Genomic DNA, 112,330 nt, shown 5'->3' on the forward strand with positions numbered 1-112,330 from the left:
CGCCGGACGATCTGGTCGGAGTGGACTACTACCAGCCGGGAGCACACGGCGCGGAGCGGGCGGTCGGCACCCGGCTGCCCCTGCTGCGCCGGATAGTCCGCGGACAGCCCGCCCCGGCGCTCGACGACGGCGTACGTCCGGCGAACGGGGTACGTCCGACAGGCGTCGACGTGCCGGCCGGCGAGCGGGCCGACGCGGGCAAGGTGACGGAAGGGGCCGTGAACGGCAAGGTGACGGCAGACGGCGGCGGGGCACCCGCGGGGGAGGAAGACCAGTGAGATCGCGCGGTTCGGAGCGGGGCGAGGACGGCCACGACGAGCGGCGGGAACCACGGGGCAAGGGCCGCCGCTGGGGTCGGGGGAAGCCGGAGGCCGCCGCCGTACCCGAGGAGCCGGAGGTCAGCGGCGAGGAACTCGGCTGGATCGCCGACCTGCGTACCGCCAAGGAGCAGCAGGCGGACATCGGCCCGGCCGGCGGCACCTCCGCCGACCCACCCGTACGTCCGCCAAGCGCCTACGACCGGTTGCCGGAACTCGGACCGGACTCCGGCGCCCCGCCGGCGTCACCGGGAGCGGATCCGGCGGTCGGGCCCGAGCCGGTTCGGGGCCGGGGTGGCGACGCCCCACCACCGCCCGGAGCGCCGGTACCGGACCGGCGCGCGGCGGACTCCGCGGAGCCCGGTCTGCCGCCCCGCCCCGGCGAACCCCGACCATCGGCGGTGCCATCCGGACCGCCGGACCGGCCACCGGTCGTGCCGGCCCCGCCGCTCGGCCGGCCCGGCCGACCGAGCGATCCGGCGACCGAGCTGGGTCGTCCGGGAGCCTGGACCGGACCGACCTCGGACCGGCGTCCGCCGGCCGAGCGCGTCGAGCCGACCGGCACCGGACCCGGTGTCGGTCCGTGGCCGGGTGAGCCGGCCACCCCCCGTCCGGGTACCGGTCCGTGGTCGGGTGAGCCGGCCACGCCGCGTTCCGGCGCCGGCCCCTGGCCGGGTGAGCCGGGCGGCAACGATCCCGAAGACACCGCCGCGCACCGACCTCGGCACGGGGCTCCGCCGCTCGAACCGACGGGGCGGCGGGCGGCGGGAGCGCGGGCCGAAGAACCGCCCGTGGGGCGGCGGGCGGCGCCACCAGACGCCACCGGCCCGGTCGGCGGTCGGCACGGACGCCCACCGGTCTCGCCGGCCGGCGACTTCGGCACTCCGGTCCCACCGGCGGGCGAACCAGGGCTCGGCAGTGGCCCGGCGGCCCCCGGCGGGCGGTTCGGATCCCCCACCGGGTCGGCGACCGGCGACCTCGTCGTACCCACGTCGGGTAACGCGCCGCCGCTGCCGACCGGAGGGGCCGCATCCGGGCGCCAGGGGCGCGGCGAGCGTGACTCGGCCGAGCCGGTACGCCCCGGCGACCCACGCTGGCCCGGCGCGACCCCGTACCCCGGCGGTCCGGCGGCGCACGAGGCCACCGGGGCGCATTCCACCGTCACCGGCGCGGACCACGACGCGGCGTCGGCCCGTTCGGCCGGACCCTCCGGGGGCCATCCGGCCCGGCCGGCGGACTGGATCAGGAAGGCCGGTCGGGGAAGCGCCCGGTCGGCCAGTCCGGCCGGCGGATACGAAACTCCCGTTCCCGGTTCCGGAGCCGGGCCGACCGGGTTCCCGCCGGTGGCGGGTGTTCCGGTCGGCCCCGCACCGGCGACCGGCCCCGGCAGGCCGGTCGACCGGCCCTCGTCCGGGCCACCCGGCCTGGACGCCGAGCGCCCGCTCCCCGGACGCGAGGGCGGTCGGCACGAGGCGCCACCGAGCAACGACCCCCAGACGCTGGGGCGGGTTCCACGGGTCCGACCGGCCGGCGCCGCGTCCGGGCCGGCGTCGGCCGACGGTGGGCCGGGCGGCGGACGACACAGTGGGCCGCCACCGGTCGTACCCGGCCGGCACGGCGCCGTGTCACCACAGAGTGGTGGCGCCCACGCCGACATTCCGGCGCCCGGCGGTCCGGGCCGGTCGGTTCCGCCGGTTCCGGGCGGGCCCCGGGGCGGCGGTGTGGTGGGCGGTCCGGCCGCCGCTGGTGGACTTCCGCGTGCTGGCGTCGACCCCCGCGACGACGTGCTGCCGACGAGCGGTGTCGTCGGGCCGCCCGGTGTCACACCGGCTCGCCGCTCCCCGGTCGAGCCGGCCGGGCGGGATGCCCTGCGGGGTGCCCGCTCTCCCGTCGAGCCGGCCGGGCGGGATGCCCTGCGGGGTGCCCGCTCTCCCGTCGAGCCCGCCGACCGGGGTGCCGTCCGGGCACCCGGACCGGGGCGGGTCGACGATGGGCCCTCCGGCCGGGCGCCGGGTGCAACCGGCGGTCCGGGCGGTCCCGCCCGGGTGCCGGGTGGCCCCGGCGGACCTGCTGGTCCCGTCGGTTCGGGCCGGGCGGCCGCACCCGTCCGCCTTCCGGCGGCCCCGCCCCGGACCGGGCCGGTCTCGGTACCGTCCGGCGGCGTCCCTCCGGTCGGTCCGGGAACGGTTCCCCGGCCGGTGCCGGGCGAGTCCGCGCGCCCGGCGGCCGCCGCGGCCGCCGTCCGGCCCGCCCCGGGCGTACGCCCCGACGGTCCCGTACGACCCGACGGCCCGCTCCGCCCCGACGGTCCCGTACGACCCGACGGCCCGCTCCGCCCCGACGGCCCCGTACGCCCCGACGGCCCGCTCCGGCCCGACGGTCCGGCACGCCCGGCCCTGCGGCCGGAAGGTCCGCTCCGCCCCGACGGCCCCGTACGCCCCGAGGGCGCGATCCGGTCCGCTGCCGCGCCCGCGCGCAGCGAGTCGGCCGTCGGCGTGCTGCCGGACCGGCCGCTGGGCACCGAGGAGCCCGGTCCGACCTCGACCGGTGCAATACCGGTGCGGGGGGCGCGGGCCGAGATCCGCCGTCAGCTCCGGGAGCAACGGCGGCTGAAGGCCATCGCCCTGCTGCTGGCGAGCCTGCTGGTGCTGGGTGCGCTGCCGATGTACTTCGGGATCCGGGCCGCCACCCGCGACCCGGTGTTCAACTCCCTCGACGCGCTGGCGGTGCCCGCCTGGGCGGCGACCGACCCCGTCGACGGGGTGAGCGGCAGCCGGTGGTGCTTCATCGAGTGCCGGTTCCGGGAACGGACGGTCTCCTCCGACCGGAAGTGGGAGGAGACGGCGGAGGTCTACGAGACCGCGCTGGGTCGTGAGGGTTGGCAGCCGTGGAAGGTGGCGTTCTGCCCCGAGCAGCAGGTGGAGGGGCACTACACGTGCTGGCGTCGGGACGAGTTGACGCTCGACCTGTGGGTGCGGCAGCCCGCTTGTCAGGCACCCCCGGCGGGCCAGCCCGTTCCCGGTGCGACGCCGGACGCGACCGCCCGGGGCGCCGGGGACTGCGAGGGATCGCTGGTCTCGATCAAGGTCCGGAACGCCATCGCGGACGAGCGGTTCGGTCCCCAACCGAGCACTGATCCGTCGCTCACCGGCGAGGACCCGGATCCGCTCCTCACCGACGATCCGCTGGGTGGCCTGACGCCCACACCGACCCCGTCGTGAGGCCGGCGGTCGTCACCGACGGTAGGGTTGGACGTTGGTGCTCCGATGGATGCCCCGGGTCGGCCGCCGGCCGGCGGCACCGGGTGTCCGGGTGAGACGGTCGCGCGATTCGAGACGGTGCATAGAGGAGGACACGGGTGGACGCTGGAGAGATCGGCCAGATCGCCGCGCTCGTCGCGGCCGGGGCATTCCTGATGCTGGTGTTGGTGCTGGCCAGGCCCATCTGGCGGCTGGGTAGCACCGTCGACGCGGCCACCCGGGCGATCAACGACCTCAACGACCGGAGCGCGCCGCTGCTGAGCAACATGAACGTCACCGTGGAGAACGTGAACACCGCGCTGGGACAGGTGCACACCTCGCTGGACGGGGTGAACATCCAACTCGCCAAGATCGATACGATGACCGGCCACGCCCAGAACGTCACCGCCAACGTCGCCAACCTGGCCACCGTGGTCTCCGCCGCCGCGGCGAACCCCCTGGTCAAGGTGGCGGCGTTCGGATACGGCGTCCGCAAGGCCGCGGCAGCACGCCGGCACGCCGAGCAGGAGCGCGAGGTCCGTACCACCCTCAAGCAGCAGCGCCGGGCCAGCCGGCGCGGCCAGCGCTGAACCCGCCGCTCCCGGCACCGGTGGTACGAGGAAGGATGAGGCCATGAAGCGACTGCTCTGGTTGGGCATCGGGCTCGCCGTCGGTGCGCTGGTCGTCCGCAAGGTGACCCGCACGGCACAGGCGTACACCCCGGGCGGCATCGCCAGTTCGCTGTCGGAGTCCGCCGGTGGCCTGGTCCAGGCGCTGCGGGAGTTCGCCGACGATGTTCGGGACGGCATGGCCGAACGTGAGCAGCAGATCCACGAGGCGTTCGCCGAGGGCGTGGCGTTCGACGACGAGTTCGCCGAACTGCGCGAGGACCCCCGGATCGGCGACCGCGAGTTGTTTCCGGAGGAAGGCACCAGATGAAAACGGCGGAAGTCAAGCGGCGCTACCTGGCGCACTTCGAGGCCAACGGGCACACCGTGGTCCCGTCCGCTCCGCTGCCGGCGATCGACGACCCGAACCTGCTGTTCGTCAACGCCGGCATGGTGCAGTTCGTGCCGTACTTCCTCGGCCAGCAGACGCCGCCGTACCGGCGGGCGGTGTCGGTGCAGAAGTGCATCCGTACCCCGGACATCGACGAGGTGGGGAAGACCTCCCGGCACGGCACGTTCTTCCAGATGAACGGCAACTTCTCGTTCGGTGACTACTTCAAGGACGGCGCGATCTCGCTGGCCTGGGACCTGGTCACCAAGCCGCTGGCCGAGGGCGGTTTCGGGCTGGATCCGGAGCGGATCTGGCCGACGGTCTACCTGGACGACGACGAGGCCGAGGCGATCTGGCGGAAGATCGGGGTGCCGGCGGAGCGGATCGTCCGGCGGGGCAAGGCGGACAACTTCTGGTCGATGGGGATCCCGGGGCCGTGCGGGCCGTGTTCGGAGATCTACTACGACCGGGGCCCGGCGTACGGCGCCGAGGGTGGTCCGGCGGTCGACGAGGACCGGTACCTGGAGTTCTGGAACCTCGTCTTCATGCAGTTCGAGCGGGGTCCGGGCACGGACAAGGAGAACTTCCCGATCCTGGGTGACCTGCCGGCGAAGAACATCGACACCGGCATGGGCCTGGAGCGGATGGCGTCGATCCTGCAGGGGGTCGACAACCTGTACGAGATCGACGAGGTGCGGCCGATCCTGGACCGGGCGGCGGAGCTGACCGGGAAGCGGTACGGGGCGCACTCCGGGCACGCGGCGAGCGAGTCGCATCCGGACGACGTACGGCTGCGGGTGGTCGCCGACCACGTGCGGACCGCGCTGATGCTGATCGGTGACGGGGTGACTCCGGCCAACGAGGGTCGGGGCTACGTGTTGCGCCGGATCATGCGGCGGGCGATCCGGGCGGTACGGCTGCTGGGCTGGCAGGACCGGGCGTTGCCGGAGTTGCTCCCGGTGGCCCGGGACTGCATGTCCCCGTCGTACCCGGAGTTGGCGACGGAGTTCGAGCGGATCTCGTCGTACGCGTACGCGGAGGAGGACGCCTTCCTCTCCACGCTGCGGGCCGGTACCACGATCCTGGACACGGCGATCGCCGAGACCAGGTCGGCGGGGGGAGCCCGGCTCTCCGGGGACAAGGCGTTCCAGTTGCACGACACGTACGGCTTCCCGATCGACCTGACCCTGGAGATCGCGGCCGAGCAGGGCCTACAGGTCGACCAGGACGGTTTCCGCCGGTTGATGGCCGACCAGCGGGCCCGGGCCAAGGCCGACGCGCAGGCGCGCAAGACCGGGCACGTGGACCTGTCCGCGTACCGGACGGTGCTGGATGCCGGCGGGCCGGTGCAGTTCACCGGGTACACCGAGGTGTCCCGGGAGTCGTCGGTGCGGGCGCTGCTCGGTGCCGGTGGTGGCCCGGTCGAGGTGGCCGGCGAGGGCGAGACCGTCGAGCTGGTGCTCGACGTGACCCCGTTCTACGCCGAGGGCGGTGGTCAGCAGCCCGATATCGGCCTGATCACGGTCGGCGGCGGCCAGGTCGAGGTGCTCGACGTCCAGCAGCCGGTGCCGGGCCTGATCGTGCACCGGGCCCGGGTGGTACGCGGCGAGGTACGCACCGGCGAGGCCGGGCTGGCCGAGATCGACGTGACCCGGCGTCGGGCGATCTCCCGCGCGCACACCGCCACCCACCTGGTGCACCAGACGATGCGGAACTTCCTCGGGGAGTCGGCGACCCAGGCCGGTTCGTTGAACGCCCCGGGCCGGCTGCGGTTCGACTTCAACACCGCGACCGGGGTGTCGCCGAGCGTGTTGAACGACGTCGAGCAGCAGATCAACGAGGTGCTCCTCGCCGACCTGGAGGTGCACGCCTTCATCACCTCGCAGGAGGAGGCGCGTCGGATCGGCGCGATGGCGCTGTTCGGCGAGAAGTACGGCGAGGAGGTGCGGGTCGTCGAGGTCGGTGACTACGCCCGCGAGCTGTGTGGCGGTACCCACGTGGCCCGGTCCGCGCAGCTCGGCCTGGTCAAGATCCTCTCCGAGTCGTCGATCGGCTCGGGGGTACGCCGGGTCGAGGCGCTGGTCGGCCTGGACGCGTTCCAGTTCCTGGCCAAGGAGCACCTGCTGGTGTCCCGGCTGGCCGAGCTGTACCGGGTCCCCGGCGACCAGGTGGCCGACCGGGTCGAGCAGACCGTCGCCCAGTTGCGGGATGCCGAACGCGAGCTGGAGAAGCTGCGGGCGCAGATGGTGCTCGGCGGTGCGGCGGCGCTCGCCGCCGCGGCCCGGGACCTGCGGGGCGTCGCGTACGTCGGCACCGAGGCGCCGGAGGGCGCGGCGGGCAACGACGTCCGTACCCTCGCCCAGGAGATCCGTGGCAAGATCGATCCGGCCCGCCCGGCGGTGGTCGCGGTGGCCGCCCGCGCAGGCGGAAAGGCGTCGCTCGTGGTCGCGATCAACGCGGCGGCGAAGAGCCGGGGCGTCTCGGCGGCTGCCCTGGTCAAGGACGCGCTCTCCGGTCGGGGCGGCGGCAACGCCGATCTGGCCCAGGGCGGCGGCCTGCCTGCCGGCGAGGCGCCGAGCCTGCTGGCCGCGGTCGAGAAGGCGCTCGCCGAGGCGTGACTTTCCGCTCCGGTTGCTCCCCGACGGGCCGTTGTGATTGGATCTTCAGCCACGACGGCTCGCCGGTCGGGCTGACCCTGGCCGTGACCCGGTTGAGCGGAGGATGTGGATGACCGAACCTTCCCGTGGCGTACGGCTCGGCGTGGACGTCGGCCAGGTGCGGGTGGGCGTGGCGGTCTCCGACCCGGATGGGATCCTCGCCACCCCGCTGGTCACGTTGGCCCGAGACCTCAAGACCGGTATTGATGCCGTTCCTACCGATATCTCGGAAATTGCGCGGCTCGTCGAACTGCACGAGGTGGTCACGGTCGTGGTCGGTCTGCCGGTGACACTCGCCGGGGGACACGGACCCGCGGCGAACAACGCGACGGCGTACGCCCAGCGGGTCGCGGCGGCGATAGCTCCGGTGCCGGTGGATCTGGTGGATGAGAGGATGTCGACCGTCGTGGCTTCTCGTAGGCTGGCCGAGCGGGGCGTCCGAGGGCGGCGCCAACGGGCGGTGGTCGATCAGGCGGCCGCGGTGGAGATTCTGCAGAGCTGGCTAGACAGGCAGCGGAGGCGGACAGGATGATCGACGACTTGGAGCTCGCGTTCGACGAGCGTGCGGAGAAGGGACGGCATCGGCCCGGAGCGCGGCGCAAGCTGAACAAGAAGAAGAAAAAACGCGGTGGCCGCGGTAGGACGATCGCCGCGCTGCTGATGGTGTTCGTGCTGCTCGGCGTGCTGGGTGGGGTCGGCTGGTACGGCTTCGACCGGGTCCAGGGCTACTTCGTCACCCCGGACTACGACGGCAACGGCACCGGCGAGGCCCAGATCCAGATCGAGCAGGGGCAGAGCATCGCCGAGATCGCCAACACCCTGGTCGCGGCCGGTGTCGTGAAGAGCACGAAGGCCTTCATCGAGGCGGCCCAGGCGAACTCGCGCAGCCAGAACATCCAGCCGGGCGTGTACAAGGTCCGCAAGCAGATGAACGCCGAGGCGGCGCTGGGCCTGCTGCTGGACCTGAAGAACAAGCTCGTGAACGGCCTCCTCATCCCCGAGGGCGCCACCTCGACGCAGATCTACAAACTGCTGTCGAAGGACACGAAGATCCCGGTCAAGGAGTTCCAGGAGGCCGCGAAGGACCTGAAGGGGCTGGGCATCGCGGACTTCTGGTTCAAGCGCGACGACAAACTGGCGGTCAGGAAGTCGATCGAGGGTTTCCTGTTCCCGGACACCTACGAGCTGCCGCCGAACGCGACCGCGGAGCAGATCCTCAAGCTGATGGTGGACCGGTTCATGTCCGTGGCCGAGGACATCGACTTCGTCGACCGGGTGCAGAAGGAGCGCGAGATCAGCCCGTACGAGGCGCTGATCGTGGCGTCGCTGGCCCAGGCCGAGGCCGGTAAGACGGCCGACCTCGGCAAGGTCGCCCGGGTGGCCTACAACCGGATCTACAGCGGGAACCACTACTGCAAGAACGGCAACGGGCTGACCGGCTGCCTCGAGTTCGACGTCGGCATCAACTACTACTGGGAGTTGACCGGCAAGAAGACCAAGACGTCCGGGCAGATGACGGACGCCGAGCTCTTCGACAAGAACAACCCGTACCGGATGCACGGCAAGGCAGGGTTGCCGCCGGGCCCGATCAACAGCCCGGGCCAGAAGGCCCTGGAGGGCGCGATGAATCCGCCCAAGGGCACCTGGCTGTTCTTCGTGGCGGTCGACAAGAACGGCACCACCAAGTTCGCGACCACCAACGAGGAACACGAAAGGAACATCCAGGAGGCCCGAGAGAACGGCGTGCTCTGAGGTGACCCGGACACGTCGGGCGGCGGTGCTGGGCAAGCCCATCGCGCACTCGCTCTCCCCGGTGATCCACAACGCCGGTTACGCGGCGGCCGGGCTGACCGGATGGTCGTACTCCGCGATCGAATGCGCCGAGGTCGAGCTGCCCCAGCGGGTGGCCGACCTCGGCCCGGAGTGGGCCGGGCTGTCCCTCACCATGCCGCTCAAGGAGGTGGGGCTCGCGGTGGCCACCGTGGTCTCCCCGGTCGCCGCCGCGATCGGCGCCGCGAACACCCTGGTACGTCGTCCGGACGGCTCCTGGGCCGCCGACAACACCGACGTGCCCGGCATGGTCGACGTGCTGACCGGTGCCGGGGTGCCGGAAGGGGCCGAGGTGCTGCTGCTCGGCGCGGGTGGCACGGCGCGGGCCGCGCTGGCCGCGGCCCTCCGGTTGAAGACCAGCCGGGTCACCTGCCTGGTACGACGGCGGGCGGCCGGCGAGGAACTGGCCCGACTGGCCGACAAGCTCGGCGTGCGGTTCGATATCCGGGACTGGGTCGATCCGGGTGATCCGGGTCGGGCGGACGTGGTGATCTCCACCGTGCCGAGGGGTGCCGCCGACGGTTTCGCCGAGGCGGCCGGTTCCTGGCGTCCCGAGACCGTGGTCTTCGACGTCGTGTACGACCCGTGGCCGACTCCGCTCGCGGCGGGAGCGGCGGCGGCCGGCTGCCGGATCGTCTCCGGCCTCGATCTGCTGCTGGCCCAGGCGGTCGGGCAGTTCGAGCAGTTCACCGGCGTCGCCGCGCCGGTGCCGGCGATGCGCTCCGCGCTGGCGGCGGCCCAGGAAGCACGCTGAGTCGTCGACTATCCGGAGACAACGGACGCGGAGGGACTCGGCCGGCGGGTCGGTTCCGGGTCGGCCGGGGTGCGCCCACGGGCGATGGTGAAGACCACCAGCACCGACAACGCGGTGCTGCCGAGTACCACCGCCGCCATCGGTGTCGCGCTGTCGTCGGGTCCGAGTCCGGTCAGCGGCGCGATGGCGGCCGCGATGGCCAGCTGAAGCGCGCCGAGCACGGCGGCGGCGGTGCCGGCGTGCCCGGGGTGGCGGTCGAGGGCCAGCGCCAGGCCGTTCGGCAGTGTCATGCCGACGCAGGCGACGAAGACGAAGAGCGCGGCCACCACCGCCGGCAGGTTGTGCGCGACCGCTCCGACGAGCAGGACGGCGGCGGCGACCAGGCTGGCGAGGAGGGCGGTGCCGAGTAGCCGGCGGGTGCTGAACCGGTCGAGCATCCGGGCGTTGAGTTGGCCGACCGCCGTCATCGCGGCGGCGTTCACCCCGAAGATCAGGGTGAACCAGCCGGCCGACAGCGCGAACACGTTCTGGACCACGAACGACGATCCGGAGATGTAGGCGAAGAGGGCGGCGAACGCCAGTCCCTGGGTGAGGACGTAGCCGAGGTAGATCCGGTCGGTGAGCAGGGCCCACATCGCGCGGGCCGTACCGCGCGGTCCGGCGGTGTTGCGCCGCTGCGCGGGCAGCGTCTCGGGCAGCCACCAGGCGACCGCCGCGAGCAGCAGCGCGCCGATCACGGCCAGGGCGATGAACACGACCTGCCAGGAACCGAACCGGAGCACCAGGTTGCCGAGGGCCGGCGCGGCGACCGGTGCGACCCCGAAGATCAGGATCAACCGGGAGAAGTACTTCGCCGCCGCCACGCCCGAGTAGAGATCCCGGACGATGGCTCGGGCGACGACGACACCGGTGCCGCTGGCGACACCCTGGGCCAGCCGGAGCGCGGCCAGCGACTCGGCCGACGGCGCGAACGCGCACAGCAGGCTGAACACCGTGTACGCGGCGACGCCGATCAACACCGGCCAGCGACGGCCCCACCGGTCGCTGAGTGGTCCGGAGACCAGTTGCCCGAGGGCGAGGCCGAGCAGGAAGGTGGTGAGCGAGAGTTGCACCTCGGCCTGGGTGGCGGCGAGATCCGTGGTCATGTCGGGAAATGCCGGCAGGTACATGTCCAGCGAGAGTGGACCCACGGCGGTGAGGGTGCCGAGCAGCAGCAGTAGCGTGACGCTCCCGGCCCGGCCGGTCCGTGCTGCTGTGCGCGGTGTGCCCACCAGTTCCCCCTAGTCTTGGGATAGACGACACAATAGCTCTGCCAACAGAGCTATTGCGATGTGAAGTAGCTGACGCCGCGACGTGCCACGACCGGGCGTCAGTGGTGACGAGGCGGCGGGAGCACGAGATGACCGACGACGGGACGGCCGACGCGGCGGCCGCGCTCGGCAGTGCCCTGGCCGACCTGAACCGGGTGCTGCGCCGCTCCACGAGTCGCCGTACCGGTCGACCGCCGTTGTCCGACGCCCAGGTCGAGGTGCTGCGGCTGGTCGAGCGCTGGCCGGCGATCAGCGTCAAGGAGGCCGCCGAACGACTCCACACCGCCGCCAACACCGTCAGCACGCTGGTCGGCGATCTCGCCGGAGCCGGACTGCTGGAGCGCGACCGGGATCCGCAGAATCGGCGGGTGGTCCGGCTCCGGTTGACCCCGGCCGCGCGTGGCCGGATCGACGAGTACGGCGCACACCGCCGGGACCTGCTGCTGGACGCGCTCGACCGGCTCGACGACCAGGCCCGGCGGGACATCCTCCGGGCCGCTCCGCACCTGCACCGGCTGGCCGGTGTGCTCGCCGACCAGGAGCGCGGTGACCAGCAGCGCGCCGGGACCGCCCGCCGCGAACCGGAGCGCCAGCCCTGAGCCGTCGAGGCCACGCATCCGGGCCTGCGAGCCCGCCACGGGGGCGCCGTCCGCAGAGCGGGATGGTCCGGGCGGTGCGGTATGGCGGGCGTGGTCCGTGCCAAACTTGACCGGCGGGCGGCCGGCCCGGCCGCGGCGAGGAGAGGGTTGGTCGTGTTGCGCTGGTTGACCGCAGGAGAGTCCCATGGTCCCGCCCTCGTCGCGCTGCTCGAGGGGTTGCCGGCCGGCGTCGAGGTGACCAGCGACGAGATCGTCCGCGAGTTGGGTCGCCGACGGCTCGGTTACGGCCGGGGCGCCCGGATGGCCTTCGAGCGGGACGAGGTGGAGATCATCGGTGGTCTCCGGCACGGCGTCACCCTGGGCAGTCCGGTCGCGGTCCGGGTGGGCAACTCCGAATGGCCGAAATGGCGCACGGTGATGTCCGCCGATCCGGTGGACCCGGCGGAACTGGCCAACCAGGCCCGCAACGCGCCACTGACCCGGCCCCGTCCCGGGCACGCCGACCTGGCCGGCATGCAGAAGTACGGCCACACCGACGCCCGGCCGATCCTGGAACGGGCCAGCGCCCGGGAGACCGCGGCCCGGGTCGCGGTCGGCACCGTCGCCCGGGCGCTGCTCCGACAGGCGTTCGGCATCGAGATCGTCTCGCACGTCGTGGAACTCGGTTCGGTGGCCGCCAAGCCGGGCCTCCAGCCGCGCCCGGAGGACGCCGAACGGATCGACGCCGACCCGCTGCGCTGCTTGGATCCGGAGGCCAGTGCCCGGATGGTCGCCGAGGTGGACGCCGCGAAGTCGGACGCCGACACGCTCGGCGGAATCGTCGAGGTCCTCGCCTACGGCGTACCGCCGGGCCTGGGCAGCCACGTCCAGTGGGACCGCAAGCTCGATGCCCGACTCGCCGCCGCGCTGATGTCCATCCAGGCGATCAAGGGAGTGGAGATCGGCGACGCCTGGCAACAGGCCCGGTCCCGGGGCTCGGTGGCGCACGACGAGATCGTCCCCACCGCTACCGGGGTGCGCCGGGTCACCGACCGGGCCGGCGGCCTGGAGGGCGGGATGACCACCGGCGAGCCGCTGCGGGTACGCGCCGCGATGAAGCCGATCTCCTCGCTGAACCGCGCGCTGTCCACCGTGGACGTGACCACCGGAGAGCCGGCGACCGCGATCAACCAGCGTTCCGACGTCTGCGCGGTGCCGGCCGCCGCGGTGGTCGCCGAGACGATGGTCGGGTTGGTGCTGGCCGAGGCGGCGATGGAGAAGTTCGGCGGCGACTCGGTTCCCGAGATCCGCCGCAACCTGGCCGGTTACCTGGACAACCTGGTGATCCGCTGATGGCGCCGGTGTGCGTGCTGGTGGGCGTGATGGGCGCGGGCAAGACCAGCACCGGACTACTGGTGGCCAGCGGCCTCGGAGTCGACTTCCGGGACACCGACAGCGACGTCGAGGCGCTGGCCGGCAAGCCGATTCCGGAAATCTTCGTCGACGACGGCGAGGAGCACTTCCGTACCCTGGAACGGGCTGCCGTGACGGCGGCGCTGGCGTCCCACGACGGAGTGCTCGCGCTCGGCGGCGGCGCCATCCTGGCCGAGGAGAACCGGGCGGCGCTGGCCGGACATCGCGTGATCTACCTGTCGGTGGAGCTGACGGACGCGGTCAAGCGGGTCGGCCTGGGCACCGGCCGCCCGCTGCTCGCGATCAACCCCCGGGCCACCCTGAAACACCTGCTCGACCAGCGGCGCCCGCTCTACAGCGAGGTGGCCGGCTGGACCGTCGTCACCGACGGCCGGACCCCGGAGCAGGTCGCCGAGGAGATCCTGGCCGGGCTCGCCAACGACCGCGTCGGCCGACCGGCCGGTCCTCCCGAGGGCTGACCGGCCGGACCACGCCAACCGGTCACCGCGACGTGTCGGTCGGGACCTTCCGTCCGATCCGGTCCAGCAGGTCGGTCAGGCCCTTCGGCTCGCTGAACATCGGCCAGTGCCCGGTCGGCAGGCCGTAGAGGTCGGCGCCGGTCAGCCCGGCGAAGAACGGGTTACCCTGCTCGATCATGTCCCGCACCAGCTCCACCGGGAAGGTGCAGGCGATCAGCGCGGTCGGGACCGTACCGCAGCCGGAGAGCCGTACCGGGTCGGTGGCGGTACGCAGCGGTTGTCCGGTGGCGCGGCGCCGGAGCAGGTCCAGGATCTCGTCGTCCAGCCCGGCGAGGTTGGTCGGATCCTCGGCCGGATCCCAGGCCGGTGGCGGCACCAGGTGGCCGTCACCGATCAGCGTCCGGAGCCGCTCCTGCTCCTCCGGCGGGTTGGTGTCGAACTGCGCGACGCCGTCCGGCAGCGGCCCGCTGTCCAGGTAGACCACCCGGGCCAGCCGCTCGGGAATCCGGTCCGCCGCCTGCTCGACCGGCATCCCGCCGCCGGAGTGTCCGACCAGCACCACGTCGCGGAGGTCCTCCACCTCGATCAACCGCACGATGTCGGTGGTGTGGGTCTCGAGGTCGACGTCGGGGCCGGCGAGGTGGGCCCGCTCGGCCAGCCCGGTCAGGGTCAGCGGGTGCACGTCGTGTCCGGCCGCCCGCAAACCGTCGGTCACCTCGCGCCAGGCCCATGCGCCGAGCCAGAAACCGGGGACGAGAACGAACGTCGCCATCTGTATCTCCTTCGATCTGCCGTTGTGCCCTCACGGTAGGGTCGAATCCGGACCACTTCCGCCCGGATTTGGAGTGTGACCTGTGGCACATCCGGCCGCTCGGGTGCTGGGCATGCTGGAACTGCTCCAGAGCCATCACCGGCTCACCGGTCCCGACCTCGCCGCCCGGCTCGACGTCGACGAGCGGACCGTCCGGCGGTACGCCAACACCCTGGTCGAACTCGGCATCCCGGTGCTCGCCGCCCGGGGGCGGTACGGCGGATACCGGTTGCGGCCCGGCTACAAGCTGCCGCCGCTGATGCTGACCGACGACGAGGCGGTCGCCGTCGTGCTCGGACTGGTCGCCGCCGAACAACTGGGCCTCGGCACCGCCGCGCCGGCCACCGGCCTCGCCCAGGCCAAGATCCGCCGGGTGCTGCCCACGCCACTCGCCGACCGGCTGGACGCGGTGCAGGAGACCCTCGGATTCAGCCTGCGGCGCCGGCCGGACACCCCGAGGCCAGCCACCGCGACCCTGCTCGCCCTGGGCGCGGCCACCCGTTCCCGGCACCGGGTCACCATCGGCTACCGCTCCTGGACCGGTGAGCCGTCACTGCGCGACCTCGACCCGTACGGCCTGGTGTTCCACTCCGGCCGCTGGTACGTCACCGGCCACGACCACCTACGCGGGGAGATCCGTACCTTCCGACTCGACCGGATCGTTTCGGTCGACGTCGGCACCGGGACGTTTTCGGCGCCGGACGGGTTCGACCCGGTCGGACACGTCACCCGGTCCCTGGCCGGAGTGGCGTACCGATGGGAGGTGGAGGTGCTGCTGGAGGCCGATCTGGAGCAGGCCCGACGTCGCGTGCCGCCGAGCATGGCCGAGCTGACCGCCACCGACGACGGCATCCTGCTGCGGGCCAGGGCCGAGGACCTGACCGGGATGGCCCAGATGCTCGCCGGCCTGGGCTGGCCGTTCACCGTCGTACGCCCCGAGGAGCTGCGCGCCGCCGTCACCGGGTACGCCGCCCGGCTCGCCGGCTACGCCGAGCGGTCGCCGAGGCCGGTCACTCCCGCTTGATCCGCACGTTCGGCCCGACGAGTTCGGCGTTGACCGCCGGAGGTGTTGACGGGCGGCCGGTCCAGCACCTGTCGGACCTGGGCGGCGAGCCCGTCGAACTGGAGCAACCCTGCTTCGACGCCACTCACCCGAGCCTCCGTCAACCGAGGAGATCGTCACTGGTCGAACGGCTCGTACGGTATCGGTCGTGGGCACGCCGGGGCGGGCTACTACGCTCTGACCCGATGGACGACTTGACCCGCATCCCGGTCGGCGGCGACCGACCGTACGACGTACTCGTCGGCCGCGAGCTGCTGGCCGCGTTGCCACCGCTGCTCGACGGTGCCGAGCGCGTCGCCGTGCTGCACGCCCCGCCCCTGAAGGCGCAGGCCGACGACCTGGCCGAGCGGCTGCGCCTCGCCGGGATCCGACCGTTGACCGTGGCGGTTCCGGACGCCGAGGCCGGCAAGAACATCGAGATCGCCGCGAACTGCTGGGACCAGCTCGGCGCGGCGGGGTTCACCCGGACCGACGCGGTGGTCGGGGTGGGTGGCGGCGCCGTCACCGACCTCGCCGGCTTCGTGGCCGCCTGCTGGTTGCGCGGGGTGCGGTGGGTGCCGGTCTCGACCTCGCTGCTCGGCATGGTGGATGCCGCTGTCGGCGGCAAGACCGGCATCAACACCGCGGCCGGAAAGAACCTGGTCGGCGCCTTCCACCCACCCGCGGGCGTGCTCTGCGACCTGGCGATGCTGGACTCGCTGCCGCCGGTCGACCTGGTGGCCGGCATCGCCGAGGTGGTGAAGTGCGGCTTCATCGCCGACCCGGTGATCCTCGACCTGATCGAGGCGGATCCGGCGGCGGCCGTCGATCCGACCGGTCCGGTGGTCCGGGAGCTGGTCGAACGGGCAATCCAGGTCAAGGCGGACGTGGTCTCCGGCGACCTGCGCGAGGCCGGGCAGCGGGAGATCCTCAACTACGGCCACACCCTCGGGCACGCGATCGAGAAGGTCGAGGGCTACCGCTGGCGGCACGGGCACGCGATCTCGGTCGGCCTGGTCTACGCCGCCGGGCTGGCCCGCCGGGTCGGCCGGCTGGACGAGGCGACGGCGGCCCGGCACCGGGCGTTGCTGACCACGCTGGGGCTGCCGACCTCCTACCGGGCGGACGCCTGGCCGGAACTGCTGGCGGCGATGCGAGTGGACAAGAAGGCCCGGGGCAACCGGCTGCGCTTCGTGGTGCTGGACGGGTTGGCCCGGACCGGCGTGCTCGACGGCCCGGACGACGACCTGCTCCGCGACGCGTACGCGGAGGTGGCGCAATGACCGGGCCCGACAGGCCGAGGGTGTACGTGCTCAACGGGCCGAACCTGGGCCGCCTCGGCACCCGGCAGGTCGACGTGTACGGCCTGACCAGCTACGCCGACCTGGTGGCGAGTTGCCAGGCCGTCGGTCGGGAGTGCGGGCTGGACGTCGAGGTGCGGCAGACCGACGCCGAGTCGGAGATGCTCGGCTGGCTGCACGCGGCGGCCGACGAGGGGGCGGCCGTGGTGCTGAATCCGGCTGCCTGGTCGCACTACTCGTACGCGGTCCGGGACGCCTGCGCGATGCTGCGCGGGCCGCTGGTCGAGGTGCACATCTCCAACATCCACACCCGGGAGGAGTTCCGGCACCACTCGGTGGTCTCCGCCGTGGCCACCGGGGTGATCTGTGGCCTCGGTGTCGACGGCTATCGGCTGGCCCTGATCCACCTGGCTCAGCGCCTGTCCGAGGAGCCGGCGAGAACCGAGACAAGATCAACTGGACGCTCCTTGTAGACTTGCCGGATCTCCGTCCGCCTAATTGAAGATCAAGGCAGGAAATGGCCACCACCAACGACCTCAAAAACGGTCTGGTTCTCAACCTCGACGGCGAACTGTGGGCCGTCGTGGAGTTCCAGCACGTCAAGCCCGGTAAGGGCGGTGCGTTCGTGCGCACCACGCTGAAGAACGTGCTGTCTGGCAAGTCCGTCGACAAGACGTTCAACGCGGGTACCAAGGTCGACACGGCCACCGTCGACAAGCGCACGATGCAGTATCTGTACGCCGACGGCGAGGACTACGTCTTCATGGATCTGGAGACGTACGACCAGATTCCGGTTCCCGGCGGCACGGTTGGCGAGGCGGCCAACTACCTGCTGCCCGAGGCGGAGGCGATCGTCGCCACCCACGAGGGTGTGCCGCTCTACGTCGAGCTGCCGACCAGCGTGGTGCTGGAGATCACCTACACCGAGCCGGGTCTGCAGGGTGACCGGTCGACCGGCGGCAACAAGCCGGCGACGGTCGAGACCGGCGCGACGGTCCAGGTGCCGCTCTTCATCACCACCGGTGAGAAGATCAAGGTCGACACCCGCGACGGCCGCTATCTCGGCCGCGCCTGATGGCGGAGGGCCCCAAACAGCAGATGCCGGCCCGCCGCAAGGCGCGGAAGCGGGCCCTGGACGTTCTCTACGAGGCGGACATGCGGGCCCGCCCTCCGGTCGAGGTGCTGGCCGGTTATCTCCAGCGGTTGGAGCAGCCGCGTCCGGAACACCTCGGGTACGCGATCGGCCTCATCGAGGGCGTGGCGGCGAACCAGGCCCGGATCGACGAGCTGATCGACAGTTACGCCGAGGGCTGGACCCTCGACCGGATGCCGGCGGTCGACCGTAACCTGGCCCGGATCGCCATCTACGAGCTGCTCTACGTCGACGAGATCGACGACGCGGTGGCGATCAGCGAGGCGGTCGAGCTGGCACGGCAGATGTCGACCGACGACTCGCCACGGTTCCTCAACGGCATTCTGGGCCGGATCGCCGAGTACGCCACCCGGTAGTCCACCGCCGCCGTTTCCGGCCCTGTCGTCCGGTCTGCGGCCCTCCGTCCCGTGCCGTCCCGTCCGTCCCCGCCTGTGCGGCCGACGTGGCGCGGGCGCGGTAGCGGAGGGTCGCGGGCGGCGGCGGACCATCGGGCCGGACCGCCGGGGCTTTCCGCGCCGGACCACGGGTGGCCGCGCCGGACGACGGGCGCGCCGGGCCGGTGCCGCGTCGGTGGCCGCTGAACGGTCAGCGACGGGCCGGGGCGTATTGGATCTCCACCGCAGGTACCCGACCGGCCCTTCGTGGGCTCTGGCGCCCTCTCAGCGGGCCCGGAATGGCACAACGGGGCCCGTGCCGGCTCGGCACGGACCCCGACAGTGGGGGATCAGGACGCGAAGAGCGCCCGGGGGTCGGCGACGAGGACGCCGTGTTCGGTGAGCCGCTCGATCAGCCCGGAGGGTGACGAGTCGTAGACGATGGCGAGCGCCCGCAGGTCGTCCGCGCGAATCGACAGCACCCGCCCGTTGTAGTCACCCCGCTGCTGCTGGATGGCTCGGGCATAGCGAGCGACGTAGGCGAGGTCCTCGGACGCCTCGTCGTACAGCCGCTCAAGGTCGAGCACGATCTTGTTCGTCGGCTCGTGCCGGACACCACTGCCGTCCGGCAGCAGTTCCGAGACGGGCACCCGGTAGAAGTCGGCGAGCTCGGCGAGACGCGACACCGTGACGGCGCGGTCCCCCCGCTCGTACGAGCCGACGACGACGGCTTTCCACCGCCCGTTTGACTTTTCCTCCACCCCCTGCAGGGACAAACCCTGCTGCTGACGGATAGAGCGCAGACGCGCGCCCAACGACTTGGCGTATTCAGAGGGCATTCGGCACTCCCATTGCTGGTCGGGGATCTCCCCAGCGATCGCTACGGAGCGTGACGGTACGGGGATTGCGACACGTGGTCAAGTGCTAGTTACCTACCTATTACAAAGATCGTGTTCTCAAGGGCGGTTTCGGCTCGCTGATCCGACGGTCAGCGACCCGCCACGGCCGGCCCTGTGGCCAGTGGTAACGTGGCTAGAGCCCCGGCCCGCGCTGTCTGCTGGCGAGCGCCGGAATCCGACGTCCTTTAACGACCCGTCCCGTGAGGCGGGGAAGGGGGTCCGCCGTGGCGTACCCGCAGGCTGCTCAACCGCCGCCGGTCTCACCACCGTCCGTGAAGGTCATCCTTACCAGCGCCGAACTGGCCCGGGTGGTGGACCGGATCGCGCACCAGATTCTCGAAAAGACCCAGGGCGCCGCCGGCACCGTGCTGCTCGGCATCCCCACCCGAGGGGCCCCGCTGGCCCGTCGACTGGCGGCCCGGATCAGCGCCTTCGAGGACATCGACGTACCGGTAGGTGTGCTCGACATCACTCTCTACCGCGACGATCTCCGCCGCCACGCGGTCCGGGCGATCGGGCCGACGGACGTGCCGGCCGAGGGGATCGACGGCAAGCGGGTGATCCTGGTCGACGACGTCCTCTTCTCCGGCCGTACGGTGCGGGCCGCCCTCGATGCGCTCAGCGACATCGGGCGGCCGAGTTCGGTGCAGCTCGCCGTGCTGGTCGACCGGGGCCACCGCGAACTGCCGATCCGGGCCGACTACGTGGGAAAGAACATCCCGACGGCGCTCGCCGAGAGCGTCAAGGTGACGCTCGCCGAGACTGACGGCGCCGACGAGGTCAAGCTGATCGGAGGGCCGGCGTAGTGCTGAAACACCTGCTCAGCGGGGCGGATCTGGACGCCGCGACCGCCACGCTGATCCTGGACACCGCAGGCGAGATGGCCCGGCTGGCCGGTCGCGAGGTGAAGAAGCTCCCCGCGCTGCGTGGCCGTACCGTGGTCAACCTCTTCTACGAGGACTCCACCCGGACCCGGATCTCCTTCGAGGCGGCGGCCAAGCGGCTCTCCGCCGACGTGATCAACTTTTCGGCCAAGGGCTCCAGCGTCTCCAAGGGCGAGAGCCTGAAGGACACCGCGCTGACCCTCCAGGCGATGGGCGCCGACGCGGTGGTGATCCGGCACCCGGCCTCCGGTGCGCCGCACACGCTCGCCAACTGGATCGACGGCTCGGTGCTGAACGCCGGTGACGGCACCCACGAGCACCCGACGCAGGCGCTGCTCGACGCGTACACGATGCGGTCCCGGCTGGGTCGGGTCGCCGGGCTGTCGGTCGCGGTGGTCGGCGACGTGCTGCACAGCCGGGTGGCCCGGTCGAACGTGCTGCTGCTGGCCACCCTCGGCGCCAAGGTGACCCTGGTCGGGCCGCCCACGCTGATCCCGGTCGACATCGGCGCGGCCCTGGCCCCCGGCACCGAGGTGTCGTACGACCTCGACGCGGTGCTGCCCACCTCCGACGTGGTGATGATGCTGCGGGTGCAACGGGAGCGGATGGCCGACTCCTACTTCCCGTCCGCCCGGGAGTACGCCCGGCGGTACGGGCTGGACGGACCACGGATGCGACGCCTGCCGGACCACGCGATCGTCATGCATCCCGGGCCGATGAACCGGGGGATGGAGATCGCGCCCGAGGTGGCCGACTCGCCCCGATCCACGATCGTCGAACAGGTCACCAACGGCGTTTCCGTCCGGATGGCCGTGCTGTACCTGCTGCTGGGGGGAATGAACCGATGAGCAAGTCAACTGTCGGGGGTGACCAGGTCACGCCGACGTACCTCATCCGGGGGGCCCGGGTGGTCGGTGGCGAGCCGACCGACCTGCTGGTCGCCGGGGGCGTGGTGACGCAGGCCGGCTCCGGCCTCGACGCCCGGGGCGCGACGGTGGTCGACGCCGACGGGCTGGTCGCGCTGCCCGGCCTGGTCGACCTGCACACCCATCTGCGTGAGCCGGGACGGGAGGACGCCGAGACGGTCGAGTCGGGCTCCCGGGCGGCGGCACTGGGCGGCTACACCGCGGTCTGCGCGATGGCCAACACGTCGCCGGTCGCCGACACGGCGGGCGTGGTCGAGCAGGTGTGGCGGCTCGGCCGCGAGGCGGGCCTGGTCGACGTGCAGCCGATCGGCGCGGTCACCGTCGGGCTGGCCGGCGAGCGCCTGGCCGAGCTGGGCGCGATGGCCGACTCCGCGGCCCGGGTCCGGATCTTCTCGGACGACGGGCACTGCGTGGCGGACCCCCGGCTGATGCGCCGGGCGCTGGAGTACGTCAAGGCGTTCGACGGGGTGATCGCCCAGCACGCCGAGGAGCCCCGGCTGACCGAGGGCGCCCAGATGCACGAGGGCGAGGTGTCGACGCGGCTGGGGCTGACCGGCTGGCCGGCGGTGGCCGAGGAGGCGATCATCGCCCGGGACGTGCTCCTCGCCGAGCACGTCGGCAGCCGGCTGCACGTCTGCCACCTCTCCACCGCCGGCAGCGTCGAGGTGCTCCGGCACGCCAAGGCGCGGGGCGTCCGGGTCACCGCCGAGGTCACCCCGCACCACCTGCTGCTCACCGACGAGATCGTGGGCGGCCGGCGCGAACTCGTCAGCCCCGCTCTCGGGGACCTGGCGTCCGGCAGTGCCGGGACCACCGGGGCCGGCTACGACCCGGTCTTCAAGGTCAACCCGCCGCTGCGGACCGCCGCCGACGCCGCCGCGCTGCGGGACGCCCTGATCGAGGGGATCATCGACGTGGTCGCCACCGACCACGCCCCGCACGCGCTGGAGGACAAGGAGTGCGAGTGGGCGTACGCCCGGCCGGGCATGCTCGGCCTGGAGACGGCGCTGTCGGTGCTGCTCTCCGTACTCGGCGAGCGGTGGGACCTGATCGCCGAGCGGATGTCCCGGACACCGGCCCGGATCGCCGGCCTGGTCGAGCACGGGCGTGACCCGGCACCGGGCGTACCGGCCAACCTGACCCTGGTGGATCCGGCGGCCCGCCGCACGGTGGACCCCGGTGAGCTGGCCAGCCGCAGCCGCAACACCCCGTATGCCGGGATGACCCTGCCCGGCCGGATCGTCGCGACCTTCCTGGCCGGCGAGCCGACGGTGCTGGACGGAAAGGCGGTGAGGTGATGCGAGCGAGGAGTGAGCTTGCGAGCCCCGCAGTCCGGATCGGAGGAATGAAGTGAACCGGAGACGACCGGCGATCCTGGTCCTGGAGGACGGGCGGACCTTCCGCGGCGAGGCGTACGGCAGTGTGGGGGAGACCTTCGGTGAGGCCGTCTTCAACACCGGGATGACCGGATACCAGGAGACGCTGACCGATCCGTCGTACCACCGTCAGGTGGTGGTGCAGACCGCGCCGCACATCGGCAACACCGGGGTCAACACCGAGGACGACGAGTCCGGGCGGATCTGGGTCGCCGGGTACGTCGTCCGCGACCCGGCCCGGATCGGGTCGAACTGGCGCGCGACCGGCGGTCTGGAGGACCGGCTGGCCACCGAGGGCGTGGTCGGGATCTCCGGAGTGGACACCCGGGCGCTGACCCGGCACCTGCGGGACCGGGGCGCGATGCGGGTCGGCGTGTCCAGCCTCGACGACGATCCGGCGGCCCTGCTGGCCCGGGTGCGCGAGGCACCCCGGATGACGGGCGCCGACCTCTCCGCGCAGGTGAGCACCGCGAAGCCGTACACCGTCGCGGCCGAGGGCGTACACCGGTTCACCGTCGCCGCGCTGGACCTGGGCATCAAGCGCAACGTCCCGCGCCGGCTCGCGGCGCGGGGTGTCACCACCCACGTGCTGCCGGCGTCGTCGAGCATCGACGACCTGCTGGCCACCGGCGCCGACGCGGTCTTCTTCTCGCCCGGTCCCGGCGACCCGGCCACCGCCGACCACCCGGTCGCGCTGGCCCGCGAGGTGATGCGCCGGGAGGTCCCGCTGTTCGGCATCTGCTTCGGCAGCCAGATCCTCGGCCGCGCGCTCGGCTTCGGCACCTACAAGCTGGGGTACGGCCACCGCGGCATCAACCAGCCGGTGCTGGACCGGAGCACCGGCAAGGTCGAGGTGACCAGCCACAACCACGGCTTCGCCGTCGACGCGCCGCTCAACCAGGTGATCGACACCGACTTCGGCGCCGTCGAGGTCAGCCACGTCTGCCTGAACGACAACGTCGTCGAGGGGCTGCGGGCCAGGGACGTGCCGGCGTTCACCGTGCAGTACCACCCGGAGGCGGCGGCCGGCCCGCACGACGCGGACTACCTGTTCGACCGCTTCGCGGAACTTGTGGAGCGAAGAGGCAAGCCGAGCGCGGAACTTATCGAGAAGAAGGGCGCCTGATGCCCCGGCGGACCGACCTGAAGCACGTCCTGGTGATCGGCTCCGGCCCGATCGTCATCGGACAGGCCTGCGAATTCGACTACTCCGGCACCCAGGCCTGCCGGGTGCTGCGCGCCGAGGGGCTGCGGGTCAGCCTGGTCAACTCCAACCCGGCGACCATCATGACCGACCCGGAGTTCGCCGACGCCACGTACGTCGAGCCGATCACCCCGGAGTTCGTCGAGCTGGTCATCGCGAAGGAGCGGCCGGACGCGCTGCTGCCGACGCTCGGTGGGCAGACCGCACTGAACACCGCGGTGGCGCTGCACGAGTCCGGCGTACTCGCCAAGTACGGGGTGGAGCTGATCGGCGCCGACATCGACGCGATCCGGCGGGGCGAGGACCGGCAGCTGTTCAAGGAGATCGTCGCCAAGGCCGGCGGCGAGACCCCGCGCAGCCGGGTCTGCCACTCGATGGACGAGGTCCGGTCCACCGTCGCCGAGCTGGGCCTGCCGGTGGTGATCCGGCCCTCGTTCACGATGGGTGGCCTGGGTTCCGGCATGGCGCACACCGACGAGGACCTGGACCGGATCGCCGGGTCGGGCCTGGCGGCCAGCCCGGTGCACGAGGTCCTGATCGAGGAGAGCGTGCTCGGCTGGAAGGAGTACGAGCTGGAGCTGATGCGGGACCGGCACGACAACGTCGTGGTGGTCTGCTCGATCGAGAACGTCGACCCGATGGGCGTGCACACCGGGGACAGCGTCACGGTCGCTCCGGCGATGACCCTGACCGACCGCGAGTACCAGCGGCTGCGCGACCTCGGGATCGCGGTGCTCCGCGAGGTCGGGGTGGACACCGGCGGCTGCAACATCCAGTTCGCGATCAACCCGGACGACGGGCGGCTGGTCGTGATCGAGATGAACCCCCGGGTCTCCCGGTCCTCGGCGCTGGCGTCCAAGGCGACCGGCTTCCCGATCGCGAAGATCGCCGCGAAGCTCGCCGTCGGCTACACCCTGGACGAGATCCCCAACGACATCACCCTGAAGACGCCGGCCGCGTTCGAGCCGACGCTCGACTACGTGGTGGTCAAGATCCCCCGGTTCGCCTTCGAGAAGTTCCCGGCCGCCGACCGGGAACTGACCACCACGATGAAGTCGGTCGGCGAGGCGATGAGCCTGGGCCGGAACTTCCCCGAGGCGCTGAACAAGGCGATGCGGTCGATGGAGACCAAGGAGGCCGGGTTCTGGACCGTGCCGGACCCGGAGGGCGCCACGCTGGAGACGACGCTGGCCGCGTTGCGCGTTCCGCACGACGGGCGGCTCTACACCGTCGAGCGGGCGCTGCGGCTCGGCGCCTCGGTGGCCGAGGTGTCGGCGGCCTCCGGCGGGATCGACCCCTGGTTCCTGGACCAGATCGCCGGCCTGATCGAGCTGCGTGCGGAGATCGTCGGCGCGGCCGTACTGGACGAGGAGATGCTGCGCCGGGCCAAGCGGGCCGGGGTCTCCGACCGCCAGATCGCCGCGCTCCGGCCGGAACTGGCCGCCGAGGACGGTGTCCGTACCCTGCGACACCGGCTCGGGGTGCGGCCGGTCTACAAGACCGTCGACACCTGCGCCGCCGAGTTCGCCGCCGGTACGCCGTACCACTACTCGGCGTACGAGGGTTACACGGCCGAAGACGGCGAGACCGAGGTGACCCCGTCGGACCGGCCCAAGGTGCTGATCCTCGGCTCGGGGCCGAACCGGATCGGCCAGGGCATCGAGTTCGACTACTCCTGCGTGCACGCCGTGATGGCCCTGCGCGAGGTCGGCTACGAGACCGTGATGGTGAACTGCAACCCGGAGACGGTCTCCACCGACTACGACACCGCCGACCGGCTCTACTTCGAGCCGCTCACCTTCGAGGACGTCCTGGAGGTCTGGCACGCCGAGGAGAGCTCGGGTCGGGCCGCCGGTGGGCCGGGCGTCATCGGCGTGGTCGTCCAGCTCGGCGGGCAGACCCCGCTCGGCCTGGCCCAGCGGCTCAAGGACGCCGGAGTGCCGATCGTCGGCACCAGCCCGGAGTCGATCCACCTCGCGGAGGAGCGGGGCGCGTTCGGCGCGCTGCTGGACCGGGCCGGGCTGCGCTCGCCGGCGCACGGCACCGCCACCTCGTACGACGAGGCGCGGGCGATCGCCGAGGAGATCGGGTACCCGGTGCTGGTCCGGCCGTCGTACGTGCTCGGCGGGCGGGGCATGGAGATCGTCTACGACGACCCGACGCTGCGCGGGTACATCACCCGGGCCACCGACATCTCGCCGGACCATCCGGTGCTGGTCGACCGGTTCCTGGACGACGCGATCGAGATCGACGTGGACGCGCTCTGCGACGCCGACGGCGAGGTCTACGTCGGTGGCGTGATGGAGCACATCGAGGAGGCGGGGATCCACTCCGGCGACTCGTCCTGCGCGCTGCCGCCGATCACCCTGGCCAGCTCCCACCTGGACGCGGTACGCCGCTACACCGTGGAGATCGCCCGGGGGGTCGGGGTACGCGGCCTGCTCAACGTCCAGTACGCGCTCAAGGACGACGCCCTCTACGTCCTGGAGGCGAACCCCCGGGCGTCCCGGACCGTGCCGTTCGTCTCCAAGGCGACCGCCGTGCCGCTGGCCAAGGCCGCCGCCCGGATCATGCTCGGTGCGACCATCGCGGAGCTACGCGCCGAGCGGCTGCTTCCGCCGACCGGCGACGGTACCAAGATGCCGGCCGACGCCCCGGTCGCGGTGAAGGAGGCGGTGCTGCCGTTCAAGCGGTTCCGGACGCCGACCGGCAAGGGCATCGACTCGCTGCTCGGTCCGGAGATGAAGTCGACGGGCGAGGTGATGGGCATCGACACCTCGTTCGGGCACGCCTTCGCCAAGTCGCAGGCGGCGGCGTACGGATCGCTGCCGGTCCGGGGGAAGGTCTTCGTGTCGGTGGCCAACCGGGACAAGCGCGGCATGATCTTCCCGGTCAAGCGCCTCGCCGACCTGGGGTTCGAGATCGTCGCCACCACGGGCACCGGTGAGGTGCTGCGGCGACACGGGATCTCCTGCGAGCTGATCCGCAAGCACTACGAGGAGGGCGCCGACTCTCCGGACGCGGTGGCGTTGATCTCGGCGGGCGAGGTGGCCCTGGTGATCAACACGCCGCAGGGTTCCGGGGCGAGCGCCCGGTCCGACGGGTACGAGATCCGCAGTGCGGCGGTCGGCGCCGACATTCCCTGCATCACCACGGTGCCGGGCGCGGCGGCGGCGGTGATGGGCATCGAGGCGCTGATCCGCGGCGACATGTCGGTCCGTCCGTTGCAGCAACTGCACGCGGCGCTGCGGGCGGACGAGTGAGCGCGGACACGACGACCGAGCCGGGGCCGGCCCGACCGCCGGGTGGGATGGTCTTCGACCGGATCGTCCGGCCGGCGCTGTTCCGGCTCGGCGGCGGGGACGCCGAGACGGCGCACGAGTGGACCCTGCGGCGGCTGGCCGCGCTCTCCCGGCGACCGGCCGCACTGGCCGTGCTGCGCGCCCGGTACGCCGTGCCGGCTCCGCGTACGGTCTTCGGGGTCGACTTTCCCAACCCGGTCGGCCTGGCCGCCGGGATGGACAAGGACGGCGCCGCGTTGCCCGCCTGGCCGGCGCTGGGCTTCGGCTTCGTCGAGGTGGGTACGGTCACCGCGCACGCACAGCCGGGCAACCCCCGGCCGAGGCTGTTCCGGCTGCCGGACAGCGCGGCGGTGATCAACCGGATGGGCTTCAACAACGCCGGTGCGGCGGCGCTGGCGGCCCGGCTGGCGGCCCTGGAGCGTCCCCTGGGGGTGCCGCTGGGCATCTCGCTCGGCAAGTCCAAGGTCACCGAGCTGGACGACGCGGTGCAGGACTACCTGACGTCCTACCGGATGTTGCACCCGTACGGCGACTACTTCGCGGTGAACGTCTCCTCGCCGAACACCCCGGGCCTGCGCGCGTTGCAGGACCGGGAACACCTCGACGCGCTGCTGGCCGCCCTGGTCGGGGAGAAGCCGATCCTGGTCAAGATCGCCCCGGACCTGACCGAGGCGGCCATTGCCGAGGTGCTGGAGGTCTGCCTGAACCGGGGCGCGGCCGGGATCATCGCCACCAACACGACCCTCGGCCGGGACGGCCTCGCCCCGGCCGACCGGCCCCGGGCCGGCGAGGCCGGCGGACTGTCCGGCCGACCGCTGACCGAACGCACCCGCCGGGTGGTCTCCTTCGTGCACGCCGAGACGGATGGTGCACTGCCGGTGATCGGGGTGGGCGGCATTCTCGACCCGACCGACGCCACGGCGCTGCTGGACGCCGGGGCCAGCCTGGTGCAGCTCTACACCGGGTTCGTCTACGGCGGGCCGGGGCTGGTCCGCGCGGCGGCCCGGGCGACCCGGCGGTGACCCGGGGACGGGTTCCGGCGTACCCGGGGGAGCCGTCGACGACGTCGGAGGAGGGCCGGTGACGCCGGAGGAGATCGTCGCGCTCGACCGGGCACACGTCTGGCACCCGTACGCGCCGATGCCGGCCACCAGGACGCCGTACGTGGTGGAGAGTGCCGCCGGGGTCCGGCTGCGGCTCGCCGACGGCCGGGAACTGGTGGACGGCATGTCGTCGTGGTGGGCGGCGATCCACGGGTACCGACATCCGGTGCTGGACGCCGCGGTCACCGATCAGCTCGGCCGGATGAGCCACGTCATGTTCGGCGGCCTGACCCACGAGCCCGCCGTCCGGCTCGCCGGCACCCTGGTCGAACTGACCCCGCCCGGCCTGGAACACGTCTTCCTCAGCGACTCCGGCTCGGTGTCCGTGGAGGTCGCGGTGAAGATGGCGTTGCAGTACCAGCGCGGCCGGGGGCGCCCGCAGCGGCACCGGCTGGCCACCTGGCGTGGCGGCTACCACGGCGACACCTTCCATCCGATGAGCGTCTGCGACCCGGACGGCGGGATGCACTCGCTCTGGACCGACGTGCTGCCCCGGCAGGTCTTCGCGGACGTGCCGCCGTCCGGGTTCGACGCACCCGTCGACGAGGCGTACGCGACCGCGCTCGCCGACGCGGTGGAGCGGCACGCCGACGAACTGGCCGCGGTGATCGTGGAACCGGTGGTGCAGGGGACCGGCGGCATGCGCTGGCACAATCCGGAGTACCTGCGGCTGCTCCGGGAACTGACCGCGCGACACGGCATCCTGCTGATCTTCGACGAGATCGCCACCGGCTTCGGCCGGACCGGTGCGCTCTTCGCGGCCGAGCACGCCGGGGTCACCCCGGACGTGATGTGCCTCGGCAAGGCGCTCACCGGCGGCTACCTCAGCCTGGCCGCGACGCTGTGTACGCCGGAGGTCGCGGAGGGCATCTCGGTGACCGGGGTGCTCGCGCACGGTCCGACCTTCATGGGTAACCCGGTCGCCTGCGCGGTCGCGAACGCCTCCATCGGGCTGCTGCGGACCGGAGACTGGGCGGGGGAGGTCGCGAGGGTCGAGAGGGCCCTGTCGGCCGGTCTGGCGCCGTTGCGGGGCGCTCCCGGGGTCGCCGACGTCCGCGCACTGGGGGCGATCGGGGTGGTGCAACTCGACCACGACGTCGACCTGGCCGCGGCGACCGCCGCCGCCGTGGCGCACGGGGTGTGGCTGCGGCCGTTCCGGAACCTGGTCTACACGATGCCGCCGTACGTCACCGACGACGAGGACCTGGCCCGGATCTGTACGGCGATCGGCGCGGCCGCCGCGGCCGGCTGAGCGGGCCGACGGGCGGTCCGGGTGCCTCGGGCCGCGACGGGAGTCGACCAGACGCCGCGACAGGTGGTCGTGGCGCGCGGAGAGGAGAGCGAATGGAGACCTTCGGCAGTCGGCTGCACCGGGCGATGGCGGAGCGTGGTCCGCTGTGTGTGGGCATCGATCCGCATCCCGCCCTGCTGACCCGGTGGGGCCTGTCGGACGACCTCGACGGGCTGACCCGGTTCAGCCAGATCGCAGTCGATGCACTCGGTGACCGGGTCGCGGTGGTCAAGCCGCAGTCCGCGTTTTTCGAGCGGTTCGGCGCTCGGGGACTCGCCGTACTTGAGTCAATTATCCGACAGTTACGGGGCGCCGGGACGCTCATCCTGCTTGACGTCAAGCGCGGCGACATCGGCTCCACCGTCGCCGCGTACGCCGACGCGTATCTCGATCCATCCAGCCCCATGTATGTCGACGCGGTCACCGCGAGCCCGTTCCTGGGGGTCAACTCGCTCGCTCCGATGTTCGACGCGGCGCGCAAGCACGGCGGTGGCGTGTTCGTGCTGGCGCTCACCTCCAACCCGGAGGGCGCGAGCGTCCAGCGAGCCCGTGGCGCGGACGGGCGCACCGTGGCGCAGACGATCATCGACGAGATTTCGCAGCTCAACAAGGGTGCGGAGCCGCTCGGCAGTTTCGGGTTGGTGGTCGGCGCCACCATCGGCCCGACCGGGCACGACCTCTCCGGGGTGGGCGGTCCGCTGCTCGCTCCGGGGCTCGGCGCCCAGGGTGGTCGCGCCGCCGACCTGCGCACGGTCTTCGGAAACGAGCTCGGCGCGGTGCTCCCGTCGTACTCCCGGGAGGTGCTCGGCGCCGGTCCCGACCCGGCCGCGCTGCGGGCCGCGACGGACCGGGTTCTGGCCGATTGTCGGGCCGCGCTGACCGCTGGCGGTCAGTGATCTCGTGGTCACGCTGACATGATCATGGCGTGCCCACGTTGCCGAAAGCTCCGTTGACCGCTAGTTTTCCCGGCGCTGGGAACCACATACCCCTTTGGTTGCCAGGCACACCACGTTTCACAGATGCGACGGCGCGTCCCGCCCGTCGCGATAGGGACCTGAGGAGAACTGGTGCCGCTCCCCCAACTGAGCCCCGAGCAGCGTGCAGCCGCGCTGGAAAAGGCCGCGGAGATCCGCAAGGCCCGTGCCAAGCTCAAGGAAGAGCTTAAGCAGGGCAAGACCACCCTCGCCGCCGTCCTCGACCGGGCGGAGGCGGACGATGTCGTCGGCAAGCTGAAGGTATCGGCCGTACTTCAGGCCATGCCGGGAATCGGCAAGATCCGGGCGACCCAGATCATGGAGAAGCTCAAGATCGCCGACAGCCGTCGCCTGCGTGGCCTCGGTGAGCAGCAGCGCAAGGCACTGCTTGGAGAATTCGCGGCGAACTAGTTCCACTCGCCGTGTAGAAACAAGCAGTGGGTACGCATGACGATGTCCGCACTGCGGCTCGTCTCACGGTCCTTGCCGGCCCTTCCGGGGCCGGCAAGGACAGCGTGACCGAACTTGTCCGGGCCCGATCGCCACGACTGTGGCTGTCAGTCCCGGTGACCACCCGGCCCCGTCGGAAGTACGAGATCGACGGTGTGCACTACCGTTTCGTCGATGCGGGCGAATTCGCGCGACTACTCGACGACGGGCTGTTGCTGGAGTGGTCGGAGATTGGCGTTCACCGTTACGGAACGCCGCGCGAGCCGGTACGGAGCCGTTTGTCGGCCGGTTTGCCGGTGCTGCTGACGATCGACCTCCGGGGTGCCCGACAGGTGCGGGTGGCGATGCCCGAGGCCCGGCTGGTGTACCTCGCCCCGTCCGGGGCCGACGTCCACCGGGCCGGTCGCGAATTCGACGCGACGGTCGTCAACGACGTGGCCGGGCGTGCTGCGGATGAACTGGTAGGCTTGCTCGGTTCGTCCTTTCTGACGCCGACCTGATGTAGCTCCGACCTGATCCGGCCTCGACCCGAAGCTTGCTCGACCCGAAGCTTGACCGAGACCCGAAGCCTGATCGAGTTCTGACCTGACGTCGACGTCGCCATGGACCGACGCCAACCGAGCCAACTCCGACCTGACCGCCTGGCGCGGTCGAGAGACACCGAGGTTTATCTCCGTGGGATCCATTGCCAACCCCGAGGGCATCACCAACCCGCCGATCGACGAGCTGCTCGAGAAGACCACCTCGAAGTACGCCCTGGTGATCTTCGCCGCCAAGCGCGCCCGCCAGGTCAACGCCTACTACAGCCAGCTCGGCGAGGGCCTGCTGGAGTACGTCGGCCCACTGGTGGAGACCACGCCGCAGGAGAAGCCGCTCTCGATCGCGATGCGGGAGATCAACGCCGGTCTGCTCACCGCCGAGCCGACCGACCAGCCGTAGGGCCGGTCGGGCGTCGTCCGATGACCGCGGTCGTACTCGGGGTCGGCGGAGGCATCGCCGCGTACAAGGCGTGTGAGCTGCTGCGCCTGTTCACAGAGTCGGGCCATCGGGTCCGGGTGGTGCCGACCGCCTCCGCACTCCGGTTCGTGGGCGCCCCGACCTGGGCGGCGCTCTCCGGGCAACCGGTCGCCGACGACGTCTGGGCCGACGTGCACGAGGTGCCGCACGTACGGCTGGGGCAGGGCGCCGACCTGGTGGTCGTCGCGCCCGCCACGGCCGACCTGCTGGCCAAGGCGGCGCACGGACTCGCCGACGACCTGCTCACCAACACGCTGCTGACGGCCCGCTGCCCGGTGCTGCTCGCGCCCGCCATGCACACCGAGATGTGGGAGCACCCCGCCACCGTGGAGAACGTCGCCCTGCTGCGTCGGCGCGGGGTCCTGGTGCTGGAGCCGGCGAGCGGTCGGCTGACCGGGGCGGACACCGGGAAGGGCCGGCTTCCCGATCCGGCCGAGATCTTCGAGGTGGCCCGCCGGGTGCTCGCCCGCGGCACCGGGGCATCCCGGGACCTGACCGGTCGCCGGGTCGTGGTCACCGCCGGCGGGACCAGGGAGCCGCTGGACCCGGTGCGGTTCATCGGCAACCGGTCGTCGGGCAAGCAGGGCTACGCCTTCGCCCGGACGGCCGTGGCCCGTGGCGCCCGGGTGACGCTGATCGCCGCCAACGTGGGGCTGCCCGATCCGGCCGGAGCGGACGTGGTCCGGGTCTCGACCACCGAGGAACTGCGCAAGGCCACCCTGGAGGCGGCCGGGTCCGCCGACGCCGTGGTGATGGCGGCGGCGCCCGCCGACTTCCGGCCCGCGACGTACGCCGCAGACAAGATCAAGAAATCCGATCGCGGCGCGGCGCTCACCGTCGAACTCGTGGCCAACCCCGACATCGCCGCCGAGCTGGGCGAGCGTCGGCGCCCCGACCAGGTGCTGGTCGTCTTCGCCGCCGAGACCAGTGACGCCGAAGCCAACGCCCGGGGCAAGCTGGCCCGGAAGAAGGCCGACCTGATCGTCGTGAACGAGGTCGGACCGGACAAGGTCTTCGGGGCCGACACCAACACCGCCGTCGTGCTCGGCGCTGACGGCTCGGTGACAGCGTTTCCCGAGCAATCCAAGGAAGATCTCGCCGACGGTGTGTGGGATCTGGTAACAACGCGCTTAACCGGCTCGTCATGAGCGAAACGACGCCAAGGGTGTTGGCCTTCAGACCAGGCGGCGGTGACTACACTGCCGCGCAACGTGTATTCGAGATCTTAGGAGCACCGTGGTACGCCGCTTGTTCACATCCGAGTCGGTCACGGAAGGCCACCCGGACAAGATTGCTGACCAGATCAGCGACGGTATCCTCGACGCGCTGCTGGACCAGGACCCGCGCAGCCGGGTCGCGGTCGAAACCCTCATCACGACCGGCCAGGTGCATGTCGCGGGTGAGGTGACCACGAAGGCGTACGCCGACATCCCGGCGATCGTTCGCGAGACGATCCTCGGCATCGGCTACGACTCGTCGAAGAAGGGTTTCGACGGGGCCTCCTGTGGCGTCAGCGTGTCGATCGGGTCCCAGTCGCCGGACATCGCGCAGGGCGTCGACAGCGCCATCGAGTTGCGGTCCGGCTCGTCGGAGAGCGCGCTGGACGCCCAGGGCGCCGGCGACCAGGGGATGATGTTCGGCTTCGCCTGCTCGGAGACGCCCGAGCTGATGCCGCTGCCGATCGCCCTGGCGCACCGACTGGCCCGCCGGCTGTCGGCCGCCCGCAAGGACGGGACCATCCCGTACCTGCGCCCGGACGGCAAGACCCAGGTCACCATCGAGTACGACGGCCTGCGTCCGGTCCGGCTGGACACGGTCGTGGTGTCGTCGCAGCACGCGGCCGACATCTCGCTGGAGTCGCTGCTCACCCCGGACGTCCGCGAGCACGTCATCGCTCCGGAGCTGGAGGAACTCGGTCTCGACATCGACGGCTACCGGCTGCTGGTGAACCCGACCGGCCGGTTCGAGATCGGTGGCCCGATGGGCGACGCCGGACTGACCGGGCGGAAGATCATCGTCGACACCTACGGCGGGTACGCCCGGCACGGCGGTGGGGCGTTCTCCGGCAAGGACCCGTCCAAGGTCGACCGGTCCGCGGCGTACGCGACCCGTTGGGTGGCGAAGAACGTGGTGGCCGCCGGACTGGCCGAGCGCTGCGAGGTCCAGGTCGCGTACGCGATCGGCAAGGCCCACCCGGTGAGCCTGTTCATCGAGACCTTCGGCACCGAGAACGTGCCGGTGGACCGGATCGAGCGGGCGGTGTCCGAGGTCTTCGACCTGCGTCCGGCCGCGATCATCCGGGACCTGGACCTGCTCCGCCCGATCTACCGGCAGACCGCCGCCTACGGCCACTTCGGCCGTGAGCTGCCCGATCTGACCTGGGAGAACACCGACCGCGCCGCCGACCTCAAGTCGGCCGCGGGAGCCTGACCACCAGCAAGCGCAGCGACCGGCAGCCCGCTCCCGGGTTGCCGGTCGCTCGCGTCTGCGTGGATGTGCCGCTGGCCCACCTGGACCGGCCCTTCGACTACCTGGTCCCCGCCGAGCTGGCCGAACAGGCCCAGGCCGGAACCCGGGTACGGGTGCGCTTCGCGGGTCAGTTGGTCGACGGATGGCTGCTGGACCGGGCCGAGATGTCCGCGCACGACGGCCGGCTGAGTTACCTGGAGCGGCTGGTGTCGCCCGAGCCGGTGCTGACCCCGGAGATCGCCCGACTGGCCCGCGCGGTGGCCGACCGGTACGCCGGCAACCTCGCCGACGTACTGCGGCTGGCCGTCCCGCCCCGGCATGCGCGGGTCGAGCGCGAATCGGTCCCGCCCCCGGTGCCCGTCCCGGCCGTCGTCCCGCCCCCGGCGCCGGTTGCCGCCCCGGCCACCGTCCCGCCCCCGGTGCCCGTCCCGGCTGCCTCGACCGGAGCCGGCACGGATGGCGGTGCCGCCGACGCGGTCGGCGCCGCTTCCGATGCGGCCACGGACGGCGGTGCCGCCGACGCGGTCGGTGCCGCCTCCGATGCGGCCACGGACGGCACCGGACCGCCGGGGGTGGCCGACGGGGATGACGGCGCGGCGGACGCCGCGGGCTGGCGGAGCTATCCGGCCGGGCCCGGGTTCCTGCGGGCGCTCGCCGACGGCCGGGCGCCTCGGGCGGTCTGGTCGGCGCTGCCGGGGGAGGACTGGGCGGCCCGGTTCGCGGACGCGGCGGCGGCGACGGTACGGAGCGGACGCGGGGTGGTGGCCGTGGTGGCCGACTCCCGCGATCTCGAACGGCTCGACGCGGCGCTGACCGGCCGGCTCGGCGCCGGGCGGCATGTCGCGTTGTCGGCGGCGCTCGGGCCGGCCCGGCGGTACCGCGCCTTCCTGGCCGCCCGCCGGGGTCAGGTGCCGGTGGTGATCGGTACCCGGGCCGCGATGTTCGCCCCGGTTGCCGACCTCGGACTGGTGGCGATCTGGGACGACGGGGACGACCTGCACGCCGAGCCCAGAGCGCCCTATCCACACGCCCGGGAGGTGCTGCTCACCCGGGCCCAGTTCGGCGAGGCGGCGGTGCTGGTGGCCGGGTACGCCCGGACCGCCGAGGCGCGGCTGCTGGTGGAGACCGGCTGGGCGAAGGAGATCGTGGCCGATCGGGCGACGCTGCGGGCTCGTTCGCCGCAGGTGACGCCGACCGGTGACGACCCGCAGTTGGCCCGGGACCCGGGGGCGGCGACGGCGCGCCTGCCCAGCCTGGCCTGGGAGGCGGCCCGCTCCGCGCTCAAGGCCGACGCGCCGGTACTGGTCCAGGTGCCCCGGCGCGGCTACCTGCCCTCGGTCTCCTGTGCCGAGTGTCGGGCCCCGGCCCGCTGTCCGCACTGTGCCGGTCCGCTCGCCCTGCGCTCGGCAGGTTCGATCCCCACCTGCCGATGGTGCGCCCGGGTGGCCGCCGGGTACGCCTGTCCGCACTGTGGCGGCCGGCGACTGCGGGCCGCCGTGATCGGCGCCCGGCGTACGGCTGAGGAACTGGGGCGGGCGTTTCCCGGCGTGCCGGTGCGGACGTCGGGTCGGGAGGAGGTGCTCGTCACCGTGCCGGGCGGCGCCGGCCTGGTGATCTCGACTCCCGGCGCGGAGCCGGTCGCCGAGGGTGGCTTCGGGGCCGTGCTGCTGCTCGATTCCTGGGCGCTGCTCACCCGGGCCGACCTACGGGCGGGCGAGGAGGCGCTGCGCCGCTGGCTGGCGGCGGCGGCACTGGCCCGGCCCGCCTCGGCCGGCGGTCGGGTGGTGGTGGTCGCCGACGGGGCGCTGGCGCCGGTGCAGGCGCTGCTGCGCTGGGACCCGGCCTGGTTCGCCGGTCGGGAGTTGGCCGAGCGCCGCGAACTGGGCTTCCCGCCGGCCGCCCGGATGGCCAGCCTGACCGGGACGGCGGCGGCGGTGGCGGACCTGCTGGAGGCGGCGCGCCTGCCCGCCGGGGCGGAGTTGCTGGGTCCGGTGCCGGCGACCGAGGGGCAGGAGCGGATGCTGGTCCGGGTGCCCCGGTCCCGGGCGGCCGCGATGGCCGCCGCCCTGCACGCCGCGGCGGCGGTCCGGACCGCCCGCAAGGCCGCCCAGCCGGTACGGATCCAGATCGATCCGCATGACATCTTCTGATCGGATTCCGGGCCGGAAATCTACACGGAGTGTTGTTTCGTCGACGCTGTGGAGTGGGTATCGATGTGGGGACGTACTAAGAGTCCGACTGGCCGGCCGGGATCCGGGTGATACCATCGCCCCTCATGCTCCACTCGGGTGGTGTGACGGTGAGTGATCGCGCCGGTTCGGTGTTCAAACTATTGATCTTGAAAAACCTGGGATCAGGGGTGGGTAGGGCGTGACCGGTCGTCAATCGATCGTCCTCAATGGCGATCTTGGTAGCGGCAAGAGCACCGTCTCCATCGAGCTCGCCAAGCGACTCGGCCTACGGCGGGTCAGCGTGGGAGACCTCTATCGGGAGATGGCGCAGCAGCGGAAGATGACCGCCCTGCAACTCAACCTGCACGCCGAGCTGGATCAGGCGGTCGACGGCTACGTCGACCAGCTCCAGCAGGACATCGCGGACTCCGGTGAGCAGTTGATCGTCGACAGCCGTCTCGCCTGGCACTTCTTCAAGGACGCGCTGAAGATCCACATGATCACCGAGCCGACCGAGGCGGCCCGTCGGGTGCTCGCCCGGCCGTCCGGGCCGGCCGAGAGCTACTCCTCGGTCGAGGAGGCGAGGGCAAAGCTCCACGAGCGCAGCGAGAGCGAGCGGAGCCGGTTCCTCGTCCGGTACGGCGTCGACAAGGCGAAACTCCGCAACTACGACCTGATCTGCGACACCACCAAGGCCTCGGCCGTCGAGGTGGTGGAGCACGTGATCGCCGCGTACGAGGGCTCCTTCGGGCAGGAGATCCTGCGCGACAGGCCGCCACTGCTGCTGCTCGACCCGGCCAGGATCTTCCCGTCGCAGGAGATCCAGGGGCTGCGGGGGCTCTGGGAGTCGGACTTCGTCCAGCAGATCGGAGAGGCTGGCGAGGAGGCGTTGGAGCCGCTGCGCATCGGCTACACGGGTGAGCAGTTCTTCGTCGTCGACGGACACCGGCGGCTCAGCGCGGCACTCCGGAACGGCTTCAAGCTGGTCCCCGGCCAACTGGTCGCCGAGTGCGACGAGCCGGTGGTCGGCGGGCTCAGCGCGATCGACTTCTTCCGGGCCGAGGTCGGGCTGAGCGTGATCTACGACTGGGACGCCGCGCACGGCACCCAGTTGCCGCTGCCCGCGCACATCCTGGAGCGCACCGACGCCGTACTGGCCGGCGAGCCGGGGAACCAGCCCTAACCGGGCAGGCGCGCTCGACCGGTTCGCCGGACCGGTTCGCCCGGCCGGCCCGCCCGGCCCCGCGCGCCGAAGGTCAGCCGGTGCCCGGCCGTGATCGCCGTCACCGGCCCGCGCCGGCATTCGGCAGCCGACCGGCAGCGCAGGCCCGACCGTAGACTGGTACGGCACCCGCCACTCCCATCCGTGAAGGAGCCGTCCCGCGTGACCGTCCAGCCCATCCGTCTGTTCGGGGACCCGGTGCTGCGCACCCCGGCCGAACCGGTCGTCGACTTCGACGCCGAGCTGCGCAGACTCGTCGCCGACCTGACCGACACGATGCGCGAGCAGAACGGTGCCGGCCTCGCCGCACCGCAGCTCGGCGTGGGCCTGCGGGTGTTCTCGTTCGACGTCGACGACGTGGTCGGGCATCTGGTGAACCCCGTACTGGACTTTCCGGACGCCGAGGAGCAGGACGGCCAGGAAGGCTGCCTGTCGATCCCCGGGCTCTACTTCGACACCAAGCGTCGGCTGAACGTCGTCGCCAAGGGCTTCAACGAGTACGGCGACCCGCTCCAGATCGTCGGGACCGGCCTGATGGCCCGGTGTGTGCAGCACGAGACCGACCACCTCGACGGGGTGCTCTTCCTGGACCGGTTGGACGCCGAGGCGCGCAAGGAGGCGATGCGGGCGATCCGGCAGGCGGACTGGTACGACCAGGACGCCCCGCCGGTGGTCAAGACCAGCCCGCACGACGCCCCGACCGGCCGGCGTCAGGCCCTGGCCAGCCGCCTCGGGTTCGGATCCGACCGCTCCACCAACCCCTTCGGTCTGGGTCGGTGACGGCCCGGTGCGTCTGATCTTCGCCGGTACGCCGGCCGTTGCCCTGCCCGCGCTGGATGCCATCGCCGCGTCGTCGCACGAACTGCTCGCCGTGGTGACCCGGCCGGACGCCCCCGCCGGGCGGGGCCGAGGGCTGGCCCGGTCACCGGTGGGCGCCTGGGCCGACGAGCGTGGCATCGAGGTGCTGACCCCGGCCCGGCCCCGGGAGCCGGAGTTCCTCGACCGGTTGCGCCAACTCGCCCCGGACTGCGTACCGGTGGTCGCCTACGGCGCGCTGGTGCCGCCGGTGGCGTTGGACATTCCCGCCCACGGCTGGGTCAACCTGCACTTCTCGCTGCTGCCGGCCTGGCGCGGCGCCGCACCGGTGCAGCACGCGGTGCTGCACGGCGACGAGTTCACCGGAGCCAGCGTCTTCCAACTGGAGGCGGGACTGGACACCGGACCGGTCTTCGGCACCCTGACCGAGGAGATCCGGCCCGCCGACACCGCGGGCGACCTGCTGGAGCGGCTCGCCGTATCCGGCGCGGGGCTGCTGGTCGCGGTGCTGGACGCGATCGATGCGGGGACCGGGCGGGCGGTGCCGCAGCCCGCCGAGGGGGTTTCGCTGGCACCGAAGCTGACCGTCGAGGACGGCCAGGTCCGCTGGGCGGAGCCGGCCTTCGCCGTGGACCGCCGGATCCGGGCCGCCACCCCGGCGCCGGGCGCCTGGACCGAGTTCCGTGGTGCCCGGGTCAAACTCGGCCCGGTCCAGCCGCTCACCGAAGGGCCGGACCTCAAGCCGGGCGAACTTCTGGTCGAGCGCGGACGGGTGCTGGCGGGTACCGCCACCGGACCGGTGGCGTTGGGAGAGGTACGAGCGGCTGGTAAGCGGGCGATGCCGGCACCGGACTGGGCTCGCGGGGTCCGGGTAGCGGGTGGGGAGCAGTTCGAGTGAGCGAGCGTAGCGGGCAGATCGACGGCAGCGAGCGGGCCGGTGCCGACCGGGGCAGTGCCGACGGCAGCGAGCGGGCCGGTGCCGACCGGGGCAGTGCCGACGGCAGCAGCGGTGCGCCGGGCGGCGCGGACCGGGGCAGTGCCGACGGCAGCAGCGGTGCGCCGGGCGGCGCGGACCGGGGCCGGGGAAGTGGGCAGGGCGGTGCCGACCGGGGCCGTCCGGACCGAGGTCGCCCGGACCGGGGGCGCCCGGACCGGGGGCGTGGCGGTCCGGGAGGCGCCGATCGGGAGCGCGCCGGTCGTCCACCGCGCCGGGAGCGCCCGCCGGTGGATCTGCCCCGGCAGGTGGCGTACGAGGCGATCGAGGCGGTGCACCGCGACGACGCGTACGCGAATCTGGTTCTGCCCGACATCCTGCGGGAGCGGCGGCTGCACGGCCGGGACGCGGCCTTCGCCACCGAACTGACCTACGGCACGCTGCGGCTGCGGGGCACCCTGGACGCGGTCCTGACCGCCGCCGCCGGCCGGGACGTCGCGCGGATCGACCCGCAGCCCAGGGATGCGTTGCGACTCGGTGCCTACCAGTTGCTCTACACCCGGGTTCCGGCGCACGCCGCGGTCTCGTCGACCGTCGACCTGGTCCGTGCGGTGGCGCCGGGCGCGACCGGGTTCGCCAACGCCGTGCTCCGGGAGGTGGCTGGTAAGGACGCCGACACCTGGCTCGCGGAGCTGGCGCCGGCCGCCGACATCGACCCGATCGGGAACCTGTCACTCACCTACAGCCATCCGCAGTGGATCGTGCGGGCGTTCTCCGAGGCGCTCGGCGGGGATCTGGGAGAGACCACCCGGCTGCTGATCGAGGACAACCACCGGCCCTCGGTGCACCTGTGCGTCCGGCCCGGCCGGGCGGACGCGGCCGAGGTCGCCGACGAGGTCGGTGGCGCGCCGGGAGCCTTCTCGCCGTACGCGGTCTACCTGCCCGGTGGCGCCCCCGGCGAGCTGGCGGTGCTGGCCGACGGGCGGGCGCACGTCCAGGACGAGGGTTCCCAACTCGTGGCCGCCGCGCTGGTCAACGCCGAACTGGACGGCACCGACGAGCGGTGGCTCGACCTGTGCGCCGGTCCGGGTGGCAAGGCCGGTCTGCTGGGTGCGCTGGCCGCGCAGCGCGGCGCGACGCTGACCGCGGTGGAGGTCGCCGAGCACCGGGCCCGGTTGGTGTCCCAGGCGGTCCGGGGTCTGCCGGTCACCGTGCTGACCGTCGACGGCCGCACCGTCGGGAGCGATCCGGACCTGCCGGCGGACTCCTTCGACCGGGTGCTGGTGGACGCGCCGTGCACCGGGCTCGGCTCGCTGCGGCGGCGGCCGGAGTCGCGCTGGCGCCGCCAGCCCTCCGACCTGCCGGCGCTGACCCGGTTGCAGCGGGAACTGCTCGGCGCCGCGCTGCGGGCGGTCCGCCCCGGTGGCGTGGTCGGCTACGTGACCTGCTCGCCGCACGTCGTGGAGACGCACGTCTCGGTCGGTGAGGCGGCGCGGCGATCCGGCGTACCGGTGGACTTCGTCGACGCCCGCCCGCTGCTGCCGGCGGACATGCCCGGCCTCGGCGACGGCCCGACGGTCCAACTCTGGCCCCACCGCCACGGCACCGACGCGATGTTCCTGGCAATGCTCCGCCGAGGCTGACCCCCTGACCGGTTAGGAAGGGCCCCTTCTTCTACAGAAAACGATAAGAAGGGGCCCTTCCTTACATCTAGGTTGGGTTGGTGGACGGGGACGCGACGACTATGCCGGCTCGGGCCATCGGCACGCCGCTGGATCGGCTCGACGGGCCGCAGAAGGTCACCGGCACCGCCCGGTACGCCTTCGAGCATCCCGTGGAACGGCCCGCCTATCTGCATCCGGTGCAGGCGACGATCGCCGTCGGACGGATCGTCGGAGTGGACACCACGGCCGCGCTGGCCGAGCCGGGGGTGCTGGCGGTGCTGACCCACCAGGACGCGGCCCGGGTCGCCTCGGTGGAGGATCCGGAGTTGCTGATCCTGCAGGACGACGAGGTGCGGTACCGGGGGCAGTTCGTCGGTGGTGTCGTGGCGGAGACCTCGGAGGTCGCCCGCCGAGCCGCCGACCTGGTCCGGTTCGACTACCAGGCCCGGCCGCACGACGTCGAGCTACGGGCCGACCACCCCGACCGGTACGCCCCGACGGTGCTCAACGGCGGGTTCGCCACCGACAGTGTGCGGGGCGACCCGGAGCGGGCCCTCGCGGCGGCAGCGGTACGCCTCGACGCCACCTACACGACGCCCAGGTACCAGCACAATCAGATCGAGCCGCACTCGACGATCGCGATCTGGGCCGATGACCACCTCACCCTCTACGTGGCCAGTCAGGGCGTGCACCGGCTGCGCGACTCGCTCGCCACCCTGTTCGGGCTCGACCCGGAGCGGATCCGGGTGATCTCGCCGCACGTCGGCGGCGCGTTCGGCGGCAAGCTGCACGCCCATCCGGACGTCGTGCTCGCGATACTGGCCGCGATGGCCGTCCCCGGCCGGGCGGTGAAACTCGCGCTGACCCGGCAGCAGATGTTCACCCAGGTCGGCTACCGCACCCCGAGCATCCAGCGGATCCGGCTCGGTGCCGATGCCGACGGACGACTCGTCGCCGTCGCCCACGACGTCGTGCAGCAGACCGCGCGGATCAAGGAGTTCGCCGAGCAGACCGCGTCTTCGAGCCGGGTGATGTACGCGGCAGCCGACCGGAGTAGCACGCACCGGATGGTCGCACTCGACGTACCGGTTCCGACGATCATGCGGGCGCCGGGCAAGACCCCCGGGATGTACGCCCTCGAGTCGGCGATGGACGAGATGGCGATCGCCTGCGGACAGGATCCGGTCGAGTTCCGGATCGCCAACGAGCCGGCCGAGGATCCGGAGCGGGACCTGCCGTTCTCCAGCCGTAACCTGGTGGCCTGTCTGCGCGAGGGCGCCCGCCGGTTCGGCTGGGACAGGCGGGATCCGACACCCCGGGCCCGGCGGAGTGCGGGCTGGCTGGTCGGCACCGGGGTCGCCGCCTCGATGTACCCGGTCTACCGGTTGCCCGGCTCGTCGGCCATGATCCGGCTCGGTCCGGACGGCCGGTACACGGTGTCGATCGGCGCCGCCGACCTGGGCACCGGCACCTGGACCACGCTGACCCAGATCGCGGCCGACGCGTTGGACGTTCCGGTCGGGCGGATCGAGTTGCGGATCGGCGACACCCTGCTGCCGCATGCGATGGCGGCCGGGGGCTCGTCGGGGATGACCTCGTGGGGTTGCACGGTGGTCGAGGCGGCGCATCGGCTACGCGCCCGGCTCGCCGACGAGCATGGCGGCGTGGTGCCGGCCGAGGGGATCGAGGCGAGCGCGGACATGCCGGCCAACCCGCACGGGGACAGGTTCGCCATGTACGCCTTCGGCGCCCAGTTCGCCGAGGTCCGGGTGTGCGAGGCGACCGGGGAGGTCCGGGTGCCTCGGCTGCTCGGCGTGTTCGCCGCCGGGCGGATCATCAACCCGAAGACCGGCCGGTCCCAACTGCTCGGCGGAATGACCATGGGACTGTCGATGGCACTGCACGAGCGGGCGGTGGTCGATCCGCGGTTCGGGCACGTGGTCAACCACGATCTCGCCGAGTACCACATCGCCACCAACGCCGACGTCGGCTCGGTCGAGGTGCACTTCGTCGAGGAGGACGACCCGTACGTCAACCCTATGGGGTCGAAGGGCATCGGCGAGTTGGGCATCGTGGGGACGGCTGCCGCGATCGCCAACGCCGTCCATCACGCCACCGGCGTGCGGGTACGCGACCTGCCGATCACCCCGGACCGGTTCTTCGCCGAGGAAACCCCGAGCCGGTCGTGAACTGGCTCCGGGTTGGCCGTGGATTGGTTTCGGGCCGGGCGTGCATCAGGTCCGGGTCGGGAGTGGACCGGTCCGGGTCGGGGTGGAACGGACCGGGGCTGGTGGGAGGGCAGATCGGACCGGAGGGAGACCGGATCCGCATCCGGCGACGGTCGGGGTGACCGGCATTCGTACACTGGCGCGGTGACCGTACCAGCGCCGATCGTCGCGCCCAGTATTCTCGCCGCAGACTTCGCCCGGCTCGCCGACGAGGTCCACGCGGTGGAGTCGACGGCGGACTGGCTGCACGTCGATGTGATGGACAACCACTTCGTGCCGAACCTGACCATCGGGCTGCCGGTGGTGCAGAGCCTGTTGGCCGTGACCACGTTGCCGTTCGACGTACACCTGATGATCGAGGATCCGCGGCGCTGGGCGCCCAGCTACGCCGACGCGGGGGCGTACAACGTGACCTTCCACGCCGAGGCGTGCGACAACCCGGTCTCGCTGGCGAAGGACCTGCGCTCGGCCGGGGCCAAGGCCGGGTTGGCGATCGACCGGGACACTCCGATCGAACCGTACCTTGACCTGTTACCCAGTTTCGATACATTGCTGATCATGACTATCAAGGCGGGCTTCGGGGGGCAGCGGTTCATCCCCGAACTGCTCGACAAGGTCCGTACCGCCCGCCAGCACGCTGACGCGGGCCACCTCGAACTGCGGATCGAGGTCGACGGCGGCATCGCGGCCGACACCATCGAGCAGGCGGCGGTGGCGGGCGCGGACGCGTTCGTCGCCGGCACCGCGGTCTACGCGGCGGCGGATCCGGCCGCGGCGGTGACGCAGCTGCGGCGGCTGGCCGAACGCGCCGTGCCACCGACATGAGCGAGCACCGCGAGCGAATCGGCCAGCTCAGTGCTGGAGAGCCTCGTGACCGCGCGGAGCGAAGCGGAGTGCGGGCATGAGCGTTGATGGGGTCGAGGAGCGGCCCGACCTGATCCTGGTGGTGGACGACGACGAGGACATTGTCCGGTTCGTGGCGTTCAACCTGCGGCTGCACGGTTTCGAGGTCATGCAGGCCGGAGACGGCCAGGAGGCGCTGGAGCTGATCGAGCGGCGGCGTCCGGATCTGGCCGTGGTCGATCTGCGGATGCCCCGGGTCGACGGGCTGGAGCTGACCCGCCGACTCCGGGCCAACCCGATGACCTCCGCCCTGCCGGTGATCATGTTGACCGCCAAGGGCCTGACCGTGGACAAGGTGCACGGCCTCACCGCCGGTGCGGACGACTACCTGGTGAAGCCGTTCGACACCGCCGAACTCGTCGCCCGGGTCAGCTCGACGCTGCGGCGCAACAAGGAGTTCCGCGAGGTCTCCCCGCTGACCGGGCTGCCCGGGAACACCCGGATCCGGCGGGAGATCGGCGACCGGGTACGCAGCGGCGTCGACTACGCGGTCGGCTACATCGACATCGACCGGTTCAAGAGCGTCAACGACCGGTACGGCTTCGTCCGGGGCGACGAGTTCATCAGCGCCCTGGCCCGCAGCCTGCACCGGGCGGTGGTCTCGGTCGGCCTGCCCCCGGCCTTCCTCGGGCACATCGGCGGCGACGACTTCGTGATCGTCTGCGCCCCCGAACAGGTACGGCCACTCACCGAGCGGGCCGTGGTCGACTTCGAGAAGACCGCCGACGAGCTGTACGACCCGGAGGACGCCAAGCGCGGCTACGTCGAGCTGAAGGACCGCCGGGGCAACGTCCAACGCGCCCATCTGGTCACCCTCTCCATCGGGGTCTCCCTGTCGGTGCCCGAGCGGCGGTTCACCGACCCGCTCGAAGTGATCGCGGCGGCCTCGGAGATGAAGACGGTGGCCAAGAGCCAGCCCGGGTCGTACGTGGCGATGGACCGGCGCCGTCCGGGAGGGTGACCGCAGTCACTCCGCTGTGAGGTCGGTCGCCTCACTGGCACTCGACCCTCGAATCCGTGCAACACTCGACCGGTACCCACCACGCGCTGGCGGGACTCGGTGAAATTCCGAACCGGCGGTGATCCGGGCGAAAGCCCGGTAAGCCCGCGACCCGGTCGGCTCAGAGCCGCCCGGTGGACCTGGTGAGAACCCAGGGCCGACGGTTGAGTGCGGGCACCGCCCACGCTCAGACAGTCCGGATGGGAGACAGCGCGCGGGACGGACAGGCCTGACGGCCGGCGTCTGCATGCCGACCGCGCGGGCCCGCCGGGGTCGGCTCTGCCGTCTCCGTGCTCCGCTTCCGCTCGTCCCGGCCGCCCGGCCGGTGCCCCTCCCGCCCCGCCCGCGCGTCTGCGAAGGACGGACGAGGGAGAGGGCAGGGATCGGCATGGGGAGCGTCTCCACCGACGAGGCGATGCGCCGCGCGATTGCGCTGGCGGCCCGCGGTCTGGGCACGACGAGTCCCAATCCACTGGTCGGCTGCGTGCTGCTCGACCCCCGGGGCGAGGTCGTCGGCGAGGGCTTCCACGCGTACGCCGGCGGACCGCACGCCGAGATCGTCGCGCTGGCCCAGGCCGGTGAGCGGGCCCGGGGCGGCACTGCGGTGGTCACCCTGGAGCCCTGCGACCATGTCGGGCGTACCGGCCCGTGCAGTGGTGCGCTGATCCAGGCCGGGGTCCGCCGGGTCGTGCTCGGCGTGCCCGATCCGAACCCGGTCGCGGCGGGCGGCGTCGAGACGCTGCGCGCGGCCGGTGTCGAGGTCGAGATCGGGGTCCGGGCCGCCGAGGCGGAGGCGGGCAACCTGGCCTGGCTGACCGCCGTACGACGGGGTCGGCCGTACCTGATCTGGAAGTACGCGGCGACCCTGGACGGGCGGATCGCGGCGGCCGACGGCACCAGCATGTGGATCACTTCCGAGGCGGCCCGGATCGACGTACACGCGCTGCGCGGCACCGTCGACGCGGTGATCGCCGGGGTCGGCACGGTGCTGGCCGACGATCCGAGACTGACCGCCCGCAACCTGCGCAACGGCACCCTGGCCATCCGACAGCCGCTGCGGGTGGTGGTGGACAGCGACGGCCGTACCCCGGTCGACGCCCGGGTCCGCGACGGCGCGGCACCGACCTGGGTGGCGACCGCGGCCGAGGTCGGCACCGACCCGGACGGGCGGGTCGACCTGCCCCGGCTGCTGGCCGAGCTGTACCGGCGCGGGGTGCGGGCGGCACTGCTGGAGGGCGGTCCCACCCTGGCCGGCGCGTTCCTGGCCGCCGGACTGGTGGACAAGGTGGTCGGCTACCTGGCGCCCAAGCTGCTCGGTGCCGGCCCGGCGGCCCTGTCCGACGCCGGCCCACGGACCATCTCCGAGGTCATCGACCTGGAGTTCACGGATATCACACCGGTCGGCCCCGATCTGCGGGTCACCGCGTTTCCTCGGAAAACGGAGGGCTGAACAGATGTTCACCGGAATCGTGGAGGAGCTGGGCGAGCTGGTCCGGCGGGTCGAGACGGGCGGGGACTCGGCGCTGGTCGCGATCCGTGGCCCGCTGGTCACCTCGGACGCCCGGCACGGCGACTCGATCTCCGTCAACGGGGTCTGCCTGACGGTCGTGGAATCCGACGGCGACGTCTTCACCGCCGACGTGATGGGCGAGACCTTCCGCCGTACGTCGCTCGGCGCGCTGCGCCCCGGTGATCCGGTCAACCTGGAGCGGGCCGCGACGCTCGGCAGCCGGCTCGGCGGGCACCTGGTCCAGGGCCACGTCGACGGCGTCGCCGAGATCGTCCGCCGGGAGCCGGCCGAGCAGTGGGAGACGGTCACGTTCACGCTCCCCGAGGCGCTCGCCCGGTACGTGGTGGAGAAGGGGTCGATCACCGTCGACGGGGTGTCGCTGACCGTCGCCGCGCTGGCCGACGGGCTGTTCTCGGTCGGGCTGATCCCGACCACGCTCGCCGCCACCACGCTGGGTCGTAAGGGGATCGGCGAGCCGGTGAACCTGGAGGTGGACGTGCTGGCCAAGTACGTCGAACGACTGCTGACGACCGGCGGGCGGCTGCCGGTCGACGGACTGGAGGCCGTGGCATGACAACCGACTTCGGCACCATCGATTTCGGCACCATCGAACAGGCGCTGGCCGACATCGCGGCCGGTCGGCCGGTGGTCGTGGTGGACGACGCCGACCGGGAGAACGAGGGCGACCTGATCTTCGCCGCCGATCTGGCCACTCCCGAGCTGCTCGCGTTCATGGTCCGCTACACCTCCGGCTACATCTGCGCGCCGCTGACCGAGGAGGACTGCGACCGGCTCGAACTGCCGCCGATGTACCACACCAACCAGGACAAGCGGGGCACCGCGTACACGGTGACGGTGGACGCGCGCGAAGGGGTCAGCACCGGCATCTCGGCGGCGGACCGGGCGCACACCATCCGGCTGCTCGCCGACCCGACCACCGACCCGACCGACCTGAGCCGGCCGGGACACGTCGTACCGCTGCGGGCCAAGCCCGGCGGGGTGCTGCGGCGCCCCGGGCACACCGAGGCGGCCGTCGACCTCGCCCGGCTCGCCGGGCTCCGGCCGGCCGGGGTGCTCTGCGAGCTGGTCAACGACGACGGCACGATGATGCGCCTGCCCGATCTGGAGAAGTTCTCCGCCGACCACGGACTCACCCTGATCACCATCGCGGATCTGATCGCGTACCGGCGGCGCACCGAGCAGCAGGTCCAGCGGGCCGCCGACGCGCGGCTGCCGCTGAAGTACGGGCTGTTCCGGGCGGTCGGCTACCGCGTCGACTACGACTCGACCGAGCACATCGCCCTGGTCTACGGCGACATCGGCGACGGCCAGGACGTACTGGTCCGGGTGCACTCGGAGTGCCTGACCGGGGACGTCTTCGGCTCGCTGCGCTGCGACTGTGGTCCACAGCTGAACGCCGCTCTCGCCCGGGTCGCCGCCGAGGGGCGGGGCGTGGTCCTCTACATGCGTGGGCACGAGGGGCGGGGCATCGGTCTGGTGCACAAGCTGCGGGCGTACCAGTTGCAGGACCTCGGCCGGGACACCGTCGACGCGAACCTGGACCTCGGGCTGCCCGCCGACGCGCGGGACTACGGCACGGGCGCGCAGATCCTGTACGACCTCGGTGTCCGCTCGATGCGGCTGCTGACCAACAACCCGGCCAAGCGGGCCGGGCTGGAGGGCTACGGGCTGACCGTGGTCGGCCGGGAGGCGATGCCGGTCGGGGCGACCCCGGAGAACCTGCACTACCTGCGGACCAAGCGGGACCGGATGGGCCACCTGCTGGACGAGCTGGACGGACCGGCCGCGCCGGTGGAACTGGTTGAGATGACGGAAAGGTTGGCGTGACGATGGCGGGGTTCGGGGAACCGGGAGTGTCCACGGTGGATGCGTCCGGGCTGACGGTCGGGGTGGTGGCCGCCCGCTGGCACGGGGAACTCACCGACCACATGCTGGACCGCGCGGTGAACGCGGCGAAGGCGTGCGGCGTGAACGACGTGCTGGTGGTCCGGGTCGCCGGTTCGGTGGAACTGCCGGTGGTGGCCCAGGCGCTGGCCCGGCGCTGCGACGCCGTGGTGGCGCTCGGTGTGGTGATCAAGGGAGCCACGGCGCACTTCGACTACGTGTGCCAGTCGGTGACCGAGGGGCTGACCCGGGTCGCACTGGACACCTCGACGCCGGTCGCGCACGGCGTGCTCACGGTCAACAACCTGGAGCAGGCCCGGGACCGGGCGGGCCTGGCCGACTCGGCCGAGGACAAGGGCTGGGCGGCCACCACCGCGGCACTGGAGGCAGCCGTGGCGATCCGCGACATCGGCGCGCGACCGTAGCCGATCGCGGTGTGGCTCGACGGCACGGCACCCGGCGGTCCTGCCGCTGACGCGGCGGGACCGTCGTCGTCCGCCCTGGGGATCGCAGTCTGGTCGTCGGTTCCCGCACCGACGGACGGTCGATCTCAGGCCGCCCTGTCGGCCATGGTCAGCCGGGTCAGGTACCGCTTGCTGATCTGGCCGCCGTGGTCGCGGTCGATCAGGTTGGCGATGCAGGCGAGGAGACCGTCGCCTGCCGGTCGAGGCAGCGTACGGTGGCCGGAGTAGGTCATCAGAAGGTCCAGGTATTCGCCGGTGGTGTAGCCCTGCTCCCACTCGTAGCGGCGGAACCGTGCCGGGCCGAAGCGTGCGGAGGGCGCGACCTCGATCGGATCGTCCGGGATGTCCGCGGCTGGTGTCAGGCGCAGCCCAGGTGGCGTCCTGGGGTCGAAGGCCTCGTAGCACGCCTGCGCGTCTGCGAAGAAGTTCTCCGTGCCACCAGCGACGTGTTCGGTGTGCACCACGGCGAGTGTTCCGCCCGGGCGGAGCACGTCCGCCGCTTTGTCGACGCGGATAGCCGGGTCGATCCAATGGAACGCGGTCGCCGAAATTACCAGGTCGAACGGGGTGGTCGGTGGTGTCCAATGCTCGAAGGGGGACACCTCGACGGTCACGTTCCGGAACTCTCGAAGATTACGTCGGGCCACTGCTGCCAGCTCGGGGCTGAGTTCCACCGCGATGATGGTGCCACCGAGCCGGGCCAGTGGTCGGCTGGCCTGGCCGGTGCCACATCCGATCTCCAGCACCCGGGACCGCGGGCTCAGACCACCGAGCCGGACCAGATCTTCGAAGACCTGGTCCGGATAGCCAGGCCGCGCGTGGTCGTAGAGCTCGGCGTCCTCGCCGAATGTGGCACGCAGGAGTTCGCGATCGGTGTCGGTCACGACCGGACGTTACCTCCCAAACTCGGCGAGCGTGGGGGTGGTCGATCACGTAGCGACAGGAGACAGCCCGATGTGGATGCGGCCCACCGTCTATCCGATTCCGGCGCCGCCACCGGTGCGGCTGAGCATCGTGGCACGTCCGCGCGGGGACGACTGGCTCGACGACGAGATGGCCGGGCTACGCCGTTCCGGGGTGGACGTCCTGGTCTGCCTGCTGACCTCTGCGGAACGCGAGGAGTTGGGGTTGACCGGCGAGGATGCCGCCGCCGCCCGCGCCGGTCTCGACTTCCACGCCCATCCCGTGACCGACCGGGGGGTTCCGGAACATGCCGCGATCCGTCCGCTGCTCGACGTGCTGGCCGGCGACCTTGCCCGGGGGCGGCACCTCGCGGTCCACTGTCGGGCGAGCATCGGCCGGTCGTCTCTGCTCGTCGCGGCGTTGTTGTCCCGGCTGGATGTTCCGGTCGACCGGATCTGGGACATCATCGGCGGGGCCAGGGGAGTGCCGGTGCCCGAGACGGAGGAGCAGCGGCGGTGGCTCGGCGACCATCGTCGTTGAGCCACCTGCGGGACCTGTGGACGCCGGCGGCGTCGCTGCTGATGCCGGCCGCGTGGGGTGGGACTCCGGTCCCGGTGGGGTGGGAATCCGGTCGGGTGGGGTGGGAATCCGGTCCGGGTGGTGGCCGCCGAGAGCCTCAGGCCAGCTCGAGTCGTTGCAACGCGAGCGCCACGAAGCCCCGCAACGACCGGTCCCACCCCGGCGGGTCGACGCCGGGATCCGTCGTCCGGGCGTCGACCAGGATGTCCAGGGCGCGGTCGGGCAGCAGTTCGCCGTTGCGGTACGCCAGCGCCACCGCCGCGGTGACGCGTACGGCAGGGCCGGGTGCCAGCAGCAGGTCCCGGAGGCGGGTGTCGATCTGGACCGCCTCGGTGGGGCAGTGCCCGAGGGTCAGGTTGGCGCTGGCCCGGGCGGCGGAGCGGGCCTCGTCGTCGGGCACGGCGACCAGCGCGGACACCACGCGCTCGGTCGGCGGGAACCAGGCGAGCAGTTCGGCCGCGAGCCCCGCCAGCCGGCTGTGGGGGTCGGCCAGCCAGCGTAGGTAGCTGTCGGTATGGCGCGCTCCGGCATGGAAGGCGTCGGCCGCCCAACGGACCGGTGCGAGGTCGGCCACGTCGGCGAGCGACTCCTGCGCGAACAGGTCCCCGGCATCCAGGTGTCGGGCCACGAGGTCCGCCTGCTCCTCGCTGATCCCGTCGCCGCCGGCGAACGCCCGCCGGGGGTTGAAGGGGAGTTCGTCGTCGCGCCGGGCGCCGATCACCAGCGCGCGGAGCAGGGTGACGACACCCGCCCGGTCCAGGGTCTCCCGGTCGTCGGCCAGCGCCACGAGGAAAGGCACGACCTGGCTGCTGGCCGACCACCGGGTGCCCTGGTGGTAGACGTTGCCGAGGAGTTGCCCCAGCGCCCTGTGGCGGATCCGCTCGTCCGTCGCCCGGAGTGCCCGCAACTGGTCCGGGACGTCGTGGGCCGGCCCGTAGGCGTGGTGCAACGTTCCCCACGCGACCTCGTCGAGCCGCGCCAGCGGGTCGGTCGAGAGATCCATTTCGCAGTTCTACCACCACCACCCCGGCGGTGACCGCCGAGTCAGCCCGTCGGCGCCTGGAGCCGGCCGGCCTCGATGATCCGGCGGAGGAACTGCCGGGTACGGGGCTGGGTCGGTTCGCCCAGCACCTGTTCGGGCGGCCCCTCCTCGATCACCCGTCCACCGTCGAGGAAGCAGATCCGGTCGGCGACCTCGCGGGCGAACCCCATCTCGTGGGTGGCCAGCACCATGGTCATGCCGTCCGCCTTCAGGTCCCGGATCATGGTCAGCACCTCGCCGACCAACTCCGGGTCCAGCGCCGAGGTGACCTCGTCGAGCAGGAGAAGTCGGGGTGAGTTGACCAGTGCCCGGACGATCGCCACCCGCTGCTGCTGGCCGCCGGAGAGCCGGTCGGGATAGTCACCGGCCTTCTCGGCCAGCCCCACCCGGGCGAGCAGTTCCCGGGCCTGGAACTCGGCCTCGGCCCGGTCCCGCCGGTACACCCGCCGGGGCGCCAGTGTGATGTTGTCCAGCACACTGAGGTGCGGAAACAGGTTGTACGCCTGGAAGACGATACCGATCCGCCGGCGTACCAGGTCGGGGGAGGCCCGGGGGTCGGTGATGTGCTCGCCGTCCAGGTGGATGGTGCCGTCGTCGAGGTCCTCCAGCAGGTTGACACAGCGCAGCAGGGTGGACTTGCCCGACCCGGAGGCGCCGATCAACGCGACCACCTCGTGTTCGGCCACGTCGAGGTCGAGATCGTCGAGTACGACGTGCCCGCCGAACACCTTGCGCAGCGAGCGGCAGCTCAGCACGGGCCCGTTCGGCGTCATCGTGCCGCCTGGCGGCGGGCGGCGCGAAGGGTCACCCAGTCGGTGACCGCGATCAGCGGGATGGCGAGCAGCACGAAGAGCACCCCCGCGACAATGTACGGCGTGTAGTTGAAGGTCTCCGCAGTGGCTATCTGGGCTGCCCGTACGGCGTCGATCGGTCCGGCCAGGGAGACCAGCCCGACGTCCTTCTGGAGCGCGACGATGTCGTTGAGCAGGGGCGGGGCGACCCGGCGGACGGCCTGGGGCAGCACCACGTACCGCATCGTCTGCCGGTAGGTCAGGCCGAGTGACCGGGCGGCGGCGAGCTGACTGGCGTGCACCGACTCGATGCCGGCCCGGAAGACCTCGGCCAGGTAGGCGCCGAAGGTGAGGACCAGGGCGATCCCGCCGAGCACCAGCACCGACGGCATGCCCTCCAGGCGCAGGCCGGGCACGCCGAGGGTGAGCACGTACAGCACGATGATCACGGGTAGCCCGCGGAACGTGTAGGTGTAGCCGGTGGCCAGCGCCCGGACCGGGAAGAAGACCGCGCCCCGCAGGGTACGCAGCACCGCCAGCAGCAGGCCGACGGTGAGCGCGCCGAGGGCGCAGAACACCAGCAGTTGGACGTTGAGCCACAGCCCGGTGAGTACGTCGGGCAGGGCGGCGCGGGCGATCCGGGGATCGAGGAAGGACTGTCGTACCCGCTCCCAGCCCGGAGCGCCGGTCACTGCCACCACGAGCAGGGTGCCGAGCACCCCGGTCGAGGTCGCGGCGATCAGCACCGAGCGGACCGTCTGCCGTTTCCGGTAGGCGGCCCGCTCCCGGGCGATCGTGGACGGTTGGTGATCGGTAAGTGTCACGTGAGTTCGGCGGCGCCCGCCACGTCGGCGAGCCAGGTCTTCTCCAACTCGACGAGCTTTCCACTCTCTCGCAGCGCGTTGACGGCGTTGCTGACGCAGCCGCTCAGCGGAGAGTCCTTGTCGAGCAGCAGGCCGAAGGTTTCCGGCACTCCCACCTGGGGCAGTTGGCCGACGATGGTGGCGTCCTTGATCTCCGCCGAGGTGATGTAGAAGGCGGTGGGCAGGTCCACAACGATGCCGTCGAGCTGGCCGTTCTGCAGCGCCTTCTTCGCGTCGTCGTTGCTGTTGTAGACCTGGGCCTTGACGGTCGGTTTGATCAGGTCGGTGATCGCCTGGTAGCTGGTGGTGCCGACCTGGGCACCCAGCTTGGCGTTCTTCAGGTCGGCCAGGGTCGACTTGCCGGCGATCTTCGAGCCCTTGGCCGCGACGACGGCCTGCCGGACCAGGTAGTACGGCGAGGAGAAGTCGACGGCCACCTTGCGTTCGTCGGTGATGGAGAACTGGTTGATGTCGAAGTCGAACTCCTTCGCCCCCGGGGCGATGGCGTTGTCGAACTTGACCCGGACCCACTGCACGTCGACCCGGGCGTATCCGAGCTGTTTCGCCACCTCGTACGCCACCGCCGATTCGAAGCCCTTGCCGTTCGCCGGCGTGTTCTCGCTGAACCACGGCTCGTACGCGGGATCGTCCGTGCCGATGGTCAACTTGCCCGGCGTCTTGGTCTTCATGTCCGCCTTGGTACAGGCGGCCGGGGCCGGACCCGGCGGGGGTTGGTCCTGGGGAGCGCAGCCGGCGAGGGCCGCGAGAAGAACGGTAGCGGTCGTGAGCGCGACCGGCAGAGATCGGCTAGCCATGGCCGACAGCATAGGCACACGTCGACGCCCGCCCATAGATTTTCCCAGTGGTCCGATAGGGATATTGGTCGGGTATCGGCCCGTCGAGTGGTGCCGACCGGGCATTGGCGGTAAACCGGAACCGGAGGTCGCGCGTCACTCTCTTGTGACAACCCACCTGGTCTCCGACCCGCCCGGCGGGAGGATCATGACGCAACCCGTGCCCGGGGGATGGGCGGCGGACGAGGCGGTCACCCGCCTCTTCACCGCCCACTACCGACCGCTGGTACGACTCGCCACGCTGCTGCTGCACGACCAGGGCGCGGCGGAGGAGATCGTCCAGGACGGCTACGTGGCGCTGCACGGGCGATGGTCCCGACTGCGCGACGCCGACAAGGCCCTGGGCTACCTGCGGACCAGTGTGGTCAACCGGTGCCGGTCGGCGCTGCGGCACCGACGGGTGGTGCAGACGCACCTGGCTGCGACCCAGCCGATGGCGGACGCGCCCAGTGCGGAGGCCGGCGCGCTCGACCTGCTCCAGCACGACGCCGTGATCGCCGCGCTGCGGGCACTGCCGACCCGGCAGCGGGAGGCGATCGTGCTGCGGTACTACGCCGAGCTGTCCGAGGCCGAGACCGCCGAGCTGATGGGAGTCAGCCGGGGTGCGGTGAAGAGCCACACCTTCCGGGGGATGGCAGCGCTCAAGCAGACCCTGGGGGCACAGCGATGAACGAATACCGGCAGTCGAGGGACGAGGAGCGGGGTCCGATGGACGAGGACCTGCTGCGCCGGGTGCTCGCGGCCGAGGCCGACCGGATCGAGCCGGCACCGGGCGCGTTGCCCCTGATCCAGCACCGGATCCAGGCCGGCGTCCCGGGCCCGACGCGCCGAGGCTGGTGGACCGGTATGGGCCGGTCACGCGACCGGACCGGCCCGCGGCCTTCACCCGACCTGAGCGGGCCGCGGCCTCCATCCCGCCGGACCGGAGTCGGCGGGTCGGCGGGCGGGACCGACCGGCGCCGCTGGGCTGGTTGGTCGCCGCTCGCGGCCGGCGCCGTCACGGTGGCCACCCTGGCCGTGGCCGTGGTGGGGGTCGGCCTGGCCAGCAGCGTCATGCCGACACCGTCGGACCGCCGGACCGGGTCACCGGCCGGCGTACTCGGCGCGGAGCCGACGACCAGCCCGGCCGCGCCGTCGCAGCAAGTGCGGCCGGGCCCGACCCCGCCCGGCGGGCCCGAGCCCTCGGTCGGCACCACCAGCGGTACGGCGCCGACGGCCAGCCTCGCCGTCTACTACCAGGGCGGCGACCCGGACCGGCCCCGGCTCTATCGGGAGTTCCACCGGCTCTGGCTGCGGGACGGCTCGGCCGCCGACCGGATCACGGCGGCGGTGCGGAACCTGCTGGACGGGCCGACCGGGATGGATCCGAACTACCTCAACGCCTGGCCGACCGGCACCGACCTGCGCGGGGTGTCGGTCAGCGACGGCACCGCCACCGTCGACCTGGCCGGGGCGGCCCGGAACGAGGTCGGCGAGGCCGTGGCGCGGATGGCCGTACAGCAACTGGTCTGGACCGTCACCGCCGTGCCGGGAGTGTCCGGGGTACGGCTCCGGCTCGACGGAACGCCGGTCGACCGGCTCTGGGGCCGGGTCGACGTCTCCGGGGTGCTGCGCCGGGGGCCGGCGGTGGAGGTACTCGCCCCGGTGTGGCTGATCGCGCCGCAGCACGGGGACGCCGTCGGGCGTACCTTCCAGGTGCACCTCGCGGGGATCCTGCCGGAGGCGACCGCACAGCTCCGGATCCAGCGGGACGGCCGTACGGTGAGCGAGGAGACGATCACGTTGTCGATCGCCGGGCCGGCCCAGGGTGAGTACCGGCACAGCGTCACCCTGCCGCCGGGCAGGTACACGCTGACGGCGTACGCGATATCCCTGGCCGACGGCCGCGAGCAGCACCTCGACGACCACATCATCACGGTCCGCTGACCTGGCCGGCGGTCCACCTGATGGGCGGTACGCCGACCCGGCGCCCGGGTCGGCGTCGGCCGGCTGCGAGAATCCGGTTCCGTGAAGACGTTCGAGGAGCTGTTCGCCGAGCTGCAGGCGAAAGCCGCCGCCGGCACCCCAGGCTCGGGGACGGTGGCCGCGCTGGAGCGCGGCGTGCACGCGATCGGGAAGAAGGTCGTCGAGGAGGCGGCCGAGGCGTGGATGGCCGCCGAGCACGAGGGGCCGGAACGGGCCGCCGAGGAGATCTCCCAGTTGCTCTACCAGGCGCAGGTGCTGATGCTCGCCACCGGTCTGGAACTCAAGGACGTCTACCGACATCTGTAGTGCCCCGCCGCGTCCCGGCCGCCGTGGACGCGTCCGTCAGTCCGACCCATCTGACCGCGAGGAGCACTTCCGATGCTGCGCATCGCCATTCCCAACAAAGGCACCCTGTCCGGACCGGCCGCCCAGATGCTGCGTGAGGCCGGCTACCGCCAGCGCGGCGACGACCGCGACCTGATCTGCCGTGACGACGCCAACAACGTCGAATTCTTCTACCTGCGTCCCCGGGACATCGCCACCTACGTCGGCTCCGGCGACCTCGACCTCGGCATCACGGGCCGGGACCTGCTGGTCGACTCGGCGAGCCCGGCCGAGGAGATGCTCGACCTCGACTTCGGCGCGGCGACCTTCCGGTTCGCCGCCCGACCGGAGACCGTGTCGGCCGTCGACCAGATCGCCGGCCAGCGCATCGCGACTGCGTATCCGGGGGTCGTCGAGCGGTACCTGGCCGAACACGGGACCACCGCGTCGGTGATCCGGCTCGACGGCGCGGTCGAGAACGCGGTACGCCTCGGCGTCGCCGACGTGGTCGCCGACGTCGTCTCCACCGGTGCCACGCTGCGCCAGGCGGGCCTGGTGATCATCGGTGAGCCGATCCTGCACTCGTCGGCGGTGCTGATCCGTCGGGGCGAGGCACCGGCCAACGGCCAGGTGGACCAACTCGTCCGCCGGTTGCACGGGGTGCTGGTCGCCCGCCGGTACGTGATGCTGGCGTACGACGTCCGGGCCGACCTGCTCGACCAGGCGACCGCACTGACCCCTGGGATCGAGTCGCCGACCATCTCGCCACTGCACCGGGAGGGCTGGGTCGCGGTCGAGGCCCTGGTGCTGCGTCAGGACGTACACCGGATCATGGACGAGTTGTACGATGTCGGCGCCCGGGCGATCCTGGTCACCAACCTGCACGCCTGCCGGCTGTGATCCGCCCCCACGACTGATTCACCAGGGACCCGGCCACCGTCTGTCCTTCGCGCCCGGACGCCGGACGCGAAGGATCGTCAGACGGTGGCCGCCCCCCGTTCCCCCTGGAGCCGCACGCTCACGGTACGGCGGACCGGAACCGGGTGGTGAGGAGCAATCTGCACAGCGACGGCCGCGCCGGTGTTCCCCTGCACAGCGACGGCGAGGTCGAAGTCGAAGTCGTGGCGTCCGCGGTTCCCCGATGACGACAGCAGAAGACCAACCGCGGCCCCCGCGCCTGCGAGGCGGCGCCAGGCGGCTCGGGAGGTTCAGGCTCGCAGCATGCCGAGAGCACGCATGGCAAGCCACAGTTCGTGCCGGACGCTCGGCACGTCCAGCAGTGAACGGCCCAGCGCCTGTTCGGCCCGGTACAGCCGTTTCCGGGTGGCCGAGGGGGAGATGCCGAGCGTTGCCGAGGTGGCGGCGAGGTTCGTCTCCGCGTCCAGCCAGATCCTGACGGTGTCGAGCATGGCCGACCGGTCGTCACGCTCCAGCGGTCGGAGCCGGACCCGGGCCCAGGTGGTCACGGCGGGGGCGGCGAGCAGACGGTCCAGCGCGTCAGCGGTTGCCGTGGTGCCGGCGGTTGTCGCGGTGCCGGCCGTTGCCGTGGCGCCGGCGGTTGCCGTGGTGCCGCCGGGGACGGCAGCGGCGCCGGCGGCCGGGCCTTGCGTGCCGCGCAGCCGCAGGGCCAGCCAGGCGGCCGACTGGTCCCGGATTCGGAAGAGGTCCAGGCCCAGCAGGCTGTTCAGCAGCCGTAACCGGCCGGCGAGGGTGTTGCGGTGAATCTTGAGGTGCCGGCTCGCCGCGCGGTCGAAGGTGAGCCACGAACTGAGCGTGCCGAGCAGTTCCGGTGCGCCCGGATCGGCCCGGCGGGCCGGGACGTGGAAAAGGCAGGGGCGGAGCAGGTCGTGTGCCCAGGCGTACCCGTCGGCGCCGGTGAGTGGCGCGAGGTCCGACTGCCGGTCGAACCGCGCATATCCCTCCGGCGCGGCCCGCGCCACGGCCAGCGCGTGAAATGCCTGCTCGTACCCGGTAGCGGTGTCGTGCAGCGGGACCTGCTCGCTCATCCCGACGCGGCAGCGGGGCACCCGGGCGGTGATCCGTTGTCCGAGCCGGTCCGCCGGATCGGTTCGGCCGCCGGACCGGCCGGTCGGCTCGGACGGCATCAGTGCGATGAGATGGTTCGACCGGACGGGACAGGGTACGACCCAGGCCCGACCGGAGAGGGCACGTTCGATCTCCGCGGCGACCTCGTACCGCTGCTGGCCGACGCACTCGACGACGCCGATCCGGAGCACGTCGGGCAGTGCGGGACGCAGCGCCGAGGCGACCCGTCGAGCCGGTGGGACATCGCCGACCATCAGGAGATGGAGGACGGCCTCCCGGCCGTGCGCGTCGGCGGCGACGATCCGCTGCCGGTTCCGGTCCGCTTCCGCGAGCCGCCAGCACAGGGACAGCGTCCGCGCGGCGTCGGCGAGCAGATCGGCATGCGGCCGGGCCTGGGTGCTGACCACCGCGAGGTACGGGGTCTCCTCCTCGAACAGCACCGCGCGGGGCGTAGCCGCACGGTCCGGGCCCGCGTCGCCGAGCGAGATCACCTGGATGGTGGCCGAATCGTCGTCGGCGTCGGCGGTGGCATCGAGGACGGCGGCGGCGCTACCCCGCTCACGCAATCGTGACACGGCCGTGGTGGCGGCCCGCAGCACACTGGGATCGGGTGGACGCCGGCCTACCGTTCCGACGAGAACCCTTCCGTCGGCACCGATCAGGAAGACGGCTCCGCCGGTTCGCTGCCCGAGCCAATCGAGAACGGCCCGGACGGCGTCGCGCCGGACCGACAGGCGCGCGAGCGTCAGCAGGTCCTGGGTCCGGTTCCCATCCGCGACGTCCATCGACTCCCGGCTCATCAGGCAACGGCTCCTCGGTACGTCCTTCCGGTGGTTATGTCCTTCCAGGTCGGGACACTCCAGCACGGGTCCGCACCGGCACGGACCGGGCCGGGAAAGGCTAAAGACTACCGGCCCGTCCTGGACACGCTCGTCCTCGTGGCCGGGCCGATGCCGGCGGTCCGCCCGTCGGGGACGGCTCTGGCGACGGGCTACGCTGCGAAGGTGCGAGTTGATCTATTTGCCGTCGTCGTCGCGGAGTACGACCCGGCGATCGAGTTCTTCACCCGGGTCCTCGGCTTCGACCTGGTCGAGGACTCGCCGTCGCTGACCAACGACGGGCGGCAGAAGCGGTGGGTCGTGGTCCGGCCGCCCGGCGCCGAGACCGGGATTCTGCTCGCCCGTGCCGACGGCGAGCAGCAGAGCGCGGCCGTCGGCAACCAGGTCGCCGGTCGGGTCGGGTTCTTCCTCCGGGTAGCCGATTTCGACGCCGCGTACGACCGGATGGCGGCGGCCGGGGTCGACTTCGTGACCACGCCGCGCACGGAGCCGTACGGGCGGGTGGCCGTGTTCCTCGACATCGCCGGCAACCGATGGGACCTGCTCGGTCCGGCCTGACCGGCGCGGCGCCCGCACGGGGAAGCCGGGAGAACGCTGCCCCGAACGCCGTTCCCGAGGTGGATGCTTAGGGCACCCGATTCGTACACTCGGTCATGCCGTTCGATCCGCAGCCCGTGCTGCTCGGGGATTCTGTCGGCGCCAGGCCGTTGCGCGCGGCGGACTTCGATGCCCTCTACGAGGTCGCGCGAGATCCGCTGATCTGGGCCCAGCATCCCGTCCGGGACCGGTACCGCCGCGACGTCTTCACAGAGTTCTTCGCGGAGTCCCTCGCGTCCGGCGGTGCCCTGGCGGTCGTCTCCGACGATGGTGACGTCATCGGATCGTCACGGTTCCACGGGTACGACGAGCGACTCGGCGAGGTCGAGATCGGGTGGACGTTCCTGGCCCGGTCGTACTGGGGTGGGCGGACCAACGGCGTGCTCAAGGCGCTCATGCTGGAACACGCGTTCCGCTTCGTCGAACGAGTCGTGTTCCTCGTCGGTCCGGAGAACCGGCGCTCCCAACGCGCGCTCGAGAAGATCGGCGCGGTACGCGTGGGAACCCGCCCCGACACGGCAGGTCAGGAGTGCATCCTGTTCGAGGTCCGGCGCGGACGTACCCGATGATCTGTCCGCTGGACGGGGGACCGGCTCGGAGCGCTGACGACGCCCTGGCCGGTCCTACCTCGCGTGCGTGGCGAGCCAGTCCAGGGCTGCCGCGCCGGAGTTGAGGACCGAGATGTGCCCGTCGTCCGGAGACAGCCGCAGTTCCGCCGAGGGGCAACGCCGGGCGAGCCAATCGCCGTGCGAGCCGGGTACGACCCGGTCCTGACCGCCGTGCAGCACCAGGACCGGCGCGACCACCTGGGCGGGGTCGCATCCCCAGGGCGCGACGTAGCCGAGGTCGTCGTCGATCAGCCCTCCCGGCCCACCCTCCATGGCCGGACCGACGACGTCGCCGAACCATGACCAGTCCGCGGCGAGCGCGGCCCAGTCGGCCGGGGTGAATCCCGGATCGGTCTCGCCGACCGACGCCTCGTGCCGTTCCTTCGCCGCCCGTCCCTCGGTGGCGGCCCGCAGCGAGGCCCTTCCGGAATCCGCCATGCCGGCGAACCAGTCGAGCCCGTCGGCGTCGAACGGCGCCAGCCCGGCCACGTCGACCACGCCCATGACGCGGTCCGGTAGCAGCGCCCCGCAGGCCAGGGCATGTGACCCACCACCGGAGTGGCCCATGACCGCGAACCGGTCGATGCCCAGCGCGTCGGCGAGGCTGGCGACGTACCCGGCAGAGGATGCCAGGTTGCGTCCCGGCTGCGGGGTCGAGCCGCCGTAGCCGGGCCGGTCGTACGACACCCAGCGGATGCCGAGCCGGTCGGCTGCGGGGAACAGGGGAGTGGGCGGTGGGCCGATGTTCGGCGTGCCGTGGTGCCAGAAGACGGTGAGGCGGTGAGCGATGCCATCCACGCCCGTGTCGTACGCGTGCAGCGTCTGCCCGTCAGCCAGCTTCAGGTCGAACTCCGTCATCACTCGCGGAGCCTAACAACAGCTGGCACCGTGTTGATGTTCACGGCGTGCCGGCCTCCGTCCCGCCGGTGGCCTCGGTCCGGGCGCCGTGGGCCAGTCGCTCGTAGCAGACCAGCGTGACGAGCAGGGCGGTGATCAGGCCCAGCGCGGCCAGGGCGGGCAGGACCCGGCCCACCGGCAGCAGGAGCAGGGCCACCCCGACGGCGGCGAGCTGCGTCGGCGGCGGGGCGGATCGGACGGCGAACCAGAGGATCAGCGGTCGACCGGCGAGGTAGAGGACCGCGCCGCCGTACAGTGCGATCGTCGAGGTCCAGCTCAACGGCTCGCCAGCGAAATGGCGGGGCTGATCGTGGGCCACGTGCGCCACCACCTGCTCGACCCCGAGCGCGAGGTAGATGATTCCGGCGATCAGCAGCAGATAGGCCAGCCCGTACGAGTCGCTGGCTATCCGGTCGCGCCGATCTCCCGACGCCCGGCTCAGTGCGCGGGCGACGACCGGTCCGAGGTGCTCGAAGTAGAGCCACCACAGACACACCGTCGTCGTGAGGCCCAGCAGGGCCGCCACCAGGACCGGCCCGCGGGTCACCGCCGTTCCGGCCCCGGTTCCGACGGAAATCAGGGACTCGCCGAGCGCGATGATGAGTACGAGGCCGTGCCGTTCGGCGAAGTGGCTCGGACTCCGCAGCCGCCATCCTCCACCGACGGTGTACGCGGCACGCTGGCCGCCGATGTCGACGAGGAACGCCACCGCCCAGAGCAGGGTCTGGGTGTCGCCGCCGAGCAACGCGCCGAGGACGAGCGGTATCCAGGCGAGGGTGATCGGGATCGCGAACAGGCGCAGCCGGGCGCGCAGCGCACGGTCCTCGACCGCCGAGTAGTAGAAGAGGCTGAGCTGCACCCCTCGGAGCACGATGTAGGCCAGTACGAGAGTCAGTGGGGCGTCCGTGACTCCTTCGCCGGTTCGCCAGGCGTCGGGGATCACCAGGGCAGCCACGAAGGTGGCCGCCATCGCCAGCAGCGTGCCGGACCGGACCAGACCCACGTCGGCGCGGGCCTGATTACCCAGCCAGGTGTAGGCAGCCCAGGAGAACCACAGCAACACCAGCAGTAGCAGTCCCCGCACCATCATGCTGAACGTGGGCGGCTGCCCCATGAAGGCGATGATCCGGGTGAGGGCGAAAATGAACACGAGATCGAAGAAGATCTCGAACGGGGTCGCCCGGTGCGTCTGCTCGGTCAACACCGGCCGGGAACGGAAGATGTCCCGCACAGGCCCCCTTTCGCCCCGCACGTCTCGTCCGGGGGACAGCGGTGGTCAGGGGCGCTGTCCGATTCCGGTCCCCGCCTCCGCCAGGCGCCCGCCCTCGAGCCGGGGCGCCAGTGGCCCGGTCGCCATCCCACCGGTCGTACGTAGGCCGTGCAGGAACGACTCGATGGCCTCCCGGGAGCTGTGTCGGGGTGACCATCCCAGTTCGGTCCCGGCCCGACCGATGTCCATGATCGGCAACCGCAGCACCGCGTCGAGCAGGTGAGGTGCGGCCGGTACCAGGTGCAGGTGCCAGGCGGCAGCCAGGGCCGCCCGTACCGGACCGCTGGGCATTCGTACCGTCCGGGCGTGCAGACACTCGGCCAACAGCCGCGCGTCCACCACCGGATCGGCGGCGATGTTGAACGCGCCGCGCACGTCGCGCAGGGCGGCCAGCCGGTAGGCCTCGGCGGCGTCCGCCGTGTGCAGGACCTGGAACCGCAGGCCGGGAAGATCGGGTACGACGGGTATGAGTCCCGGCCGCACCAGTCGGCCTGGCAGCAGCGGGCCGGCGAACAGGCGCCGCTGCTGGCTGGCGGCCTCGTGCTTGAAGATGAAGCCGGGGCGCAGTCGTACCACCCGGATCTCGCGGTGCTGCTGCTCGAAGGCGTCCAGGGCGCGTTCCAGGTACGCCTTCTCCCGGGTGTAACCGGCGATGGGCCAGCCGTCGGTCGGCCAGTTCTCGTCGACACTACGGTCCTTCGGCCCCGGGGAGTACGCGCCCACCGAGGAGGCGTACACCAGCGCCGGCACTCCGGCCCGGGCAACCGCGTCGAAGACCCGCCGGCCGCCGATGACGTTGGCCCGCCAGGTGGTCAGGGGCCGGTGGGTGGGCTGGAAGAGCCAGGCCAGGTGTACGACGACGTCGGCTCCGTCGAACAGCTCGACGAGATCCGCGTCGACGATGTCGGCCGCGACCCACTCCGTCTTCGGCGCCCGCCAGCGGGGGGAGCGCCGGGACACTCCCACGATCGCGCCCACCGCCGGATCCCTGCTCAGCGTGTCGATCAGGCTCGTGCCGACATTGCCGGTCGCGCCGACCACCACGACCCGAAGGCCGGACCCGGTCCCACCCGCTGAGGTCATGGCCTGGCCGTTCCCGCAGATCGACACGTTAAACCGGCAATATCGGCGCACCCGACCCGAGGGGCCTGGACGACGGCGTGGGTAAAGCGGTTGCCGCCGCCACCGACCATCTGTTGTCCTGAGCGAATCCAACCGAGGAAAGCGGATCGAGGGGAGACAACCATGAGGCGAACGCCGATGTCGAGTCAGGAAGGAATCATCGCCTACCCAGAGGATATGAGGCTTCATGAGTACGTTGATCCCATGGATCATGCTGCAGGTGGACGTCGGTAGCCGGGACCTGACCGGCACCGGGTGGGCCGTAGGGCCGCGTGGCCGCGAGGAGGACGCCTGATGTCCATACTCGACGATCCCGGACTCTTCGGCCGGCAGTGGGCCACCGGATACGACGCCGGTGTCAACCCTGATCCGGAACCGGCGGTGGACTTCCTCGCCGGGCTGGCCGACGGCGGTCGGGTGCTGGAACTCGCGATCGGCACCGGTCGGGTCGCCGTGCCCCTGGCCGCCCGCGGTCTCGTCGTCGAAGGCGTCGAGGCTTCCGAGGAGATGGTGGCGTACCTTCGGGCGAAGCCGGGCGGCGACCAGATCCCGGTCGCGATCGGTGACATGGCGGACGTGCCGGTCACCGGGCCGTTCCGCCTGATCTATCTGGTGTACAACACGCTGTTCAACCTCGTGGACGTCAACCGGCAGGTGGACTGCTTCCGGAACGTCGCGAGGGTGCTGGCTCCGGACGGCGCGTTCGTCATCGAGGCCTTCGTCCCGGACCCGGCCGACTTCGACCGGGACGAGCAGGTCCAGACGGGCAAGGTGACCGAGGACTCGGCCACCATCCGGCTGCACCGGTACGACCGGGAGGCGCAGACGTTCATCCGCCAGACGATCACCTTCGATAGCCGGGGCGTGCACCTGAAACCGTTCGGCATGCGGTACTCCTGGCCCGAGCAGATCGACCAGATGGCCGCCCAGGCCGGTCTCCGGCTCGCCGAGCGGTACGCCGACTGGCACCGGCAGCCGTTTGGCGCCGACAGCAGAAACCACATTTCCGTCTACCGTCCGCTGTAGACATTGTCCGGTCGGGGACCTTAGGGGGCCGGTACGCGCCCCCCAGGCGGGAGAGCCGCACCCCCGGGTCCCCGGCCGGAGCCGACAGACTCAGAGGACAAACGCCCGGTAGCCGAAGGCGCTCAGGTGTGGGTTGGTCATCGGGAAGAGGCGCCGGTGACGAACGCGGCCCAGGGGCCCGGGGCGAGAGTCAGTACGGGGCCGCCGGGGTCCTTGCTGGCGCGTACGCCGACGACGTCCGGCAGGTTGTCGGCGACCTCGACGCAATTGCCGCCGTTGTCGCCGCTGCGGGTGTTCTTGCGCCACCGGGCGCCGGCCAGCTCAGTCATGTCGCATCTCTCCCCGGTGATCCTCCTGATCATGTCCTTCGATCCTGACTCATTCAGCGCCAACCCATCCAGGCTGTGACGGGTGGGCCGGTGATCCCGACGTTGCTATCGTGCCTGCCATGAGCCCAGGGCAACTGCGGCGTAACGTATGGCGACGAGCCTCGAAGTCAGGACGCGACCCGCTCGAGCGATATGAGCAGGAAGTCGCGGCACTGCGGGATAGTTCCTTCCGTCTGTTCCGCAACGCCCTCGCGAACGTCCCGATCTTCTTCGCGGTTGTCTCAGGGTTCCTGATATTTTCGGGCGACGTCACGCCCACGACGCTGGTCCCGATGTCGTTGAGTGTCGTCGGCGGGGCCTTCGGTATCTCCACCTATCTGGTGGGCGACCAAACCGTGCTCGCCCGTCGCCTGCTCGTCGCCGCGCTGGTCTTCGCCGCGATGGGCCTCGCCGGCATGATCCTGGTGAGAGCGGTCATCGGCTATGGGGTGGCCGCCGTCGAGGTGGCCAACATCTTGAAGCTGTGGGCGCAGGCCACCATGGCAATACAGACCCTTTACGGACTCGTGCAGTTTGCGCTCGGGGTGATCGAGGCGCAGATCACCCGTCTGCGGGATGTGACGATCCCGAACATGTCCGGATACACCTCCTACCGCCATCCGATGGTCCCCGACTCCGTGGGGGTGCACTAGCCATGCACGACAGCGTCTACGAGATCACCGGCGACGACCCACGGATCGCCAAGCTACTACGGGCCAGCCTCACCAAACTCGCCGAGGGGCCAGCGAGCCCGCTTCAGGAGATGGCGGAGAACGTGCTCAGCGGACAGCAGGATCTACGCGTCGCCGCCACGTCCGACGCGTACGGCTCCGATCTGGGTGATGCCTTCGGCCGGTTCTGGTCACACTACGGAACGCTGGACGAGACGCAGCGTCAGGAGCTGGTGGAGCAGACCGAGGGGCAGCTCGACGATCTGCTCGCAGAGCCGCCCGACAGGTCCCACGGCACCGGCCGCTGAGCGGTAACGGAGAGGCTCAGCGACGACGTACTGCCGGTCGCGTTAGGTCCAGTTGGCGGACGATCCGGTGAGGCCCGTATCTCTGGCGAGCCAGACGCATCGAGAACGCGTTCGTGGTCGACAATCGTCGGCGTGACGACGCTGCACGGCGGGTGGGGCGGGTCCGCCGACCGGGACGGGGGACTCGAGGTGGTGTGCGTCCCTACCGAGCCGGCGATGGTCCGCGCCATCCGCCTCCCACCGCCATCACTGGACTACTACCTGATCCGCTCCCGCAGGCCGGACGGCGAATCCTCCACCGAGCCAGCGGGGATCGTCGTCGAGGAGTTCGTCCTCGACGAGAATTTCTCGGCGGTTCGCCTCGACAGCACCGGCTGGACTCCGGGAGATCGTCGCTGGCGGGACTCGTCGGCCGTCAGCCGGGGGATGCGGGTCGACGCGGCAGCCCGCAGCCACGTGGGGCCGATCTCCCGACAGGACGCAGAGACCATCTACCGCCGGCTCGGTGGCGGTGAACTGCCCGACGAGGAGACGTTGCGGAGCTACTTCGGCGCTGGCGAGCCGCTGGCGACGGCGGCTCCGCTGCGGCTGGGCCTCGGCCAGGTCGCCACCGGGTTCCGCGACACGCGGGTCTACCGGATCTTGTTCGCCAACGAGTTGACCACGGATCGCCTGGCCCATCTGGAGGCGGCCTGGGGGATGAGGATCACCGACGGCTCTGTTCATCCACACACTCGGGTCGCCGGTACCGCCTCCCGCCGTCTCGGCGACGATGTCTTCACCTGGGAGCTTCGCCGGATCGGGGCCGGTGTCGCCTGGTGTATCGACCTGACCGCCAACCTGGCCTCCAGTTGCGGTGACGCCATCGGGCCGTTGATGCGGGAGCTCACGACGGTGATGCGTTGCCAAGGGCTGATCCCCGTCACGATCGAGCGCTTCTCCTGAACGCCGGCAAGCGGCACCGGGGCACGCTCAGCGGGAGCTGTCGGCGAGGACCTGCGCCAGCGCGTGTGTGGCCTGACGGATCATTCCCGGGTTGGTGTCCCAGTAGTACGGCAGCGCCGACACGGCCTGGCAGAGCGCCCAGCCACGGCCGCGCAACCAGGACGCGTCGTCGACCTCGAGTTCGGCGCGGTATCGCCGACGACTGTCGCCGGTGAACACGTTCCAGGCGGGCTGTAGGTCACACGCGGGGTCGCCCACGTTGAGGCCACCGAAGTCGATGACCGCCGACAGTCGGCCGTCGACGACGAGCAGGTTGCCCGGCAGCAGGTCGCCGTGCACCCAGACCTCCGGACCGTCCCACGCCGGGGCGTCGAGCGACTCCTGCCACGAGCGGAGGGCGGCAGCGCCGTCGATCCGGTCGCCGAGCCGCGCGATCGATCGGCGGACCTGCTCGTCACCTTCCCGGAGTGGGCCACCCCGACCGTGTGGAGGTCGCGGATGTGCGCCGGTCGTGTCGATCCGGTGCAGTGCGGTCACGAACGCGGCGAGATCGACGGCAGCCTGCTCCAGATCGCCGATCGTTCCGTTGGCGTTCTCGCCGGGCAACCACGTCCACACGGACCAGTCGAAGGGATAGCCCTCGGCGGGGTGCCCCATCGCGACCGGTACCGGAAGTGCGAGCGGCAGGTGCGGGGCGAGCCTCGGCAGCCACTCCGTCTCCTTCGCCGCCTGCCCGGTGGCCCACCCGATGCGTGGCAAGCGGACGACCAGGTCGGCCCCGAGCCGGTAGATGTCGTGGTCGGTCCCGTACGACGCGACCTGATCGATCCTCAGGTCGGCCCAACGTGGGAACTGTCCGATCAGCAGGCGGCGCACGAGCGTGGCATCGGTGCTGACCTCGTCGGCGTGCATCTTGATCGCGCCCATCGCCGTCATCGTCGACGAATCGGGTCATTCGCCGCAACCGAATTGTTCGCCCCGACCTGCGCTCCACTCACAGCCAGTCATTCTCCGGAGCCGCCGCCCGCAGCACCTCGCCCGCGCCCTTCGACACCGGCGGGCCGTGCGGGACACACAGCGCTTCCACTTCCAGCGAGGCCATCCGCCGGAAGGAGGCAATCGCCTGAGCTCTGTCCACGTTGAACGGGCCGAGGATCACCCGGCCCTGCGCGGTAGCGACGATGTCGCCTGGGAACAGCACGCCGCTGGAGGGGAGGTGCAACGCGATGCTTCCCGGCGTGTGTCCGGGTACGTGCAGTACGTGGACGGGCTCGTCCCAGCCATCGATGGTGTCGCCGTCGTGCAGGTCCACATCCACCGACAGATGTTGCAGAGGCCGGACGTCCGCTTCGGAGAAGCCTGCCATGATCTGCTCGTGGAGAGCGCGTTCCGGTGCGGTGTATACCGGCTGGGGTTCGGGCGCCGCGCCACGGATGAACGGGGCGTCCACGGCTCCGGCCAGGACCCGGGCGCCGGTGGCCTCGACGAGATCCGCAGCAGAGCCCATGTGGTCGATGTGGGAGTGAGTCAGCACTATCTGCCGCAGGTCCCGCGAGCCGCCACCAAGCCGCGCCAGGGCATCGAGGATCGTGGGGGCGGATCCCGGTACGGCGGTGTCGATTAGAGCGTAACCGTCCGGCAGGCGCACGAAGTGGACGTGTCCGACCAGGAAAGCCAGCTGCCAGACCCTAGGGGCGACCTGGGTGAGATGATCCATGTGACGACGCTAGCGAGCGGCCCACGACTGGCACGGCACTTACGCTGACGGTGATTAAGCTCAGGGTGAACGAGGGAGCCGACCCAGCTCGAATCCCGGCCGACCCGCCGAAACGGCGGCGCGAAGCCACTACGAGGGTCCGAAGATGGACGGCCCATCGATGGGACGAACTCCCAACCGCCGTCCCTGAAACGCACGCCCGTCTGCGCGACCTCTTATCGCGGCAATCGGGTCCCGACCGCGTGGCGCACGGGTCGTCGGCGAGCGGGCAGCGGGACCCGCCGGGCGCAGCGATCTTCCCCGCGCCGGGCGGATCCCGACTGTCGGCTACGCGCCTCTCGTGGTGTCGTCGGCGCAGTGGTGGGTGGCGTTGTCGGTGGGGTGCCGGGTCACGTCGTGGGGGGAGTGGTGGGCGGCGTGGTCGGGCCGGCGGGGAGTGAGAAGGCGTAGAAGGTGGTGCTGGTGGGACCGAGTCGTTGGTAGCCGTTGCCCCAGTACAGCGTGCCGTCGACGATGGCCGGTCCGGCGTTCGACGCGCCCGCGCCCTGGTACTGCCACAGCAGTGCACCATTGGTGGCGTCCAGCGCGTACATGTAGCCGTTCAGGGAGCCGTAGTAGACCACGCCGTTGGCCGTGGTCGCGGGGCCCACCGCCAGGCCGCCGTGCGGCTCGGGTACCTGCCAGACGATCTCCCCGGTCGCCGCGTCCAGCGCCCCGAAGGAGCTGTAGTCGATCGTCTCGCCGTTGGGCAGCTCGTACGGCTCCCGGTCGTAGTCGGTCTCGGCGAAGAAAATCCGTTCGCCGTCGTTGGCGGTGCCCCACTCGATGCCGCCCAGTACCGAGCCCGGCCCGACCGAGGCACTCCAGATGATCTCTCCGGTCGCGGCGTCGAGCATCCAGAACTCGCCACTCTTCTGACCGGCGCCGACCGCACGGCGGGGCTGTCCGTCCGGGCCGGGGATGGTGAACAGGTGGGTGCCGTCGCTGGTGTCGTGGTCGGGGCCGGGGTTCGGGCAGTTGTTCGGCGGGAAGCCGGGTATGCATGCCAGGTTCCAGGCGTCGAAGCGGGACGGCCCGGTCGACCACTTGATCTCACCGGTCGTCCGGTCCATCGCGAGAATCGAGTCCTTGGCGTTCCACGGTGGCAGACACTCCTGCGGTGTGCCGCCGTTGCTCTGACATTCCTGCGCGGTCTGCGGGATCGAGTAGTTCTGGCCGGTGCCGACGAAGACGGTGTTGCTCTCCGGGTCGATGGTGGGAGTGCTGCCCCAGACCGACGCACCACTGAAGATGTCGCCGCCCGGGCCCTCCTGTTCCGGCAGGGTGTAGCTCTTCCACAACACCTCCCCGGTGGCCGCGTCGACCGCCACCAGGCTGCCTCGGAACGTGCAGCAGTCGTACGCCGGGTCGCCGGCCTGGAGGAACTCCAGCGAGGAGACGCCCTGGTAGATGACACCCTCGTAGATGGCCGGCGACGAGGTGAGTATCGCGTCCGGGTGCGGGTCCATCGCGGTGTTCCAGCGCAGGTCACCGGTCTCGGTGTCGATCGCCAGCAGCCGGCCACCGGCCTGGGTGCCGATGTAGACGGTGTCGCCCGCCACGACCGGGCTGGTCCGGGCGAAGGTGCCCGCGATGCCGGTGTACTCGGGGACCGAGCGGGACCAGATCACCTCGCCGGACTCCGCGTCGACCTTCCAGAACGTCCCACCCCAGTCGGGGAAGTAGACGGCGCCGTCGACGACGGCGGGCGTCGCGGAGACGTCGCCGCTCGTGGTGACGGTCCAGTCGACCTCCAACCCGCCCACCGTCGACGGGTCGAGAAGCTGCTCGGTCGGGTTCGACCGGGTGTTGCTGATGTCGTGCCCACCCATCGCCCATCGTGCGCCATCCCGGGCACTCGCCGGTGGTGCGTGGACCACCGGTGCGAGCGCCACCACACATGCCATGGCCAGCGCGGACGCGCCCACGGCGCGTCGAACGGTGCTCATCGTAGACCCCCTTACGAGTGAGACATATCTATAGAGACATATCTCAATGCGAAGGTCGATTCAAGAGAATTGGCGCCGATTTACGCAATATTCACGTCACGTCGCGTCGGGCAGCCACCGCGAAAGCAGTCCAGGGTCGGCAACGGCCCGTTCCACCTGCTGCCGTTCCGGAGCGATCAGTGGAATCTCCCGGAGCCGGGAACCCCACTCGGGTACCCGGTCGGGCTCGTCCAACGCGATCGACAACTCGATCAGCGCGGCGAGCGCCATGGCTCGTTCGACGGCGGAGGCCGTGGCTCCGTGCCGGCGCAGCCCGGAATTGAGCGCCCTGAACGCGGCCAGGTCGTCGCTCTTGAACTCACGCAGGATCCGCGCGTTGTCCAGGACCTTGGCCAGTCCCGTCAGCCGCTTCGAGCCGCCGTACTCCAGTTCCTCCGGTTCGTCGCGCTGGATGAAGGTGATCGAGTTCCCGGACGGGTCGACGATGGTGAACCGGGACGCGCCGGGCCGGTAGCGCGTGATCCGGGGCAACCCCTTGCCGAGCACCTTCCCGTACGACTTCCGCATTGCCGCCACGAACGCCGCGTGGTACGGGCCAACCGCTCCGACCATCACCAGGCAACCACCGGTGTTCTCCAACGACGGATCGAGGCCGGGTGACGCGGATCCGTAGTGCAACTCGAACCCGCTCCACCGGAACGCCAGATACAGATAGGGCTTCCGCTGCTCCCACGTCACCTCGAACCCGAGCGCACGCCAGAACGCGAGGGTTTCCTCGGCCGACACGCAGGGCAGCAACGGTACGGTCTTCTCGTCCGGCATCACTCGCTCGTCGGTCGTCATCCCTGGCGCTCCATCCGGATCCAGTGGCAGGATCGGCCATTGTGCCAGCGGCCGAGGCCACTACGCATATGGCAGAACCGGTGGCTGGGCTCAGGAGGTGTAGAGGACGGAACCGGCCGAAACCTCGCCGGCACCCGACTCGACGCCCACCGTCGTCATGCCGGGTCGCCCGTGCAGCTCGATCGTCCTGATGGTGGTCCGGATGGTCTCCCCGGCCGGCGTCCGGATCGTCACCGCGTCCCCGACCGCGAGGTGCCCTCCGGCGCGTCGCCCGGACAGCATCAGAAGGTTACGGCTGGCGAGGCGGTGGACGAACTCCACTCGCAGCTCCGCCCGTTCCTGGTCGCTCACTGGGTGTTCCTCCGCCATTCCTCCACGAACCGGTCCTCGGACGCGTACGCCTCGTCCTCCAGCGGGCCGGTATTGCTGGTAACCCGCCCCTCGCGGTACTGCTCGACGTGGATGCTCTCATGGCCGAGTGTCCGGACCAGGGTTTCCTCGTCGACGAAGGCGGCGGGGCCGAGCTGGACCCCGTCCGCGTCGGTACGCGCGATCGCCCCCATGAAGTCCAGGTAGGCGATGTCGTCCGGGGTCTCGATGACCTCGATGTTCACCCCGCGCAGGTCGACGCCGGCCAACTCGGCGTACCGCTCGATCGTCTCCCGGTCGCGCGGCAGCCCGAGGCCCTCGTCCATGACCTGCCGGTTGGACACCGCCCCGGACCGTGAGTGCAGTACGGGGGGCGTCGCCGAGTCCGTACCGCCGCGCTTGCCGAGCCGGCGCACCAGGTCGGAGAGTTCGTCGATCAGGTCGCCGAGCCGGGAGAGCATCGGTGCGAGCCGGCGCAGGCTGGTGATCAGCGCGGTGATGACCTTGCCGATCCGGGCCACCCACTTCGCCACCAGACTGCCGACCTGAGCCACCACCAGCGGGGTCGCCACACCCAGCGTCAGGCCGGCCTCGGCGAGCCACATCGGCAGGCGTACCGCCAGCACCGAGACGAAGTCGGCGATCAGGTCCCGGACCATCTCCCGGACCAGCGCCACCAGCAGCCCGGCCGCCTCGACCAGCGTGCCGACCCCGCCGGCTCCGCGACCGATGCCGTCCATCGCCTGTAGCTGCGTGGCCGCGTACGACCGGTACGCCTCCGCCGAGGCCCCACCCCACTCGCTGATCTCGGTCGCGAGCGCCGCCTGGAACTCGGCGGCCACGTCGGCAGAGTTGGCCGCCACGTTCCGCCAGGTCTGTGCGAACGCGGTGATCTGGTCCGGGTCACCGGCGAGCCAGTCCAGCGCGTCCGACAACGGCTTGACGTGGTCCAGCAACCACGCCACGCCCCAGCTCACCAGCGAGCCCAGCGGATCCAGCACCGCGCCGAGGGCGTCCAGGCCGGCGGAGACGCCGCCGATGGTGGCGTCGATCCAGCTACCCGACTCGATTCCCGCGACCGTGTCGGCGACGCTCTCGACAAGGCCCAGCCCGGTGTACCACTCGGTCGAGTCCTGGCGGGCCGCGACCAGCGGATTGCCTGCCACGTCGGTCACAGCGGCAGCTCGATGTGCCGACCGCTCGCGGCCACCCGCTGCGCGCTCGCGGTGTCCGTCGATTCTGCCGCACTGGCGACGGTGCGCAGCCGGGTCGCGGTCTCGTGCAGACCCGAGGCCAACTCGCCGAGTGCCGCCACCGTCCGGTCGGCCAGTGGGTTGATCAGGCCGGGCAGGAACGCACAGATCTGGCCGTATGCCTCCGCGCCCATCTGCACGTGTGCTGCGGCGGCGCGGCCGGTCTCGATCCCGTCCGCGGCGGTGTCCGCCGATCCAGCGTGCCGTTGCACCGCCGCCACCGGCACCCGCATCTCGTCGTCACCGGCCACGGGGCACGTCCCGACGATAGTCATCGTCGCCGGCTTCGTCCGCCGGGTCCGGCGGTTCCGGAAACCGCCGGACGTACGACTCCAGCACCGCCTGCCCGGTCTCGGACTCCACGCCCACCGTCTCGCGTACCACCGGTGTCAGTTCGCCGGCCAGTCTGGACTGTGCCTTGGCGATCGTCGCCATGATGACCCTGGCCAACGCCGCTGCGGTCAATCGCTGCACCCGGTCGTCGAGTTCCAGGGCGGTCAGCACCCCGGACGAGGCGACGGTCACCCGTACGGCTCCGTCCGCGCCGGTCGCCGAGGCGGTGACGGTGGCGACCCGGTCCGAGAGTTCGGTGGCCGCCGCCGCGCGTGTGGACACCTGGGCCGTCCAGGAGCGGACCCACTCCTGCGCTCCGTCAAGGTCTCGTCCCAGCATCGACAGCTCCTGCCCGGCCACCGGGCGCCGTGTGGCGCATCTTGATCATTCCACTCTGCACCATATCGGCTACGTCGGTTCCGATGATCTACGCCCTCGGAAGCGTGACCGGCCGGCTCCGGCCCCGCCGAAGACGGGCCGGCGGTAGGCGGCAAATTTGGTACTGGCGCCAATAGGTTTGTTATGGAAACCTGTTGCCATGACTTCCGAAACGGTTCCTGTCGGCGGTGACCCCCGCCGGCTGCTGACCGAGGCGCGCGACCTCGCGCACCGGGTTCGGCTTGCCCAGCGGGTGACGTGGTTGCCGCTGCTGGTGCTGGGCCTGGTGACCCTCGGCGCGATCCCCGCCTTCCGGTTCGGCCGCACAGTCGTCAGCAACTGCCGGCCGGTGGACGGCGGTGAGGCGTGCGATGTGTGGTTCGCGACCGCGACCATCTACTGGTGGACGGCACTGGTGCTGGGATACGTGGTGATCGCCGTCGGGTACCTGCGGGTCGCCCGGGCCCGGGGACTGGGCACCCGGGTGGCGCCGTACGCCATCGTGGGCATCGCGCTGCTCGTCCTGTTCACCCTCCTGCATGTGTTGGTGGTGGCCCCCAACCTCCCGCCGCTGGACGCCGCGCACCCGCACCCGCAACCTCTGCCCTGGGTCGTCCAGGCACTGTTCCGCCTGACCGACTTCACCGGCTCGATCGGGCTGGCGCTGCTGGTGCTGGCCTGGTTGGAACGCCACCGCGCACTGCTGCTGTTCACCCTCGGCTACCTGGTGGTAGTGGTGGTGCCGATGAACTTCGGCTGGGGAGACCACTGGGGACCCCAGTGGGGGTTCGCACCGATGCTGGTCATCAGCGGCGGCGTGCTGCTGCTGGGCAGTGCCGGCTTCGCACTGGCGCAACGGTCGCGGCGGCCCCGGTGACCGGACCCGTCGACACCCCCGCGGCGCCGGACGAAACCGAATCCCCGCATCCGGTCACCGGGCTCGACGACGTGGTGCACCAGCGGGTCCGGCTCGGCATCCTCACCATCGCGCACGAGGCCCGCCGGGTGGAGTTCGGATTCCTGCGTACCCAGTTGCAGTTGACCGCCGGCAACCTCTCCCAGCACCTGGGCGTGCTGGAGACGGCCGGTCTGGTCGAGGTCGAGAAGGGCTACGCCGGGCGGCGCGGCCGGACCTGGATCACCCTCACCTCGGCGGGCAACGCCGCGCTCGCCAAGGAGATCGCACGGCTCAAGCAGCTCATCGCCCGCGTCGAGACGACCGACATCCCGGAGGACCGATGACCACCGCACTGACCCGCCGACACCTGCTCGCCGCCGCGCTCGCCACCGGAGTCGCCGTACCGCTCGGCGGTGCCGGCCGCGCGTCGGCGGCCCCGGCGTCGGCCACGCCCGGCCCGACACGGCTCACGCTGCCCCGACCCACCGGGCCGCACCGGATCGGCACCGTGTCGCTGCACCTCGTCGACAAATCCCGCCCGGATCCGGTCGCCGGCCCGGGGCGCTACCGCGAACTCATGGTCAGCGTCTGGTATCCCGCCACCTGGGACGCCCGGCGTCATCCGGTGGCGCCGTGGATGCCCGCCGCGCCGATGCGCGCGCTGCTCGAGTCCGTCGGATTCGACGCCGACGCAGCGGCGGCGCCCCTCACGGCCGGCCACCAGGGGGCTCCGGCACTCCGGACGTCCGGACGGCTGCCGGTGCTGGTGTACTCGCACGGCAACGACGACCACCGTGCCGAGGCCACCATCGTGGTCCAGGAACTCGCCAGCCACGGCTACGTCGTGGTCACGGTGGACCACACGTACGACGGGTTCAGCGAGTTCCCCGACGGCCGGCTCACCGTCCCCGGCGATCTGTCGTTCACACCATGGGACTCCTCCCACGACATCCGGTTCGTCCTCGACCGCATCGAGGACCTCGCCGCCGGCCGCAACCCTGACGCCGAGCGCCGTCCGCTGCCCGCCGGCCTGGGCGCCGCGCTCGACCTGCGTCGCATCGGCATGTTCGGCTGGTCGAAGGGCGCGACCGCGACCGCCCTCGTCATGAGCCAGGACCGGCGCGTCCGGGCCGGACTCAGCTTCGACGGCCCGATGGAGTCGAATCCACCGGTCAGCGAACTCGACCGGCCGTTCATGCTGATGACCGCGGAGTCCACCCGGGCCGCCATGCCGAGCGTCGAGCAGTTCTGGGCGCAGTTGCACGGGTGGCGGCTCAATCTGCACGCCGACGGCGCGGCCCACGGGTCGTACATCGACCACCAGTGGGTGGTCCCGCAACTCGCGAGGATCATCGGGATGAGCGACGAGGAACTCGCCGGCTGGGTCGGCACCCTCGACCCGGCCCGGGGGGTGCGGATCCAGCAGGCGTACCCGCTCGCGTTCTTCGACCTGCACCTGCGCCACCGGGGAAACCTGCTGGACGGCCCGAACCCGGCCTTCCCGGAGATGCGGTTCATCGCCTGACGCGCCCCGAGCGGGACCGTCGGGTCCCGTTGCCGGTGCGGAGGACCGACCGCCCTCCGCACCGGCATCGCGTGCTGGCTGGATCAGGTGGCCGAGCAGGACGGCGTCAGGCCCGATCCGCTGCCGGTGCCCTGGAAGCCGAACTCGGTCGACTGTCCGGCGGCGATCCGGCCGTTGAAGCTCACGTTGGTGAACGTGACGGCGCCGCTGCTGCCGCTGCGTTGAGTGTTCCAGGAGTTCGTGATCGCGGCGCCGGACGGCAGGGTCATGCTCACCGTCCAGCCGTTGGTGCCGGACGAACCGGCCGTCACCCGTACCGTGGCAACGAAGCCACCGGTCCAGGAGTTCAGTGACACCGAGGCGGAGCAACCGCCCGGCCCCTGCGTCGGCGGGTTGGTCGGCGGGTTCGTGGGCGGGTTGGTCGGTGGGTTGGTGGGCGGGTTGGTCGGCTGCGTGCCGTCGGGCGCGACGGCCCGGCCGGTGGTCGGGGAGATCATCCCGGGGCACAGGCCACGGCTGTTGAGGTTGGCGACGATCTGCGGTATCGCGTTGATGGTGGTCTGGTAGCCGTCGTGCATCAGGATCACGCCGCCGTTCTGGAGCGTGGACGCGGCCTGGACGATCTGGCTGGTGCTGGCGCCGTTCCAGTCCTGGGAGTCCACACTCCACAGCACCTCGGTGAGGCCGAGTTGGGCTTCGACCGACCGCAGCGTCGCGTTGGTCTCGCCGTACGGGGGCCGGAACAGCCGGGGTGCGCTGCCCGTGGCCTGCTGGATGGCCTGCTGGGTCTGGCTGAGTTCCGAGGTGATCTGCGCGGCGCTCATCTGGGTCAGGTGCGGGTGGGTCCAACTGTGGTTCCCGATCCACATCCCCGCCGACTGCTGCGCCCGGACCAGCGCCTGATTCTGCTGTGCCTTCTGCCCGATGTTGAAGAACGTGGCCCGTGCACCGGCCGAGGTGAGCGCGTTGAGCAGCGCGTTCGTGGTGCCGGCGTTGGGACCGTCGTCGTAGGTCAGTCCCACGTAGCCGTTGCAGGGCGCGGCGGCCACCGGTGGTGCCGCGACGGTGATGGCGACGGCGCCGGCGGCGACGGCCAGGGCGACGGTCGCGAGCGCGACGCACAGGCGTCTCGGTACGTGACGTGGACGGGGCATGGGGGACTCCTCGGTCCATGGCGGGGTGGGCCGCCGGTGGTGGTGGGCGTTGAAATGTTTCGCAGAGTCGATCGAAACATATCAAGCGACAATAGTCGATATCCTGAGCATGGTGCTCTCGGTCGGGTCGGCCGGTGGCCGATCACGAGGGCGCGGTCACCGGGCGGCTCGAACCGCCATCCGCCCAGCGCCGGCCCGAGTTCCGCTCCGGAGGATCGCCTCGGCGTCCGTTCCGGAGACCGGCCCGGAGAAGAGATAGCCCTGACCGTGGTGACAGCCGTAGAACCGCAGCTGGTCCCGCTGCGCGGTGGTCTCGATGCCCTCCGCCACCAGTTCCAGCCCGAGGTTGATGCCCATCGACACGATCGAGCGCACCAACTCCCGGCTCTTCCCATCGGTCGCCAACGGCGCCACGAACGAGCGGTCAATCTTGAAGGCGTCGATGGTCAGATGGTGCAGGGCCTGTAGTGACGAGTAGCCGGTGCCGAAGTCGTCGATGTGGAGCTGTACGCCCATCTCGTGCAGCGCCGCCAGCTTCGTCCGGGCCGCCTGCACGTCGTGCACGATGACGCCCTCGGTGATCTCGATGATGAGGGCCGCCGGATCCAGGCTCGCCGCGCGCAGGCTCTCCTCGACGTCCTCGAGGAGCCGGGTGTGCCAGAACTGTCGATTGGACACGTTGACGCTCATCCGCAGTCCGTCCGGGCCGAGCCCGCACGCCCGCCAGGCACTGATCTGCCGGCACGCCTCGGTTAGGACCCAGCGGCCGATCGGCGGCATGAGCCCGCTCTCCTCCGCGATCGGCAGGAAGTCGTTGGGTGCCACCAGCCCTCGGACGGGATGCCGCCAGCGCACCAGTGCCTCGAACGCGCCGGTGAGGCCGTCGTCCAGCCGTACGATCGGCTGGTAGTACAGCTCGAAGGCCCCGGTCTCCAGGGCCCGGCGCAGCTCCGCCTCGGTCCGCAGCCGACCGACGACCTGCTCGTGCATGGCGATGTCGAACACGGCGTGCGAGCCCTTGCGCCGCCACTTCGCCGAATACATCGCGGTGTCGGCGTCCCGGATCACGTCCTCGGCATGCTGGTATCCGGTCGTGCTGCGCGAGATACCGATGCTGGCGGAGACGACGAACTCCTCCTCGCCGAGCCGGAACGGGACGTCCAGCGCGGCGCGGATCCGCTCCGCGACCGCGACCGGGCCCTCGTCCTCGGCTAGGTGGCTGAGCAGGATGGCGAACTCGTCCCCGCCGAACCGCGCCGTGACGTCGGCCGCCCAGGTGTTTGCGCGGATCCGCTCGGCGACCTGGACGAGCAGCCGGTCCCCGGCCAGGTGCCCCAGGCTGTCGTTGACCAGCTTGAAGCCGTCGAGATCCAGCAGCAGCACCGAGTAGTGGCGGTCCGGATGCCGCGCGTGGGCACCGACGGCCTCCTCGAGCCTCTTCAGGAACAGCGCCCGGTTGGCCAGCCCGGTCAGCGGATCGTAGAGTGCCGCGTGCCGCAGCAGGTCCTCCTGCTCGCGCAGGGACTTCAGCACCGCCGCGTGGTCGAGGGCGATCGTCAGCAGCGCCGCCCACTGGTTCATCATCTCCCGGCCGGTCTCCAGGTCAGCCTCGATGGGGCCGACGAGGGCGAGCATTCCCCAGTCACTCGTACCGATCTTCAGTGGCGCCACGTACACCATCTGGTCGGCGTCCAGGTCCGCGAGTTCGACCAGTTCGGCGGGCGGAAACGACCGCGGCGACACCGGCCCGGCGGGGATCGGCACCACTCCACGGTCGCGCTCGAACATCGTGACGACGTCGAGCATCCGTTCGGCGTCGGCGTTCGTGTCTGTGACCGCGTCGGTGCCGCTGCCGGTGGAGTGTGACCACAGTCCGAGGCAGCCGCCGCGGGCGTCGGTGTCCTGGATCCAGGCCAGTCCCCGGGGGTCCCGCTCGTGGCTGCGTAGGAGGTTCTTGCTGACGGTGTAGAGCATCTTGAGGGTGGTCAGGAACTCGTTCTCCTCGATCGTCCGGACCCGCGACCGGCTCTGCGCCAGCGACATGACGATGTCCTCGGTTCCGGCCCGGACCCGTTCGGCTCCGGCTTGGTCGTCGCTGCCGAGCCGCTGCGCCAGGCGCAGCCCGAACTGCCGGATGCGCTGCATCACCTGGACGGCACTCTCCGGGTGCCGCTGGTTCAGCCTCTGCATCCTGACCAGTGCCTGTCGGAGTTCGAGGGGATTCGGCCCCGGCGTACCGTCGGCCGCCGACGTGAGTGCGGCCGTGACCAGGTCACCGGCACCCGCGATCGTGGCCCGAGCGGTCGGATCGGCCGGCTCCGGCGTCAGGACCGCGGTGAGTTGGGTAACCAGATGCTCGGTGGACGACATGTCGGGCGCCGAGGCTGCCGAGAGCGGCCCCGGCGTCAGCGTGTCGGGGCAACCGCACGACTCGCGGGGCCGGAACGATGTGGGTACGTACCAGGTGCGGGCCTCGGGTTCGTCCCCGGCGACGGCCCGCAGCGCCAGTCGTGCGGCGATCTGGCCCAGATTCTCGAAACTCTGCCGGACGGTGGACAGGCTCGGGGTGAGGTAAACGACCCCGTTCATGTCGTCGAAGCCGACTATCGCCTGCTCGCGCGGTACGTCGATCCCGGCGGCGAGCAGGGTCCGCATCAATCCGATCGCATTGAGATCATTTCCGGCCAGCACCGCCGTCGAGGGCAGCCCGGCGGCCATCATCGCCCGCGCGGCGCGCTCGCCTCCGCTCTCCCGATTGTCACTGGTATCGAAGTGAAGATCGGCGCGCGGCGTTATGCCGCATTCGAGGAGGGCGTCGCGATACGCCTCGTAGCGCTCGCGGAGATCCCGCAATTCCAGGTATCCGGCGAAGGCGATGTCCCGATGGCCGTGTCCGACCAGGTGGAGGACCGCCTCCCTGACACCGGTCCGATTGTCCGGCAGGACGACGGGACACGACAGCCCGGGCATCTCGTCGCTGATCATGATGACCGGTTTGCCGGCGCGTTGGATCGCCTCCAGGTACTCCAGCGACGCGGAGTTGAGGATGACGACGAACGCGGACACGTGGTCCCACGCGACGGGATGTCGGAAATCCGGAGGCTCGGGCGGGTCGAAGTCGAAGGTCCCCGCACCCAGGGTCTGGATCGCTACCATCCGGCCGCCCGCAGCCGCCGTCGTCCGCGCGATTCCACCCAGGATGCTGCCGAAATAGTCGCATCCGACAGACATGGTAAGCACGCCGATGGTGGGGCCATCGACCACGGCTATCACCTCCTGCACGATTTGTGCCGTGCGTCGAAGGCCGGACCGGTTCGGCGGGAAAAGTGGCTTCCAGCGGCGCCCGAAGACCTTCCGGAACTTTTCAGATAACTGGGCGAGCCTACCGAATCATGTTCCGGCTCGTCGATGCGTGCCGCACCGAGCCGGGCAGTGCAGGAGCCGCGTACGGCGGAGATGATGGTATTCGGTACGGCAAGGGCCGCACGATCCTCCGGTTACCGGAGTCCTCGGATTCCGTTACCGGCGCGCGCTTCGGCATTGGTCGGGGAGCCGATCCAGCGTCACATCACGTGTACGTCGAAGACGCCGCTCGCCGGCGTACGGCAACGGGGATCGACCCATTCGGGATTATGAACCGACACATCCCGACAACTTGGGAATGATGTCTGCGGGCACCAGGTCGGCGCAAATGCCGTCCGTCCCGGCGACCAGCGCCTTCCAGGTGGCGGTGCCCTGGTCGTACCTGAACGCGATGAGGGCCGGATCGGCGAGTTCCGGCGGAACGACGGTGACCGCCGTCGCGTACCCGCGATGGCAGGCCACGTTCCGTACGCCGCTGACCCGCGCATCGACGGCGGCGCTCAGCTCCTTGTTGGCTTCGAGCGCCGCGAAGAGGGTCATCGGATCGACCGGGCAGCCGTCCGTCGAGGCGGGCGTGGCGCTCGGTGCGGTCGCCGGGGGTGCGGTGCTGGTCGCCGCCGTGGCCGGCGTAGGCGACGCGGTCGAGGTGTCGGACGGATCCTGGCCGTCGCAGCCCGCGACGGCGACCGCCAGGCCGACGAGCCCGAGGGCGAGGCCGACGATCCTGCGCTGTGCTCGGAGCCTGACGACGGTCATGGGTCAGCACGGTACCGAATCCCGACCTCGATCTCGGGGAACGTGGCGGACCGGGCGAGGCCCGGCTGGTGGGGGACGCCGGGCGGGTCGCCGAGCGAACGCCGATCAAGGTGCCCGGGGCGGACGTGGCTCCTGACTGTCGGCCGTCCCGGCCCCGGACCGCCAGGCGGCGGAGATCAGAGCCCGGGTCAGCGTCGGTTGGCACAGCGCGGCGGTGCTGTCCACGTACTGGTCGATGCCGCCGACCGGCGGCAACCCGGCGATCTCGGGATCGTCGATCCGGGCCAGCAGGGCGGCGGCGAACCGTCCGGCGTCGATGATCTGGTACGGCCGGTCGTGGAACCGGCGACGCGTCGCGTCGACCGTCTCGGCCAGGCCGAGCCGGTTCTGCCACCCGCCAACCGTCTCGTACGCGGTGCAGAGTGCCGCCTGCCGCGCGGTACCGTCCCCGGTCAACGCCTCGTCCAGTGCCGCCGCGACGCCGGCCGCGTCCGACAGTGCGCCGAAGGCGCTGCCCAGCCACTTGCTGTACGGCGGGTACGTCCGACCCAGCAGCAGGCAGAGTCGCATCACGTCCCGGGCCAGTCGCGCCGTCACCACCCGGCTGCCCAACTCGGCACCGGCCTCGGCGGTACGGCCCACGAAGGGCTCCTCCTCGGCGATCCGCATCCACTGGCAGGCGAGCAGGTAGCGCCAGACATCGTCCGGGTACCACCGGAGGCGGTCACGCAGCGCGGTCAACTCCCCGATGCCGTCGTGGAACACGGCGCCGCCGGTGACCTCGGCAAGTCGCTGTGAAGGCGTGGCCAGCCAGTCCAGTGTGCTGACAGTTCGCCGGGGATCGAAGCCCAGGTACCCGTCGCACCAGGCGCCCACCTCCGTGACCCGTACCCGGTGTGCCACCGGCCCGTTCGTCTGCGCCAGCACCCGGGCGCGTCCGGCCGCCGGCTCGAAGTGGGTCGGCCAGCCCGCGACCTGCTTCGGCAGCCGGTCCGTCAGCATCGCCGAGATCTCCTCGCCGTGCCGGGCGAGGTCGTCGCTGGTCAGGAACAGTTCGAGGCGGGGTCCCCAGTCATGGTCGACGGACCGTTCGGTGTCGAAGCCGAGCACCTCCGAGCCTTCTCCGAGCCGCCCGGCCGCGTACCGCAGCCCTGGGTACGCCTCGACCAGCAGCGGGCGTACCGCCTCGGTGTAGAGCAGCCGACACAGCCGCAAGCCTGGTACGAACGGTGCCCACATCCGAGCACCGTACGACCGCCGGCTCGCGGTCGGCATCCCGTTTCCCGCCGTGCCGCGATCGGGCTTGCATCCGGTACCCAGGTACAGGCTTACCGTCGGAGGATGGCAGAACCCGACGGTACGTCGACAGACCGGGTGCCGGCGTCGTGCACCCTGCCGACCGTGGAACAGCCGGTGCGGCTCGCGGAGTTCGACGAGCTCTTCGCGACGGCGGTCCGGTCGGTGCACCGCGCCGCGCCCTCGCGGTTGCGCCTGGAACTCGCCCCGGATCCGGAGGTGGCGGCCCGGGTGGCGGATCTGATGGTCCGGGAATCCGGCTGCTGCTCCTTCTTCGCCTTCACGCTGAGCATGGCCGACCACCGGTTGCGGTGCGACGTGACGGTCCCGACCGAGCGGGTACGCGTCCTCGACGCACTGACCGCGCGAGCCCTCACCGGCGGGAACCGTGGCTGACGGGGGCGTGGCCGACGGCCTGCGCTCGGGTCAGCTCGCGGCGGCGGCTGGCGTCAACCAGCAGACGCTGCGGTACTACGAGCGCCGAGGTCTGATCCCCGAGCCGGTCCGTACGCTGGGCGGACATCGGCTCTATCCACCGGAGACGGTGACGCTGTTGCGGGCGATCAAGACAGCGCAACGGCTCGGGTTCAGCCTGGCCGAGGTCGTGGCGTTGCTCGCCGCCGCACGTCGCCCGAACCCCGGGGGCGGTCCGGTTTCCGGCCACGGGATCCAGTCCGGGGCGCGGGCCAAGCTCGCCGAGGTGGAACAGAAGATCTTCGACCTGGTGGGCATCCGGGACACACTGCGCCGGGCGCTCGCGGCCGGTTGCGACGACCTGGTCGCGTGCGCCGGGGACGCCCGCTGTCCGTTGCCTTCCAGATGAGACGAGTGGGACCTTCCGCAGCGGCCCGCGGCGGGCGAAGCTTCGCCCGTGAGCCTCTGCCCGGCCGCGAGTCGTGCCGCAGCGGTGCGGGTGGTCTGGACGGCGATCCGGCGCAGGCTCAGACCGCGTCGAGGTAGACCCACTGCCCGTCCTGCCGGGCGAAGCGACTGCGTTCGTGTACGTCACCGGGGCGCCCCGACTGCCGGTAGTGGGCCCGGAACTCGACGACGCCCACGGTGTCGAACATCCCGCCCCGCTCGGTGTCGAGAATCTCGAGCCGGGTCCAGCGCTGCCCCGGGTCGAGCGTCAGCCGAGGCGGCAGCGTACTGGAGTGCCAGGTCCGCAGCAGGTAGGCGGTGTCGCCGACGGCGTACGCGCTGAATCGCGAGCGCATCAGCGCCTCGGCGGTCGCCGCGACGGCCCGCCCCTCGTGCAGCGCGCCGCAGCAGTCCCCGTACGCCTGTGCGGAGCCGCACGGGCACGGCCGGGTGGCACCCTCGGCCGCCGTCCGGCGGGCGTTACGTCTCGTCACCGGATCATTGTCGCCGCCCGGCCGGTTTCGGCGCGGCCGGGTTGGCGACGGCGTAGTGCAATGGAGGAGTGGCTGACGATATCGAACAACGGCTGGCGGCGGCGTCCGAGGCGGTACGCGAGCGGGAGGTGACCATCGCACGGGGCGAAGACCTGCTCGGTCGGATCGGAGCGGCCACCAGGCAACTCGACGAGTTGACTGCCAGCCTCACCCGGGAACAGCGGGACGTCGAACGGCTGGAGAGCCTCTCCCTGACCAGAGTGCTGGTCGCACTCCGCGGCGACCGTAACGACGCGTTGGCCCGGGAGCGGGCCGAGGCGGACGCCGCCCGTTACCGGCTGGCCGAGGCCGAGGCGCGGCTGGCGTCGATGCGCCGGGAGCACGCCGCCGTGGGGTCCCGGCTGGCGGAGCTGGACGGCGCACCGGAGGCTCTCGCCGCCGTACTGGACGAGCAGGAGCGGCGCCTGCGGGAGTCCGGCGACCCTCGGCAGGCGCCACTGCTGGAGCTGGCCGGCGAGCGGGGACGGCTCACCGCCGAGGCGCGCGAGACAGACGAGGCACTCCGCGCCGCGGGCGCGGCGGCACAGGCCCTGCACCTGGTACGCAGCAAGCTCGGCAGCGCGTCGAGCTGGTCGACGTACGACACCTTCTTCGGCGGCGGTGTGGTCGGCAGCATGATCAAACACTCCCGGCTCGACGACGCGGCCCGAGCGGCGGCGCACGCCGACCAGTGCCTCGCCGCGCTGCGTACCGAGTTGGCGGACGTCTCCGATGTGCCGCTGGGCGGACCACGGTTGGCGATCGGCGGAACGACCCGGTTCGTCGACGTCTGGTTCGACAACATCTTCACCGATCTCTCGGTACGGGACCGGATCAGGAACGCCCAGCAGAACGTCGAACAGGCGATCCAGCGGGTGGGTGAGGTGCGCGACCGACTGACGAGGCGGGCGGCCCAGGCGCGTGTCCGGCTCGCCGCCATCGACGTCGAGCGCCGGAACCTGCTCACCCGGCACTGACGTCGGAACCCGGAGATCTGCCGGTCCGGCTCCCTTGACCGACTCGCGTTAGCTTGACTTGTTCTGGCGACCAGATTGGGAACAGGGAGGAGCCCGCGCGGTGGTGATGGACGAGCGGGTCGGTACGGCACAGCGCAACACGGTGCTCGAGTTGCTCTCCCAGGCGCTCGAACAGGGCTACCTCGACCTCTCCGAGTACGAGGAGCGGATGACGTCCGTGCACACGGCCAGAACCGTCGGAGACCTCGTACGGCCGTTGGTCGACCTGCCGAGCCAGTTCCGGTGGGATCCCCGGGGGCACTTCGCGCCGGGCGCGCCGGCCCCGGCGCAGGCGCGACCCGTCCAGCCTTCCGGTTGGCTGGACGAGTCCCCGACGTGGTCGAGCCAGCCGGGCTGGACGGGTCAGCCGGCACGGACGAGTCAGCCCGGCTGGCAGCCCCGGCCCGGTTGGACTGCCGGGTCGCCCTGGGCGGGCTCGCCCACCCCGCCGGGCGGGGCGACGGACGATGGCCACGGCAGGTCGGTCGCCGCCCTCGCGCTCGGCCTCGTGTCGCTTCCGATGTCCATCTGTCTCGGGGCGGGACTGCTCCTCGGCATCCCGGCGATCATCCTGGGGTGGCCGCGACGCGGTGGCCGGCGCCAGTCGCCGAACGCCACCGCCGGGTTGGTCCTCGGGCTCGTCGGCACGGCGGTGTCGCTCGTGATGATCGCGACGCTCTTCATGGATGGTTGACGCGGGGCGGGCCAGTGGTGTCCCGGTTGGATACTCTCGCCCCGTGACCCAGCCGCCCCTGCCGCCGCGTCCCACGCGACGTTTCCACGCCGACGACATCCTCTCCGGTCGCGTCAACCTGGACGGGTACCCGTTCCGCTACATCTACGTGCAACCCTCGACGGGCGGAGCCATGGGCGCGGCCTTCTCGTTCGGCGCGCAGATCCCGAACGAGGTCGACAAGGTGCTGACGGCGGCGGAGTTCCTCGAGACCCGGGGCTGGGAAGTGGTCAACTTCGAACAGGGCGGCCTGATCGCCCATCTGCGCCGACGGCACCGATAGCCGCCGCAGAGAGCCCGGTGGGAGCCGGGCGCGCTCGCGACCCGTGCCCACCAGGAGCGATCCTGGTCACGATCACTGACAGCCGCGCCCGCCGGCTGTGAAGCTGAACCGGCGCTGCGTGGAGCCGGTCGAACGGCGGCCCGCCCGGCGGCGCGTTCGGACGGGGTGTCGCTGTGGGAAGGCTGCCGGGTGTCCCGGTGAAGGTACTGCCGGGGTGGGCGGCGATCGGGCTGACCGTGGTCGGCGGGGTCGGATCGGCGGCGCAGAGCCTGGCCAATGCCGAGATGGGCGAGCGGACCGGGCATCCGATCATCGGGGCCCTGGTCAACAACGCCGGGGGCATGGCGCTGGTGCTGCTCGGGCTGGTCGCGTTGCCGTCGATGCGTACCGGGCTCGGGGTGGTGTTCCGGACCAGGCTGCCGTGGTGGACGTACCTCGGCGGGCTCTGCGGCGCGTTCTTCATCGTCGCCGCCACGTACGTCGTACCGGTGCTCGGGGTCGCCGTCTACACCATCGCCCAGGTGGCCGGCAGCAGCGCGGGCGGACTCGTCGTCGACCGGACCCGGCTCGCCCCGGCCGGCCGGATGGGGCTGACCGGACCACGGTTGGCCGGCGCGGTGCTCGGGGTCGGCGCGGTGGCGCTGGCCCAGTTCGGTCGGCCGGTCGGCGACCTGGCGGTGGGGCTGGTGCTGCTCGGCGTCGCCTGTGGCGTGGTCATCGCCGTCCAGGGCGCGCTGAACGGCCGGGTCTCCTCGGTCGGCAATCCGGCCGCCGCCACGGCGATCAACTTCGCGGTCAGCAGCGTGGGGATGGCCGGAGTGGCCGCCGCCGTGGGCGTCTTCGCCCGGCTCGGCTCCACGGACTGGCCGGCGCAGTGGTACCTCTACGTCGGTGGTCCGCTCGGGGTGGGCATCACGGTCGTGGTCCTGCTCGGCATCCGTTCGGTGGGCCTGCTGCGTACCGGCCTGGCCCTGGTCGCCGGGCAGCTCGGTGGGGCGTTGCTCCTGGACCTGCGCCCGGGTGGGCCGGGGGCGAGCGTGGCGGTGCTGGTCGGCGCCGTGATGACCCTGCTCGCGGTGATCGTGTCCGGCCGGGCGACCCGGATCACCCCTGCCGCCACCTGAGTCGTCGACGGGCGACCTGTTAAAAGGGGACCCTTCTTCTACAGAAAGCGATAAGAAGGGGCCCTTCCTTGCAGAGCAGGTCGCCGTGCCTGGGTGGATTGGCGGGTGGCAGACTGGGCGGCGTGACCGACACCGCCGTGGTCCTCGACCCCGCCGCCGTACGGGTACGTCCGCGGCGCATCCGGGTGGTCTGCTGGATCCTGTCGCCCGCGCTGTTCGTGATGTTCACCCTGTTGAGCATCGGCCTGCACGGCTCGACCGGTGCGGGTGCGGCGACCTTCCAGCGCGGCGACCAGCTCGCCATGGTCGGGCTGGGTGTGCTCAGCGGTCTGCTGGTGCTCCTCTTCACCCGGCCCCGGGTGGAGGCGGATGCCCGGGGGGTCCGGGTACGCAACGTGATCGGCTCCTACGACCTGCCCTGGGCGGTGGTCCGCGCGGTGCGCTTCGACCGGGGCTCCGCCTGGGCCAACCTGGAGCTGCACGACGACGACCTGGTGCCGGTCCTCGCCCTCCAGGCCGTGGACCGGGAACTGGCGGTGGACGGGGTACGCGGGCTGCGGGTGCTGCACGCCGCGGCCCACCAGCAGCAGCCGCCACAGGTCGCTCAGCAGCAACCGCGGCCGCCACACGTCGCACAGCAGCCGCAGCCGCAGCCGCAGGCTGCCCAGGAGCAGCAGTCCGGCGGGTGACCGTGGGGTCCACCGGGTCCGAAACCGGCGTGCCCGTTTTGGCGTCCTGCGGGCTGACCTGCTAGTCTTTAGCGGTCGACCACTGTCACACGCGCACGGTTGGGTAAGTGTGACGGTCAAAGAAGCGGAGCGCCTGCTCCCACCCGAGTCGCCGTCATCTGGTGGCCGGGTCCGGTCACCGCCCCGGCTATGCCGGAGCGGGTGCACGATCCACTGGATCGTGCCATCTGACCGGTCGAGCGGGCCCCGGCATGCGCCGGGGCTTTCTGCTTTGGGTCGAAGACGTAGGACCGGCCACTGCTGACGCGGGGTCGGTGAGGATCACCACGAGGAGGCCCCATCAGCGTCGAGCCACGCGTGAACGAGCAGATCCGGGCACGTGAGGTCCGACTGGTCGGCCCTGAGGGTGAGCAGGTGGGCATCGTCCCACTGGAGCGCGCCCTTCAGCTGGCCGCGGACGTCGACCTGGACCTGGTCGAGGTTGCGCCCATGGCGCGCCCGCCGGTGTGCAAGCTCATGGACTTCGGTAAGTACAAGTACGAGAGTGCACTCAAGGCGCGCGAAGCCAGGCGAAACCAGCAACAGACCGTCATCAAGGAGATGAAGCTCCGACCGAAGATCGATCCGCACGACTACGAGACCAAGAAGGGTCACGTGGTGCGGTTCCTCAAGGCGGGCGACAAGGTCAAGGTGACGATCATGTTCCGTGGTCGTGAGCAGAGCCGACCGGAGCTGGGCTACCGGCTCCTGCGCCGACTCGAATCGGAGATCTCGGAACTGGGATACGTCGAGGCCGCTCCGAAGCAGGACGGCCGTAACATGATCATGGTTCTGGCTCCGCACCGAGCAGTCAAGGCGTCCGCCACGGCCGCCACGGCGGCGAGGACGGGCTCAGCGCGCGAGCGGGAGGCCAGTGCCGCCGAGGCGCAGCCGGTCGCCGGGGCATCGCCCACCGCGGCCGAACCCGCCGGGTCTGCCGGCGAGTAACAGGGGAGAGACGCACCAAGATGCCGAAGATGAAGAGCCACACCGGGATGGGCAAGCGGGTCAAGGTGACCGGCAAGGGCAAGATCGTTGCCCAGCAGGCCGGACTTCGCCACAACCTGGAGAAGAAGTCCAGCACCCGGACCCGCCGGCTCAGCGGCACCGTCGAGGTGGCCAAGGCCGATTTCAAGCGAATCAAGAAGTTGCTGGCCCGCTGACGCGCGCCTCTTGACCCGAAGGAGTAGTTGAGATGGCACGCGTCAAGCGGGCTGTGAACGCCCAGAAGAAGCGCCGTACGCTGCTGGAAACCGCCAGTGGCTACCGCGGCCAGCGGTCCCGGCTCTACCGCAAGGCCAAGGAGCAGGTGCTGCACTCGATGCAGTACGCCTACCGGGACCGGCGGGACCGCAAGGGCGACTTCCGGCAGCTGTGGATCACCCGGATCAACGCGGGTGCCCGCGCCAACGGGATGACCTACAACCGGCTCATCCAGGGCTTGAAGCTGGCCGGGGTCGAGGTCGACCGCAAGATCCTGGCCGACCTCGCGGTGAACGACGCGACGGCCTTCGCGGCCATCGTCGAGGTCGCCCGTGCCGCCGTGGCGGCCGAGGGCACCGGTGGCGCGTCGGCCCAGGCCGCCTGACCCCGCGACATCCGATCGAGGCGTCCCGCATGCCGGTCAACCCGCAGGTGGGACGCCTCGACCATGTCCGCACACCGGAGCAGCCACTGTTCACCCCACGTACCCCGAGGGTCGTCGCGGCCCGCCGGCTGCACCGACGCCGGGACCGGGACATCACCGGCCGGTTCCTCGCCGAGGGACCGCAGGCCGTCCGGGAGGCGCTGGCCCGGTCCGGCGTGGTCGCCGAACTCTTCGGCACCCCGGCCGCCCTTGACCGGTACGCCGACCTGGTCACCGCCGCCACCGACGGCGGAGTGCCGGTCTCCGCACTCACCGACGACGCCCTCGCCGCGCTGACCGAGACGGTCGCCCCGCAGGGAATCGTCGCCGTCTGCCACCGGCTCGACGTGCCGATCGACGCCGCACTGGACCGGGCTCCCCGGCTGGTCGCCGTGCTGGCCGAGATCCGGGACCCGGGCAACGCGGGCACGGTGCTGCGGACCGCCGATGCCGCCGGGGCCGGCGCGGTCGTCTTCGCCGGGGACGCCGTCGACCCGTACAACGGCAAGTGCGTGCGCTCCTCCGCCGGCAGCCTGTTCCACCTGGACCTGGTCCGGGCCGCCGAGCCGGCCGGGGTGGTGGCGCGACTGCGGGCCGCCGGACTCACCGTGCTGGCCGCCTCCGGGTACGGCGAAACCGACCTGGACGAGTTGACCGACGCGGGTGGCCTGGCCCGGCCGACCGCCTGGCTGTTCGGCTCGGAGGCGCACGGGCTGCCGCCGGAGCTGGCCGAGGCCGCCGACGCCCGGGTCCGGGTGCCGCTGCACGGCCGCGCCGAGAGCCTTAACCTGGCTGCCGCCGCGGCAGTCTGCCTGTACGCTTCGGCCAGAGCCCTGCGAGCCGGGCCCGGCGTTTCCACTGCGGAACGCGCATGATGGCAGGGGAAGCAGTTACCGATCGGGGAGATGTCGACCTGATGACCGAGTCCGGTGGGTCGGACGTGCGGAACGCACGACGCCACTCGTTTAGCCAGCCCGCCGTCGTCGGCGGGCGGCAGGGCTGACTCGTCCTCCCTGCGTACCTCCGACCGGCGGGCTGCGGCACAGCCGCCCGTCCGTAGACTCTGGTGGCCGCCCGTGAGGGCCGCCCACTGACCTGTCCGCGGCGTCGCCGGTGCCTCCGGTGCACACCGACCGCGTACGCCGGGTCGCCGCATCGCGCGCGAGCGATCCGACCCGTGCGTCCGGCGTGGTGGCGGAGGGCATCCCACGCGGCGCAGCGGGACATTCGACGCGGAGGCAGCGGGACACCCGCCCGCGACGCAGAGGGAGTAGCTGCACGTCATGACGTATCGCAACGACCCGTACGACCCGAAGCAGGTCGCCCTGCTCGATCCGGGCGCGCTGGCGTCGGCGGTGGCCGACGCGGCGACCGCGTTCGAGGCCACGACCGATCCCGACGCGCTCGCCGAACTGCGCCGCCAGCACCTCGGCGACCGCGCGCCGGTCTCGCTGGCCCGCCGGGAGATCGGCGCCCTGCCGCCGGCCGCCAAGTCCGACGCCGGCAAGCGGGTCAACGAGGCCCGCCGGTCGATCGAGTCCGCCTACGCCGAACGGCTCGCCGTCGTGCAGGCGGCGCAGGCCGAGCGGATGCTCGCCGAGGAGCGGGTGGACGTCACCCTGCCCTACGACCGTCGGCCGCGCGGCGCCCGGCACCCGATCAGCACCCTCTCGGAGCGGATCGAGGACCTCTTCGTCGGGATGGGGTACGAGATCGCCGAGGGCCCCGAGATGGAGTTGGAGTGGACCAACTTCGACGCGTTGAACATTCCGCCGGATCATCCGGCCCGGGGCACCATGGACACCTTCTACGTGGACATCCCCGGGCTGGTGCTGCGGACCCACACCTCGCCGGTGCAGGCCCGGACCATGCTGGCCCGCAAGCCACCGATCTACATCGTCTGCCCCGGCCGGGTATACCGGACCGACGAGCTGGACGCCACGCACAGCCCGGTCTTCCACCAGTTGGAGGGCCTGGTGGTGGACGAGGGGATCACCATGGCGCACCTGCGGGGCACCCTGGACCACCTGGCCAAGGCGATGTTCGGGGCCGAGGCGCGTACCCGGTGGCGTCCGCACTACTTCCCGTTCACCGAACCGTCGGGCGAGTTCGACGTCTGGTTCGCCCAGCACCGCGACGGACCCCGCTGGGTCGAGTGGGGTGGCTGCGGCATGGTCAACCCCAGGGTGCTGCGGGCCTGCGGGATCGACCCGGACGTCTACTCCGGATTCGCCTTCGGGATGGGCATCGAGCGCACGCTGATGTTCCGGCACGGAATCAGCGACATGCGGGACATGGCCGAGGGCGACGTGCGGTTCACCCGCGCGTTCGGGGTCGAGGTGTGAGCGGGATGTCAAACGACGCAACGGATGCGGTGGTCTGAGTCATGCGAATTCCTGTTTCCTGGCTGCGTGAGCACGTCGAGCTGCCCGCCGACCTGAGCCCGGAGGACCTCGACCGGGCCCTGGTCGGCCTCGGCATCGAGGTCGAGTCCGTCGTGGACCTGCGGAGCACCGTCACCGGCTCGCTGGTGGTCGGCGAGGTCCTCGAGATCGAGGAACTGACCGGGTTCAAGAAGCCGATCCGGTTCTGCCGGGTCGACGTCGGCGCCGCGAACGGCACCGGCGAGCCGCAGGAGATCGTCTGCGGGGCCACCAACTTCGCCCCCGGCGACCGGGTGGTGGTGATCCTGCCCGGCGGCGTACTGCCCGGCGGGTTCGCCATCGGGGCCCGGAAGACGTACGGGCGCAACTCCAACGGCATGATCTGCTCGGTCCGCGAACTGGGGATCGGCGACGACCACGAGGGCATCCTGGTGCTGCCCGAGGACGTACCGGCCAAGCCCGGTGACGACGCGCGGCCGGTGGTCGGGCTCGACGACGTGGTCGTCGAGGTGGAGATCACTCCGGACCGTGGCTACGAGATGTCCGTACGGGGGCTGGCCCGGGAGCTGTCGCACGCCTTCGAGGTGCCGTTCCACGACCCGGCCCTGGCACCCGCGACCGGGGCGACGGCCGAGCCGACGTACCCGGTCCGGGTCGTCGACACCGTCGGCTGCGACCGGTTCGCGGCCCGGGTGGTGCGCGGCATCGACCCGCTCGCCGAGTCGCCACAGTGGATGCGGCAGCGGCTGACCGTCGCCGGCATCCGGAGCATCTCGCTCGCGGTCGACATCACCAACTACCTGATGCTGGAACTCGGCCAGCCGATGCACGCCTTCGACCTCGACGCGCTCCGCGGCGAGCTGGTGGTCCGCCGGGCGGTGCCGGGGGAGCGGCTGACCACGCTGGACGGGGTGGACCGCGCGCTCGACCCGGAGGACATGGTGATCTGCGACGCCGGATTGCCCGCGCCGACGGCCGGTGCCGGGTCGGCAACGGGTGGCGGGTCGGCGTCGACGGCCGGTGCCGACGGAGTGCCGATCTCGCTGGCGGCGGTGATGGGTGGCGAGACCAGCGAGGTCGTCGCCAGCACCACCAACGTGCTCTTCGAGGCGGCGCACTGGGACCCGGTGGTGGTCGGGCGGACGGCCCGTCGGCACCGGCTGTTCAGCGAGGCCGCCAAGCGCTGGGAGCGGGGCGTCGATCCGGCGCTTCCGCTGGTCGCCCTCGAACGGGCGGTGGCGCTGCTGACCACGTACGGCGGTGGCACCGTCGGCGCCGAGGTGCTGGACATCGACCACGTCACGCCGCCGACCCGGATCGTCATCGACGCGGACCTGCCCGCCCGGCGGGCCGGTGTGCCGTACGAGCCGGGCCGGACGGTCGCCCTGCTGGAGCGAATCGGCTGCGCGGTGGCGGTCGGCGACGCGCGTACCGCCGCCAGCCCCACCCAGGTCGGCGGCCGGCACGCGAGCGGACCGGACACCCTGGTGGTCACCCCGCCGAGTTGGCGGCCGGACCTCACCGATCCGGCGGACCTGGTCGAGGAGGTCGTCCGGCTGGACGGCTACGACCGGGTTCCGTCGGTGCTGCCGGTCGCGCCCGCCGGGCGGGGGCTGACCGAGGATCAGCGGCGGCGGCGGTCGGTGAGCCGGGCGCTGGCCGAGAACGGCTACGTGGAGGTGCTGTCCCCGCCCTTCGTGTCGCCGGACCTCTTCGACCGACTCGGCCTGCCGGCCGAGGACCCGCGTCGGAACGCCGTTCGGCTGACCAACCCGTTGTCGGACACCGAACCGCTGATGCGGACCACGCTGCTCGGCAGCCTGCTCGGCACGCTGCGCCGCAACATCGGCCGGGGGCACCGCGACGTCGCCCTGTACGAGATCGGCCTGGTGTTCGAGCCGCGTCCCCGGACCGGACCGCCGCCCGCGATGGGCGTCGAGCACCGGCCGAGCGACGAGGAGTTCCGGGCCGCCGACGCGGTACTGCCGCACCAGCCGTGGCGGGTCGCCGTGATGCTCGCCGGTGAGGTGGAACCGGCCGGCTGGTGGGGCGAGGGGCGGCCGGCGGGTTGGGCGGACGCGGTGGAGGCGGGCCGGATCGTGCTGGCCGCCGCCGGGATACCGGACGACCGGACCGTGGTTCGGCAGACCCAGCGGGCGCCCTGGCACCCGGGCCGGTGCGCGGAGTTCCTCGTCGACGACGTGTCGATCGGGTACGCCGGTGAGCTGCACCCGGCGGCGTTGGCCGCCCTGGAACTGCCGCCCCGGACCAGCGCCCTGGAACTCGACCTGGATGCGCTGCCGTCCGCCCCGGTGGCGCCGGCACCCCGGATCCCGGGCTACCCGCCCGCGCTGATCGACGTGGCGCTGGTGGTGGACGCCGAGGTGCCCGCCGACGAGGTGCGCCGGGCCCTGGCCGAGGGCGCCGGTGACCTGCTGGAGTCGATCCGGCTGTTCGACGTCTACGCGTCGGCGCAGGTGGGCGAGGGGCGCAAGTCGCTGGCGTACAAGTTGGTCTTCCGGGCTCCGGACCGGACCCTGACCGGTGACGAGGCGGTGGCGGCCCGGGACGCGGCGGTGGCCGAGGCGGCCCGTCGGTTCGGCGCGGTACTGCGCGGCGCCTGAGCCGCGGGGCGTCTTCCGGATCGATGCCGGAGGATCTGCCTAGGCTACGACCCTCGGAGTTCCGTCCGCTGGCGCTCGTAACGGCGCCACCGGACGGGCTACGCTCGGTTGGCTCGTCCCCGGGATGGGGCCGGCGGATCGGGAGACCAGGTGGAGAGCCGCGCGACGGTGCTCATCGACCTCGGCACCGAGCGCGGCCTGCCGGACGTCGAAACGCCACCTTCGTCCGAGTCCCGCCGGATCTCGGCGCGCTGGTCGGCAGGGCTGCTGGTGGTCCTGCTGGTGCTGTTCGGGGTAACCGCCGCGGATCCACCGCACGGCGGGCTGCGGCCGGGCGGCAACCTCGCCGTACCGGCCGGCAGCACGTTCTTCGTCGCGGGCGACGTCCTGCTGGTCTCGGCGGGGCCGGCGGGGCGGCCGAACAGCCTCACCGCGTACGACCTGCCGAGCGGGACCCGGCGCTGGACGGTGTCGGCCGCCACGGCCAGCCGGCACCACGCCGAGCTGGTCGGTGACGCCATCCTGATCGGTGAACTCGACTCGGTGGGCCGGCGTACGGTGACCACCGCCCGCTCCGCCCGTACCGGAGAGGTGTGGTGGAGCCGGCCGGGGCGGGTGCTGCGGGTGCCGGGAAGTTCCCTCGGGCTGGGGGTCTCGGAGGTGCGCAGCGTCTCCGGCGCGGGACGCCGGTTGGAGGGTGACGTCGAGGCGGTGGACCTCGGCACCGGAATCGTCCGGTGGCGGTTGCCGCTGTCGTCGACCGCCGTCGTGCAGCCGGTGCCCGGTGATCCGGCCCGGGTGCTGATCCTGCACGACAACGTCACGGCCGAGCTGCGGGACCTCGGGACGGGCGACCTGGTCAGCAGCGGCCGACTGCCGCCGGCGGACTACGCGCAGAGCAACCCACGGGTGATCGCCGACCGGCTGGTGCTTCGGCACCCGGCCGGGCGGGGCTTCTCCGTCACCGGGTACGACCTGCCGGGCCTGACCCAACGGTGGACCCATCCGGGCGGTGAGCCCGGCGAGGCGGTCCGGGACTGTCAGGGCCTGGCCTGTCTGGACGGCGAGACTCGGGTGATGGCCCTGGACCCGGCCAGCGGGACCGAGCGCTGGACCCGGGCGCGTCCGCCCGGATGGCACTCCATCGTCTGGTCCCCGGACATCCTGCTGAGGCCGGACGCGTACCGGGGCCAGTCGCTGCTGGCCGTGGCCGAGGGTTCGGCGCTGCGGATTCTCGGCGCCCTGCCGGCCGGGGTGGTGGACTGCCGGGCCGGTCCGGCCAGCCTGGTCTGCCGGACGGCCCCGGACCGGCTCGGCGTGTGGCGTCTTTCGGCCTGATCGGGCGTTTCCGGCCGCGGTCCGTTGCGCGATCGGGCTCCTCCTAGTGGACCGGTGACGTCGTACGGGCGGGCGCGACGACGCTTGATCATTCAGTCGGCCGCATAGACTTGCAGCATTCCGGGGACCGCTGCTACTCTCCTCTGCATAGAAATGCGGAGGTTGGCATGGGAATTCGAGTGGCGGTCGCCGGAGCGAGCGGCTACGCGGGCGGTGAACTGCTCCGGCTGATCGGCGGGCACCCCGAGTTCGACCTCGTCGCGGCGACCGCACACAGCCAGGCGGGTCTGCCGGTCGCGGCCGTACATCCGCAGCTCGTCGGCCTCGACCTGGTGCTCGGCCGGACCGACCCGGCGGTGCTGGCCGACGCGGACCTGGTCTTCCTGGCCCTGCCGCACGGCGAGTCGGCGGCCCTGGCCGCGACCCTGCCGGACGGGGTCCGGGTGGTGGACCTGGGTGCGGACCACCGGCTGACCGACGCCGCCGCCTGGGGCCGCTACTACGGCGGAGACCACGCCGGCGCCTGGACCTACGGCCTGCCGGAGCTGCCCGGCCAGCGGGCGATGATCGCTGGTGCGACCCGGGTCGCCGCCACCGGCTGTTACGCGGTGGCCACCACACTCGCCCTGGCCCCGCTGATCGCGGCCGGAGCCGCCGAGCCCGACGACGTCGTGGTGGTCGCCGCCTCCGGCACCTCCGGAGCCGGCCGGTCGGCCAAGCCGCACCTGCTCGGCAGCGAGGTGATGGGGGACCTGTCGCCGTACAAGGTCGGCGCCCACCAGCACGTGCCGGAGATCAAGCAGGCCACCGGGGCGACCGGGCTGTCGTTCACGCCGGTGCTGGCCCCCATGCCCCGGGGCATCCTGGCCACCGTCACCGCGCTGCCCGTCGACGGCGTTCCGGCCGACCCGCGATCGGTGCTGACCGATGCGTACGCGGACGCGCCGTTCGTGCACGTCCTGCCGGAGGGCGCCTGGCCGCACACCGCCGCCACGCTCGGCAGCAACTCCTGCCACCTCCAGGCGACGGTCGACGTCGACTCGGGCCGGCTGATCGTGGTCAGCGCCATCGACAACCTGGGTAAGGGCGCCGCCGGCCAGGCGGTGCAGTGCGCGAACCTGATGCTCGGCCTGCCGGAGACCACCGGACTGTCCGGGTACGGAGTCGCACCGTGAACGAGGGAGCGTCGAGATGAGTGTCACCGCGCCCAGGGGTTTCCGGGCGTCCGGGGTCGCCGCCGGGCTCAAGTCCAGTGGCGCCCGGGACGTGGCGCTGGTCGTCAACGACGGGCCGGACGCCGCCGCGGCGGGGGTCTTCACCGCGAACCGGGTCAAGGCCGCGCCCGTGCTCTGGAGCCAGCAGGTACTCCGGGGCGGTCTGGTCCGCGCCGTGGTGCTCAACTCGGGCGGCGCGAACGCGTGCACCGGTGCCCCCGGCTTCCAGGACACCCACGCCACGGCCGAGCACGCCGCGTCGGCACTCTCCGGTTCCGCCGTCGCGGCGGCGCCGGACGCCGGCGGTACGCAGGCCCGGTTCCCGTCGATCGGCGCCGGTGAGGTGGCGATCTGCTCCACCGGCCTGATCGGCGAGCGGTTGCCGATGGACCGGCTGCTGCCCGGCGTGGACGCGGCGGTGGCCGGGCTGGCCGCCGACGGTGGCCCGGCGGCGGCCGAGGCGATCATGACCACCGACACCAGGCCGAAGACGACCGTGGTCGCCGGGACCGGCTGGACGGTCGGTGGGATGGCCAAGGGTTCCGGCATGCTCGCGCCCGCGCTCGCCACCATGCTCAGCGTGGTCACCACCGACGCGATCGCCGGACCGGCCGTACTCGACGAGGCGCTCCGGGCGGCCTGCCGGGTCAGCTTCGACCGGGTCGACTCGGACGGCTGCCTCTCCACCAACGACACCGTGCTGCTGCTGGCAAGCGGGGCGTCCGGGATCGCACCGACCCAGGCCGAACTGACCGCCGCCGTCACGCAGGCGTGCCGGGACCTGGCCCGGCAACTGATCGCGGACGCGGAGGGGGCCACCAAGGAGGTCGCCATCGAGGTGGTCGGGGCCGCCGACGAGGACGACGCGGTTCTGGTGGGCCGCGCGGTGGCCCGGAACAACCTGGTCAAGACCGCGCTGTTCGGCAACGACCCGAACTGGGGCCGGATCCTCGCCGCGGTCGGCACCACGAGCGCGGCCTTCGATCCGGACCGGATCGACGTGGCGGTCAACGGGATCTGGGTCTGCCGGTCCGGTGCGGCGGCCGAGGACCGGTCCAAGGTGGACCTCACGGGCCGCGAGGTGACCATCCGGATCGACCTGCACTCCGGCCCGGACGAGGCCACCATCTGGACCAACGACCTGTCGCACGCCTACGTGCACGAGAACTCGGCGTACTCCACATGATGCTGACCCGCGACCTGACCGAGGCGCAGCGGAAGGCGGCCACCCTCATCGAGGCGCTGCCGTGGCTGGCCCGTTTCTCCGGCTCCACCGTCGTGGTGAAGTACGGCGGCAACGCGATGATCGATCCGGAACTGCAACGGGCCTTCGCCGCCGACATGGTGTTCCTGCGCTACGCCGGGCTCAAGCCGGTCGTCGTGCACGGCGGCGGGCCGCAGATCTCGGCGATGCTGCGCCGGCTCGGCATCGCCAGCGAGTTCAAGGGCGGGCTGCGGGTGACCACGCCCGAGGCGATGGACGTGGTCCGGATGGTGCTGGTCGGGCAGGTCGGCCGGGAACTCGTCGGCCTGATCAACGAACACGGCCCGTACGCGGTGGGGCTCTCCGGCGAGGACGCCCGGCTGTTCACCGCGGTACGCCGGCCCGCGTACGTGGACGGCGAGGCCGTGGACATCGGGCAGGTCGGTGACGTGGATCAGGTGAACGCGTCCGCGGTCGCCGACCTGATCTCCGCCGGCCGGATTCCGGTGATCTCCACCGTGGCGCCGGACGTCGACGGCGTGCTGCACAACCTCAACGCCGACACCGCCGCCGCCGCGCTGGCCATCGCGCTGCGGGCCCGCAAGCTCGTGGTGCTCACCGACGTACCCGGTCTCTACGCGGACTGGCCGGACACCGAGAGCCTGGTCTCCGAGGTCAGCACCGAACAGCTCGCCGCACTGCTGCCCAGCCTGGAGTCCGGGATGGTGCCGAAGATGGAGGCGTGCCTGCGCGCGGTGCGCGGCGGCGTGCCGGCGGCACACGTGGTGGACGGACGGGTCGCGCACTCGACCCTGCTGGAAGTTTTCACGTCGGAAGGATTCGGCACGATGGTGGTTCCCGAGCCCGGGGCGGTGACGGCGTGACCACGCTGGTCGACCGCTGGACGCAGTCCATGATGGACAACTACGGCACCCCGCCGCTGGCCCTGGTCCGTGGGTCCGGCGCGGTCGTCGTCGACGAGGCCGGCCGGGAGTACGTCGACCTGGTCGGCGGCATCGCGGTCAACGCGCTCGGGCACGCCCATCCGGCGGTGGTCGAGGCGGTGTCCCGACAGGTCGCCACCCTCGGGCACGTCTCCAACCTGTTCGTCGCCGAGCCGCCGGTGGCGCTGGCCGAGTTGCTGCTGGCCCTGGCCGGGCGACCCGGCCGGGTGTTCTTCGCCAACTCCGGGGCGGAGGTCAACGAGGCCGCCTTCAAGCTGTCCCGGCTCACCGGACGTACCCGGGTGGTGGCCACCGTCGGCGGGTTCCACGGCCGGACCATGGGCGCCCTGGCGCTCACCGGACAGCCGGCCAAGGCCGACCCGTTCCGCCCACTGCCGGGCGAGGTCGACCACGTCCCGTACGGGGACGCCGACGCGCTGGCCGCCGCCGTGACCGACGAGACCGCGATGGTGATCCTGGAACCGATCCAGGGCGAGAACGGGGTGGTCGTACCGCCGCCCGGCTACCTGGCGGCGGCCCGCCAGATCACCGGCGCGCACGGCGCACTGCTGGTGCTGGACGAGGTGCAGACCGGGATCGGCCGGACCGGGCACTGGTTCGCGCACCAGGCCGACGGCATCGAGCCCGACGTGATCACCCTGGCCAAGGGGCTGGGCGGCGGGCTGCCGATCGGCGCCTGCCTGGCCTTCGGCGCGGCGGCCGACCTGCTCGGTCCGGGCGCGCACGGCACCACCTTCGGCGGCAACCCGGTGAGCTGCGCCGCCGCCCTCGCCGTCATCTCGACCATCGCCAACGAGGGCCTGCTCGACCACGTCAAGCGGGTCGGCGAGAGGATCCGGCACGGGGTGGAGGCCCTCGGTCACCCGCTGGTGGCCGAGGTCCGGGGCGCGGGACTGCTGCTCGGCATCGTGCTGCGGGCACCCGGTGCCGCCGCGACCGCCGGTGTGCTCCGGGACGCGGGCTTCCTGACCAACCCGGTGCAGCCGGCCACGATCCGGCTGGCGCCGCCGCTGATCCTGAGCCTCGAGCAGGCCGACGCGTTCCTCGCCGCCCTGCCGGCGGCCCTGGACGCCGCGAACCCCGGTGGGAGTGTGCGCTGATGACCCGGCATTTTCTCCGGGACGACGACCTCAGCCCCGCCGAGCAGTCGGCGGTGCTCGACCTCGCCGCCCGGATGAAGGCCGACCGGTTCGCCCTCCGTCCGCTCGCCGGGCCACGTGCCGTCGCGGTGCTGTTCGACAAGCCGAGCCTGCGTACCCGGCTCTCCTTCGACGTCGGCATCGCCGAACTGGGCGGCCACCCGATCGTGGTGGACACCCAACTGACGCACTTCGGCCGGGGTGAGTCGCTGGTAGACGCCGCCCGGGTGCTGTCGCGCTACGTCTCCGCCATCGTGCTGCGTACCTTCGGCGACGACCGGATGACCGAGCTGGCCGAGGGTGCGGGCGTGCCGGTGGTGAACGGGCTGACCGACGGGTTCCATCCCTGCCAGCTCCTGGCCGACCTGCTGACGATCCGGGAGCACTGCGGCGGCACGGCCGGTCGGTCCCTGGGGTACGTCGGCGACGCGGCCAACAACATGGCGCACTCGTACCTGCTGGCCGGGGCGACCGCCGGAATGCACGTCCGGGTCGCCGGCCCGGCCGGGCACGATCCGTCCCCGGCGGTGGTCGAGCGGGCCGCCGAGATCGCCGCCGGCACCGGCGGCTCGGTCCGGGTCCTGCGGGATCCGGTGGAGGCGGTGGCCGGAGTCGACGTGGTCGCGACCGACACCTGGACCTCGATGGGGCAGGAGGACGACGGCCGGGACCGGCTCACGGCGTTCCAGCCCTACCAGGTCAACAAGACCCTGCTGGCCGGGGCACGACCGGACGCCGTCGTGCTGCACTGCCTGCCCGCCCACCGGGGCGAGGAGATCACCGACGAGGTGCTGGACGGCCCGCAGAGCGTCGTCTTCGACCAGGCGGAGAACCGACTGCACGCCCAGAAGGCGCTCCTCGGCTGGCTGCTCGACCAGCACGCGGCGGAGCCCGGCTCACCGACCGGGGCATCATGACCGAGCGGAGCGAGGGCATCGGTCTGCTCAGGTCGCCACGTCACGGCGACGACGAGCGAAGCGAGGAGACGCCGTGACCGGTCCGTTGACCCGGGCGGCGCGGCACGGTCGGATCGTCGATCTGATCCGGGAACGCGAGATCCGCTCGCAGACCGAACTCGCCGACCTGCTCGCCGAGAGCGGCGTGCAGGTCACCCAGGCCACGCTCTCCCGGGACCTGGACGAGTTGGGTGCGGTCAAGGTGCGCGGCGGGGACGGCCCGGCCGTGTATCTCATTCCGGAGGACGGCATGCGGCCGCTGCGGGACGCCGAGCAGGCGCCGGCCCGGCTGCTCCGGTTGCTTCGTGAACTGCTCAACGGGGTCGACTCCAGCGGCAACATCGCCGTGCTGCGTACCCCACCCGGTGCCGCCCAGTACCTGGCCAGCGCGCTGGACCGGGCGGGGCTGCCGGAGGTCGTCGGCACCATCGCCGGCGACGACACCATTCTCGTCGTGGCCCGCGAGGCCACCGGCGGCGCGGCGCTGGGGGAGAAGCTCTCCTCCTGGGCCGGCCGGGAAGAACTTGCTGAAGGGAGCACCACACCATGACTGAGCGGGTCGTACTGGCGTACTCCGGGGGACTGGACACCTCGGTCGCCATTCCATATCTGGCCGAGCAGACCGGCGCCGAGGTGATCGCGGTGGCGATCGACGTCGGGCAGGGCGGCGAGGACCTGGCCGCGATCCGCCAGCGGGCGCTGGACTGCGGCGCCGCCGAGTCGGAGGTGATCGACGCCCGCGAGGAGTTCGCCGCCGACTACTGCGTACCGGCGATGCGGGCCAACGCGCTCTACATGGACCGCTACCCGCTGGTCTCGGCGCTGTCCCGGCCGCTGATCGTCAAGCACCTGGTCGCGGCGGCGAAGAAGTACGGCGGCACGATCGTGTCGCACGGCTGCACCGGCAAGGGCAACGACCAGGTGCGGTTCGAGGCCGGCCTCGGCGCCCTCGCCCCGGACCTGAAGGTGATCGCGCCGGCCCGGGACTTCGCCTGGACCCGGGACAAGGCGATCGCGTACGCCGAGGAGAAGGGCCTGCCGATCGACGTCACGCACAAGTCGCCGTACTCGATCGACCAGAACCTGTGGGGCCGGGCCGTGGAGACCGGCTTCCTGGAGGACATCTGGAACGCCCCGATCGAGGACGTCTACGCGTACACCGCGAACCCGGCGGAGCCGCGCGACCCGGACCACGTGGTGATCACCTTCGACGCCGGGGTACCGGTGGCGATCGACGGCGAGACCGTCACCCCGTACCAGGCGATCGTGGAACTCAACCGGCGGGCCGGCGCCCAGGGCGTGGGTCGCCTCGACATGGTCGAGGACCGGCTGGTCGGGATCAAGAGCCGCGAGGTGTACGAGGCGCCGGGCGCGATCGCGTTGATCACCGCCCACCAGGAGCTGGAGAACGTGACCGTCGAGCGGGACGTGGCCCGGTTCAAGAAGGGCGTCGACCAGCGCTGGGGTGAGCTGGTCTACGACGGGCTCTGGTTCTCGCCGCTGCGGGGCGCGCTGGACGCGTTCATCGACGACACCCAGCGGCACGTCTCCGGTGAGGTCCGGCTCGCCCTGCACGGCGGCCGTGCCGTGGTCACCGGTCGGCGCTCCGAGGCCAGTCTCTACGACTTCGGCCTGGCCACCTACGACACCGGGGACACCTTCGACCAGTCGCTGGCCAAGGGCTTCGTGCAGTTGTGGGGCCTGCCGAGCAAGCTCGCGTCGGCTCGGGACGCCCGGTTGGGCGGCTCCGACAAGTGACCTTCAGAATGGTCGGCGTGGACGACAAGGGCTTGACCGAGAACAGCGCCGGCACCAACCGTACGAGTCTGTGGGGCGGCCGGTTCGCCGGCGGTCCGGCGGAGGCGTTGGCCCGGTTGTCGGTCAGCGTCCAGTTCGACTGGCGGCTCGCCCCGTACGACCTGGCCGGCTCCCGGGCGCACGCCCGGGTGCTGGCCTCCGCCGGCCTGCTCGACCCGGACGAGCTGGGCCGGATGCTGGCCGCCCTGGACGACCTGGAGGCGGCGGTGCTGACCGGCACCTTCCGCCCCACCGTCGAGGACGAGGACGTGCACACCGCGCTGGAGCGTGGCCTGCTGGAACGCCTCGGTACGCTCGGCGGCAAGCTGCGGGCGGGCCGGTCCCGCAACGACCAGGTCGCCACCGACCTGCGGCTCTACCTGCGTGATCATGCCCGGGGGCTGGCCGCCCGGATCGTCGGGCTGGCCGACGCGCTGGTCGAGCAGGCGGCCCGGAACATCGAGACGCCGGCTCCGGGAATGACCCACGTGCAGCACGCCCAGCCGGTCTCCTTCGGGCACTGGCTGCTGGCGCACGTCCAACCGCTGCTGCGGGACCTGGAGCGGCTGCGCGACTGGGACCACCGGGCCGCGGTCAGCCCGCTCGGCGCGGGGGCGCTCGCCGGCTCCGGCCTGCCGCTGGACCCGGTGGCGGTCTCCAAGGAGCTCGGCTTCCGGACGTCGTTCGCGAACTCGATGGACGCGGTCGGCGACCGTGACTTCGTGGCCGAGTTCCTCTTCGTCACCGCGCTGCTCGGGGTGCACCTGTCCCGGCTCGGCGAGGAGGTGGTGATGTGGACCTCGCAGGAGTTCGGCTGGGTGGAGCTGGACGACTCGTTCGCCACCGGATCGTCGATCATGCCGCAGAAGAAGAACGCGGACATCGCCGAGCTGGCCCGGGGCAAGTCCGGTCGGCTGATCGGCGGGCTGGTCACCGTACTGACCATGCTCAAGGGTCTGCCGCTGGCGTACGACCGGGACATGCAGGAGGACAAGGAACCCGCGTTCGACGCGATGGACACCCTGGACCTGGTGCTCCCGGCGCTGGCCGGGATGATCTCCACGATGACGGTCAGGGTGGACCGGCTCGCCGCGGCCGCGCCGGTGGGCTTCTCGCTGGCCACCGAGGTCGCCGACTGGCTGGTCCGGCGGGGCGTGCCGTTCCGGGAGGCGCACGAGGTGACCGGCCGGCTGGTCGCGCTCTGCGTGGCCCGGGAGTGTGAACTCCACGAGGTCTCCGACGAAGACCTGCGGCTGGTCAGTGAGCATCTCGACCCGAGCGTCCGGAACGTGCTCTCGGTCCGCTCCGCGCTGGCCGCCCGGACCACCCCCGGCTCGACCGGGCCGGGTCCGGTCGCCGACCAGCTCGTCTCCGCCACCGACCAGCTCGACGGCTGGCGGGAGTGGGCGACCGAACAGGTGGTGCCGCGTTGAGCCGGCAGCGGGAGCTGGTCCTCCGGCCGGCGACGGTCGCGGAGATCCCGGCCGTGCTGGAGTTGTGGCGCAGCGCCGCCGAGAACGCCCACCGCCCGACCGACACCGCCGGGGCGGTCGAGGTGCTGCTCGCCCGCGACCCGGACGCGCTGATCTCCGCCTGGTCCGGTCCGGAACTGGTCGGCACGGTCGTCGCGGGATGGGACGGCTGGCGCTGCCACCTCTACCGGCTCGCCGTGGCCCCGGAGCACCGCCGGCAGGGCATCGCCGGGGCCCTGATCGAGGCCGCCGAGGACCGGTGCCGGCGCCTCGGCGGCACCCGGATCGACGCGATGGTGCTCGACGACAACCACACAGCGCATCGGGCCTGGGAGTCCCATGGTTACCGGCGGCAGGCCGAGTGGTCCCGCTGGATCAAACCGATGTCGACGGACTGAGCGTAGGGCGGGGCGACCCCGGGGTACGGCCCGGGCGACCCCGGTTACGCCGGCGATGGCATCATGCCCATCGTGGACATCATTCCCGGAGTAGGCGTCGCGACGGCCAGGATCGGCGAGACCCGGGCGGAGGTCGAGGCCCGGATCGGGTCCCCGGTGCACGGGCCGGGTGGCGCCAAGGCCGTCTACGACACCACCCCTGGACTGGTGATCTCCTACACCCCGGAGGACACCGTCGAACTCGTCGAGATCGCGTACTCCGGGGACGGTGCGGAGGAGGTCTTCTTCGACGGGGTCCAGTTGACCTTCCGGTTCCTCGACGACGTGGTCGCGGACCTGACCGCGAAGGGGTACACCAGCACCCCGTCCGACATCGGGTACGAATTCCACGCCGGGTTCGCGGTCTGGTCGATGGACTCGCGGTCGGCGGTCGACCTCGACCCGGAGGCGGACGAGGACGACGAGCGGTCGGTGTCGGAGGGCGTCTCGGTGGCCCCGTACGCGTACTTCACCGAGGGCTGACGGCGGGGCGCCGGGTTGCACCGGAACCCGGGGCCGTGGCAGGGTACGTCCCGTCAGCGCCGAGAGGAGGTGAGCCCGATGAACACCCATCGTTTCGTCCGGGCGTTCTCCTCGGCCACCCGTACCCGCTGACCTCGGCACGTTCCGCCGACTCCGGCTCGGGGACGAGCGCCCTCCAGCTCGGAGGAACAATGACGTCTTCCCCGTTCCGCATCGAGATTTCCGACGCGGTTCTCGACGACCTGCTCGGCCGGCTCCGCCGTACCCGATTCACGGACCGCAGCGGCGACCAGCCGTGGCGGACCGGCGCCGACCCCGACTACCTGCGGGACCTGGTGGCCTACTGGGCCGACGGGTTCGACTGGCGGTCGCGGGAGGCCGAACTCAACGCCCATCCGCACCATCTCGCCGAGATCGACGGTCGCCGGCTGCACTTCCTGCGGATTCCCGGCGCACGCCCGGCCGGTACGCCGGCGCCACCGCCGCTGCTCCTCAGCCACGGCTGGCCGAGCAGCTTCGTCGAGATGTTGCCGCTGGCCGACCGGCTGACCGACCCCGGCCGGTACGGCGGCGACCCCGCCGACGCCTTCGACGTGGTGGTGCCGTCCCTGCCCGGCTTCCTCTACTCCGACCCGCCGGCCGGACCGGCAACCCGGGAGTCGATGGCCCGGACGCTGCACCTGCTGATGACCGAGGTGCTGGGCTACCGGCGGTACGGCGCGTTCGGTGGTGACATCGGCGGTGCCGTCACGGGCTGGCTCGGGGCGTGCTATCCGGAGCACGTCATCGGGATCCACCTGATCCATCCGCCCTTCCCGGCCAGTTTCGACACGGCCCCGCTGGCCCCCGCCGAGCAGGCGTTCCTCGACGCCGAGCAGCGGTACGACGAGACCGACGGCGGGTACAGCGCGATCATGGGTACCCGCCCGGACACCATCGCGGCGGCCCTGGTCGACTCGCCGGCGGGTCTCGCCGGTTGGCTGCTGGACAAGTACCGGGACTGGAGCGACTGTTCCGGTGACCTGGAGAGCCGGTTCGACCGGGACACCCTGCTCACGATCGTCACCCTGTACTGGGCGACCGGAGCGATCGGCTCGTCGTTCCGGCAGTACGTCGATTTCGCGCACAACCGCCCCCGTCCCGAGATCACCGTGCCGGCGGCGGTCACGCTCAGCACCGAGCCCGGAATGGTCGGTTTTCCGCGAGAGCTGGCCGAGCGGGCCTGTACCGACATCCGGGAGTGGAACCTGCCCGGGGTCGGCGGGCACTTCATGCCGCTGGAGGAGCCCGACCTGTTGAGCGGAGACCTGCGCCGCTTCTTCAGTTCGCTCGGAACGCACTGATCGGCGCGGTGGAGCCGGGGCGGTCGTCCCGGCTCCACCGGGTCCGTCGGTTGGTGCGCCCGCCGAGCAGCGTGAACGCGACGACCAGCCCGAGCGCGGCGAAGAGACCGGCCACGCCGAACGCGGCCCGTTGCCCGGAGGTGAGGGCGAGCGGTACCGGTCCGTCGACCGTGGCCGCCCGGGCGACGGTGACGCTGGCGCAGATGGCGACGCCGAGGGCGGTGCCGATGGCGAAGGCGGTGTCGACCAGGCCCGCCGCGAGTCCGGAGTCCCGCTCGGCGACGCCGGCGAGCGCGGCGATCTGGGCGCAGACGACCGCCGCGCCCATCCCCGCACCGAAGACGAGCAGCGCGGCCAGCACGAGTTCCGGCGAGCCGGGCACCGGTATCCGGGTGAGCAGCAGGCAGGCACAGCCGAGCAGGGTGGTTCCGATGGCGGCGACCGGACGTACGCCGAGCCTGGTGGCGGCGCGCTGGCCGCCGAGCGCACCGGCGATCGCGGCCACGGTCATCACCGCGCCGACGAGGCCGAACTGTCCCGCCGACCAGCCGAGTACCAGTTGGAGGTGGGCCGTGAGCGTGAGGAGCATGCCGTCGACCGCCATGCCGGCGACGAGGATCAGCAGGTTGCCGCCGACGAGGGTGCGCGAGCGAAGCAGCCGGAGCGGCAGCAGCGGGGGCCGTCGACCGCTTCTCGACCAGGACGAACAGGGCGACCAGCGCCGCCCCGGCGGCCAGGAGCCCGAGGGTCTGTCCGCCCGTCCAACCGGCGGTGGGCACGCCGGTGATCGCCCAGACGAGGAGGACGAGCGCCAGGGTGATCGTCAGCGCGCCCGGGATGTCGAACGAGCGGGCCCGGGTCGGATCGTGGCTCTCGGACAGCAGGGCCGGGGCGAGGATCAGCACGATGATCCCGACCGGGACGTTGACCCAGAACACCCACTGCCAACCGAGGGTGTCGGTGACGAGGCCGCCGAGCAGCAGGCCTGCGGTGGCGCCGAACCCACCGATCCCGCCCCAGATGCCGAGCGCCCGGTTCCGCTCGGCCCCCTCGGGGAAGGCGTTCATCACCATGGACAGCGCGGCCGGGGCGATGATCGCCGCCGAGATTCCCTGGAGTGCCCGGGCGGTGATCAGGATCTCGGTGGTGGGTGCGAGTCCGCAGCACAGCGAGGCCAGCACCCGCAGCAGCATTCCGGTCAGGAACATCCGCCGGCGGCCCAGCAGGTCCCCGGCACGCCCACACAGCAGCAGCGGTCCGCTGAAGGCCAGCGCGTACGCCGTCACGATCCATCCGGTGGCGGCGCCGTCGGCGGACAGGTCCCGTTCGATCGACGGCAGCGCGGTGAGCAGGCTCGTGCCGTCCAGGATGGTCATGAAGAACGCCGTGCCCAGCAGCGCGAGTACGCGCCATCGGCGGGCGTTACCGCTCCCGGTCATCGGATCGTCGCCTACTCGGGCCCGTTCGGGCGCAGTAGTTCCGCGTCCAGGGCGGCGAGCCACTCGCGGGTGCCCTGTTCCCGCCACTGCGGCTGCTCGTGGCCGTCGAGGAAGGTGGCCTGCTCGGTGAGGTGTAGTCGGGTGCCGCCGTCACCGGCGGGGACGAACTCGACCGTCGTGAGCGACACGGTCGCCAGGGTCTGCCCGGCGTGCAGCGCGGAGGCGTAGACGATCCGCTCGTTCGGAACGATGTCGTGGTACACCGATTCGAATGTCAGCGTCCCGCCGTCCTCGTGGCGGCCCCGGTTGACCTCCCGGCCGCCGATCCGGAAGTCGAGTTCGTGTCCCTCCGAGCCGGGACCGGCGAACCATCGGGCCTTCGCGTCGGGGTCGGCCCAGGCGGCGAAGACCCGGGCGGGCGGGACGGGGTAGCTGCGTTCCAGGCTGAATGTGGCGTGTGTGACGGACTGGTCGGTCATGATTTGCTCCCTTGTTCTGGTTGGTCGGAACTCTCGGTCAGGTAGTCGTCGAGCCGGTCGAGTCGCTGCTCCCACGTGGTGCGTTGCCGGCCGAGCCAGCCCTCGGCCATCCGCAGCACCTCGGGCTCGATCTGACAGGTGCGGACCCGGCCGACCTTCTGGGATCGGACCAGGCCGCATGTCTCGAGCACCTGGAGGTGTTGCAGGACGGCCGGAAGGGACATCGCGAACGGCCGGGCCAGTTCGCTGACCGCCGCCGGCCCACGGACCAGCCGTTCGACCATGTCCCGGCGGGTCTGGTCCGCCAGGGCCTGGAACACCCGGTCCAACGACTGTCCTTGGTTAAGCATGTACCTAACTATCTGGGCTGCGGCGCAAATAGTCAAGTGATTCCTTAAGTGTTTGTCGTCCGGGAAGGTGTAAACCTGAGGTTTACACTGCTAGACTTCGGCCTGTAAACCTCAGGTTGTCAGGAGTGTGGAGCATGCTGCGTGTACCAGGGTCGGACCCTTCCCCCGCCCAGCTGTCCGAGCGGGAGTACGCCCAGCTCGTCGGGCTCGCCACGGACGCGGTGCGGCGGATCACGGAAACGCTGGCCGAGCACCCGGCGTTCGGCGTAGCCGAGGGCGGGCCGAAGCCGGGCGACGTCGACGACGAGCGGTCCCGCCGGGCCGACGTGCTGCGCCGGGTCCGGGCCGGACGGGCCGCGCAGGCGTTGCTGGCCGACGTGGTCGCGGACTGTGCGACCGAGGACGCCGCCGACGCGGCCTGGCTGGGCGCGAGCCTGGCCGACCTGGGGGAGTCCATCGGCAGCACCCGGCAGGCGGCCCGGAAGCGTTGGCCGGATCTCGGTCGGATCTACCGGATCCGGCGGTGGGTGTCGGGGCACGCCGACGACCTGGTCATCGTGCTGCGGATGGTGCGGGACCAGACCACCGGGCTTACCGCGTCGGCCGGCGACGCCGAGGCGTACGACGCCGCCGTGCGGGAGCTGGACGACGCGCTGCGCGGCGTGCTGCGCGATCACGACTCCGGGACGGTGCTCGACCCGGAGACCGGGCGCCCCACCCGATGGCGCCGCCTGGCCGACGCGGTGGACGTGCGCCTGCGTACCGTGGTCGATCTCGCCACCCCGACGACGCCCGAGGCCGACACCGCGCTCGCGGCCGCCCGGGGCGTGCTCGCGCACTACGACGCGGCAACCGCGGAACCCACGGGCGAGCAGGCGGAACCGTCCTGACCCGACCGCTGGCCCGTCGGCGTCCCCGACGGCCGGCGTTTGCCCCGGTCGTGAGCGGGTAGCCGGCGCGGGCAGTTGCAGGCGACCCATCGGTGGCCCTCGGCGGGGCCAACCGGTGTGGCACGGCGCGCGGCGGCCGTACCCGGGCGGCCGTGGGGAGCCTGATCGGGGACCGGGCAGACCAGGAGGCGGACGTGACGACCAGGTATCGGCCTCGGTGGGGCGGACTTCGGGGGCGGCGGGGGATTCGTGGCCTGCTGGTGGTCGGCCTGGTGGTCGGTCTCGCGCTGGTCGGCTGCGGTGACAACGGTGGCGAGGCCGGCGGTGGTACCAAGACCGGCAAGGAGAACGTCGCGAACGGCTTCAAGATCGGCCTGCTGCTGCCCGAATCGAAGACCACCCGGTACGAGACCTTCGACCGTCCCTTCATCACGCAGAAGCTGAACGAGCTCTGTGCCAAGTGCCAGGTGCTCTTCCAAAACGCCGACCAGGACGCGGCCAAGCAGCAGTCCCAGGCCGAGTCGATGCTCACCCAGGGCGTGAAGGTGCTCATCCTGGACGCGGTCGACGTGAAGGCGGCGGGCGCGATCGTCAACAACGCCCAGTCGCAGGGCGTGCCGGTCGTGGCGTACGACCGGCTGGCCACCGGCCCGGTGACCTTCTACGTCTCGTTCGACAACCGCCGGGTCGGGCAGATCCAGGGGCAGTCCCTGCTCGACAGCATCAGTTCCGGAGGTGATCCGAAGCGCGGTCAGATCGTGATGATCAACGGCTCCCCGACGGACGCGAACGCGGCCGACTTCAAGGCCGGCGCACACTCCGTACTGGACGGCAAGGTCAACATCGGACAGGAGTTCGACACCCCGGACTGGTCGCCGGACCGGGCGCAGCAGGAGATGGACCAGGCGACCACGGCGCTGGGCCGGGACAAGATCATCGGGGTGTACTCCGCCAACGACGGCATGGCCGGCGGCATCATCGCCTCGATGCGGGGCAGTGGCTTCAACACGCCGCTGCCGCCGGTGACCGGCCAGGACGCCGAACTCGCCGGGATACAGCGGATCCTGGCCGGCGACCAGTTCATGACCGTCTTCAAGTCGATCCGGCCGGAGGCGAACATCGCCGCGGAGATGGCCATCGCCGCCGCCACCGGCAAGGACTTCACCGGGCAGGACACCACGCAACGCAACAACGGGACCCGGGACGTCACCTCGGTGCTGCTCAATCCCGTCGCGGTGACCCGGGACAACATCAAGGACACGGTGATCAAGGAGAGTTTCTACACGCCGCAGCAGATCTGCACCGCCCAGTTCGCCCAGGCGTGCACCCAGGCCGGTATCTCCTGAGTCCGGACGGGGGTCGAGCAGCCGTGGCCGGTACGCCGGTACTCGCGATGTCGGGCATCTCCAAGCGGTTCGGTGCGGTCCAGGCCCTCTCCGACGTCTCCCTGGAGGTGAACACCGGTGAGGTGGTCGCCCTGGTCGGTGACAACGGCGCCGGGAAGTCGACCCTGATCAAGGTGATCGCCGGGGTGAACCCGGCCGACAACGGCGAGGTCCGCTGGGAGGGCCGGCCGGTGCGTATCGACAAGCCCTCCGACGCCACCGGGCTGGGGATCGCCACCGTCTACCAGGACCTGGCGCTCTGCGACAACCTCGACGTGGTGGCGAACCTCTTCCTGGGGCGCGAGCTCACCCGGGTCGGGGTGCTGGACGAGATCGCCATGGAACGGCGGTCCCGGGAACTGCTCACCAGCCTCTCCGTGCGGCTTCCCTCGGTCCGGGTGCCGGCCGCCGGTCTCTCCGGCGGGCAGCGCCAGTCCGTGGCGATCGCCCGGTCGCTGCTCGGCGAGCCGAAGGTGGTCCTGCTGGACGAGCCGACCGCGGCACTCGGCGTGGCGCAGACGGCGGAGGTACTCGACCTGATCGAGCGGCTCCGGGGCCGGGGCCTCGGCGTGCTGCTGATCAGCCACCAGCTGGCCGACGTCCGGGCCGTCGCCGACCGGGTGGTGGTGCTCCGGCTGGGGCGCAACGCCGGCGTCTTCGATCCCG

At 71.7% G+C, this 112,330-nt stretch carries 112 protein-coding genes, 1 pseudogene and 1 riboswitch (2 of these 114 running past the window's edge); of the genes and pseudogenes, 83 read left to right on the forward strand and 30 right to left on the reverse strand.

All coding sequences use genetic code 11. The annotated features are described in order from the left end of the window. The 8 genes from ACFP2T_RS44680 to ACFP2T_RS44715 form a co-directional block, all read left to right on the forward strand. On the forward strand, nt 1-278 hold the 3' end of the coding sequence (locus ACFP2T_RS44680; RefSeq protein ID WP_377433269.1) for a replication-associated recombination protein A. Its footprint begins 1,264 nt before the window's first position; the window shows 278 of its 1,542 coding nt (coding positions 1,265-1,542); the start codon falls outside the window, past its left edge; the stop codon is at nt 276-278. A gap of 2,591 nt (nt 279-2,869) precedes the next feature. Then, nucleotides 2,870-3,538, forward strand: a complete 669-nt coding sequence (locus tag ACFP2T_RS44685) for a hypothetical protein (protein WP_377433554.1) — start codon at nt 2,870-2,872, stop codon at nt 3,536-3,538. A gap of 137 nt (nt 3,539-3,675) precedes the next feature. Further along, nucleotides 3,676-4,146, forward strand: a complete 471-nt coding sequence (locus ACFP2T_RS44690) for a DUF948 domain-containing protein (RefSeq protein WP_377433271.1) — start codon at nt 3,676-3,678, stop codon at nt 4,144-4,146. Nucleotides 4,147-4,189: 43 nt separating this feature from the next. Further along, the gene (locus ACFP2T_RS44695; protein ID WP_377433273.1) at nt 4,190-4,495 is read left to right on the forward strand and encodes a hypothetical protein; all 306 of its coding nucleotides are present in this window, start codon (nt 4,190-4,192) and stop codon (nt 4,493-4,495) included. Then, nucleotides 4,492-7,173, forward strand: coding sequence for an alanine--tRNA ligase (gene alaS / locus ACFP2T_RS44700; RefSeq protein ID WP_377433274.1), 2,682 nt, complete (start codon nt 4,492-4,494; stop codon nt 7,171-7,173). The genes ACFP2T_RS44695 and alaS overlap by 4 nt, the downstream gene beginning before the upstream one ends. Before the next feature lie 109 nt (nt 7,174-7,282). Continuing rightward, nucleotides 7,283-7,744, forward strand: coding sequence for a Holliday junction resolvase RuvX (ruvX, locus tag ACFP2T_RS44705; protein WP_377433276.1), 462 nt, complete (start codon nt 7,283-7,285; stop codon nt 7,742-7,744). Further along, nucleotides 7,741-8,964 (forward strand): endolytic transglycosylase MltG, encoded by a 1,224-nt coding sequence (gene mltG, locus ACFP2T_RS44710; RefSeq protein WP_377433278.1) that lies wholly within the window; start codon nt 7,741-7,743, stop codon nt 8,962-8,964. Before ruvX ends, mltG begins: the two co-directional genes overlap by 4 nt. A gap of 1 nt (nt 8,965) precedes the next feature. Beyond that, nucleotides 8,966-9,796 (forward strand): shikimate dehydrogenase, encoded by an 831-nt coding sequence (locus tag ACFP2T_RS44715; protein ID WP_377433280.1) that lies wholly within the window; start codon nt 8,966-8,968, stop codon nt 9,794-9,796. Between the two features lie 8 nt (nt 9,797-9,804). Here ACFP2T_RS44715 and ACFP2T_RS44720 read toward each other — a convergent pair whose 3' ends face one another. Continuing rightward, the gene (locus ACFP2T_RS44720) at nt 9,805-11,067 is read right to left on the reverse strand and encodes a multidrug effflux MFS transporter (protein ID WP_377433282.1); all 1,263 of its coding nucleotides are present in this window, start codon (nt 11,065-11,067) and stop codon (nt 9,805-9,807) included. 128 nt (nt 11,068-11,195) lie between these two features. Here ACFP2T_RS44720 and ACFP2T_RS44725 point away from each other — a divergent pair, with 128 nt between their 5' ends. The 3 genes from ACFP2T_RS44725 (at nt 11,196) to ACFP2T_RS44735 (ending at nt 13,576) form a co-directional block, all read left to right on the forward strand. Further along, on the forward strand, nt 11,196-11,705 hold the full coding sequence (locus ACFP2T_RS44725; protein ID WP_377433284.1) for a MarR family transcriptional regulator: 510 nt from the start codon (nt 11,196-11,198) through the stop codon (nt 11,703-11,705). 153 nt (nt 11,706-11,858) lie between these two features. Next, nucleotides 11,859-13,037, forward strand: coding sequence for a chorismate synthase (gene aroC, locus ACFP2T_RS44730; protein ID WP_377433286.1), 1,179 nt, complete (start codon nt 11,859-11,861; stop codon nt 13,035-13,037). Further along, nucleotides 13,037-13,576, forward strand: a complete 540-nt coding sequence (locus tag ACFP2T_RS44735) for a shikimate kinase (RefSeq protein ID WP_377433288.1) — start codon at nt 13,037-13,039, stop codon at nt 13,574-13,576. Before aroC ends, ACFP2T_RS44735 begins: the two co-directional genes overlap by 1 nt. A 22-nt stretch (nt 13,577-13,598) precedes the next feature. On the opposite strand, the gene ACFP2T_RS44740 is transcribed toward ACFP2T_RS44735, so the two are convergent. Then, nucleotides 13,599-14,348, reverse strand: a complete 750-nt coding sequence (locus ACFP2T_RS44740; protein WP_377433289.1) for an alpha/beta fold hydrolase — start codon at nt 14,346-14,348, stop codon at nt 13,599-13,601. Between the two features lie 82 nt (nt 14,349-14,430). Between ACFP2T_RS44740 and ACFP2T_RS44745 the strand changes: the two genes are divergently transcribed. From ACFP2T_RS44745 to nusB, 5 genes are all read left to right on the forward strand, one after another. Beyond that, nucleotides 14,431-15,411 (forward strand): helix-turn-helix transcriptional regulator, encoded by a 981-nt coding sequence (locus tag ACFP2T_RS44745; protein WP_377433291.1) that lies wholly within the window; start codon nt 14,431-14,433, stop codon nt 15,409-15,411. A 224-nt stretch (nt 15,412-15,635) separates the two neighbouring features. Then, nucleotides 15,636-16,712 carry a 3-dehydroquinate synthase gene (aroB, locus tag ACFP2T_RS44750; protein WP_377433293.1) on the forward strand — a complete coding sequence of 359 codons (1,077 nt, stop codon included), beginning with the start codon at nt 15,636-15,638 and terminating at the stop codon, nt 16,710-16,712. After that, nucleotides 16,709-17,203, forward strand: coding sequence for a type II 3-dehydroquinate dehydratase (aroQ, locus tag ACFP2T_RS44755; protein WP_377433295.1), 495 nt, complete (start codon nt 16,709-16,711; stop codon nt 17,201-17,203). The genes aroB and aroQ overlap by 4 nt, the downstream gene beginning before the upstream one ends. A gap of 44 nt (nt 17,204-17,247) precedes the next feature. Then, nucleotides 17,248-17,805, forward strand: coding sequence for an elongation factor P (gene efp / locus ACFP2T_RS44760; protein WP_196200629.1), 558 nt, complete (start codon nt 17,248-17,250; stop codon nt 17,803-17,805). 23 nt (nt 17,806-17,828) lie between these two features. Then, the gene (gene nusB / locus ACFP2T_RS44765) at nt 17,829-18,239 is read left to right on the forward strand and encodes a transcription antitermination factor NusB (protein ID WP_192772324.1); all 411 of its coding nucleotides are present in this window, start codon (nt 17,829-17,831) and stop codon (nt 18,237-18,239) included. Between the two features lie 368 nt (nt 18,240-18,607). Here the strand turns inward: nusB and bldD are convergent, their stop codons facing one another. Beyond that, entirely contained in the window at nt 18,608-19,096 is a 489-nt protein-coding gene (bldD, locus tag ACFP2T_RS44770) for a transcriptional regulator BldD (protein WP_101366736.1), read from the reverse strand. 284 nt (nt 19,097-19,380) lie between these two features. Between bldD and pyrR the strand changes: the two genes are divergently transcribed. The 25 genes from pyrR (at nt 19,381) to ribH (ending at nt 48,930) form a co-directional block, all read left to right on the forward strand. Further along, the gene (gene pyrR / locus ACFP2T_RS44775; protein WP_377433297.1) at nt 19,381-19,962 is read left to right on the forward strand and encodes a bifunctional pyr operon transcriptional regulator/uracil phosphoribosyltransferase PyrR; all 582 of its coding nucleotides are present in this window, start codon (nt 19,381-19,383) and stop codon (nt 19,960-19,962) included. Beyond that, nucleotides 19,962-20,888 (forward strand): aspartate carbamoyltransferase catalytic subunit, encoded by a 927-nt coding sequence (locus ACFP2T_RS44780; RefSeq protein WP_377433299.1) that lies wholly within the window; start codon nt 19,962-19,964, stop codon nt 20,886-20,888. The genes pyrR and ACFP2T_RS44780 overlap by 1 nt, the downstream gene beginning before the upstream one ends. Then, entirely contained in the window at nt 20,885-22,264 is a 1,380-nt protein-coding gene (locus tag ACFP2T_RS44785) for a dihydroorotase (protein ID WP_377433301.1), read from the forward strand. The genes ACFP2T_RS44780 and ACFP2T_RS44785 overlap by 4 nt, the downstream gene beginning before the upstream one ends. Before the next feature lie 52 nt (nt 22,265-22,316). Beyond that, nucleotides 22,317-23,468 (forward strand): glutamine-hydrolyzing carbamoyl-phosphate synthase small subunit, encoded by a 1,152-nt coding sequence (carA, locus tag ACFP2T_RS44790; RefSeq protein WP_377433303.1) that lies wholly within the window; start codon nt 22,317-22,319, stop codon nt 23,466-23,468. Beyond that, a complete protein-coding gene (gene carB, locus ACFP2T_RS44795; RefSeq protein ID WP_377433305.1) occupies nt 23,468-26,809 on the forward strand; it encodes a carbamoyl-phosphate synthase large subunit in 3,342 nt (1,113 codons plus the stop codon). Before carA ends, carB begins: the two co-directional genes overlap by 1 nt. Nucleotides 26,810-26,856: 47 nt before the next feature. Continuing rightward, nucleotides 26,857-27,870, forward strand: a complete 1,014-nt coding sequence (locus ACFP2T_RS44800) for a quinone-dependent dihydroorotate dehydrogenase (protein WP_377433556.1) — start codon at nt 26,857-26,859, stop codon at nt 27,868-27,870. 58 nt (nt 27,871-27,928) lie between these two features. Beyond that, on the forward strand, nt 27,929-29,203 hold the full coding sequence (locus ACFP2T_RS44805; protein ID WP_377433307.1) for an adenosylmethionine--8-amino-7-oxononanoate transaminase: 1,275 nt from the start codon (nt 27,929-27,931) through the stop codon (nt 29,201-29,203). Nucleotides 29,204-29,295: 92 nt separating this feature from the next. Beyond that, nucleotides 29,296-30,138: an orotidine-5'-phosphate decarboxylase gene (gene pyrF, locus ACFP2T_RS44810; RefSeq protein WP_377433309.1), complete on the forward strand. Its 843-nt coding sequence runs from the start codon at nt 29,296-29,298 to the stop codon at nt 30,136-30,138. Between the two features lie 171 nt (nt 30,139-30,309). After that, on the forward strand, nt 30,310-30,627 hold the full coding sequence (gene mihF, locus ACFP2T_RS44815) for an integration host factor, actinobacterial type (protein ID WP_192768525.1): 318 nt from the start codon (nt 30,310-30,312) through the stop codon (nt 30,625-30,627). 26 nt (nt 30,628-30,653) lie between these two features. Next, on the forward strand, nt 30,654-31,166 hold the full coding sequence (locus ACFP2T_RS44820; RefSeq protein WP_377433311.1) for a nucleoside/nucleotide kinase family protein: 513 nt from the start codon (nt 30,654-30,656) through the stop codon (nt 31,164-31,166). Nucleotides 31,167-31,341: 175 nt separating this feature from the next. Beyond that, nucleotides 31,342-31,605 carry a DNA-directed RNA polymerase subunit omega gene (rpoZ, locus tag ACFP2T_RS44825; protein ID WP_007075826.1) on the forward strand — a complete coding sequence of 88 codons (264 nt, stop codon included), beginning with the start codon at nt 31,342-31,344 and terminating at the stop codon, nt 31,603-31,605. A gap of 20 nt (nt 31,606-31,625) precedes the next feature. Continuing rightward, nucleotides 31,626-32,831: a bifunctional phosphopantothenoylcysteine decarboxylase/phosphopantothenate--cysteine ligase CoaBC gene (gene coaBC / locus ACFP2T_RS44830; RefSeq protein WP_377433313.1), complete on the forward strand. Its 1,206-nt coding sequence runs from the start codon at nt 31,626-31,628 to the stop codon at nt 32,829-32,831. Nucleotides 32,832-32,919: 88 nt separating this feature from the next. After that, nucleotides 32,920-34,113, forward strand: coding sequence for a methionine adenosyltransferase (gene metK / locus ACFP2T_RS44835; RefSeq protein ID WP_377433315.1), 1,194 nt, complete (start codon nt 32,920-32,922; stop codon nt 34,111-34,113). Nucleotides 34,114-34,172: 59 nt separating this feature from the next. Next, a complete protein-coding gene (locus tag ACFP2T_RS44840; RefSeq protein ID WP_377433558.1) occupies nt 34,173-36,302 on the forward strand; it encodes a primosomal protein N' in 2,130 nt (709 codons plus the stop codon). Nucleotides 36,303-36,522: 220 nt separating this feature from the next. Then, nucleotides 36,523-37,506 carry an AAA family ATPase gene (locus ACFP2T_RS44845; RefSeq protein ID WP_377433317.1) on the forward strand — a complete coding sequence of 328 codons (984 nt, stop codon included), beginning with the start codon at nt 36,523-36,525 and terminating at the stop codon, nt 37,504-37,506. A gap of 201 nt (nt 37,507-37,707) precedes the next feature. Continuing rightward, nucleotides 37,708-38,325, forward strand: a complete 618-nt coding sequence (gene def / locus ACFP2T_RS44850) for a peptide deformylase (protein WP_377433319.1) — start codon at nt 37,708-37,710, stop codon at nt 38,323-38,325. Between the two features lie 7 nt (nt 38,326-38,332). Next, nucleotides 38,333-39,259, forward strand: a complete 927-nt coding sequence (fmt, locus tag ACFP2T_RS44855) for a methionyl-tRNA formyltransferase (RefSeq protein ID WP_377433320.1) — start codon at nt 38,333-38,335, stop codon at nt 39,257-39,259. Continuing rightward, complete coding sequence (locus ACFP2T_RS44860) at nt 39,256-40,938, forward strand: RsmB/NOP family class I SAM-dependent RNA methyltransferase (RefSeq protein WP_377433321.1); 1,683 nt, start codon at nt 39,256-39,258, stop codon at nt 40,936-40,938. Before fmt ends, ACFP2T_RS44860 begins: the two co-directional genes overlap by 4 nt. Nucleotides 40,939-41,018: 80 nt before the next feature. Next, the gene (locus ACFP2T_RS44865; protein WP_377433322.1) at nt 41,019-43,148 is read left to right on the forward strand and encodes a xanthine dehydrogenase family protein molybdopterin-binding subunit; all 2,130 of its coding nucleotides are present in this window, start codon (nt 41,019-41,021) and stop codon (nt 43,146-43,148) included. Between the two features lie 183 nt (nt 43,149-43,331). Further along, nucleotides 43,332-44,012 carry a ribulose-phosphate 3-epimerase gene (gene rpe / locus ACFP2T_RS44870; protein ID WP_377433324.1) on the forward strand — a complete coding sequence of 227 codons (681 nt, stop codon included), beginning with the start codon at nt 43,332-43,334 and terminating at the stop codon, nt 44,010-44,012. Between the two features lie 76 nt (nt 44,013-44,088). Continuing rightward, nucleotides 44,089-45,051 carry a GGDEF domain-containing response regulator gene (locus ACFP2T_RS44875; protein ID WP_377433325.1) on the forward strand — a complete coding sequence of 321 codons (963 nt, stop codon included), beginning with the start codon at nt 44,089-44,091 and terminating at the stop codon, nt 45,049-45,051. A gap of 81 nt (nt 45,052-45,132) precedes the next feature. After that, nucleotides 45,133-45,306: riboswitch (FMN riboswitch) on the forward strand. Nucleotides 45,307-45,478: 172 nt separating this feature from the next. Further along, on the forward strand, nt 45,479-46,540 hold the full coding sequence (ribD, locus tag ACFP2T_RS44880) for a bifunctional diaminohydroxyphosphoribosylaminopyrimidine deaminase/5-amino-6-(5-phosphoribosylamino)uracil reductase RibD (protein WP_377433327.1): 1,062 nt from the start codon (nt 45,479-45,481) through the stop codon (nt 46,538-46,540). A 4-nt stretch (nt 46,541-46,544) separates the two neighbouring features. Then, nucleotides 46,545-47,174, forward strand: a complete 630-nt coding sequence (locus ACFP2T_RS44885; protein WP_377433329.1) for a riboflavin synthase — start codon at nt 46,545-46,547, stop codon at nt 47,172-47,174. After that, nucleotides 47,171-48,448, forward strand: coding sequence for a bifunctional 3,4-dihydroxy-2-butanone-4-phosphate synthase/GTP cyclohydrolase II (locus ACFP2T_RS44890; RefSeq protein WP_377433330.1), 1,278 nt, complete (start codon nt 47,171-47,173; stop codon nt 48,446-48,448). The genes ACFP2T_RS44885 and ACFP2T_RS44890 overlap by 4 nt, the downstream gene beginning before the upstream one ends. A gap of 2 nt (nt 48,449-48,450) precedes the next feature. Further along, on the forward strand, nt 48,451-48,930 hold the full coding sequence (gene ribH, locus ACFP2T_RS44895; RefSeq protein WP_377433332.1) for a 6,7-dimethyl-8-ribityllumazine synthase: 480 nt from the start codon (nt 48,451-48,453) through the stop codon (nt 48,928-48,930). 125 nt (nt 48,931-49,055) lie between these two features. Here the strand turns inward: ribH and ACFP2T_RS44900 are convergent, their stop codons facing one another. After that, on the reverse strand, nt 49,056-49,853 hold the full coding sequence (locus ACFP2T_RS44900) for a class I SAM-dependent methyltransferase (protein WP_377433334.1): 798 nt from the start codon (nt 49,851-49,853) through the stop codon (nt 49,056-49,058). Between the two features lie 70 nt (nt 49,854-49,923). Here ACFP2T_RS44900 and ACFP2T_RS44905 point away from each other — a divergent pair, with 70 nt between their 5' ends. Continuing rightward, entirely contained in the window at nt 49,924-50,412 is a 489-nt protein-coding gene (locus ACFP2T_RS44905) for a protein-tyrosine phosphatase family protein (RefSeq protein ID WP_377433336.1), read from the forward strand. A gap of 136 nt (nt 50,413-50,548) precedes the next feature. Here the strand turns inward: ACFP2T_RS44905 and ACFP2T_RS44910 are convergent, their stop codons facing one another. From ACFP2T_RS44910 to ACFP2T_RS44925, 4 genes are read right to left on the reverse strand one after another with little or no spacing between them, the layout of a single operon-like run. Next, complete coding sequence (locus ACFP2T_RS44910) at nt 50,549-51,454, reverse strand: hypothetical protein (RefSeq protein WP_377433338.1); 906 nt, start codon at nt 51,452-51,454, stop codon at nt 50,549-50,551. A 41-nt stretch (nt 51,455-51,495) separates the two neighbouring features. Then, nucleotides 51,496-52,266 carry an amino acid ABC transporter ATP-binding protein gene (locus tag ACFP2T_RS44915; protein WP_377433340.1) on the reverse strand — a complete coding sequence of 257 codons (771 nt, stop codon included), beginning with the start codon at nt 52,264-52,266 and terminating at the stop codon, nt 51,496-51,498. Further along, complete coding sequence (locus ACFP2T_RS44920; protein WP_377433341.1) at nt 52,263-53,108, reverse strand: amino acid ABC transporter permease; 846 nt, start codon at nt 53,106-53,108, stop codon at nt 52,263-52,265. The genes ACFP2T_RS44915 and ACFP2T_RS44920 overlap by 4 nt, the downstream gene beginning before the upstream one ends. Further along, nucleotides 53,105-53,962, reverse strand: a complete 858-nt coding sequence (locus ACFP2T_RS44925) for an ABC transporter substrate-binding protein (RefSeq protein ID WP_377433343.1) — start codon at nt 53,960-53,962, stop codon at nt 53,105-53,107. The genes ACFP2T_RS44920 and ACFP2T_RS44925 overlap by 4 nt, the downstream gene beginning before the upstream one ends. Before the next feature lie 187 nt (nt 53,963-54,149). Between ACFP2T_RS44925 and ACFP2T_RS44930 the strand changes: the two genes are divergently transcribed. The 4 genes from ACFP2T_RS44930 to hisG all read left to right on the forward strand — a co-directional run bounded on the left by ACFP2T_RS44930 (nt 54,150) and on the right by hisG (nt 57,190). After that, nucleotides 54,150-54,671 (forward strand): SigE family RNA polymerase sigma factor, encoded by a 522-nt coding sequence (locus ACFP2T_RS44930; protein ID WP_377433345.1) that lies wholly within the window; start codon nt 54,150-54,152, stop codon nt 54,669-54,671. Nucleotides 54,672-54,709: 38 nt separating this feature from the next. Next, nucleotides 54,710-55,927, forward strand: coding sequence for a GerMN domain-containing protein (locus tag ACFP2T_RS44935; RefSeq protein WP_377433347.1), 1,218 nt, complete (start codon nt 54,710-54,712; stop codon nt 55,925-55,927). An 81-nt stretch (nt 55,928-56,008) separates the two neighbouring features. Beyond that, nucleotides 56,009-56,272: a phosphoribosyl-ATP diphosphatase gene (locus tag ACFP2T_RS44940; RefSeq protein WP_192768547.1), complete on the forward strand. Its 264-nt coding sequence runs from the start codon at nt 56,009-56,011 to the stop codon at nt 56,270-56,272. 72 nt (nt 56,273-56,344) lie between these two features. Continuing rightward, the gene (gene hisG, locus ACFP2T_RS44945) at nt 56,345-57,190 is read left to right on the forward strand and encodes an ATP phosphoribosyltransferase (protein ID WP_377433349.1); all 846 of its coding nucleotides are present in this window, start codon (nt 56,345-56,347) and stop codon (nt 57,188-57,190) included. 308 nt (nt 57,191-57,498) lie between these two features. Here hisG and ACFP2T_RS44950 read toward each other — a convergent pair whose 3' ends face one another. Then, on the reverse strand, nt 57,499-59,136 hold the full coding sequence (locus ACFP2T_RS44950) for a helix-turn-helix domain-containing protein (RefSeq protein WP_377433351.1): 1,638 nt from the start codon (nt 59,134-59,136) through the stop codon (nt 57,499-57,501). Nucleotides 59,137-59,340: 204 nt separating this feature from the next. Between ACFP2T_RS44950 and ACFP2T_RS44955 the strand changes: the two genes are divergently transcribed. Both ACFP2T_RS44955 and ACFP2T_RS44960 read left to right on the forward strand, forming a co-directional pair. Further along, on the forward strand, nt 59,341-59,733 hold the full coding sequence (locus ACFP2T_RS44955) for a VOC family protein (protein ID WP_377433353.1): 393 nt from the start codon (nt 59,341-59,343) through the stop codon (nt 59,731-59,733). A 95-nt stretch (nt 59,734-59,828) separates the two neighbouring features. Further along, nucleotides 59,829-60,341 (forward strand): GNAT family N-acetyltransferase, encoded by a 513-nt coding sequence (locus ACFP2T_RS44960; protein ID WP_377433355.1) that lies wholly within the window; start codon nt 59,829-59,831, stop codon nt 60,339-60,341. A 54-nt stretch (nt 60,342-60,395) separates the two neighbouring features. On the opposite strand, the gene ACFP2T_RS44965 is transcribed toward ACFP2T_RS44960, so the two are convergent. From ACFP2T_RS44965 to ACFP2T_RS44975, 3 genes are read right to left on the reverse strand one after another with little or no spacing between them, the layout of a single operon-like run. Beyond that, on the reverse strand, nt 60,396-61,238 hold the full coding sequence (locus ACFP2T_RS44965; protein ID WP_377433357.1) for an alpha/beta fold hydrolase: 843 nt from the start codon (nt 61,236-61,238) through the stop codon (nt 60,396-60,398). Nucleotides 61,239-61,278: 40 nt separating this feature from the next. Beyond that, on the reverse strand, nt 61,279-62,508 hold the full coding sequence (locus ACFP2T_RS44970) for a low temperature requirement protein A (RefSeq protein ID WP_377433358.1): 1,230 nt from the start codon (nt 62,506-62,508) through the stop codon (nt 61,279-61,281). Nucleotides 62,509-62,553: 45 nt separating this feature from the next. Continuing rightward, entirely contained in the window at nt 62,554-63,630 is a 1,077-nt protein-coding gene (locus tag ACFP2T_RS44975; protein ID WP_377433360.1) for an NAD-dependent epimerase/dehydratase family protein, read from the reverse strand. 333 nt (nt 63,631-63,963) lie between these two features. On the opposite strand from ACFP2T_RS44975, the gene ACFP2T_RS44980 reads away from it, so the two are divergent. After that, a complete protein-coding gene (locus ACFP2T_RS44980) occupies nt 63,964-64,695 on the forward strand; it encodes a class I SAM-dependent methyltransferase (RefSeq protein ID WP_377433361.1) in 732 nt (243 codons plus the stop codon). Between the two features lie 137 nt (nt 64,696-64,832). Here the strand turns inward: ACFP2T_RS44980 and ACFP2T_RS44985 are convergent, their stop codons facing one another. Then, nucleotides 64,833-65,024, reverse strand: a complete 192-nt coding sequence (locus ACFP2T_RS44985) for a DUF397 domain-containing protein (RefSeq protein WP_377433363.1) — start codon at nt 65,022-65,024, stop codon at nt 64,833-64,835. Between the two features lie 119 nt (nt 65,025-65,143). Between ACFP2T_RS44985 and ACFP2T_RS44990 the strand changes: the two genes are divergently transcribed. The 3 genes from ACFP2T_RS44990 to ACFP2T_RS45000 all read left to right on the forward strand — a co-directional run bounded on the left by ACFP2T_RS44990 (nt 65,144) and on the right by ACFP2T_RS45000 (nt 66,987). Continuing rightward, the gene (locus ACFP2T_RS44990) at nt 65,144-65,716 is read left to right on the forward strand and encodes a hypothetical protein (protein WP_377433364.1); all 573 of its coding nucleotides are present in this window, start codon (nt 65,144-65,146) and stop codon (nt 65,714-65,716) included. 2 nt (nt 65,717-65,718) lie between these two features. After that, nucleotides 65,719-66,042, forward strand: a complete 324-nt coding sequence (locus ACFP2T_RS44995; protein WP_377433366.1) for a hypothetical protein — start codon at nt 65,719-65,721, stop codon at nt 66,040-66,042. Nucleotides 66,043-66,174: 132 nt separating this feature from the next. Then, nucleotides 66,175-66,987, forward strand: coding sequence for a hypothetical protein (locus ACFP2T_RS45000; RefSeq protein ID WP_377433367.1), 813 nt, complete (start codon nt 66,175-66,177; stop codon nt 66,985-66,987). A gap of 27 nt (nt 66,988-67,014) precedes the next feature. Here ACFP2T_RS45000 and ACFP2T_RS45005 read toward each other — a convergent pair whose 3' ends face one another. The 8 genes from ACFP2T_RS45005 to ACFP2T_RS45040 form a co-directional block, all read right to left on the reverse strand. After that, nucleotides 67,015-67,914, reverse strand: coding sequence for an aminoglycoside phosphotransferase family protein (locus tag ACFP2T_RS45005; RefSeq protein ID WP_377433369.1), 900 nt, complete (start codon nt 67,912-67,914; stop codon nt 67,015-67,017). 67 nt (nt 67,915-67,981) lie between these two features. Then, entirely contained in the window at nt 67,982-68,704 is a 723-nt protein-coding gene (locus ACFP2T_RS45010; protein ID WP_377433370.1) for an MBL fold metallo-hydrolase, read from the reverse strand. Between the two features lie 389 nt (nt 68,705-69,093). Continuing rightward, nucleotides 69,094-70,692 carry an outer membrane protein assembly factor BamB family protein gene (locus tag ACFP2T_RS45015; protein ID WP_377433372.1) on the reverse strand — a complete coding sequence of 533 codons (1,599 nt, stop codon included), beginning with the start codon at nt 70,690-70,692 and terminating at the stop codon, nt 69,094-69,096. Between the two features lie 96 nt (nt 70,693-70,788). Beyond that, nucleotides 70,789-71,535, reverse strand: coding sequence for a VOC family protein (locus ACFP2T_RS45020; protein WP_377433374.1), 747 nt, complete (start codon nt 71,533-71,535; stop codon nt 70,789-70,791). Between the two features lie 90 nt (nt 71,536-71,625). Continuing rightward, the gene (locus ACFP2T_RS45025; RefSeq protein ID WP_377433376.1) at nt 71,626-71,886 is read right to left on the reverse strand and encodes a hypothetical protein; all 261 of its coding nucleotides are present in this window, start codon (nt 71,884-71,886) and stop codon (nt 71,626-71,628) included. Further along, nucleotides 71,883-73,079 carry a WXG100 family type VII secretion target gene (locus ACFP2T_RS45030; protein WP_377433378.1) on the reverse strand — a complete coding sequence of 399 codons (1,197 nt, stop codon included), beginning with the start codon at nt 73,077-73,079 and terminating at the stop codon, nt 71,883-71,885. Before ACFP2T_RS45030 ends, ACFP2T_RS45025 begins: the two co-directional genes overlap by 4 nt. Beyond that, nucleotides 73,076-73,408, reverse strand: coding sequence for a type VII secretion target (locus tag ACFP2T_RS45035; protein ID WP_377433381.1), 333 nt, complete (start codon nt 73,406-73,408; stop codon nt 73,076-73,078). The genes ACFP2T_RS45030 and ACFP2T_RS45035 overlap by 4 nt, the downstream gene beginning before the upstream one ends. Beyond that, the gene (locus ACFP2T_RS45040) at nt 73,398-73,829 is read right to left on the reverse strand and encodes a YbaB/EbfC family nucleoid-associated protein (protein ID WP_377433382.1); all 432 of its coding nucleotides are present in this window, start codon (nt 73,827-73,829) and stop codon (nt 73,398-73,400) included. The genes ACFP2T_RS45035 and ACFP2T_RS45040 overlap by 11 nt, the downstream gene beginning before the upstream one ends. Before the next feature lie 199 nt (nt 73,830-74,028). Between ACFP2T_RS45040 and ACFP2T_RS45045 the strand changes: the two genes are divergently transcribed. The 3 genes from ACFP2T_RS45045 to ACFP2T_RS45055 are packed head-to-tail and all read left to right on the forward strand — an operon-like array spanning nt 74,029 to nt 76,291. Then, entirely contained in the window at nt 74,029-74,745 is a 717-nt protein-coding gene (locus ACFP2T_RS45045) for a hypothetical protein (protein WP_377433385.1), read from the forward strand. Next, entirely contained in the window at nt 74,742-75,110 is a 369-nt protein-coding gene (locus tag ACFP2T_RS45050) for a transcriptional regulator (protein ID WP_377433387.1), read from the forward strand. The genes ACFP2T_RS45045 and ACFP2T_RS45050 overlap by 4 nt, the downstream gene beginning before the upstream one ends. Then, entirely contained in the window at nt 75,107-76,291 is a 1,185-nt protein-coding gene (locus tag ACFP2T_RS45055; RefSeq protein WP_377433390.1) for an alpha/beta hydrolase family protein, read from the forward strand. The genes ACFP2T_RS45050 and ACFP2T_RS45055 overlap by 4 nt, the downstream gene beginning before the upstream one ends. An 83-nt stretch (nt 76,292-76,374) precedes the next feature. Here ACFP2T_RS45055 and ACFP2T_RS45060 read toward each other — a convergent pair whose 3' ends face one another. The 4 genes from ACFP2T_RS45060 to ACFP2T_RS45075 all read right to left on the reverse strand — a co-directional run bounded on the left by ACFP2T_RS45060 (nt 76,375) and on the right by ACFP2T_RS45075 (nt 82,803). Beyond that, nucleotides 76,375-77,445 carry a polysaccharide deacetylase family protein gene (locus ACFP2T_RS45060; RefSeq protein WP_377433393.1) on the reverse strand — a complete coding sequence of 357 codons (1,071 nt, stop codon included), beginning with the start codon at nt 77,443-77,445 and terminating at the stop codon, nt 76,375-76,377. Between the two features lie 156 nt (nt 77,446-77,601). After that, nucleotides 77,602-80,676 carry an EAL domain-containing protein gene (locus ACFP2T_RS45065; RefSeq protein WP_377433396.1) on the reverse strand — a complete coding sequence of 1,025 codons (3,075 nt, stop codon included), beginning with the start codon at nt 80,674-80,676 and terminating at the stop codon, nt 77,602-77,604. A 399-nt stretch (nt 80,677-81,075) separates the two neighbouring features. Continuing rightward, the gene (locus ACFP2T_RS45070; RefSeq protein WP_377433397.1) at nt 81,076-81,564 is read right to left on the reverse strand and encodes a hypothetical protein; all 489 of its coding nucleotides are present in this window, start codon (nt 81,562-81,564) and stop codon (nt 81,076-81,078) included. A gap of 105 nt (nt 81,565-81,669) precedes the next feature. Next, nucleotides 81,670-82,803 (reverse strand): DUF4037 domain-containing protein, encoded by a 1,134-nt coding sequence (locus ACFP2T_RS45075; protein WP_377433400.1) that lies wholly within the window; start codon nt 82,801-82,803, stop codon nt 81,670-81,672. Between the two features lie 102 nt (nt 82,804-82,905). Here ACFP2T_RS45075 and ACFP2T_RS45080 point away from each other — a divergent pair, with 102 nt between their 5' ends. Both ACFP2T_RS45080 and ACFP2T_RS45085 read left to right on the forward strand, forming a co-directional pair. Then, nucleotides 82,906-83,256 (forward strand): hypothetical protein, encoded by a 351-nt coding sequence (locus ACFP2T_RS45080; RefSeq protein ID WP_377433403.1) that lies wholly within the window; start codon nt 82,906-82,908, stop codon nt 83,254-83,256. After that, entirely contained in the window at nt 83,249-83,683 is a 435-nt protein-coding gene (locus tag ACFP2T_RS45085) for a MerR family transcriptional regulator (RefSeq protein ID WP_377433405.1), read from the forward strand. Before ACFP2T_RS45080 ends, ACFP2T_RS45085 begins: the two co-directional genes overlap by 8 nt. Before the next feature lie 118 nt (nt 83,684-83,801). On the opposite strand, the gene ACFP2T_RS45090 is transcribed toward ACFP2T_RS45085, so the two are convergent. Continuing rightward, nucleotides 83,802-84,215, reverse strand: coding sequence for a YchJ family protein (locus tag ACFP2T_RS45090; protein ID WP_377433407.1), 414 nt, complete (start codon nt 84,213-84,215; stop codon nt 83,802-83,804). 68 nt (nt 84,216-84,283) lie between these two features. Between ACFP2T_RS45090 and ACFP2T_RS45095 the strand changes: the two genes are divergently transcribed. From ACFP2T_RS45095 to ACFP2T_RS45205, 23 genes are all read left to right on the forward strand, one after another. Next, nucleotides 84,284-85,231: a hypothetical protein gene (locus ACFP2T_RS45095; RefSeq protein ID WP_377433409.1), complete on the forward strand. Its 948-nt coding sequence runs from the start codon at nt 84,284-84,286 to the stop codon at nt 85,229-85,231. A 106-nt stretch (nt 85,232-85,337) separates the two neighbouring features. After that, entirely contained in the window at nt 85,338-85,964 is a 627-nt protein-coding gene (locus ACFP2T_RS45100; RefSeq protein WP_377433563.1) for a DUF1707 and DUF4190 domain-containing protein, read from the forward strand. A 43-nt stretch (nt 85,965-86,007) separates the two neighbouring features. Continuing rightward, complete coding sequence (locus tag ACFP2T_RS45105) at nt 86,008-86,286, forward strand: hypothetical protein (protein ID WP_377433412.1); 279 nt, start codon at nt 86,008-86,010, stop codon at nt 86,284-86,286. Nucleotides 86,287-86,483: 197 nt separating this feature from the next. Beyond that, nucleotides 86,484-87,410 carry a DMT family transporter gene (locus tag ACFP2T_RS45110; protein ID WP_377433414.1) on the forward strand — a complete coding sequence of 309 codons (927 nt, stop codon included), beginning with the start codon at nt 86,484-86,486 and terminating at the stop codon, nt 87,408-87,410. Nucleotides 87,411-87,532: 122 nt separating this feature from the next. Then, nucleotides 87,533-88,099: a PH domain-containing protein gene (locus tag ACFP2T_RS45115; RefSeq protein WP_377433417.1), complete on the forward strand. Its 567-nt coding sequence runs from the start codon at nt 87,533-87,535 to the stop codon at nt 88,097-88,099. Nucleotides 88,100-88,456: 357 nt separating this feature from the next. Continuing rightward, nucleotides 88,457-89,086: a translation initiation factor IF-3 gene (infC, locus tag ACFP2T_RS45120; RefSeq protein ID WP_377433420.1), complete on the forward strand. Its 630-nt coding sequence runs from the start codon at nt 88,457-88,459 to the stop codon at nt 89,084-89,086. Between the two features lie 20 nt (nt 89,087-89,106). Further along, nucleotides 89,107-89,301 (forward strand): 50S ribosomal protein L35, encoded by a 195-nt coding sequence (gene rpmI, locus ACFP2T_RS45125; RefSeq protein WP_196199630.1) that lies wholly within the window; start codon nt 89,107-89,109, stop codon nt 89,299-89,301. 32 nt (nt 89,302-89,333) lie between these two features. Next, the gene (rplT, locus tag ACFP2T_RS45130; protein ID WP_377433423.1) at nt 89,334-89,726 is read left to right on the forward strand and encodes a 50S ribosomal protein L20; all 393 of its coding nucleotides are present in this window, start codon (nt 89,334-89,336) and stop codon (nt 89,724-89,726) included. A gap of 29 nt (nt 89,727-89,755) precedes the next feature. Continuing rightward, the gene (locus tag ACFP2T_RS45135; protein ID WP_377433425.1) at nt 89,756-90,640 is read left to right on the forward strand and encodes a TrmH family RNA methyltransferase; all 885 of its coding nucleotides are present in this window, start codon (nt 89,756-89,758) and stop codon (nt 90,638-90,640) included. A gap of 408 nt (nt 90,641-91,048) precedes the next feature. Further along, nucleotides 91,049-92,110, forward strand: a complete 1,062-nt coding sequence (pheS, locus tag ACFP2T_RS45140; RefSeq protein WP_377433428.1) for a phenylalanine--tRNA ligase subunit alpha — start codon at nt 91,049-91,051, stop codon at nt 92,108-92,110. Between the two features lie 41 nt (nt 92,111-92,151). Further along, nucleotides 92,152-94,773 carry a phenylalanine--tRNA ligase subunit beta gene (locus ACFP2T_RS45145; protein ID WP_377433429.1) on the forward strand — a complete coding sequence of 874 codons (2,622 nt, stop codon included), beginning with the start codon at nt 92,152-92,154 and terminating at the stop codon, nt 94,771-94,773. Between the two features lie 150 nt (nt 94,774-94,923). Next, the gene (locus tag ACFP2T_RS45150) at nt 94,924-96,111 is read left to right on the forward strand and encodes an outer membrane protein assembly factor BamB family protein (RefSeq protein ID WP_377433432.1); all 1,188 of its coding nucleotides are present in this window, start codon (nt 94,924-94,926) and stop codon (nt 96,109-96,111) included. Between the two features lie 167 nt (nt 96,112-96,278). Next, entirely contained in the window at nt 96,279-97,286 is a 1,008-nt protein-coding gene (argC, locus tag ACFP2T_RS45155) for an N-acetyl-gamma-glutamyl-phosphate reductase (RefSeq protein ID WP_377433434.1), read from the forward strand. A gap of 16 nt (nt 97,287-97,302) precedes the next feature. After that, entirely contained in the window at nt 97,303-98,511 is a 1,209-nt protein-coding gene (gene argJ / locus ACFP2T_RS45160; RefSeq protein WP_377433437.1) for a bifunctional glutamate N-acetyltransferase/amino-acid acetyltransferase ArgJ, read from the forward strand. Next, nucleotides 98,508-99,413 carry an acetylglutamate kinase gene (gene argB, locus ACFP2T_RS45165; protein ID WP_377433439.1) on the forward strand — a complete coding sequence of 302 codons (906 nt, stop codon included), beginning with the start codon at nt 98,508-98,510 and terminating at the stop codon, nt 99,411-99,413. The genes argJ and argB overlap by 4 nt, the downstream gene beginning before the upstream one ends. Further along, complete coding sequence (locus ACFP2T_RS45170; RefSeq protein ID WP_377433441.1) at nt 99,410-100,594, forward strand: acetylornithine transaminase; 1,185 nt, start codon at nt 99,410-99,412, stop codon at nt 100,592-100,594. The genes argB and ACFP2T_RS45170 overlap by 4 nt, the downstream gene beginning before the upstream one ends. Continuing rightward, nucleotides 100,594-101,550: an ornithine carbamoyltransferase gene (gene argF / locus ACFP2T_RS45175; RefSeq protein WP_377433444.1), complete on the forward strand. Its 957-nt coding sequence runs from the start codon at nt 100,594-100,596 to the stop codon at nt 101,548-101,550. Before ACFP2T_RS45170 ends, argF begins: the two co-directional genes overlap by 1 nt. Nucleotides 101,551-101,623: 73 nt before the next feature. Further along, complete coding sequence (locus ACFP2T_RS45180; protein WP_377433447.1) at nt 101,624-102,139, forward strand: arginine repressor; 516 nt, start codon at nt 101,624-101,626, stop codon at nt 102,137-102,139. Next, complete coding sequence (locus ACFP2T_RS45185; protein WP_377433448.1) at nt 102,136-103,347, forward strand: argininosuccinate synthase; 1,212 nt, start codon at nt 102,136-102,138, stop codon at nt 103,345-103,347. Before ACFP2T_RS45180 ends, ACFP2T_RS45185 begins: the two co-directional genes overlap by 4 nt. 8 nt (nt 103,348-103,355) lie before the next feature. Continuing rightward, nucleotides 103,356-104,819, forward strand: coding sequence for an argininosuccinate lyase (gene argH / locus ACFP2T_RS45190; RefSeq protein ID WP_377433565.1), 1,464 nt, complete (start codon nt 103,356-103,358; stop codon nt 104,817-104,819). Next, the gene (locus ACFP2T_RS45195; protein ID WP_377433451.1) at nt 104,816-105,256 is read left to right on the forward strand and encodes a GNAT family N-acetyltransferase; all 441 of its coding nucleotides are present in this window, start codon (nt 104,816-104,818) and stop codon (nt 105,254-105,256) included. The genes argH and ACFP2T_RS45195 overlap by 4 nt, the downstream gene beginning before the upstream one ends. Before the next feature lie 72 nt (nt 105,257-105,328). Beyond that, nucleotides 105,329-105,778: a hypothetical protein gene (locus ACFP2T_RS45200; protein WP_377433453.1), complete on the forward strand. Its 450-nt coding sequence runs from the start codon at nt 105,329-105,331 to the stop codon at nt 105,776-105,778. 191 nt (nt 105,779-105,969) lie between these two features. Further along, complete coding sequence (locus tag ACFP2T_RS45205; RefSeq protein WP_377433455.1) at nt 105,970-107,121, forward strand: epoxide hydrolase family protein; 1,152 nt, start codon at nt 105,970-105,972, stop codon at nt 107,119-107,121. Here ACFP2T_RS45205 and ACFP2T_RS45210 read toward each other — a convergent pair. The 4 genes and pseudogenes from ACFP2T_RS45210 to ACFP2T_RS45225 form a co-directional block, all read right to left on the reverse strand. Continuing rightward, a complete protein-coding gene (locus ACFP2T_RS45210) occupies nt 107,099-107,725 on the reverse strand; it encodes an MFS transporter (RefSeq protein WP_377433457.1) in 627 nt (208 codons plus the stop codon). The genes ACFP2T_RS45205 and ACFP2T_RS45210 overlap by 23 nt on opposite strands. Before the next feature lie 118 nt (nt 107,726-107,843). Next, nucleotides 107,844-108,560: pseudogene (locus tag ACFP2T_RS45215) on the reverse strand (MFS transporter); the annotation flags it as partial. Nucleotides 108,561-108,571: 11 nt separating this feature from the next. Beyond that, nucleotides 108,572-109,039, reverse strand: coding sequence for an SRPBCC family protein (locus ACFP2T_RS45220; RefSeq protein ID WP_377433460.1), 468 nt, complete (start codon nt 109,037-109,039; stop codon nt 108,572-108,574). Further along, nucleotides 109,036-109,389: an ArsR/SmtB family transcription factor gene (locus tag ACFP2T_RS45225; protein ID WP_377433463.1), complete on the reverse strand. Its 354-nt coding sequence runs from the start codon at nt 109,387-109,389 to the stop codon at nt 109,036-109,038. The genes ACFP2T_RS45220 and ACFP2T_RS45225 overlap by 4 nt, the downstream gene beginning before the upstream one ends. Nucleotides 109,390-109,523: 134 nt before the next feature. On the opposite strand from ACFP2T_RS45225, the gene ACFP2T_RS45230 reads away from it, so the two are divergent. The 3 genes from ACFP2T_RS45230 to ACFP2T_RS45240 form a co-directional block, all read left to right on the forward strand. Further along, on the forward strand, nt 109,524-110,279 hold the full coding sequence (locus ACFP2T_RS45230) for a hypothetical protein (RefSeq protein WP_377433465.1): 756 nt from the start codon (nt 109,524-109,526) through the stop codon (nt 110,277-110,279). Between the two features lie 194 nt (nt 110,280-110,473). Continuing rightward, nucleotides 110,474-111,625: a sugar ABC transporter substrate-binding protein gene (locus ACFP2T_RS45235; RefSeq protein WP_377433468.1), complete on the forward strand. Its 1,152-nt coding sequence runs from the start codon at nt 110,474-110,476 to the stop codon at nt 111,623-111,625. Between the two features lie 23 nt (nt 111,626-111,648). Then, nucleotides 111,649-112,330, forward strand: the 5' portion of a protein-coding gene (locus ACFP2T_RS45240; RefSeq protein WP_377433470.1) for an ATP-binding cassette domain-containing protein. The gene runs 134 nt beyond the window's last position; 682 of the gene's 816 nt are visible here — the first part of the coding sequence; it begins with the start codon at nt 111,649-111,651; its stop codon lies off the right edge, out of view.

This window comes from Plantactinospora solaniradicis (assembly GCF_042658085.1).
GTDB classification, from domain to species: Bacteria; Actinomycetota; Actinomycetes; order Mycobacteriales; family Micromonosporaceae; genus Plantactinospora; species Plantactinospora solaniradicis.

What these genes read in the sequence shown, in the direction of transcription:
- ACFP2T_RS44695 (WP_377433273.1), top strand. Translation starts at nt 4,190, where the DNA reads ATGAAGCGACTGCTCTGGTTGGGCATCGGGCTCGCCGTCGGTGCGCTG.
- alaS (WP_377433274.1), top strand. Translation starts at nt 4,492, where the DNA reads ATGAAAACGGCGGAAGTCAAGCGGCGCTACCTGGCGCACTTCGAGGCC.
- ruvX (WP_377433276.1), top strand. Translation starts at nt 7,283, where the DNA reads ATGACCGAACCTTCCCGTGGCGTACGGCTCGGCGTGGACGTCGGCCAG.
- mltG (WP_377433278.1), top strand. Translation starts at nt 7,741, where the DNA reads ATGATCGACGACTTGGAGCTCGCGTTCGACGAGCGTGCGGAGAAGGGA.
- ACFP2T_RS44725 (WP_377433284.1), top strand. Translation starts at nt 11,196, where the DNA reads ATGACCGACGACGGGACGGCCGACGCGGCGGCCGCGCTCGGCAGTGCC.
- ACFP2T_RS44735 (WP_377433288.1), top strand. Translation starts at nt 13,037, where the DNA reads ATGGCGCCGGTGTGCGTGCTGGTGGGCGTGATGGGCGCGGGCAAGACC.
- ACFP2T_RS44740 (WP_377433289.1), bottom strand. Translation starts at nt 14,348, where the DNA reads ATGGCGACGTTCGTTCTCGTCCCCGGTTTCTGGCTCGGCGCATGGGCC.
- aroB (WP_377433293.1), top strand. Translation starts at nt 15,636, where the DNA reads ATGGACGACTTGACCCGCATCCCGGTCGGCGGCGACCGACCGTACGAC.
- aroQ (WP_377433295.1), top strand. Translation starts at nt 16,709, where the DNA reads ATGACCGGGCCCGACAGGCCGAGGGTGTACGTGCTCAACGGGCCGAAC.
- efp (WP_196200629.1), top strand. Translation starts at nt 17,248, where the DNA reads ATGGCCACCACCAACGACCTCAAAAACGGTCTGGTTCTCAACCTCGAC.
- nusB (WP_192772324.1), top strand. Translation starts at nt 17,829, where the DNA reads ATGCCGGCCCGCCGCAAGGCGCGGAAGCGGGCCCTGGACGTTCTCTAC.
- bldD (WP_101366736.1), bottom strand. Translation starts at nt 19,096, where the DNA reads ATGCCCTCTGAATACGCCAAGTCGTTGGGCGCGCGTCTGCGCTCTATC.
- ACFP2T_RS44785 (WP_377433301.1), top strand. Translation starts at nt 20,885, where the DNA reads ATGAGCAAGTCAACTGTCGGGGGTGACCAGGTCACGCCGACGTACCTC.
- carB (WP_377433305.1), top strand. Translation starts at nt 23,468, where the DNA reads ATGCCCCGGCGGACCGACCTGAAGCACGTCCTGGTGATCGGCTCCGGC.
- ACFP2T_RS44800 (WP_377433556.1), top strand. Translation starts at nt 26,857, where the DNA reads ATGGTCTTCGACCGGATCGTCCGGCCGGCGCTGTTCCGGCTCGGCGGC.
- pyrF (WP_377433309.1), top strand. Translation starts at nt 29,296, where the DNA reads ATGGAGACCTTCGGCAGTCGGCTGCACCGGGCGATGGCGGAGCGTGGT.
- coaBC (WP_377433313.1), top strand. Translation starts at nt 31,626, where the DNA reads ATGACCGCGGTCGTACTCGGGGTCGGCGGAGGCATCGCCGCGTACAAG.
- ACFP2T_RS44875 (WP_377433325.1), top strand. Translation starts at nt 44,089, where the DNA reads ATGAGCGTTGATGGGGTCGAGGAGCGGCCCGACCTGATCCTGGTGGTG.
- ribD (WP_377433327.1), top strand. Translation starts at nt 45,479, where the DNA reads ATGGGGAGCGTCTCCACCGACGAGGCGATGCGCCGCGCGATTGCGCTG.
- ACFP2T_RS44885 (WP_377433329.1), top strand. Translation starts at nt 46,545, where the DNA reads ATGTTCACCGGAATCGTGGAGGAGCTGGGCGAGCTGGTCCGGCGGGTC.
- ACFP2T_RS44890 (WP_377433330.1), top strand. Translation starts at nt 47,171, where the DNA reads ATGACAACCGACTTCGGCACCATCGATTTCGGCACCATCGAACAGGCG.
- ribH (WP_377433332.1), top strand. Translation starts at nt 48,451, where the DNA reads ATGGCGGGGTTCGGGGAACCGGGAGTGTCCACGGTGGATGCGTCCGGG.
- ACFP2T_RS44905 (WP_377433336.1), top strand. Translation starts at nt 49,924, where the DNA reads ATGTGGATGCGGCCCACCGTCTATCCGATTCCGGCGCCGCCACCGGTG.
- ACFP2T_RS44910 (WP_377433338.1), bottom strand. Translation starts at nt 51,454, where the DNA reads ATGGATCTCTCGACCGACCCGCTGGCGCGGCTCGACGAGGTCGCGTGG.
- ACFP2T_RS44915 (WP_377433340.1), bottom strand. Translation starts at nt 52,266, where the DNA reads ATGACGCCGAACGGGCCCGTGCTGAGCTGCCGCTCGCTGCGCAAGGTG.
- ACFP2T_RS44925 (WP_377433343.1), bottom strand. Translation starts at nt 53,962, where the DNA reads ATGGCTAGCCGATCTCTGCCGGTCGCGCTCACGACCGCTACCGTTCTT.
- ACFP2T_RS44930 (WP_377433345.1), top strand. Translation starts at nt 54,150, where the DNA reads ATGACGCAACCCGTGCCCGGGGGATGGGCGGCGGACGAGGCGGTCACC.
- ACFP2T_RS44935 (WP_377433347.1), top strand. Translation starts at nt 54,710, where the DNA reads ATGGACGAGGACCTGCTGCGCCGGGTGCTCGCGGCCGAGGCCGACCGG.
- hisG (WP_377433349.1), top strand. Translation starts at nt 56,345, where the DNA reads ATGCTGCGCATCGCCATTCCCAACAAAGGCACCCTGTCCGGACCGGCC.
- ACFP2T_RS44950 (WP_377433351.1), bottom strand. Translation starts at nt 59,136, where the DNA reads ATGAGCCGGGAGTCGATGGACGTCGCGGATGGGAACCGGACCCAGGAC.
- ACFP2T_RS44960 (WP_377433355.1), top strand. Translation starts at nt 59,829, where the DNA reads ATGCCGTTCGATCCGCAGCCCGTGCTGCTCGGGGATTCTGTCGGCGCC.
- ACFP2T_RS44965 (WP_377433357.1), bottom strand. Translation starts at nt 61,238, where the DNA reads ATGACGGAGTTCGACCTGAAGCTGGCTGACGGGCAGACGCTGCACGCG.
- ACFP2T_RS44975 (WP_377433360.1), bottom strand. Translation starts at nt 63,630, where the DNA reads ATGACCTCAGCGGGTGGGACCGGGTCCGGCCTTCGGGTCGTGGTGGTC.
- ACFP2T_RS44980 (WP_377433361.1), top strand. Translation starts at nt 63,964, where the DNA reads ATGTCCATACTCGACGATCCCGGACTCTTCGGCCGGCAGTGGGCCACC.
- ACFP2T_RS44985 (WP_377433363.1), bottom strand. Translation starts at nt 65,024, where the DNA reads ATGACTGAGCTGGCCGGCGCCCGGTGGCGCAAGAACACCCGCAGCGGC.
- ACFP2T_RS44990 (WP_377433364.1), top strand. Translation starts at nt 65,144, where the DNA reads ATGAGCCCAGGGCAACTGCGGCGTAACGTATGGCGACGAGCCTCGAAG.
- ACFP2T_RS44995 (WP_377433366.1), top strand. Translation starts at nt 65,719, where the DNA reads ATGCACGACAGCGTCTACGAGATCACCGGCGACGACCCACGGATCGCC.
- ACFP2T_RS45005 (WP_377433369.1), bottom strand. Translation starts at nt 67,914, where the DNA reads ATGGGCGCGATCAAGATGCACGCCGACGAGGTCAGCACCGATGCCACG.
- ACFP2T_RS45010 (WP_377433370.1), bottom strand. Translation starts at nt 68,704, where the DNA reads ATGGATCATCTCACCCAGGTCGCCCCTAGGGTCTGGCAGCTGGCTTTC.
- ACFP2T_RS45015 (WP_377433372.1), bottom strand. Translation starts at nt 70,692, where the DNA reads ATGAGCACCGTTCGACGCGCCGTGGGCGCGTCCGCGCTGGCCATGGCA.
- ACFP2T_RS45020 (WP_377433374.1), bottom strand. Translation starts at nt 71,535, where the DNA reads ATGACGACCGACGAGCGAGTGATGCCGGACGAGAAGACCGTACCGTTG.
- ACFP2T_RS45040 (WP_377433382.1), bottom strand. Translation starts at nt 73,829, where the DNA reads ATGCTGGGACGAGACCTTGACGGAGCGCAGGAGTGGGTCCGCTCCTGG.
- ACFP2T_RS45045 (WP_377433385.1), top strand. Translation starts at nt 74,029, where the DNA reads ATGACTTCCGAAACGGTTCCTGTCGGCGGTGACCCCCGCCGGCTGCTG.
- ACFP2T_RS45055 (WP_377433390.1), top strand. Translation starts at nt 75,107, where the DNA reads ATGACCACCGCACTGACCCGCCGACACCTGCTCGCCGCCGCGCTCGCC.
- ACFP2T_RS45060 (WP_377433393.1), bottom strand. Translation starts at nt 77,445, where the DNA reads ATGCCCCGTCCACGTCACGTACCGAGACGCCTGTGCGTCGCGCTCGCG.
- ACFP2T_RS45065 (WP_377433396.1), bottom strand. Translation starts at nt 80,676, where the DNA reads ATGTCTGTCGGATGCGACTATTTCGGCAGCATCCTGGGTGGAATCGCG.
- ACFP2T_RS45070 (WP_377433397.1), bottom strand. Translation starts at nt 81,564, where the DNA reads ATGACCGTCGTCAGGCTCCGAGCACAGCGCAGGATCGTCGGCCTCGCC.
- ACFP2T_RS45075 (WP_377433400.1), bottom strand. Translation starts at nt 82,803, where the DNA reads ATGTGGGCACCGTTCGTACCAGGCTTGCGGCTGTGTCGGCTGCTCTAC.
- ACFP2T_RS45080 (WP_377433403.1), top strand. Translation starts at nt 82,906, where the DNA reads ATGGCAGAACCCGACGGTACGTCGACAGACCGGGTGCCGGCGTCGTGC.
- ACFP2T_RS45100 (WP_377433563.1), top strand. Translation starts at nt 85,338, where the DNA reads ATGGACGAGCGGGTCGGTACGGCACAGCGCAACACGGTGCTCGAGTTG.
- rpmI (WP_196199630.1), top strand. Translation starts at nt 89,107, where the DNA reads ATGCCGAAGATGAAGAGCCACACCGGGATGGGCAAGCGGGTCAAGGTG.
- rplT (WP_377433423.1), top strand. Translation starts at nt 89,334, where the DNA reads ATGGCACGCGTCAAGCGGGCTGTGAACGCCCAGAAGAAGCGCCGTACG.
- ACFP2T_RS45135 (WP_377433425.1), top strand. Translation starts at nt 89,756, where the DNA reads ATGCCGGTCAACCCGCAGGTGGGACGCCTCGACCATGTCCGCACACCG.
- pheS (WP_377433428.1), top strand. Translation starts at nt 91,049, where the DNA reads ATGACGTATCGCAACGACCCGTACGACCCGAAGCAGGTCGCCCTGCTC.
- ACFP2T_RS45145 (WP_377433429.1), top strand. Translation starts at nt 92,152, where the DNA reads ATGCGAATTCCTGTTTCCTGGCTGCGTGAGCACGTCGAGCTGCCCGCC.
- argC (WP_377433434.1), top strand. Translation starts at nt 96,279, where the DNA reads ATGGGAATTCGAGTGGCGGTCGCCGGAGCGAGCGGCTACGCGGGCGGT.
- argJ (WP_377433437.1), top strand. Translation starts at nt 97,303, where the DNA reads ATGAGTGTCACCGCGCCCAGGGGTTTCCGGGCGTCCGGGGTCGCCGCC.
- argB (WP_377433439.1), top strand. Translation starts at nt 98,508, where the DNA reads ATGATGCTGACCCGCGACCTGACCGAGGCGCAGCGGAAGGCGGCCACC.
- argF (WP_377433444.1), top strand. Translation starts at nt 100,594, where the DNA reads ATGACCCGGCATTTTCTCCGGGACGACGACCTCAGCCCCGCCGAGCAG.
- ACFP2T_RS45185 (WP_377433448.1), top strand. Translation starts at nt 102,136, where the DNA reads ATGACTGAGCGGGTCGTACTGGCGTACTCCGGGGGACTGGACACCTCG.
- argH (WP_377433565.1), top strand. Translation starts at nt 103,356, where the DNA reads ATGGTCGGCGTGGACGACAAGGGCTTGACCGAGAACAGCGCCGGCACC.
- ACFP2T_RS45205 (WP_377433455.1), top strand. Translation starts at nt 105,970, where the DNA reads ATGACGTCTTCCCCGTTCCGCATCGAGATTTCCGACGCGGTTCTCGAC.
- ACFP2T_RS45210 (WP_377433457.1), bottom strand. Translation starts at nt 107,725, where the DNA reads ATGGCGGTCGACGGCATGCTCCTCACGCTCACGGCCCACCTCCAACTG.
- ACFP2T_RS45220 (WP_377433460.1), bottom strand. Translation starts at nt 109,039, where the DNA reads ATGACCGACCAGTCCGTCACACACGCCACATTCAGCCTGGAACGCAGC.
- ACFP2T_RS45225 (WP_377433463.1), bottom strand. Translation starts at nt 109,389, where the DNA reads ATGCTTAACCAAGGACAGTCGTTGGACCGGGTGTTCCAGGCCCTGGCG.
- ACFP2T_RS45230 (WP_377433465.1), top strand. Translation starts at nt 109,524, where the DNA reads ATGCTGCGTGTACCAGGGTCGGACCCTTCCCCCGCCCAGCTGTCCGAG.